The organism is Actinosynnema sp. NPDC004786 (assembly GCF_053601135.1).
The window spans coordinates 1-111695 of record NZ_JBSGBG010000004.1; the positions used below are offsets into that span (position 1 = coordinate 1).

Genomic DNA, 111695 nt, shown 5'->3' on the forward strand with positions numbered 1-111695 from the left:
GGTCGGAGCCGGCAGGCTTGGCGGGACGCTTTTCCCCGCCGGGCCTGCCGGCTACGGCCTGCCTGGGGTGCTCGTACGGGCCCCATGTCAAATCGGGCCGGACCCGCCCCCGGCACCCCGCCACAAACCCCACCCCGCCACAAACCCACCCCGCCCCCGGAACCCTCCGCACCCCACCAAACCCGCCCCCGGCACCCCCCTACCGCACCTCCTCCGCGTCAACCGCCCACTGCCGCTTCCGGTGCGCCATCACGAACCCGAACACCAACGCGCCACCCACCACCACCCCACCCACCGCCACCGCCGCGTTCCCGATCGCCCCGCCCACGAACGGCAGCACGAGCACCGCCAACCCGACCACCGCCGCCGTCCCCACGTCGGGCTCCACCCACCGCCACCGCTCCGCCCGGTCCAACCGCCGGTGCAGCTCGGCCGCGAACCCGCTCAACCCCGGGTGCGGGCTGAGCGTCAGGATCTCGTCGGCCAACGCCCGGCACTCCGCCGCCTGCCGCGCGCCCGTGACCACCAACGCGCCACCCGCCGCCACATCGCGCACCTCGGCGCTCCGCGCGGCCAACGCGATGGCCAGGTGCGTGCGCAGCACGTCGTCCGCGCGCGGCGACCCACCCCTCCCCAACTCGCCGCGCACGACCGCCACCGCCTCCGCCGCACCGGTCCCGCCCTCGCCCAACGCCCGCGTCAGCACACCCAGCGACCGGGCCAACCGCATCCGATCCGGTTCCGCGAATTCGGTCAGGTCGACGCGCGGGATGCGGGCGTCCAACCATTCCCGCACTTCACTCCACTCGTTCGGACCATTGACAGCCATCGCGGGTCCTCCGATTTACTCGCCGGAGCGTTGGTGTCCAGATCATCCCCGATGGCGAGGCGTCCGGTGGCCCCGGTGACTGCGAGAACCCCGATGGGTGCCCTCCCCCTCGCCCTGACCTACGCCGTCGCCTACCTGCTGGTCGCCGGCGCGGCGAGCTACCTGACCTTCGCCCCGCCGCCGACCCCACCGGCAGCCGCCGCCACACCGACCATCCCCTCAATCCCGACCACCACCGTCACCACCACCACTCAGACCCCAACCCCCACCCCAACCACCACCAATCCCTCAGACCTCCGACAAATCGAAGCACCGGGCGGCCTCACCACCACCATCCCGGCCACCTGGACCGTCGCCGAGGGCACCGTCACCACCACCCTGGTCGCCACCGACCCGACCTCTCCCCGCCGCGAGCTGCGACTGGGCGGCGCACCGGTCACCGACCCGGGCAAGACGCTCCTCGACCGCATCACCGAAGCCGCCACCGACCGCGAACGCGAACCCGGCCACCGCCGGGTGACGCTCACCGCCACCACGATCCGCGGCCACCCGGCCGTCACCTGGGAATTCGACGAGAACGCGTCCTCGGGCCCGAAACGCGTCGCCACCGCCTTCTGGGAAGCGAACGGCATCGAATACGTCCTGTACTCGGCCGGCCCACCGGAGGAGTGGGAACTCACCCGCTCGCGCCTCGCCCTGATGAGCGCTTCGGCGAAGCCCTAGCACGAGCGCCCGGACGTCACACCCGACGCGCCGTCGAGAACCGCGACCGCCACGCCAGGTCCGGGTGGTCCTCCACGTCGGTCAGCACCTTCCGCGCCCCCAGCAACGCGGGCACGATCGCCCCCTGCGTGTCGTCGTGCTCGATCGCCACGTGCCCGCCGGGCTTGAGCAACCGCGCCGCCACCCCCACCACGTGCCGGATCACGTCCAACCCGTCCTCACCACCGAACACGGCGTGCCGCGGGTCGTGCTCCGCCACCTCCGGCGGCACCTCGGTCCCGTCCGGCACGTACGGCGGGTTGCACAGCACCAGGTCCACCCGACCGTCGAGGTCGCTCAGCACGTCCACCGCCGTCACGTCACCGGCGTGCAGCGTGATCGGGGTGTCCCCCGCCGCCGCGCGGGCCTCCGCGTTGCGCCGCGCCCACGCCAACGCGCCGGGGTCGCGCTCCACCGCGTGCACGGAGGCGTGCGGCAACCGGTGCGCCGCCGCCAGCGCCAGCGCGCCCGAGCCCGTGCACAGGTCCACGACCACCGGCGCGTCCGCGCCGTCCACCGTGCACAGGCCCCATTCGAGCATCAGCTCGGTCTCCGGGCGCGGGATGAACACGCCCGGACCCACCTCCAGGTCCAGCCCGCCCAGGTGCGCCCACCCGGTGATGTGCTGCAACGGCACGCGCGTCATGCGCTGCCGCACGACCTTGTGCAGCGCGTCCACCACCGCCGGGTCGACCATCGGGATCAGCGGCAACCGCGACCGCTCGACGCCGAGCACGTGGGCGGCGAGCAGTTCCGCGTCGACTCGAGGGCTGTCGACACCCGCCGAGGCCAGCAGGCGTTCCGCTTCCATGATCGCCGGCCGCAGCGGGTGTCGAGTCATGCGCTCCAGGGTAGGGGCCTCAGAAGTTGATCATGTGTCCGGCCAGGCCGTGCACCGCTTCCTTGACCGCCTCGCCGAGCGTCGGGTGCGCGTGCACGTTGCGGGCCACCTCGTGCACCGTGAGGTCCCACTGCTGGGCCAGCGTCAGCTCCGGCAGCAGCTCCGTCACGTCCGGCCCGATCAGGTGACCGCCGAGCAGCTCGCCGTACTTGGCGTCGCTGATCAGCTTCACGAAACCGGCCGAGTCGCCGATGCCGTGGGCCTTGCCGTTCGCGGTGAACGGGAACTTCGCCACCCGGACGTCGAACCCGCGCTCGCGCGCCTGCGCCTCGGTCCACCCGAACGACGCGATCTGCGGCTGGCAGTACGTCGCCCGCGGGATCATCACGAAGTCCAGCTCCATGGTCTCCGCGCCCGCGATCGTCTCCGCCGCGATGATGCCCATGGACTCGGCGGCGTGGGCGAGCATCAGCTTCGCCGTCACGTCGCCGATCGCGAAGATGTTCTCCACGTTCGTGCGACCGCGCCCGTCGACCGCGATCGCGCCGCGCTCGGTGAGCCGGACCCCGGTCTTCTCCAGCCCGTAGCCCTCGACGCGCGGCTGGAAGCCGATGGCCTGGAGCACCTTGTCGGCCTCCAGCACCTCTTCCGCGCCGTCCTTCGACACCGTCACCCGCACCCGCGGGCCGGAGTCGTCGATGGACTCCACCCGGGTGGACGTGCGCACGTCGATCCCGAGCCGCTTGTACCGCTTGGCCAGCTCGGCCGACACCTCGGCGTCCTCCAGCGGCACCACCCGGTCGAGGAATTCGACGATGGTGACCTTCACGCCGTAGTTGTGCAGCACGTACGCGAACTCGACGCCGATCGCGCCCGCGCCGGCGATGACGATGCTCTCCGGCAGGTCCTGCGACAGGATCTGCTCCTCGTACGTCACCACCCGATCGGACAGCTTCGTCCCCGGCAGGAGGCGGGTCGTCGCGCCCGCCGCGATGATCGCGTGCGAGAACGTGACCGTCTCATCACCCACCTGGATGGTGTTCGCGTCGAGGAAGGTCCCCCGACCGTTGTACTCGGTGATGCCGTTCTTCTTCATGAGGAAGTGCACGCCCTTGACGCGCCCGTCCGCGACCTTCCGGCTGCGCTCGTAGGCGACGCCGTAGTCGAACTTCACCGAGCCGTCGACCTGGATGCCGTAGGTCTTCTGCTCGTGGGTGAACAGGTGCGCGAGCTCCGCGTTGCGCAGCAGCGCCTTGGACGGGATGCAGCCCACGTTCAGGCACACGCCGCCCCAGTAACGCTCCTCGATGACCGCCGTCTTCAGCCCGAGCTGGGCCGCCCGGATCGCGGCGACGTACCCGCCTGGCCCCGCACCGAGGACCACGACGTCAAAGTGTGCGCTCATGAACGACACATTAGGTGCCCAGTTGGTCGGACAAGAACTCAACGGTCCGACGCCACGCGTCCGCGCGGGCGGCGGCCGTGGCGGCCGGCGTGCCGCCCATCGCGAACCGCACGCCGGGCCCCGGCACCACCAGGTCCGTCACCGGTCGGTGCGGCGGCCCCGCGATCAGGTGTCCTGCCTCGGGGTACACCACGTGCTCGTGCCGGTGCCCGTGCCCGAGCCCGGTCAGCCGGCGCCAGGCGACCTCGCTGAGCGCCTCGGACGGCCACGACTCGTCCCGCCCGGATGAGAGCAGCAACACACCGCCCGCAATGCGCTCGACCGGGATCTCGACGTCCTCCGGGACGCCGTCGGAGAGGTCGAACGCCAGCCGCAGCGGCACCGGTTCGCCGTCGACCACGAGGCGGCGCAGCTCGTCCGGGGTCGAGTACGGCAGGTACGGCAGCGGCCTGCCCTGCCACGTCCACGACGCGGCCTCGTGCTCCAGCTTCCGCAGCAGCCGCGCGCCCGGTCCGATGCACTGCGTCACCACGCCGCTGCCGACCACGCTCACCACGGCCTTGACCTGCGGGAACGTCGCGCCGACCAGCAACGCCAGCTCACCGCCGCGCGAGCCGCCGACGACGCCGACCGCGCCGGCCCGCCCGCCCAGCCACTCCAGCGCGGCGCCGACGTACTCCAGCGGGATGTCGACCAGGTCGTCCGGGACGCCGGGCACGCCGAAGTAGGCCAGCGCGAGCGCCGCGAACCCGTGCCCGGCGAGCAGCGCGGCGTCGGCCTCGTGCAGCCCGCCCTCGGAACCGCCCAGCACCAGCACGCCGGGGTGCACCGCGTCGTCGTCGGGCTCGAACAGCACGCCGACCAGGCCGTTCTCGGCGACCTCGGTCCGCCGGACGCCGTCGGGCACGGCCGGTCGCTCCAGCTCCACCTTGCCGACGCCGACGACCTCGACCAGCGCGGGACCGGGCGGCTCGCCGGTCCGGGTCATCGACCAGAACAACCCCATCGGGTCGACGCCGGAGTAGTCGCCCTCGACGGGCGCGTGCCGGCCCAGGTCGACCACGCCGCGTTCGTCGGCCAGGAACACCGCGGACGAGGCCCGGTCGCCGGTCGACGCGCGGATCGTGACCCGCTCGTCGGGCGGCAGGTCGGTGACGCGGACCCGCACCTCGGCGTCGAGCGGGGCGCGCCGCGGGGTCACCAGGATTTCCGCCATCACGCACCCTCCGCTCGCCTCGGCCCGCCCGCCGGCGAGCGGTCACCCACCCCCCGGCTTACCCGCCGGCGAGCCGTTCCAGCCGCCGACGAGCCATCGCACGCCCGACCGCCCACGGGGCAGCCCGGTCGGCCCGCGGGCGCGCCTGCCCGGCCCGCCCACCGACAACCGGCCGCGGCTCACCCGCGGGCACCCCGGCACAGCCGCCGGCGAGCCGGTCTCCCCGCTCACCTGCCGGCGAGCCGGTCAGCCCGCCCGGCTCACCTGCCGGCGAGCCGGTCAGCCCGCCCGGCTTACCCGCCGGCGAGCCGTTCGGCTCGGTCGGCCGCGGCCAGGGCGTCCAGCACCGCGTCCAGGTCGCCGTCGAGCACCTGGTCCAGGTTATGGGCTTTGTACCCAACCCGGTGATCGGAGATGCGCGATTCCGGGAAGTTGTAGGTGCGGACCCGCTCGGAGCGGTCCACCGTGCGGATCTGCGAGCGCCGGGCGTCCGACGCCTCCTGCTGCTGCTTCTCCTCGGCCAGCGCGGTCAGCCGCGCCTGGAGCACCTGCATCGCGCGGGCCTTGTTCTGCAGCTGGCTGCGCTCGTTCTGGCAGGACACCACGATGCCGGTGGGCAGGTGGGTGATGCGCACCGCCGAGTCGGTCGTGTTGACGCTCTGCCCGCCCTTGCCGGACGAGCGGAAGACGTCCACGCGCAGGTCGTTCTCGTCGATCTCGATCTCGACGTCCTCGGTCTCCGGGAACACCAGGACGCCGGCCGCGGAGGTGTGGATGCGGCCCTGCGACTCGGTCACCGGCACCCGCTGCACGCGGTGCACGCCGCCCTCGTACTTCAGGCGCGACCACACGCCCTCGGGGCTGTCCGCGCGGCTCTTGATGGCCACCGTGACGTCCTTGTAGCCGCCCAGGTCGGAGTCGGTGCCGTCGAGCACTTCGGCTTTCCACCCGTGCCGTTCGGCGTACCGCAGGTACATGCGCAGCAGGTCGCCCGCGAACAGCGCGGACTCCTCGCCGCCCTCGCCGGACTTGATCTCCAGCACGACGTCCGCGCCGTCGTGCGGGTCGCGGGGCAGCAGCAGCTCGGTGAGCTTGGCCTCCAGCGCCGGGACGGCCTTGGCCAGCTCCTCGGCCTCCTCGGCGAACGCCGCATCCTCGGCGGCCAGCTCGCGGGCCGTCTCCAGGTCCGACTTCGCCTGCTCCAGCTCACGAGCGGTCTTCACGATCGGGGTCAGCTCGGCGTAGCGCTTGCCGAGCTTGCGCGCGCCCGCCTGGTCGGCGTGCACCGAGGGGTCGGCGAGCCTGGCTTCCAGCTCGGCGTGCTCGGCCAGCAGGGCGTCCAGCGTCACGGCGGTGCTCCGGTCTCAAGCGTCTCGGCGGCCGGCGGTCGGCCGCGGCGCGGTGGTGAGGGGTGGTCGACGGGGTGCGGAGACGACAACGGCGTCCACCCGCGATACGGGGTGGACGCCGTGGTGTCGGCTACTTGGCGCGCTTGCCGTAGCGGGCCTCGAAGCGCGCGACCCGACCACCGGTGTCGAGGATCTTCTGCTTGCCGGTGTAGAACGGGTGGCAGTTGGCGCAGATCTCGACGTGGATGGCGCCGGACGGCTTGGTGCTGCGGGTGGTGAAGGTGTTGCCACAGCCGCAGGTGACCTCGGTCGTCACGTACTCGGGGTGGATGCCGGTCTTCAACGTCTTGTCCCTTCCTAGGTGGCCGCCGGGTCCTCGTCGGATTCTTCGAGGTGAACCGGAGCCGGACTCGACCCGACAGTGTGCCAGATCGGCGGTCACCGACTGCAACGCGAGCCCGGCCCCCGTTGTTCCCGGTGGCGGGTGTCACAACCGCTCACCGATCGGGGTCGACCATTTGGCGCACGAGGTAACCGCTGAAATACAGAGAGCAGCGGACGGCGTTGCGCGGACGCCACACTGTGCCCCGTGTTCTGCACTGTCGGACGTCCACTCCCGTTATCCGCGTGGCTGGCCGTGCCGTTCCTGTTCAGCGCCGCCGTCCTGGGCCTCGTCGGGCTCGGCGGGCTGCTGATCGGGGTGCCCGGCGACCTCACCCTGTCGAGCCCCGTGTTCGGCGCGGGCGTCGCCGTCGGCGTCGCGGCGTCGACCGCCGTGCGGTGGACCGCCTCCTGGCAGCGGGTCTGGCTGCGCTGGCCCTACCTGGTCTCGGTGCTGGTCGCCGGGGTGCTGCTGGACGGCGTCCGGGTGCCCGTGCCCGCCGTCGTGGCCCTGGGCGTGCCCGTCACCGCGCTGCTGGTGGCCCGGTACTTCCTCGAACGCCGCCGCACGGCCGCGCTCGCCGAGGCGGGGCTGCTCTCCCCCACCCCGCCCTGCTGACCGGCCGCACCACCCGACCTGCCGGACCCACCGGCCGCCGGGCCGGCCGGACCGCACCGACCGCCAGGCCCGCCACAGCCCCGCCGGACCCCGCCAACCGGCCAACCACCGGACCCGCCGAACCCCGCCCGACCACCCCGCGGCCCCGGAACGCCCGAAGGCCCGCCCGGCGTGGCGCCGGACGGGCCTTCGGTGGTCGGGACCGGTCAGTCGTTGTCCGCGCCCGGGGTGGTCTTCGCCACCTGCATCAGGAACTCGATGTTCGTGCGGCTCTTGCGCAACCGGTCCAGCAGCAGGTCGATGGCCTGCTGGCTGTCCAGCGCGTGCAGCACCCGGCGCAGCTTGTGCATGACCGCCAGCTCGTCGGGCGAGAGCAGCAGGTCCTCCTTGCGGGTGCCGGACGAGTCCACGTCCACCGCCGGGAAGGTCCGCTTGTCCGCGATCTTGCGGTCGAGCTTCAGCTCCGCGTTGCCGGTGCCCTTGAACTCCTCGAAGATCACGCTGTCGCCCGCGGACCCGGTCTCGACCAGGGCCGTCGCGATGACGGTCAGCGAGCCGCCGCCCTCGATGTTGCGGGCCGCGCCGAGGAACCGCTTCGGCGGGTACAGGGCGGTCGAGTCGACACCACCGGACAGGATCCGGCCGCTCGCGGGGGCCGCGAGGTTGTAGGCACGGCCCAGGCGGGTGATCGAGTCCAGCAGCACGACCACGTCGTGACCCATCTCGACCAGGCGCTTCGCCCGCTCGATGGCCAGCTCCGAGATCGTGGTGTGGTCCGACGGCGGGCGGTCGAAGGTGGAGGCGATGACCTCGCCCTTCACCGACCGCTGCATGTCGGTGACCTCTTCCGGGCGCTCGTCCACCAGCACCACCATCAGGTGGCACTCGGGGTTGTTCTTGGTGATCGCGTTGGCGATCGCCTGGAGCACCGAGGTCTTGCCCGCCTTCGGCGGCGACACGACCAGGGCGCGCTGGCCCTTGCCGATCGGCATCACCAGGTCGATGACGCGCGTGGTGAGGATGTGCGGCTCGGTCTCCAACCGCAGGCGCTCGTTCGGGTACAGCGGCGTCAGCTTGGTGAAGTCCGGCCGGTTGCGGGACTCCTCCGGGTCGAGGCCGTTGATCTTGTCCACGCGCACCAGCGGGTTGAACTTCTGCCGCTGCTGCTCGCCGTCGCGCGGCTGCCGCACGGCGCCGATCAGGGCGTCGCCCCGGCGCAGCCCGTACTTGCGGACCAGCGACAACGACACGTAGACGTCGTTCGGCCCGGCCAGGTAGCCCGAGGTGCGGACGAACGCGTAGTTCTCCAGCACGTCGAGGATGCCGGCCACGGGCAGCAGGACGTCGTCCTCGCGCACCTCGGTGTCGGTGGCGGGACCGCCGTCGTCGCCCCGGCCGCCGCGCCGGCGGCGGTCGCGGAAGCGGCGACCGCGACGGCCGCCCTCCTCGTCGCCGTCGTCCTGGCCCTGCTGCCGGTTGCGGTTCTGGTCGCGGTCGCGGCCACCCCGGTCGCCGCGGTCGTCACGCCCGCCCCGGTCGCCGCGGTTGCCGCGGTCGCCCCGGTCCTGGCGCTGTTCGCGCTGCTCGGAGCGCTCCGACCGGTCGCCCCGGTCGGGCCGCTCGGCGCGCTCCTGGCGGCCGTCGCCCTGACGCCCGTCGCGGCCGTCGCCGCGATCGCCCGACCGCGTGTCGACCTGCGGCCGCTCGGCCTGCGGCTGGGCCTGCTGGCCGTCGGCCGCCGGCGACTCGGGGCTGCCCGCGGGGCGGTTGGCGGAACGGCGACGGCGGTTGCCCCGCCGGCCACCCTCCTCCTCCACGGGGCGGTCGGTCACGTCGAGCTGCTGCTGGGTCGGCTTCTCCACCGGCGCGGGGGCCTCGGCGGCCTGCTCCGCGACGGGGGCCTTCCCGACCACCGCCTTGGGGGCCTCGGCCTTCTTCTCGGCCTTGGGCGGCGTCGCGGCACTGCCCCGACCGGAGGTGCCGCCCTGCCGCTCCTTGATGGCGGCGATCAGGTCGCCCTTGCGGAGGCCGGCGGTGCCGGTGATGCCCAGCTGACCTGCGAGTTCACGGAGTTCGGCCAGCACCATTCCAGAGAGGCCCGCGCGCTTGCGCGGCGTGGCGCTGCCGTTCGAAGGGGTGGTCAGAGCGTTCTCCTCGGCTCCGGAACTGGCAGCGGGGTCGGGAGCAGCAGGAGCTTGGCTGCTCAGTACATCGGTGTTGGTCACACATGTCCTTCCTGACCGGAGCGCGCCTCCTACGCGCTCCAGCGGACCTGCCGTCCGACGGAATGCGGCGCGGCAGTTTCGTCCCGGTTCAGGCGGACCTGGCGACGGCGCGGAACGCGCACGAAAGCTGGAGTCCTCCGGTGCGGGACTTTCGGTCACACGGCGAGCGGGTGCCTTCCAGCGTCGGCCCCGTCCGTACGGCACAGAGCCAAGTCACTGGAGGAATGCGATCCGGAACGAACGTCCGGGCACCACACCGGCGCCCGTGCGCGCGGTGACTGATGGCCCCGAGGGTAGACGCCGGTCCGGCCGGGTGCAACAACCGGGGCACGGCGCGTCGCATCACTCAGCCGAGTGGCGCAACCCGCACTCCGGCCAGGTCGACCGGCACCCGCCGGGCCTCGAACCCCGCCAGGTCCACCCCGGGCGGCAGCACGCCGTCGGGTGGCAGGGCCAGGACCGTGGGTCCCGCGCCGGACACCGCGGCCGCCACCCCGGCCTCCCGCAACGCCCGCACCAGGCGCGTCGTCGCAGGCCAGGCGGGCTCCCGGTACGGCTCGTGCAGCCGGTCGTCCAACGCCTCCGGCAGCAGCGACGGGTCGGCGGCGAGGGCGTGCACGGCCAGCGCGGACCGGCCCGCGGCGAACGCGGCGTCCTCGTGCGGCACCTTCGACGGCAGCAGGCCGCGGGTGGTGTGCGTGGACGACTCCTCCGAGGGCACCAGCACGACCGGCGACACGCCGGGGTGCGGGTCCACGCGCACCGCGCGGTAGCGGTCACCGCGCGTCCACGCGATGACCACGCCGCCGAGCATGGCCGCCGCCGCGTTGTCGGCGTGGCCCTCGAACTCCGCGGCGAGTTGCAACGCGCTCGTGTCCGTCCCGCGACCGGCGAGGGCGAAACCGGCCGCCACGCCGGCCACGACCGCCGCCGCCGACGAGCCGAGGCCGCGCGCGTGCGGGATGCTGTTGCGGCACGTCAGCCGCAGGCCGGGCACGTAGAGGCCGACCAGCTCGCACGCCGCCCGGAACGCCCGCACGACCAGGTGGCGCTCGTCGGTGGGCACGTCCGCCGCGCCCTCGCCGGAGACCTCCACCGCCAGGCCGCCGCCGGTCACGGCGAACTCCAGCTCGTCGTGCACGCCCAGCGCCATGCCGAGCGCGTCGAACCCCGAGCCGAGGTTCGCCGTGGACCCGGGGACGGTGACGCGGACGGCGCGGACGGCCGGGGCCGTCACGCCAGCTCCAGGGCGGTCGCCACGGCGCCGGGGTCCACCGGGACCGGCTCCACCTCGGGCATGCCCAGCAGGGCCGTGTCGGGGTCCTTCAGGCCGTGCCCGGTGACCGTGCAGACGACCGTGGAGCCCCGCGGCAGCCGGCCGTCGGCGGCGGTGGCCAGCAGGCCCGCCACGCTGGTGGCGGACGCGGGCTCGACGAAGATGCCCTCGGTCGAGGCCAGCAGCCGGTACGCCTCCAGGATCTTCTCGTCCGTCACGGCCTCGAACAGCCCGCCGGACTCCTCCTTGGCGGCCACCGCGCCCGTCCAGGACGCCGGGCTGCCCACCCGGATGGCGGTCGCGATCGTCTCCGGGTTCGCCACCGGCTCGCCGAGCACCAGCGGCGCGGAGCCCGCGGCCTGGAACCCGAACATGCGGGGCGTGGCGTCGATCACGCCGTCGCGGTGGTAGTCGGAGTAGCCGCGCCAGTAGGCGGTGATGTTGCCCGCGTTGCCGACCGGCAGGCAGTGCACGTCCGGCGCGCGGCCGAGCACGTCGCAGATCTCCCACGCGGCGGTCTTCTGGCCGATCAGGCGCACCGGGTTGACCGAGTTGACCAGGGTGATCGGGTACTCGGTCGACGTCTTGGAGGCCAGCTCCAGGCAGTCGTCGAAGTTGCCGTCGATCTGCAGGATGCGCGCGCCGTGCGCGACGGCCTGGGCCAGCTTGCCCAGCGCGATCTTGCCGCGCGGCACGAGCACCGCGGCGGTCAGGCCCGCCTTGGCCGCGTAGGCGGCGGCGCTCGCGGAGGTGTTGCCGGTGGACGCGCAGATCACCGCCCGGATGCCGCTGGCCAGGGCGTGCGTCATGGCCACGGTCATGCCGCGGTCCTTGAACGAGCCGGTGGGGTTCGCGCCCTCGACCTTGACGTAGACCCGGCAGCCGGTCAGGTCCGACAGGTGCTCGGCGGCCACCAGCGGCGTGCCGCCCTCGTGGAGGGTGACGACCTCGGCGCCCTCGGGGAGTTCGATCCGGTCCGCGTACGCGTGGATGATGCCCGGCCACCCCGGTCGCGCGGTCGTCTGGTTGCCGGCTCCGCCGACGGTCGTCCGGTTGCCGGCTCCGCCAACGGTCGTCGGATTGTCGGCTCCGCCGACGGTCGCCTGGTGCGTCAACTCTCTTCGCCTTCCACCCGCATCACGCTGACCACTTCCCGAACCACGGGCAGCCCGCCGATTTTGTCCACGGTCGACCGCAGTGCCGCGTCGGTAGCGGCGTGGGTGACGATCACCAGGCTGGCGTCGTCGACCCGACCCTCCTGCCGCACCGCCGCGATGCTCACGTCGTGCTCCGCGAACACCGCAGCGACCTGCGACAACACGCCCGCCCGGTCGGCGACGTCGAGGCTGATGTGATAGCGCGTCGGGGTCTGCCCCATCGGCCGCACGGGCAGCGCCGCGTAGGCCGACTCGCGCGGACCGCGCCCGCGGTGCACCCGGTTGCGGGCCACCGCGACCAGGTCGCCGAGGACCGCGCTCGCGGTCGGCGCGCCGCCCGCGCCCTGGCCGTAGAACATCATCTCGCCGGCCGCGTCGGCCTCCACGAACACCGCGTTGAACGCGCCGTGCACGCTCGCCAGCGGGTGGGAGGCCGGGATCATCGCCGGGTGCACCCGCACCGAGATGCCCTCGCCGTCCTCGTGGGGCACCCGCTCGCAGATCGCGAGCAGCTTCACCGTGCGGCCCAGGGCCTTGGCGGCGGCGATGTCGGCGGCGCTGACCTGCGCGATGCCCTCGCGGTGCACGTCGGCGGCCGTGACCCGGCTGTGGAAGGCGAGCGAGGCGAGGATCGCGGCCTTGGACGCGGCGTCGAAGCCGTCCACGTCGGCCGTCGGGTCCGCCTCGGCGTACCCGAGCCGGGTCGCCTCCTCCAGGGTCTCGGCGTAGCTCGCGCCGGTCGAGTCCATGCCCGAGAGGATGAAGTTCGTGGTGCCGTTGACGATGCCCATCACCCGGGTGATGCGGTCGCCCGCCAGCGACTCGCGCAGCGGGCGCAGCAGCGGGATCGCGCCCGCCACCGCCGCCTCGAAGTACAGGTCGGCGCCGGAGGCGTCGGCGGCCTCGAACAGCTCGGCCGAGTGCTCGGCCAGCAGCGCCTTGTTCGCGGTCACCACGGACTTGCCCCTGCGCAGGGCGTCGAGCAGCAGCGTGCGCGCGGGCTCGATGCCGCCGATGACCTCGACGACCACGTCCACCTCGGGCCGCGACACGAGCGCCGCCGCGTCGGTGGTGAGCAGCTCCGCCGGCACCTCGCGGTGCTTGTTGGGCTTGCGCACCGCGATGCCCGCCAGCTCGACCGGCGCGCCCGCCCGCGCGGTGAGGTCGGCCGCCTGGTCGGTGAGCAGCCGGACCACCTCGGTGCCGACCGTGCCGCAGCCCAGCAGCGCGACCCTGATCGGTTCGACCTCGTGGCTTGCCACTTCTCATACCTCCAGGCGGAACAGGTCTTCCTCGGTCTCCCGGCGCAGCAGCAACCGGGACGTCCCGCCCTCGACCGCGGCGAGCGCGGGCCGGGGCAGCCGGTTGTAGCCGCTGGCCATGGAGTAGCAGTACGCGCCGGTCGCGGCCACGGCGATCAGGTCGCCGGGCGCGAGGTCGTCGGGCAGCCAGCAGTCGCGCACGACCACGTCGCCGGACTCGCAGTGCTTGCCGACGACGCGGCACAGCACCGGCCGGGAGTCCTCGCCGGCCGCCCGCGAGACCAGCTTGCAGTCGTAGACCGCGTCGTAGAGCGCGGTGCGGATGTTGTCGCTCATGCCGCCGTCCACGCTCACGTACCGGCGCACCACGCCCGCGTCGAGCTGGACGTCCTTGATGGTGCCCACCTCGTACAGCGTCACCGTGCCGGGTCCGACGATGGCGCGGCCCGGCTCGACCGCGATCTTCGGCACGGGCAGCTCGGCGTGCTCGCACTCCTTGGCCACGATGTTCTGCAGCTGCCTGGCCAGCTCGGCGGGCGGCGGCGGGTCGTCGTCGGGGGTGTAGGCGATGCCGAGGCCGCCGCCCAGGTCGACGGTCGTCACGTGGTCGAGCAGCGCGTCGCCGTGCTCGTCGCGCAGGTCGGCGAGCAGGCCGATGACCCGGCGCGCGGCGACCTCGAACCCGCTGGCGTCGAAGATCTGCGAGCCGATGTGGCTGTGCAGGCCGACCAGCCGCAGCCCTTCCGACTTGAGCACCCGGCGCGCCGCCTCGGCCGCGTCGCCGGAGGACAGCGAGAAGCCGAACTTCTGGTCCTCGTGCGCGGTGGCGATGAACTCGTGCGTGTGCGCCTCGACGCCCACCGTCACCCGGATCATCACCGGCTGCACCCGGCCGCGCTCGCGGGCGATCTGGTCCAGGCGGGCGATCTCGTAGAACGAGTCCAGCACGACCGCGCCCACCCCGGCCTCGACCGCGGCGGTCAGCTCGGCGACGGACTTGTTGTTGCCGTGCAGCGCGATCCGCTCCGCCGGGAACCGGGCGCGCAGCGCCACGGCCAGCTCGCCGCCGCTGGCCACGTCGATGCTCAGGCCCTCCTCGGCGACCCACCGGGCCACCGCGACGGACAGGAACGCCTTGGACGCGTAGTGGACCCGGGTCGGGTCGCCGAACGCCTCGGCGTGCTCGCGGCAGCGCGAGCGGAAGTCGGCCTCGTCCATCACGAACAGCGGGGTGCCGTGCTCCTGGGCGAGTTGGCGCACGTCCACGCCCGCCAGGCGCACCGCGCCGTCGGCGGCGCGCTCGGCGTTGCGCGGCCACACCTGCGGGTGCAGCGCGTCCAGCTCCGCCGCGGTGGAGGGGCGGTTGCCCGCCGTGTTGGCGGGGACGAGGACGTCGGCGTGCCGGGGACCGGCCGGGTGCGCGCGCATCACATGCGCTCCGGCGCGGTCACGCCCAGCAGCGCGAGGCCGTTGGCGAACACCTGGCGCGTGGCCGCGCACAGGCTCAGCCGGGCCCGGTGCAGCTCGGTCGTCTCCTCGTCGCCGCGGGGCAGCACCCGGCACGCCTCGTAGAACCGGTGGTAGGTGCCGGCCAGCTCCTCCAGGTACCGCGCCACGCGGTGCGGTTCGCGCAGCTCGCCGGCCGTGGCCACGACGCGGGGGAACTCGCCGAGGGTGCGGATCAGGTCGCCCTCGCGGTCGTGCACGAGCAGGTCTGCCGCGTCGCCCGGCGTGACGCCCAGGTCGGCGGCGTTGCGCAGCACGGACGACAGCCGGGCGTGCGCGTACTGCACGTAGAAGACGGGGTTGTCGTTGCTGCGCTTGCGCAGCAGGTCGAGGTCGATGTCCAGGGACGAGTCGACCGACGAGCGGGTCATGGCGTACCGGGCGGCGTCCACGCCGACCGCGTCCACCAGGTCCTGCATGGTGATCACGGTGCCCGCGCGCTTGCTCATCCGCACCGGCTTGCCGTCGCTGACCAGGTTCACCATCTGGCCGATCAGCACCTCGACCGACGCCGGGTCGTCGCCGAGCGCCGACGCGGCGGCCTTGAGCCTGCCGATGTAGCCGTGGTGGTCCGCGCCGAGCATGTAGATGCAGAGGTCGAAGCCGCGCGACCGTTTGTCGACCAGGTACGCGATGTCACCGGCGATGTACGCCGGGTCGCCGTCGCTCTTGATGACCACGCGGTCCTTGTCGTCGCCGAACTCGGTGGACCGCAGCCACCAGGCGCCGTTCTCGAAGTACAGCGCGCCGGAGTCCTTGAGCTGCTCGACGGCCTTGGTGACCGCGCCGGACCTGTGCAGCGAGTCCTCGTGGAAGAAGACGTCGAAGTCCGTGCCGAAGTCGTGCAGGTCCTTCTTGATCTCCTCGAACATGAGGCCGACGCCGATGCGGCGGAACACCTCGTGCGAGTCCTCCGCGCTCAGCGCGCCGGGCTCCTGCCGCAGCACCTCGGCGGCGATGTCGCTCACGTACCCGCCCGCGTAGCCGTCCTCCGGCGCGGGCTCGCCCTTCGCGGCGGCGATCAGGGACCGGACGAACCGGTCGATCTGCGCGCCCGCGTCGTTGAAGTAGTACTCCCGGGTGACCTCGCCGCCGTTCGCCGCGAGGATGCGGCCGAGCGCGTCGCCGACCGCGGCCCAGCGGGTGCCGCCCAGGTGGATGGGGCCGGTGGGGTTCGCCGAGACGAACTCCAGGTTGATGCGCGTGCCGGCGAGCTGCTCGCCGCGGCCGTACGCCTCGCCGGCCTTGAGCACGTCCCGCACGATCGCGCCCTGGGCGTCGGCGGCGAGCCGCAGGTTCAGGAAGCCCGGACCGGCCACCTCGACCGAGGAGATGGCGTCGGTGCCGGTCAGCGCCTCGGCCAGCCAGCCGGCCAGGTCGCGGGGCGGCACGCCGACCTTCTTGGCGGTCTGGAGGGCGAGGTTCGTGGCGTAGTCGCCGTGCTCGGGGTTGCGGGGGCGCTCGACCGTGACCGCTGTGGGCAGGGCGGCGGTATCGAGGCCGCGGGCGGACAGCACGTCCACGGCCGTCGCACGGACCAGTTCAGCGAGCGCAGCGGGAGTCACCCGACAAGTCTAGGGAAGCGTTCCCGCTGGTCTCGACCGGGATGCGCGTCCCGCGAAGTGGGATCGGCCACGGCGCGTGACCACCCGCTGTGACGGGCAGTTGACGGTGATCAGACACGGTGTCCCTACACTGGCCCGCGATATGGGGGTACGACGAGACTGAGGCGGACATGACCAGCGGCAAGAAGACGAAGGCCGCGCGCTCCAGCGTTGCGGCGGCGCGCTCCTCGGTGGTGGCCAAGAAGCCCAAGCCGTGGGGCACCATCATCGCGGTGGTGGCTGTGCTGGCGCTGGCCGGCACCGTGTTCGGGTACGCGTACAGCCAGATCGCCGACCAGAACGCGAAAGAGGAAGCGCTCGCCCAGTGGACTCCCTCCGAGGAGAACAAGGACCCCTCGGACAAGATCGAAGGCGTGGTCAAGGTCGAGTACTCGGCCGGCCGGCACGTCGACGCCACGCAGCGGGTCGCCTACGACCAGTCGCCGCCCTTCGGCGGTCCGCACGACAACGTGTGGGCCGACTGCACCGGCACGGTGTACGACAAGGCCGTGCGCAACGAGAACATGGTGCACCCGCTGGAGCACGGCGCGGTCTGGATCACGTACAACCCCGACCAGGTCACCGGTGACGCGCTGGAGAAGCTGAAGTCGCGCGCCGAGGGCAAGCCGTTCACGATGCTGTCGCCGTACCCCGGCCTCGACAAGCCGATCTCGCTGCAGTCGTGGGGCCACCAGCTCAAGCTGGAGAGCGCCGACGACGAGCGCATCGACCAGTTCATCCAGTCGCTGCGGCGCAACCAGTACACCTACCCCGAGGTCGGCGCGCCGTGCGACTCGACCGGCTTCGACGTGTCCAACCCGCCGCCGTTCGTGGCGGAGGCCCCGGGCGCGGACGCCATCCCGATGGACGGCGGCACCCCGGACGCGTCCGAGCCGACCGGCGACCCCTCCGCCGCGCCGCCCGCGAGCGGCGCCGACACGCCGGCCCCCACCACCACGGCCGGCAGCTGACCCCATGGTCGACACCGAGCAGCAGGACGCCACCCCCGGCACCGGTGGGGGTACCGCGACCAAGACCGTCGTCGTGGCGGTCGCGGTCGTGGCGGTCCTGCTGCTCGGCGCCGCCATCGGGCTGCTGATCAAGCTGCCCGGCTCCGACACCGCCGCGCCGCCGCCGCGCGACTCCGTCGACGTCGGGTTCACGCAGGACATGTCGGCCCACCACCTGCAAGGCGTGACGATGGCCAACATCGCGCGCGACAAGACCGCCGACCCGGCCGTCAAGCAGCTCGCGTTCGACATCTCCTCGACGCAGCTGGAGCAGGTCGGCCGGATGAAGGGCTGGCTGTTCCTCTGGGGCTACCCCGAGCAGTCGGCCGACGGCAGGCACATGTGGTGGATGACGCCCCGCTCCGGCACGAACGGCCACCCGGGCCACTCCGGGGCCGGGTCGGGCGACGGGGCCGCCGAGATGCCGGGCATGGCGACGCCGCAGGAGCTGAACAAGCTGCGGTCGCTCACCGGCATCGAGTTCGACGTGTACTTCCTCCAGCTGATGCTGCGCCACCACCAGGGCGGCGCGCCCATGGCGGAGTACGCCGCCGCGCACGCCGGCGAGTCGGTCGTGCGCACGCTCGCGGACAACATGCTCAAGTCCCAGACGAGCGAGAGCACGTACATGAAGGAGCTGCTGGCCGAACGCGGCGCGGCTCCCCTCCCGAGCTGAATCCCCTGACCGGGTGACACATTCCCGGTCTTGCGCTGTTCGGGTAGTTCAACGTTGAAGCGTTGTTTTCCGCGTGCGCCGGCATCTTCCCGGTCACTACCTTTCGACCTCGGCACGGCATCGCCGCGCCCCTGACCGCGGGTCAGGTTCGGGGGCCTTTTCTTCGTGGGCTCCACGTCGCGAGGAGAATGAATGATCAAGCGCATCGCGTCCGCGCTCGCCGCCGTCGTGGCGGCGGCCGGCCTGTTGTTCGTCGCGCAGCCGACCGCACTGGCCAGCAACGGCAGCAGCAACGGCTGCACCTACCTGTTCGTGGAATACACGTCGAGCGGCAGCACGCGTTACATCAACTACGCCACGGCGTCGAACACGTGCGGCACCTACTGGGGGTTCCACGAGATCGGCGGGGTCACCGGCCCGACGCAGAACCAGGGCAGCTTCACCCGTTACTACGGCAACGTGGCCGTGCAGGCGGGCGGCTACATCTGCGCGACGAGCTGGCGGCACATCGGCGGCTCCACGTTCGAGCGCGTGGGCGCGCCCTGCACCCTGATCGCCTGACGGGGTGACTTCCGCCTGCCGATGTCCCGCGTGCGGGACATCGGCAGGCGGCATTCACGCCGCGCATTCATCTCGGATTCCCGTCAATGGCGATCGCCCCCAGGGGAATGTGCGCGGACGAATCAGGCGATCAATGGCCCTGTTCACCGCGCTGGCGCTGCCGCCACCGGCGCCACCGGCACGAGCGCGGTCGCGGACGAGCGGGCGGGCAGCGGCGAGTCCGTGCACGGCCGGGCGGTGGGCCCGGACGGCGCACCCGTACCACGGCGAGAGCCGGAAGCGTGACCACGCCTGCGCCCAGGCGGTCGACTTCACCACCGGCAGCCCACCCCGGTTCGACGGCTACCTCGGCCACCTGCCGGCGCGCCCAGGCGAGTTGCACCCATGTGTGTTACACGGGGCAGGTGTTTGCGGGCGCGGCACCTGCCCCGTGCCACGGTCGAAAGGGGACCACGTCCCCCGTACTCCCCTCTCGACTCCCCTTCTCACTGCGAAAGGACACACACCCTCCAGGAGGAGGTACGGTCACGCTACGTCCTTACCGGCGAGTTCGCTCCTACGACTTTCGAGTGAATCAGCAGGTGAGAGTCGCTCGACTACTGGTCGCTGCGTCACGTGCCGCGACGGTCGAACACCAGCTCGCGCGCCGACCGCAACCCGATCTCGATCGCGCCGCCGAGCACCGCGGCGTCGCCCAGCTCCCCCGCCACGATCCGCGGCACGAGCGGCGTCATCCGCCGCAGCGCGGCCTCCAGGGGCTCCTGCAACAGGTCGGTGTTGCTGCCGATGCCGCCGCCGAGCACCACCAGCTCGGGGTCGACCACCGCCACCACCGACGCGACCACGAACGCCAGCCGCTCGGCCTCGTCGCGCACGGCCAGCAGCGCCCGCCCGTCACCGGCCTTCGCGGCGGCGAACACGTCGCGCGCCGACCGCGCGGGCAGGCCGCGCTGCTTCGCCAGCGCCACCACGGACTCCGCCGCCGCGGCCGCCTCGACCTGGCCGCGCTGCCGTCCGTCCTCCTCGGACTGGCCGGTGTAGGGCAGGTACCCGACCTCGCCCGCCGCGCCGTGCGCGCCGCGGAACAGCCGGCCGTCCACCACGATCCCCATGCCGATCCCGGTGCCGACGGTGACGCACACGAACACGTCCGCGCCCCGCGCCGCGCCCTGGGCCTGCTCCCCCACGGCGGCCAGGTTGGCGTCGTTCTCCACCACCAGGCCCGCGCCGAGGGCGGCCTCCAGGTCGTCCAGCAGGCCGGGCCGCTCCCAGCCGGGCAGGTTCGGCGCGTGGTGCAGGGTCCGGTCGCGCGGGTCGGGCACGCCGGGCGTGCCGACCACCTTGACCACCATGTCGTCCAGCGACAGCCCGGCGTCGGCCGCGGTCCGCTCCGCCAACTCCCGCACCGTGCGGACCAGCGCCGTCGCCGACCGGCACCGGTTGCGCTCGTCCACCCGCGCGATCACCGAGCCGGCCAGGTCCGCCACCGCCGCCCGGATCCGCTGCCCGCCGATGTCCACGCCCAGCACGTGCCCGGCGGCGGGGTTCGGCTCGTAGACCACGGCCGACCGCCCCGGGCCGGCCGACGTGCGGCCGATGGGCCGGACCAGGCCGTGCTGCTCCAGGTCGAGCAGCGCCTGGCCCACGGTCGGCTTGGACAACCCGGTGTCCCGGGCGATCTGCGGCCTGGTCGCCGGACCGCCGTCCCGCAGCCGGTCGAGCACCGCGCGCTGGTTCAGCACGCGCATCCCCGCGGGGGTGCCCACCGGGGGCGGGTTCCGGGCCGTCACAGCGAGTGAGTGTAGATCGCCCGGAGCAGCACCCGGACAGGTCTGCGGACAAGATTCCCGACCCCACTTGACAACGATGTCAGCTACCCCTTTGCTTCGCTAAAGATCGGGTTGTCCGGGTGAAAGGCGTGCGCAATGGGGCACATGCGGGTCAGGAGATCGCTGGCGGTGGTCTCGACCATCGCACTCGCGGTGGGGAGCGTGGGAGGCTGGTCGTCCGCGACCGCCGCACCGGGGGAGCCAGCCGTGAGCGAGACGCTCTTCGCCACCTCGTTCGAGGACGGGCAGCCCCAGCCGACGTGGGTGAACACCGTCGAGACGGGCCCGGACGGCACGCCGAGGACGTCCGGCGTCAACGGCTCGGACTCCACCGGCATCCCCGGCAACGTCACCGACCGCGTGGTCGACGTGGCCGCCAACTCGGAGAACTCCGGGTCCGGCGAGGTCAAGGAGAACCTGGTCGACGGCAACGTGGCGTCGAAGTGGCTCACCTTCACCCGCACCGGCTGGGTGCGGTTCACCTTCGCCGAGCCGGTCGCGGTCAAGCGCTACGCGCTGTCCTCGGCCAACGACGCGCCCGAGCGCGACCCGAAGGACTGGACCCTGCGCGGCTCCAACGACGGCAGCACGTGGACGCCGGTCGACGCCCGCGCCGGCGAGGTCTTCACCGAGCGGTTCCAGACCAAGACCTACGACACCGCGAACACCGGGGCGTTCAAGCACTACCAGCTCGACATCACCGCCAACGCGGGCGGCGTCGACCTCGTCCAGCTCGCCGAGGTGCAGTTCTCCGACGGCTCCACCACGCCGCCCGCGCAACACATGCGCACCACCGCGGGCAAGGGCGCCAACGGCGGCTACAACGCCAAGGCGGGCGCGGGCTTCACCGGCGTGCGGGCGTTGCGGTACCAGGGGACGCACGTCGCCGAGGGGCGCGGCTACTCGTACAACAAGGTCTTCGAGGTCGACATCCCGGTCACGCCGACCACCGAGCTGTCCTACCTGATCTTCCCGTCGTTCACCACGGACGACCTGAACTACCCTGCCACGTTCGTCTCGGTGGACCTCGCGTTCGCCGACGGCACCTACCTCAGCGACCTGGGCGCGCGCGACCAGCACGGGTTCGAGCTGTCACCGCGCGGCCAGGGCGCGGCGAAGTCGCTCTACACCAACCAGTGGAACCGCGTGGCGTCCGTCATCGGCTCGGTGGCCGCGGGCAAGACGGTCAAGCGGATCCTGCTGGCCTACGACAACCCCGGGGGTCCGGCCGGGTTCAACGGCTGGGTGGACGACATCGCGGTGAAGTCCGCGCCCGTCGTGGTCGAGCGCCCGCGCCCGTCGGACTGGGTGCTGACCACCCGGGGCACCAACTCCAGCGGTTCGTTCTCGCGCGGCAACAACTTCCCGGCCACCGCCGTGCCGCACGGCTTCAACTTCTGGTCGCCCATGACGAACGCGGGCTCGATCAGCTGGCTCTACGAGTACGCCAAGACCAACAACCGGGACAACCTGCCGACGGTGCAGGCGTTCACCGCGAGCCACGAGCCGAGCCCGTGGATGGGCGACCGGCAGACGTTCCAGGTGATGCCGTCCACCGGCACGCCGACCGCCGACCGGGCCGTGCGCGCGCTGCCGTTCAAGCACGAGAACGAGACCGCGCGGGCGCACTACTACGGCGTGCGGTTCGAGAACGGGATGCGCACCGAGATCGCCCCGACCGACCACGCGGCGGTGTTCCGCTTCACGTTCGTGGACGACACGTCCAACCTGGTGTTCGACAACGTCAACAACGGCGGCGGGCTCACGCTGGACCCGGCGACCGGTGTGGTGACGGGCTTCTCGGACGTCAAGAGCGGCCTGTCCACCGGCGCGACCAGGCTGTTCGTGTACGGCGTCGTGGACAAGCCGGTGACGGGGTCCGGCCGGCTGACCGGCGTGGGCCGGGACAACGTGGCCGGCTACTTCCGGTTCGACACGTCCGGCGACAAGACCGTGACGATGAAGATCGCGACGTCGTTGCTCGGCGTCGACCAGGCGCGGCGCAACCTGGAGCTGGAGGTGTCCCCTTCGGACACGTTCGAGTCGGTCCGCGACCGCGCGCAGCAGGCGTGGGACCGGGTGCTCGGCGTGGTCGAGGTGGAGGGGGCCACGGAGGACCAGCTCACCACGCTCTACTCGAACCTCTACCGGCTCTACCTGTACCCGAACTCCGGCTTCGAGAACACCGGCACCGCCGACGCGCCCCGGTACCAGTACGCCTCCCCCGTGCAGCCCGCCGGCGCGTCCACGCCGACGCGGACCGGGGCGAAGGTCGTGGACGGCAAGATCTACGTCAACAACGGGTTCTGGGACACCTACCGGACCACGTGGCCCGCGTACAGCCTGCTGACGCCGACGAAGGCGGCCGAACTGGCGGACGGGTTCGTGCAGCAGTACCGCGACGGCGGGTGGATCTCGCGCTGGTCGTCGCCCGGTTACGCGAACCTGATGACCGGCACCAGCTCGGACGTGGCGTTCGCGGACGCGTTCGTGAAGGGCGTCGACCTGCCCGACGCCATGGCCGCGTTCGACGCGGCGGTGAAGAACGCGACGGTCGCGCCGCCGAACGCGGGCGTCGGCCGCAAGGGCCTGGACACCTCGATCTTCACCGGCTACACGTCCACCGCCACCGGCGAGGGCATGTCGTGGGCGATCGAGGGCTACGTCAACGACTACGGCATCGCGAACATGGCCAAGGCGCTGCACGAGCGGACCGGCGACGCGCAGTACGAGGCGGCGTACGAGTACTTCGCCAACCGCGCGCGGAACTACGTCCACATGTTCGACCCGAACACGGGCTTCTTCCAGGGCCGCAACCCGGACGGCACGTGGCGCGCCTCGCCGGAGGAGTACGACCCGCGCGAGTGGGGCCACGACTACACCGAGACCGACGGCTGGAACATGGCGTTCTCCGTGCCGCACGACGGCCAGGGCCTGGCCAACCTGTACGGCGGCCGGGAGGGGCTCGCGAAGAAGCTGGACGAGTTCTTCGCCACGCCGGAGACGGCGAAGTTCCCCGGCTCGTACGGCGGCGTGATCCACGAGATGACCGAGGCGCGCGACGTGCGGATGGGTCAGCTCGGGCACTCCAACCAGGTGTCGCACCACATCGCGTACATGTACGACTACGCCGGTCAGCCGTGGAAGACGCAGGAGAAGGTCCGCGAGATCCTGTCCCGGCTGTACCTGGGCAGCGAGATCGGCCAGGGCTACCCCGGCGACGAGGACAACGGCGAGCAGTCGGCGTGGTGGCTGTTCAGCGCGATGGGCTTCTACCCGCTGCAGATGGGCAACGACTCGTACGCGATCGGGTCGCCGCTGTTCAAGAAGCTGACCGTGCACCTGGAGAACGGGCGCACGCTCGTGGTCAACGCGCCCGCGAACTCGGCGGGGAACGTCTACGTGCAGTCGTTGAAGGTCAACGGCAAGAAGTGGGACAAGGCGCACCTGCCGCACGCGGAGATCGCGGGCGGCGGCGTGCTGGACTTCGAGATGGGGTCCGCGCCGTCGCGCTGGGCCACCGGTCCGGACGCCGCGCCGCCGTCGTTGACCACCGGTTCCGCGCCTCCCGCGCCGCTGCGCGACGTGACGCTGCTCGGGACCGTGACCGGCGCTCCGGCGGCCGTCGTGGACAACACCTCGCAGACCTCCGGCGCGCTGTCGTGGCTGCAGGTGGACCTGCCGTCGAAGAAGGAGAGCGCCACGTTCTACACGCTCACCTCGGGCAAGGCCGCGGGCGACCCGTCGTCGTGGGTGCTCAAGGGCTCCTACGACGGGAAGACCTGGTTCACCGCGGACGAGCGCTCGGGCGAGGCGTTCCCGTGGCGGCAGCAGACGCGGGCGTTCAAGATCGCCCGGCCGGGGCACTACCAGCACTACCGGCTGGAGTTCCCCGGTTCGGTGACCGTGGCCGAGGTCGAGCTGCTGGCCGAGCCGTTCGTGACGTGCACGGCGTCGGTGACCGGCGAGCACGCCGGGCCGTTGCGCGTGCGGTCGGGCGTGACGTGCGTGGACGGCGCTTCGGTGACGGGCCCGGTGACGGTGTCGGAGGGCGCGTCGCTGTACGTGTTCGGCGGCGAGCTGGGCGGCCCGGTGACCGCCACCGGCGCGGCGGCCGTCGTGCTGGTGGAGACGTCGGTCGGCGGTCCGGTGAACGTGACCGGCACGTCCGGTGAGGTGTCACTGGAACGAGTGACGGTGGACGGGCCGGTGCGGCTGGTGGACAACAAGGGCGGCACGCTCGTCGCCGGCAACACCGTCGGCGGGCCGCTGTCGTGCACGGGCGCCGAGCCGGCGCCGGTGGACAACGGGGTCGCGAACCAGGTGCGCGGGCCCAAGACGGGTCAGTGCGCCAGGATGTAGGCGCTCACCAGGGGATTTCGCGGCACCGGCGCGCGGAATCCCCTGGTTCGACCTGGAGCGTGGCGTGCTCGATGTGGTAGCGCTGGGCCAGCAACGCCTGGGCCGCGCGCAGCACCTCGGCCGGGTCGGCGTCGTCCGCGGTGGTGAGGTGCGCGGAAGCGACCTCCATGCCCGAGGTGAGCGTCCACACGTGCAGGTCGTGCGCCTCGGCCACGCCCGGCAGCCGGCCCAGGTCGGACTTCATCTCCGCGACGTCGAGGCGGTCGGGCGCGTGCTGGAAGAGGATGCGCAGCGCGCTCGCCGCCAGCTTGTACGTGCGGGGTAGGACGAACAGGCCGATCGCGACACCCATGATCGGGTCGGCGTACCGCCAGCCGAACAGCAACGTGACCGCGCCGCTGATCAGCACACCGACCGACCCGATGAGGTCCGCCAGGACTTCGAGGTACGCGCCGCGGACGTTGATGCTCTCCTTCGCGCCCTCGCGGAGCATCAGGAACGAGACGACGTTGGCGAGCAGGCCGCCCGCCGAGACGAGGACGACCGGCAGACCGGGCACCTCGGGCGGGTTCCCGAAGCGGCCGACGGCCTCGAACACGACGTAACCGGCCACACCGAACAGCAGCACGGCGTTGGCCAACGCCGCCAACACCTCCGCCCGGTACAGGCCGAACGTGCGGCTGCCCCCCGTGGGCGCCCGGCGGGCCAGCATGATCGCCGCCAACGCCATCCCGACGCCCAGGACGTCGGTGAGCATGTGGGCCGCGTCGGAGATGAGGGCCAACGAGCCGGTGAGGACGCCGACAACCCCCTCCGCCGCCATGAAGACCGCGCCGATGGCGAAGGCGACCCACAGTCGGCCGAGGTGCTTGGCGCTCCCCGACGACACTCCGTGGCCGTGTCCGTGACCCATGAGTCGGAACATATAGTCATATGCGCATGAATGCAACTTCGGGCACCACCCCTGCCCGCACCGTCCCACCGAGCGGACCGCCGCCCACCGTGACGGGTACCACAACGCGAGCGCCCATCACCTGCGATGGTCGCTCGTCCGGCGGCACCGGGGTAGTGCACCACCGTGCCCACCTTCGGCCAAACCACCCCCCACACCCGCCGGACAACCGGAAAGCCGCAGCTCACCCCCTACCCGCCACCCTTGCGGGTAGGGGGTGAAATCGCCTCGCGGGCATGCGCTAAGCTTCCACCCGTAGCTGCGGCCCCCGTAGCTCAGGGGATAGAGCACCGCCCTCCGGAGGCGGGTGCGCAGGTTCGAATCCTGCCGGGGGCACATCGTTCCACCAGCACAAAAAGGCCCTTGACCAGCGCAAAGCCGGTCAAGGGCCTTCGTCGTCTGTCCGGCCGTGTCCGGCGAAGTCCGGCCGTCTACGGGTGTCCGGGCCAAATACGGGCCAAAGTTTGGGTTAGCCCGGTCGGTGTCCCAGAGCGGCCTCCACTCGCTGCCGGACCGCCACAGCCTCCCCGTCCAAGCACTTGGCGTAGATCTTCAGCAGCACCTCCACCGAGTGCCCCGCCCACTCCGCGACGGTCACCGCGGGTACTCCCCCGTTGAGCCACGTCGACACCGCCGCGTGCCGCAGGTCGTACGGCGTGCCCGCCAGCGGCGTGGCAGCAACCTCCGGCGTGAAGACCTCGGCCCGTGCACGCTGCCAGGCCCGGACGATGGTCAGCTTCGGCAGCTCCTGGCCGTTGCGCTCCCCGGTGAACAGCCGACCGTCCGCCGCCGTGCCGAACTGCCGGACATGGGAGTGCAGCAGCGCCGTCAACTCCGGCGGACACGGCACCGTGCGCGTCTCCCCCCGCGCCCGCTGCTTGAGCTGCCGCCGGTCGCGGTTCGCCCCGCTGTCGGTCCACTCCTTGCCCGCGTGCGGCTCGGCCGTGTCGATGGTCAGCTCCCCCCACCCCTCGGCCGGCAGGGACAGGTTGTGCTTGGCCAACGCAACGGCTTCCTCCGGCCGCAGGGCGGCGAAGTACAGGCACCCGAAGAACGCCACCAGGCGCGGCCCGCTGCGCTGCTGCGTGCCCACAGCGGCCAGCAGCGTCCGGGCTTGCACCGGGTTGGCCACCGACCGCCGGTCCACCGCGTGCACGGTCTTGGGTGCCGTCCACTTCAACGCGGGAATCGGGTTCCTGGTCAGCAACTTCCGCTCCACGGCGTACTCCATCGCGGTGGACAGGATCTTGCGGCGGCGGTTGACCACGCTGGGCGCGTAGGGCCGACCGTCCAGGCGGACCGTGAGCGCGTCGAGCACCGGCCGCAGGACTTCGGGCTTGGCCAGTGCCGCCACCGGCCGTGTGTGCCGTTCGACCCACCGCAGCGCCGCCGCGACCTCCGCCGGCTGGTTCGGGTCGTTGCGGCGGTTGGTGTTGAACGCCCACCGGCACAGCGCCGACCGGATCAGCTTGTCGTCCGGCTTACCCCGTTCGGTGGTGAAAAGGGCGGCTGAAACAGCCGTCAGCGCCTCAGCGTTCGTACGGCGGGTGGTGGCTGCCGCACGTGGCCACTTCATGTCCACGAACGCACACGCGAACTCGTACCAGGACATGTCCCGTTGTTCGCGCCGCATCGAGATCGGCAAGCCGGTGTCCACGTCGAACGCCTCACCGCGTCGAGCCGCGGTGACCAGCTCGGCCCGGAAGCTCTCGGCGAGCGCCTTCGCCCGGAACCCCTCGCGTCGCCGCTTCCCCGCCGCCATCCACCGGACGTAGTAAGTGGTCGTCCGCTTGCCCTTGTAGACCTCGTTCTGGAGAATCCGCACGTCATAGGTGGTGCTCATCAAGCCGCCACCTCCAAGGCGTCGTACCAGGCTTTGACGTCCGCGCGGTCGATGCGCAACTTCCCGTTGGGGAGCTTCCGGACGCGTGGTGCCCGCCTCTTGGCCTTCCAGTCGTAGAAAGTGGACCGGGAAATCCCCATCTCCTCGCAGAACTCATCGACGGTGAGCCAGGTGCGTGGTGCGCTCATCGCGGTAGCCTTTCGTGCGTGCTGGCGGGCCAGGGTGGGACAGTGCGCGGGACACCTGTCCCACCTCGAAACAGCAGGTCAGAGCAGGTGGCGGGACAGGTGGGACAGGTGGGACAGCTCCTGGTCGGTGGGCTGTCCCACCTCGGTCACAGCAGCGGCGCGAAGTAGCGGCTGGTGGCGTCCTTGGTGAGCTGCCCGGCGTCGTGCATCCGAGCGCAGGTCTTGCGGACGGTCCCGGCGTCCAGGCCGGTGCCGGTGGCGATCTGCGCGGGTGTGCTGCCGCTGGTCTCGCGCAGGTAGCGCAGGATGACGGCGCGGGTGTCGCCGATGGTGTGGTCGATGGCGGGGCCGTCGAGCATGGTCCACGAGCCGTTGTCGGGGTTGAAGCTCAGCGCGTGGTCGGCTTCCTCCACGTCGCGGCCGGTGATGTGCAGGACGCCATCGGCGTTGTTGCGCCCACGTTCGAGCACCAGCACCGCGTCGGCCGCGCCCGCGATGCCGTTGGTTCCTGACACGGTGGCCAGGAAGTCCTCGTGCGTGGCCTTGCGGACGTGGTGGACCAGCACGACGGACACCCCGAAGTGGTCGGCGATGCGCTTGGCGCGGCCAACCGCGAGATAGTCCGCGTCGTACTGCTGGACGTTGCCCGGTTCGGTGCCGCGCACCTTGGCGAACACGTCGATGACCACCAGGCGGGCGGCCGGGTTGCCGCGCAGCCATCCGGCGATGGCCGTATCGCCGCCCTGCGGCAACGGCGGGCAGTGGGTGGCCAGGGTGAGCAGGTGCGGTGCGGCCTGGTTGCCGAGCATCTTTCCCATGCGGGTCTTGAGCCGCCGTGCGGTGTCCTCCAATGCCAGGTACAGCACCGGGGCGGCGGGGCCGGTGTCGATACTGCCGAACGCGGGTCGACCGGACGCGATCGACAGCCCCAAGCCCAGCGACATCCAGGACTTGCCGACCTTGGGCGGTCCGGCCAGCAGCGTCACGCCTTCGCAGAGCACCCCGGGCACTGCCCACTTCGGGTCCGGGAAGTCGGCGGCCATGAGCTTGTCGGCGGTCCAGGCGTCGGCGAACGGGTCGGGGTCCGCCTGCGGCGTGGTGGTCATGGTGGTGGTCGCTTCCTCGCGGTCCGGCGCGGCAGGCGGGGTCATGCGGCGACTCGTCGTGGTCGTCGGGCACCGTCGCGCAGACCGCTGGTGATGGTCTGTTGGGCGGTGTTGTGGGTGTAGGCGTTGACGGCGACGTGCCCGGCGCAGGCGTGGGTGAGCACATCGCGTACCTCGTCCTCGGTGAGCGCTCCTCCGGCGACGAGCTGACCGAGGGCTTGGGCGGCGCAGTAGAGGGCGAAGTTGCGCTGCCCGCCCACCGCGCCTTCCACACGCGCCACCTCGGCAGCGATGGCGGCGCGCAGGTATCGACTACGCCGGTCTCCCGACGACGTCCGAAGCGCGACCGGTGCGACCGGGGCCGGTGGCAGCGGCGCGGGACGCAGCAGTTCGGCCAACCAGTCCGGCAGTACGGGCACGGCCGCGTTGTCGGTGATCTCGTAACGCCGACCGCCGATCGTGGAGCCGGGAGCGACGACGTAGCCGCCGTGCGCGCGGGTGTCGATCAAGCGGCCGAGCCTGCCCGTCGTGTTGCGGTACTCGACACCCGTGGGCGCTCCGAAGTACAGGTGTACCCCACCTGACGGCGTGGTGACCGTGCGGGTGTCGACCGGCAAGGGCTGGTCGTGCTCGTCCGCCAATAGGGCCAACACTTCCAAGCCGTGCCGGAAGCCGTCCGGATCGGGCTTGTCCGGCTTGGCCACGTCGAGGTCCACCACGACCAGTCCGGCGGGACCGGTGGCGAGGCCGATGTTGTAGGCGGGGCCGTGGGTCCAGCACCGGCGCACGCGGCCGGGGTCGGTGGTTGCGCGCTGTTCCCAGTTCCTGATGGCGGGCTGCTTCCCACCGGGCACCAGCGGGAACACGGGATAGCCGCACGCGGCCATGTATTGCGCGGCGGCCAGCAACTCGGGGGAAAAGTCAGTTGGCATGACACTGAGTCCCTTCGGTGGATGGTGGGTCGCGCCGGGGACGGTGGCTGGTCACGTCCCCGGCGCGACCGGACCCGCGGTGGCGCGGTCAGCGGCGATGCGGCCTGCCGGTGGTCAGGCGGGGTGGCCGAGGGATCGGGCGACGGCGCGGACGAGGAACTCGGCTGCGGGTGGGGTGACGCCGTTGCCGAGTTGCTTGACCCGTTCGCGCTTGTTGCCGGTGACGATGTAGTCGGGGGTGAACGCCATGGCGGCCTGGATCTCCGGGACGGTGAGCATGCGGAAGGTGCAGTCCTCCACCCGTGGTGGCATGTCCGACCAGCCGACGAGGGATTGGTGTCCGGTGGTGGTCAGCGTCCGCATTGGTTCGTGGACCGGGGTGGAGAGGTAGGCGTCGTGACCGCGGGCGGTGTTGTGGCGCACGAGCATGTGGTGGTTGCCGTTGGCCGTGACGGTGGCCAGCGGTTCGCGGACGTCGCGTGCCGTGCTGCCGCCGCCGCGCAGTTCGGCGATGAACGCCAGCCCGTAGCGGTCGAGGGTGGTCAGGGTGCCGATCGGCCGGTCGGCGGGGTGCGCGATGTCGGCGGTGGAGTAGTACGGCACGACCAGCGCGGACTCGTGCCGCGTGGTCTGCGTGCGCATCGGTGCCGACACCGGCGCGGCGGCGTTGCCGGGCCGCCCTTCGACCGGCACGATCAGGCCCTCGTTCTCCCGGGTCGTGCGGGCGCGGAACGGCATCGACACCGGTTGGGCGTCCTCGTTCCACGTCCCGCCCGAGGGCACGAGCTGAGGCAGGCCGTACCGGGTGAGGCCGGCCTGGATCCGCGCGAGGGTCTTGGCCGACAGCGGCTTGGCCCGGTCGGCGATGCGCTCCCCCGGCGTTGCCCAGTCGATCGCGGACGCGGCGGGCAGCGCGTACGGCTCGACCGGCCGGCCGCAGCCCGACGTGGTGCACACGTACACGTACTGCGCCCGGTAGCGGCCCCACCGCGCCGCCGGCCAGGACTTCGACCGGGGCTTGAACGCCTGCCGGGTCTCCACCTCGCGGCCGCAGGTGTCGCACCACCCGGGCGGGCGCACCGCCAGGTCGGGTGCGGGGTTGCCCTTGCGCCAGAACACCACGTACATCCGGTCGCGGCTCTGCGGCGCGCGGGGCGCGGCGATGGCGGGGGCGTGCATCGAGTTGAGGTAGACGATGTGGTGGTCGTAGCCGTAGGAGTCCATGGCCATCAGCCACGCCCGGAACGGTGGCCAGGCGGCGGCGTCGACCACGTTCTCCACGATCACCGCGTCGTAGCGGTGCGCCTCGGCGAACCGCGGCACGTCCCACATCGTCGCCCGCGACCGTTCGGCCACGTGGTCGGGCACGGTGTCGCCGAACAGGTCCGGCCCGGACGGGGCGCGCTTGCGGCCCTTGGCGACGCTGTGGTTGGTGCACTCCGGCGACGCCCACAGGATGTTCGACCGGCGGTAGCGACGCGGCTCCACCTGGGAGATGTCGGCGCAGTCGTGCGCGCAGAACGGGAAGTTGGCGGCGTGGGTCTCGATGGCGCGCGGCGAGTGGTTCGCCGCCATCACCAACTCGACACCGGGGACGGCGGTGGCACCGAGACCGGAACCACCGGCTCCGCAAAACAGGTCCGTGACGGTCAGCATCGTGACAACTCCAGAGATCGTGTCGCGTGGGGACGGCGTGGCGGGTCGCGCCGGGGACGGTTGACGAGTCACGTCCCGGGCGCGACCGGCTCTTGTGGCGGCTGGTCGTGGTCGCGTGGGTACTCGTCGGCGCAGGGCGGGCACAGCCAGTGCTGTTCGCCGTTTGGCCGGGTGTGGTCGCGCCAGTGCTGTTCGCGGGCGTGGGTGATGAGCGGGGCGCGCCGGGTGTGGCGCATCGGGTAGGTGTCGCCGATGTCGTCGTCCCAGTCGGTCAGCACCGTCGGTGGCCGGTCGGGGTCGCCGGGGGTCGTGCCGCAGGCGGGGGCGGCGCACACGAGTTGCCATTCGGTGTGTTCGCCGCGCCGGACCACGGCGTCGTCGGGGATCGGTGCCCAGCCGCCGGCGGCGGTGTACTCGGCCAGGCGCACGACCTCGGTCCAGTTCGTGGCGAGCCACGGTCCGTCGCCGGTCGTGGGGTGCGGGGTGTCGATGAGCCAGGGTGGTGGGAGGCGCTGCCAGCTGGGTCGTGCCCACCACAGGGGCAGTCCGTTCGTCCGGGCGAGGGCCAGGTCGTACAGGACTTCGACGGCGTGGTGCCTGAGCGTGGTGTCGGCGCGGACACGGTCGCCCGGTCGGGTCCAGTCCCCGCCGCGGGCCAGCAAGTGGGCCAGTTCGCGGGTGTAGACCAGCGACAGCGGGGACGGTCCGACCGTCAGGCCGCTGGGCAGGTGCACGAGTCGGTAGCCGCCGGTCCAACGGGGACTGGTCTGGTGGTGAGCGGGCACGATCACCAGGCCGGGGGCGGCCGGTTCAGCGGGAAGGGACACCCTGCCGCCGTGGTCGACGGTGACGGTCACGGTCCGCCAACCGGTTCCCGTCTCCGGGGTGGTCGTGGTGGTGGGGCGTGATGTGGGCACGTGCCTGCTCCTTGTGGACGGTGGGTCGCGCGGGGTGGCGGCTGGTCACGTCTTGTTCGCCCGGTGGGGTTGTCAGTGGTGGCGCTTGTCGTGGGTCCAGCCGGAGCGTTCGAAGCAGGTGGGGCACAGCGGCGCGTTGCGGTGCGCGCCGGTGATGCGGGCTCCGCAGAGGGCTTTGGGGTTGGTGGTGAGGCCGACGGTGTGGGCGAGGACGGCGAGGTCGCCGGCGATGTGCATGACGGGGTCGCTCATGACCGATCCTTGGTTACCGTGTGTGACGGTGCGTGGACGTGCGGGGGTGGCGCGCGTCGGTGGTGGTGCCGCACGCGTGCCGGCGTCAGGGGTGGTTCAGGGAAGGTTCGGGCAGGGGCGGATCGGGCCGGTTTCCGGGGTTTGCGCTGGTGGCAGGGCCGGTGTTGTGGATCTTCCCTGGGTGGTGTCGGTGCTGGTGGCGGCAGGGAAGCAGGGTCAGGGAAGGGATCAGGGGAAAATCCCTGTCCCGGTGGTGGTTCACTGGTGCTTCCCTGCCGCGCGTTGTGGTGTTCGGGATGGGTCAGGCGTCGTCGTCGGCGATGCCGTGACCCCGTTCGATGTCACGCAGGGTGATGGCTTGGGTGATGTCGTCGGCGCGGATGAGGCTGTCGCCGTCGCTCTTGCGGATGGGTATGTCGGCGTCGCGCAGCGCGGCGGCGAAGGTCTTGGAGGTCCAGTCGCCGTAGTGGGCGGGGTTGTGGTCGGCCAGGGCGCGCAGCACCAGGGCGGTGCGCATCCTCTTGTCGTCGCCCAGGGCGTGGGCGAGGTCGGCGAGGAAGTCCGGTGTGGACGTGTGGTCGTCGGTGTCGTGGCCGGTCGGGGCAGGGACGTGACCGGCGCGCAGTTCCATGGCGCGGGCGGTGATGTCGGTGAGGTCGTCGCGGTCGAGGTAGTAGGCGCGCAGGATCCCGGGTTTGGCCATGATGCCGCGCACCATCGCGGTGCCGACGTCGCCGGGGCCTTCGTCAGTGGCCGGTTCCAGGTCCACGGCGGAGATGCCGGCCTTGTAGCTGCCGGTGCCGAGCACGGCGTCGTTGGACTGCTGGTCGCCGATGGCGAAGCAGGCTTTGCAGGAGGTGACGGCGGTGACCTTGCGGGGCAGGGACTGGGTGGAGGCCTCCGGGGTGGCGAACAGGATGGTGACGGCGTACTTGCGGGCGGTGGAGATCAGCTTCATGACGACGTCGGCGGCCCGTTCGCCGTACTCCTCGTGCATGAACAGGATCTGGCACTCGTCCAGCACCACGATCCGCGGCCGCAACCTCGGGTCGCGTTCGGCCAGCTTGCGGCCGACCGCGCGTTCCCGGTGTTCGCGCAGGGCCTTGCCGCGCGTCTCCAGGTCGGCGTAGAGCGCTTCGAGGGTGTCCAGGCATGCCTTGACCGTCTGGTCGTCGCCGCCGGTGCGCAAGGTGCGCAGCCGCGGGCGCAGCGGGTCGTAGTCGGCGTTCTCGGCGAACACGAACACGTCCACCTCCACCAGCGGGTCCAGCACCGCGCCGGCGACCAGGGTGATGTAGAGGCTGGACTTGCCCGAGCCCATCACGCCGCCGGCGACGTAGTTGCGCTGGAAGTACTGGCCCACGACCTGTTCACCGCGGATGTTGACCCCGATCGGGACACCGGTGAAGTAGTCGGTGGGTCCGGTGGTCTCCAGCAGCGGCCACGGGTCGACCGGACCCGACAGCGCGCCGGGGTTGGCCACCCACAGGTCCAGGACACCGGCCTGCCCCTTGGGTTCGGACGGCCACACCTCGGCCGGGGTGCGCACCAGGTTGTGCGCCAGCACGGACTTGCGCTTGACGATCTCCTCCACCGGCACGCCCAGCGGCAGCACCAGCTGCATCCGCCAGCCCTTGCCGTCCACGACCGGCGGCTGCACCCACGTCGGGGTGACGCTGCTGCCCCAGCCCTGCTTGAACGCCTGCCGCAACGCGGGCAGCCCGGTCAGGTGCCGCAACGCGGTCAACACCGCCGACTCGTCGGGGATGATGCTGCGCCCGTCGGCGGGCTGCGCCTCGGCGCTGGCCGCCCACATCGGCAGCGTGCCCCGCGACCGGCCCGCCGGGATGGACCGCGCGGCCCAGGTGCCCGCACCGGCCAGCATCCACGCCCACCAGTACGGGCCGACCGGGGACAGCTCCGCCACCGTGGTCCAGAAGTCCACGACGTCGTTCCACCGGTCGGTCAGCGAGCCCGCGCCGATCACGGCCTGCGCCGCGGCGAACCCCAGCAGCAGCACGTGCCCCGACGCCAGCACCACCACGACACCGGCCGACCAGCGCAGCACCTCCACCCGCCGCTCACGGCCGCGCTGGGCCTGACCGGACCGGCGCCGCTCCAACACCTCCTCCAGCTCCCGCAACACCCGGAAGTCGTCGGCTGACTTCGCGTTCACGCGCAGGGTGGTGATGGCCTGTTCGAGGTCCAGGTGGTGGCGACGCGCACGGCGCTCGGCACGCCGGATCCGCGACCCCGCGACCGCGTAGCCGGCGGTGCGCACCACCGCCCGCGCGGCGTTGCGGGTCCGGTCGTGCGTGGCACCGGTGCGCACCACCCGCACCACCGCGCCGGCCGCGTCCCGCACCCGCTGCGCGGCAAGCCGACGGTCCAGCTCCGCCGACTCCGCATCGGTCAGCACCTCGCCGGGGATCGCGGTGTCGCGCACGACCTCCGCACCGGCGGCGGCGCGAGTGTCGGCGCGGGTGGTGTCGGCGCGGCGCAGCGGCACCACGTTGCCGTGGTTGCGGTCATCGTCGTCGTGTCGGTGGTCGTGGGCGGTGGTGCTCATCGGGTCACCTCGCTTCCGGTCGGGTCGGTCGGGCGGGGTCGGTCACGGCGTCACGCAGTTCGCGGGCGTACTCGCTGCCGCAGCGCAGGTGCGCGCGGATGGCGCTGGCCGACGCGGTCGGCGGCAGCTCACCGGCCGCGATCGCGGCCTGCAGTCGGGGCAGCAACTCGGCGGCCCGCGCGGACAGTCGTGCCTGAACGATCGGGGTGTCGGTGGCCTCGGCGGCGATCATCGGCACCGCCCCGGTCGCGGTGCCGCCGCGCACTGCCGGTGTCGGGCCACCGGGTGCCCCGTCGGGTGCGCCCCCGGTTGGGGCCGGCGGGGTGTCGGGGCGGGTGCCGGCGGTGTGGTCGAGGTTGGCGAAGCCGTCCCAGATGATCGGCATGACGGTCACCGCGCCGACCGCGACCAGGGGGCCGATCGCGTGGGCCAGCAGGGTCATCGGCGCGAACGTGTCGGCGACCACCGGCAGGTAGGGCCAGACGTTGAGCGTCAACGTCACGCCCAGCGCGCCGAACTCGACCCGGGTCAGGTGGGGGTGGTGCAGGGTGTGGCCGCGGGTGGTGAGGAACGCCTTCGCCCCGACGACCACCAGCAGCACGGCGGAGATGACCGGTTCCACCGCCCACGCGCCCCACCAGGCCACGCCGCGCTCGGTCATGCCGAGGGTGAGGGTGTGGTGCACGCCGGTGGTGGACCAGGCCAACGCGCCGACCAGCGCCATCAGGTCCACGACGGTGAGCACCAGGCGCACCCGCGCCGCCTGCCACGCCCGCGCCATCGGGTTCTGCCCGAGCGCGTGCAGACGCGCGGCCTCACGGCTGCGCTTGAGCGCGCGGCGCACCCGCTTGGTGTCCACCAGCAGCGGCGCGGCGTCACCCTGCAACGCCAGCAGGGCGTGCGCTTCGGCCACCTCGGCACGCAGACCGCGCACTCGCCGTGTGTCCGAACCGGCCGACCGCACGTCGCCCACCGTCACGTCGTCGCGGTGCTCGTGGGAGCCGATCGGGCCGGAGCGGTGCACGACCGCGGGGGCCGCGGCGGCGACGTAGCGTTCCACCTCGGCAACGGTCGCGGTGAACGGGTCGGACTCGTCGGGACCAGGGATCGGAAGGGCGGTCGTGCTCATCGGGTCACCTCCTGTCGACGCAGGTACAGCGGGGGACGGGACAACTGGGTACGGACGGGCCGGCGGGCGGCGCGGCGCAGCAGCACCGCCAACAGCAGCGCCGGGGCACCGACCGCGACCAGCACCACGGTCGGGTCGTCGGCCTGGGTGATCACCGCCCACTGCGCCAAGCCGATCAGCCCGGCGACCATGAGCAGCTTCCACAGCACGATCACCGCGACCAGGGCCAGCGCGGCGGCCAGGAGCAGCAGCGGGGTGGGCACGGCGGTCACCGGGCACCCCCGCACAGCAGCGGGACGGCGGTGACGGTGGGCTGGCCCAGGACCATGCAGCGCAGGTCCAGGTCGTGCGGCACGATCGGCGGACCGCCCAGCATTGCCGCGCCGACCGCGACCAGGAACACCCGGTTGCACGCGTCGCTGCCCTTCTTGAACCGCGGGGCCTGGTAGAGCAGGTAGGCGGCGGTCCACCACGCCGTCCAATCGCCCTCGGCGGCGGTGGCCAGCACGGTCATGGCCTCCGTGAACAGCACCGGCCGCACGTCGTCGGCGGCGGTGACCGCGTACAGCGGCTCACCGCCGGTCTCCACCTCGGCGGTGCCCCGCCGGGCCGTGACCCGCGCGCCCAACCGCGCCGCCACTTCGCGGGCGGCGTCACCGCGCACGAGCGCGTTGCCGCGCACGGTGCCGCCGGTGACCGGCAGCGCGACCGTGTTGTGCAGCCAGTCGGCGTGGGGTGCCTCGACGGCGAAGCGGCGCAGCGCGGCGTCACCGTAGGCGGCCACGACCCGGCTCGCCGGGGTGTCCTGCCCGCCGACGAACGTGCGGGTGGCGGCGTCCCAGCGCGAACCGCGCCGGAACCGCCCGACCACCCCCAACCGGTCGTAGTTCGGACCCGCCTCGTCCAGCGTGGCCGCGAACCGCTCGACCGCCGGACGGTTGCCCGGGTGGTAGCGGGGGTCGTCGGCGACGGCCGCCACCGACCGCCGCCACCGCACCACCGCGTCGTAGGCCGCGTTCAGCGCCGCCATCCGCCCGCCACGGGTCGGGCCGGCCAGGCCGGGGGCCACGTGGTCGTGCACCGTGCGGGCGGCGCGGGCCTGCTCGACGGCGAACGAGCGCACCCGCGCTTCGTCGGCGGTGCCGCGCAACGCCAGGTGCGGCGTCGGGAAGTTCTCCGGCGAGAAGCCGGTGGTGACCAGCGGTTCACTCATCGTCGGCCACCCCCGACAGCTGCCGCTCGGCCAGCCGGGCACGGTCGCGCAGGTAGGCCGGGGCGTCGTCCCAGGACCGGCCGGGGTGGGCGGCCTCGTAGCGGGCACGGGCCGCGGGCTCGACCCGCGACACCGCGGTGCGGGGAAAGGTCGTGCGTGACATGCTTGCGCTCTCCTGACCCGCACCCGAGGGTGCGGTGTTGGGGTGGACCGGACCGGCGGCGGTCTCTTTGCCGGAGTGGGCCGCCGGTCCGGGCGAGATCAGTAGTCGAAGCCGTCGTCGTAGTCGTCGTAGTCGTCGTGGTCGTCGTGGTCGGGTTCCTCGTCGTGGACCTCGACCAGTTCGGCACGGTGGCCGGGGTTGGCCTTGAGGTGGTGGCGCAGGTTGGCGCGCGCGTCGCCGATGTCGGGGACCGTGATGAACGAAGTCCGGCCGCAGTCGCACTGCCAGCCGTACCGGGTGATCCAGGCCATGTGCGTGTCCTCCCTCAGGGAACGGTGGCTACTTCTTCTTGAGGTGCGGGAAGACGTTGAGGGTCTTCGCGCCGCACTGGCAGACCCAGACCTGGAAGGGCTTGCCGATCTTCTTGTCGAAACCGCGCTCCCCGGTGTCGGTGAAGTCGGCGTGTTCGCCCCAGGCCGGGACGCAGCCGCTGTCGCTGTCGGTGTCGGTGTTCTTCATGACGTCGCCTTTCGTGAACGGATGAGGTCAGAGGTGGCGGGCGAGGTGCCAGAGCTGGCACATCTCCCCGCCGCAGGTCACGCCGTCGGACAGGCGTCCCCGGCGCAGCGGTTTGCCGCAGTGGCCGCCCTTGCGGCCGGTCGGCGCGGGGCATCGGGTCGCGGTCCGGGTGATCAGGCTGCGCAACACGGGTGTTCTCCTGACCCGCACCCGAAGGTGCGGTGGTAGTGGGGGTGGACCGGACCGGCGGCGGTCTCTTTGCCGGAGTGGGCCGCCGGTCCAGGCGGAATCAGTAGTCGCCGGTGAGCCGGACGGACGCGCCGCACGAGTGCGTGGTCGTGACCACGGCCTCACCGACCTCACCGAGCACCGTGGTCACGGTGGCCTTGCCTTCGACCGTGCGACCACACGGGCAACGGCCGGTGACGGTGACCTGACGGGTGTACGTGCCGCGGTTCCCGCGACTGGAACGCGCGAGCTTCGAACTGGCGAACCAGGCCATGACATGCCCTTTCTGAACAATCACTGTCGAGATCCGTCGTGTGCGAAGGTCAGGCGGCCTGCCGGCCGGACCGTCGTTGCGCGGTCCGTCGTGCACGCTCCCGGTTGGCCTTGTCCAACGCGGCCTGCCTGGCCAGCGTCATCGGTCGCACCGGCTTGGCCCGTTCGATCAGGTACAGGTCGGCGAAGTTGCGCCGCCCGGACGCCCGGTGCCTCACGTAGAGCACCGCCACCGGATCCGCGCCACCGGGTCGCAACCCCAACGACCGCAGCTGCCGACGTGTAGCCAACCTCGCCCGCGGCGCACGGCCCCACGTCAACAAGGGCAACCCGTCCACCGAGCCGCGCGTCAACACCGCACCGATGGCCCAGGGCACCGACTCCACCCACACCCACGGCAACCGCCGACGGGCCATGTCACCGCACCGACCCGACCAGCCGAACCACCTGGTGAGCGGCGACCTGCACCAGGCCGGTGGCCGGGTGCAACGTCACACCCAACAACTCCGCCGCCCGACCGACACCCTCACCCGTGAGGTGGTCCCACACCTCCACCCGCGCGGTACCCACCGACGTGGACACCTCGCCCACCGCGACCATCCGCACGTAGCCGCCGATCGGACGCAACTCGACGTGGCCCATGCCCAGCGCCAACGCCACCCGCGCCAACTGCAGCACGTCCTGCTCCCACGACGGGCGCGCACGCATCTGCAACGACACCACCGCACCCGTGTCCAACCGCGCGCCGCGACGGAAGTCCACCGCGAACACCTCGTCCAGCGCGTCGCCGTACTCGGCCAACACCGCCGCCGTCACCGCGGCCACCCTCGCCAAGTCGCCCATCACGCCACCGCCACCACGGCCAGCGCCGCCGCCAACAGCACCGCGCTGCACACCAGCGCATCCACCGCCACGCGAACCCGCCGGTACTTCATCTGCACCCGCACCGACAGCCGCACCACGTCCACCGCCTGCACCCTCACACTCACCTGCCGGTCCAACTCGACCAGCAGGTCCGACGGCTTCCCGGCGAACCCGGCCAGGAACCCGAACCCGGAGGAGTCCTCCCGGCTCAACCACGGACGGACCACGGTCAGCAGGATCACCACACTGACCAGCGCCGGAGCGGTCGCGATCCACAACAGCAACTCCGCGGCGAACGGCAGGCCGCGCGTGGTCAACGCCACCACACCCGCCAGGAACCCGCCGAACAGCGGCAACAACGTCCCCGCCTTGGCATCCGCCCGCCGCATCTGGTCGGCCACCTCAACGTGCGCCGACTCCACCCGCTTCACCACGTGCTCAGCGACCTGGGCCATCACGCCACCCGGCCCGAACCCGACGCGGCCTGCCTCACGGCACGCCGCGCGGCGTTACGCCGCGCCTTACGACCCTTGCCCTTGCTCCGGCCGAACACCGGAACCGGCATCGCGAGCGCGACCGGCGAAGCCGGCCCACCCGACCGCTCCGCGTCCGCCAACTCGGCCGCGGCCTGGTCCACACCCACACTGCCGTACTTCGGCGTGATCCCCGCCAACGCACGAGCCAGGATCCGCCGGTTACGACGCTCCCGCGCCGAACCGTCCAACAACCCCGACGTCGGCTCCCCCAACGCGATCTCCACCGACACCTGCGCGTCCAACAGCGCCAACGCCGACGGCGTCAAACCGTCCGGGTAGTTGCTCATCGTGTCCATCTTCAGACCTCCTCCTGGCTCCCCTGGCTAGTCAGGTGAGCACTGCCTGAAGCTTGGCGGACATGGCTAGTCATGTCAAGCGGATGGCCACAGAAAGTACGTCTTGGCTAGTCAGGCGGTATGCTGTTGCCATGAGCGAGGGCTTGGAGTACCTGGACGATCTTGATCCGGACGACCCACGTACTGAGTCGCAGCAGATCGCGAACAAGCTGCGCGCAGCAATCCTGACCAAGAAGCTCCAGCCCGGAGACAAGCTGCCCTCACAGCCCGCGCTGGCGAGCCGGTTCGGAGTCGCCCGGGAGACGATCAAGGCGGCACTACGACTTCTCGCGGCCGAACACCTGATCGTGAGCCGTCAAGGCAGTGGCACGTTCGTACGGGCACAGACAGAGCGTCCTGTCGGGCTGCGCCCGCACGTCGAAGCAGCGTTCGAGCGAACGCACGTCTCGATCGACTTCGCAGGCTTCGGAAGCGAGACTTTGCGCAACACTTTGTCGGAAGTCCTCGACAAGGTACGCGCCGGGCGACTTACGCCGGAAAGCGTCGTCATTCGCATCATGGTGTCCGACATGTCGGTGCCGATGGCGCTTCCATGCCGGGCAGACACTGCCGCCGATGACCCAGCGGTGCGGATGCGGCAGAAACGAATCAGTGAGAGGTCAATTGACGCGATCGTTGACGACGTACAGGAACTCACCGACCTTGGCTTGATTAAGTCCGGCAACGTTCAGGTCAGGGTCCACGGCATCCCGCCAGTTCTCAAGCTCTACATCCTCAACAATGAAGACGCGTTCTTCGGCTTCTACCCCGTCGTAGAGCATGACGTAACAATCAAGGGTGAACCAACCTCAATCTACGATCCGATGGGCAAGGATGCCACCCTGTTTCAGTACTCGGTCAGCGAGAGCGACGACACCTCAACCGCCGCCGAGTATGTACGTCAAGCCCGAACTTGGTTCGACTCGATCTGGAACACGATCGCCCGGGAGTACGCTCATGACTGAGCCGCACCGCACTGTACTCTATCACGCGAAGGCCGTCTTGTTCGATTTCGACGGACCAATATGCAGTGTCTTTGCAGGTTATCCAGCAGACCGAATCGCGTCCGATCTCATCGCACTTCTACGACAGCGCGGTACGGTATTCGATCCTGCCATTGACGACGAGACAGACCCTATGGATGTGCTTCGATGGGCAGGGGTACACAAACCCGAGAGCGTACCCGCTTTGGAAGATCACCTAGTAGAAGCTGAAGGCAAAGCAGTCGAGTCGGCAGAGCCAACACCGTTTGCTATCCAGGTTGTGCACAGTGTCGTTGACAGTGGCCGACCTGTAGCAGTGGTTAGCAATAACTCTGCACCGGCCGTCCAGAAATATCTCACCAGACACGACCTAGCCAGCATCATCTCGTTCGTGTCCGGCCGCGCCCATGCCAACCCCGGTTTGATGAAACCTCACCCATTCTCACTGCAACTCGCCGCCGACCGGCTTGGCGTGGACATCGCAGACACAGTTCTTATTGGTGACACTATAACCGACATTGAGGCAAGCCATATAGCCGGAGCCAAATCTATCGGATACGCCAACAAGCCCGGAAAGCGTGAGCGCTTGTCAAAAGCAGGAGCTGACGCCGTAATCGACAGCATGGCCGCTCTCCTCTGACCGGCTGAGGCCGCAGCGCCGCCTCCGAGGCGAGTGCTATCACACCTGTCCCGCCATGCTCTCTGACCAGCGGTTCCAGGGTGGGACACCTCGCACGACACCTGTCCCACCCCACAACGGCACCGCCCTCCCGAGGCGAGTGCTGTCCCACCTGTCTCACGTGTCCCGCCATAGCAGTTGACCAGCAGTTCTGAGGTGGGACAGCCCGCAGGGCACCTGTCCCACCCTGTCTCACCCACCGCGACACCCGCCCTCCCGAGGCGAGTACCTACCGGCCTACCTCAGCACTCGGCTCCAAGACGACTGCCGTCTTACCTGTACCACCTCTTCTGCCGTAGCGGCTGAACTGCGGTTCCAGGGTTAGACAGTCAGCGTGGCACACCGGTCGTACCTGTTCTCCCAGCTCGGCGCGTCCTGCTCAACTCCCGCTTACTGGCCTCCCGCCATCTTGATGTCGCGCACTGTCAACCACACGGTCGTTGAGGGGTTAGCACCCTTTCGACTATGATCTTCCGTCTTGGGACGCGTTGCTCTAGCACGTCTTTCCGCATTTCCTTGCTCGGAGTACGGAAAACCCACCGGAAGATCTTTGTCATAATCAGGTATATACTTTTTGAGCTTTCTCTGTATACTTCGTGTCGTGATCGACTGAGTCTGCGACTCAAAATGTAGGTAAATCCATAGCTCGAAGCAAGGGTTTGACACCGCAGTCTTGATATCGTTCTCTATTGCGAGCGCTAGAGCCGCATCCAGGTGAACATGCTCATCAACATCGACGACACACCAGACTTGATCGTAGCCTTCGTGGTCGCCCTTGCGAAGAGCTTCAGTCTTCAATTTTATTGCTTTCTTGACCACAGCTTGCGGATCTCGACCCACACCTTCAACTCTGCATGTTGCAATGTTGACGCCAGTGGCACGAAAGTACGCAGCGAGGCGAGTGAAATATTGACCTTCCGTTACTCTTCCCTCGCTCACTATCAATATCCGAGGCTTCTGTTCTCGAAACCGCCTTGGTCGGTCAAGTGGCCCGCCCCGCTCCCTCCTCCTAGTCGGCAACTTCGGCCGCCCTGTCAATCACGCGAGCGAGAACCCTTTTTATCTGCTCGATGTCGATAATGGGAAGAGCGCCGTAGCGGCCTTGGAGATAACCACGCTCAACGTTCTCTACTGGACGGATTTTGAAGTCTTCAAGAGAGTAGAGAGTTGTTGCCCCTGTCCGGTCTTTCTCCGTGAACCAAACCTCGTCACGAGAGAGCAAATCGTCATCAACAAGGCTTCCGAGAAAAGAAACATCGTGTGATGTGAATATCAACTGCGCGTCACGCTGGTTGTATTCTTCGTCTTTGAAGATTTGAATTAGGGTAGCACTAAGGCGCGGATGCAAGCTCGCATCGATCTCATCGACGATAAGCGCTTCGCCATTTCTCAATGCGAAAATGATACGCCCCGCAAACGACAACCAGGCACGTGTTCCCGCACTTTCTCGCGCAAGCGGGATGGGGATTCCCTGCTTCGAATCCTCAGATGCATGAAAAAGCTCAATCCGATCAGAGTCGACAAAGCGGCGTTCCCTTAGACTCCGCCGGAATTCCGCCTCGAACAAAGCGTCTTGAACTTCCCTGTTTCGACTTGCTACACGACGGATAGAAGCGGGTATTTCTTGATCCGCTGGCTCGTCCGAGACAACGCGAACATTCGTAAGACCGAGATCGGCTAGGCGCATCATATCGGCAATATCGCGCGCAAACGGCTCGTCATTCTTGAGTAGCGACTTCAGCCACGCTAGACGTCTGCTTTCATGACTCGTAGTGCTGTCGGCATACACAATAGAGGTTGTTAGGTACCTGTAGATCGGCCCCAGAAGAGGATGAGAAGAAGATGCGGCAACCGAGAGGAAAAGTGCATTGTCTCGGGTTAGCTTCGCAATCGTCGAGTTCTCACCGCGAAGCGACCTGCCGAACCGGAAGCCGTCAGAATCGGTAAACTCGATGTCCCGCTCGTAGAGCACACGACGTTTACCGAAAGGATAGCTGTAGAGCCACTCGCCGATTATTGCGTTGTCATCTAGTTCAAAGCCGTACGTAAAACGAATTTCTCGGAATACAAAATCGAGCTCAAAGAAGGAAGGCTCTTGGACACTTTTGGCACTCAGCAGGAACGGCTGTCGCGGAATCGGCTGCTCGGGATCCCAGCGTCGATATGAGTGACGGATGGCGTTAACAAAATATTCGATAGCATTGATGACACTCGACTTGCCTGAAGCGTTGGGGCCGTATATGGCTGCGACCTTCACCGCACGTGGCGTCGAGGTCTCATCCGTAGCAGGTTCCTCGCCGCGACGCGGCACCGCGACCAGGGACAGCTCCTGGGCGTCCTTGATCGAGCGATGGTTGGCGACGCGGAAGCGTAGCAGCATGGTGGCTCCCCGATGGTGACTGGCTCCATGCAATCACAAGCCACTCTCGGGCGAAAGTTGCTTGAAGCGGCTTTTTGGTTGCATGCCTCCTACGTTCAGCCTAACGGGTGGTCTGGACCTGAGGCCGTCATGACGGCGGACTTGGCCTGCGAGGACGTGGTTGCTGCGCGTCGCCCTGGTCTTCGCCTCCGGGTAGGCACGGCGGCGCGGCCCTGCCCGCTCGAAGCGCCGTTCGACCTCTCGGGACGCTGTAACAGGAGGTGGCGGACCCACATACGGCCATGCGCGCAGCGCTGAGACCAGCCGTAGTGCGCGGTCCGTGGGCTGCAAGTGCCCTTCGGGAGGCTGTAACAGGGGGCGTAGGGGCGTCGCCATGCGACGACCAGGGCTCGCTGACCTGACGGCAGCCGACTGCCCGACTCCGTGGCGACCGCTCGGCCCGATCTCCGCACAGAGTCATACGCGTGACTCCAGGACGGCCGCAGAGCGGCTATCCGGGCAGAGCGGTGGTTTCCCACATGCCTGATAGTCCAAGATGAGGACTGCGGCCTCATCCGGTCGCGTGATCAGCCGAAGCTGTTACAGCTGCTTGTATCGCGGCGCTAGACAGTCGGTGCGCTGCCCTCGTGTGCCAAATATGGGCCAGACTCGCCTTCAGAGGTAGGATCGTTCAACCGTTTATGCTGGTAGATGGCTTGTCAGTCCGGCTGAGCGCACCGCCCTCCGGAGGCGGGTGCGCAGGTTCGAATCCTGCCGGGGGCACCACCATGAAAGGCCCTTGACCAGCGGATATGCCGGTCAAGGGCCTTCGTCGTCTGTCCCGGTTGGGGCCAGCCGTCTACGGGTGTCTCGGTCAAATACGGGCCAAGGTTTCAGCCCTTCGGTCGATCCCGAGCGTCACCTCGACCCGCTGGTGAATCTCTCGTCCGCCACCGGTACGCGTAGCGCTGGGACCGTTGTAGAGCGCCGCACGAGCCGTGTCCAGTGGTTTGGGACACCCCTCGGGGCACACCGCCCTCCCGCTGTTGCCGCCGCTTCGCCTGGTGATCGGGCCGTTGGTTTGTCCGCTTCACCCCGAGTGACCGGACTCACCGGATCGGTTCACCCGATCGCAGTCCGCATGAGGTGGAATGCCTCGTGAACGGGTGGTTACGCCCGCGTGACGGCGACAGGCGATGAGGAGTGCGCGCGTGCCGATCCTGGACGAGAAGCTGAGCGACATCTACGACGAGGTGCTGCGGCGCAACCCCGGTGAGGACGAGTTCCACCAGGCGGTGCGCGAGGTCCTCGACTGCCTCGGTCCCGTGGTCGCCAAGCACCCCGAGTACACCGACGCGGCCGTGATCAGGCGGTTGTGCGAGCCGGAGCGGCAGATCATCTTCCGGGTTCCGTGGGTGGACGACGCCGGGACGGTGAGGATCAACCGCGGGTTCCGGGTGGAGTTCAACTCGGCCCTCGGGCCGTACAAGGGCGGCCTGCGGTTCCACCCGACCGTGTACCTGGGGATCGTCAAGTTCCTCGGCTTCGAGCAGATCTTCAAGAACTCGCTGACCGGCATGCCCATCGGCGGGGGCAAGGGCGGGTCCGACTTCGACCCCAAGGGGCGCTCCGACGGCGAGGTCATGCGGTTCTGCCAGGCGTTCATGACCGAGCTGTACCGGCACATCGGCGAGCACACCGACGTGCCCGCCGGGGACATCGGCGTCGGCGGCCGGGAGATCGGCTACCTGTTCGGGCAGTACAAGCGCATCACCAACCGGTACGAGTCCGGTGTGCTCACCGGCAAGGGGCTGACCTGGGGCGGTTCGCAGGTGAGGACCGAGGCGACCGGTTACGGCACCGTGTTCTTCGCCGAGGAGATGCTCAAGACGCGCGGCGACTCGTTCGACGGCAAGAAGGTGGTCGTCTCCGGGTCCGGGAACGTCGCCATCTACGCGGCGGAGAAGGTCCGGCAGCTCGGCGGCACGGTGATCGCCTGCTCCGACTCGAACGGGTACGTCGTGGACGAGCGGGGCATCGACCTCGACCTGCTCAAGGACGTCAAGCTGCGCAGCCGGGCCCGCATCTCCGACTACGCGCAGGCCCGACCCGAGGCCCGGTACGTCGAGGGCGGATCGGTGTGGGACGTCCCCTGCGACGTCGCGCTCCCCTGCGCCACGCAGAACGAGCTGAACGGCCGGGACGCCGCCACGCTGGTCCGCAACGGCTGCGCGGTCGTGGCCGAGGGGGCCAACATGCCGTGCACCCCGGACGCCGTCCGGCTGTTCGCCGAGGCCGACCTCCTGTTCGCCCCGGGCAAGGCGGCCAACGCGGGCGGGGTGGCCACCAGCGCCCTGGAGATGCAGCAGAACGCGTCCCGGGACTCGTGGAGCTTCGACCACACCGAGCGGCGGCTGGCGGACATCATGCACGGCATCCACCACCGCTGCCTGGAGACGGCGGACCTGTACGGCAAGCCCGGCAACTACCTGGCCGGCGCGAACATCGCCGGTTTCATCCAGGTCGCCGACGCGATGCTCGCCCTGGGCGTGATCTGACCCGGGACCCGTGGACCGGCCGAGGCGGGCGTCGAGCGCAACGGTCCCTCGCGGCGGTGGTCACTCACGGCGGCTGGGCCGCGGTGGCAGCCGCGGGGACGCGGCGCGGGGGTAGAGCGGCGGTCAGGCGCGGGGCCGGGTTGCGGCGGTTCCTCGCGGTGGCCGGCGTGAGGGCCGGGCGCGAGGGATCCCTTGCGGCACAGCGGTCAGCGGACGCGGCGGCCGCGGAGGATCACGGCGGTCGGGTGGGCCAGTTGGTCCAGGTCGGTCCTCGGGTCTTCGGCGTAGACGACGGCGTCGGCGGGTGCGCCCGGTTCCAGGCCCGGCAGGCCGAGGTAGGCGCGGGCGTCCCAGGAGGCGGCGGCGAGGGCGGCGTCCGGGCGCAGGCCCGCGCCGGCCAGCGCCCGGACCTCGTCCAGGATCCGGCCGTGCGGCACGGAGTCCGTGCCGGCCAGCACGCGGACGCCCGCCTCGGCCGCGGCGGCGACGAGGGCGGCGTGGGACTCGGCGCCGCGGAGGAACCACCGCTTGCCCGGGCTGTCGGGGCGGCGGCGCACTTCCGGCGCCGTCCGTTCCAGGACGGACAACGTCGGGGTCAGCGCCGTGCCCCGCTCCGCCATCCGCGCGAGCAGGTCGGGGTCGAGCAGCATCCCGTGCTCCAGCGAGTCGGCCCCGGCCAGCACCGCCGCCTCGCCGCCCGCCGCCTGCTGCGTGTGCACGGCGACCCGACCGCCCACCGCGTGCACCGCCTCCACCACGGCGGTCAGCACGGCGAGCGGCACGGGGTCGCCGGTCGGGCCCCAGTCGCCGATGACCTTCGCCCACCCCGTGCGCCCCGCCTGCGCGGCCGCGATCGCGGGCAGCCGGTCGTGGTCCGCGCGACGGCCCCAGCCGTCGAAGAACTGGCCGTGCTGCGCCAGCCACGGCCCGGCGTGCCAGGCCCGCGGCGTCCCGGGGTCCACGCCGAACCACGGCGGCGGCTCGTCGGCCAAGCCCGGCGCGCGGATCACGGCCACCCCGGCGTCCACGTGCTGCCGGAGGTGCTCGCGCAGCAGTCCGTGGTCGAGCGGGTCGCCCGGCGCCTCGGCTCCGGGGTGGGTGTGCGCGTCGACCAGCCCCGGCAGCAGCCAGCCCTCGGCCACCGGCTCGACGTCCGGGACGGGGTCGGTGGTCCACCGGTCGCCGTCCGCGTAGAGGTCCACCGGCTCGCCGTGCGGCAACGCGCGGCCGCGGATCCGGATCACCATCAGGACTCCCCCGTTCCCCGCGGCACATCCAACTGCACGCGGCGCTACGGTGGAAGGTGACACCAGTGTCAGGTTCACGCGAGGTGGGGACATGCGGATCGGCGAGCTGGCCGAGCGCACCGGGGTGAGCGCGCGGTCGCTGCGGTACTACGAGCAGCAGGGGCTGCTGACCTCCGAGCGCACCGCCGGCGGCCACCGGGAGTACCCCGAACGGGCGGTCGACCGGGTCATCCGCATCCAGGAGCTGTTCGCCGCGGGCCTGAGCAGCAGGAAGATCGCGGCGATGCTGCCGTGCATGCGGGACGCGGACGGCGGTCCGTCCGAGATCGCCACGCCGCGGCTGGTCCACGACCTCACCGCCGAACGGGCCCGCATCGACCGCCTGATCGACGACCTGGTCCGGTCGCGGGACGTGCTGGACGAGGTGATCGACGCCGCGTCAGGCCGGGGCTGACGCGGCCACGGCCCGCTCGATCTTCCGGTCGGTGACGGCGGCCAGGCCGGACAGCGCCAGGAGCGACACCACCGCCATCACCACGAAGACCGCCCGCACGCCGAACGCCTGCGCGACCGCGCCGCCGATCGCCGCGCCCAGCGGCATGGTGCCCCACGCGACCAGGCGGTACGCGCTGTTCACCCGGCCGAGCAGGCGGTCCGGCGTGACGAGCTGCCGCAACGACACCGCGACCACGTTGAGCACGGCGATGCCCGCGCCCGCCACCGCGAACGCCGCCGCGACCACGTACGGGTTCGCCGTGACCGCCGGGGCCGCGACGAGCAACGTGCCGGCCACGAACCCGACCGCCAGGGACCGCCCGCGGCCGAGCCGGGCGATCACGCGTTCCGCGACGAGGGAGCCGACCAGGCTGCCGACGGCCGGGGTGGTGAGGAGCAGCCCGAAGACCTGCCCGGTCAGCCCCATCGCCGAGCCCGGACCCACCGCGTGCAGGACGAGCACCGAGCCCGACGCGGTGCCCGCGATGTTGAACACGCCCACCACGGCGGCGAGGGCGCGCAACAACCGGTGCCGCAGCAGGAAGCGCAACCCCTCGGCGATGTCCGCGCGCAGCGTGGTGCGGTGCTCGCGGTGGACCTTGAACGTGCCGCGGACCGACCACAACGCCACGAGGGCGACCACCCAGAGCGCGGCGGGCGCGGTGAAGGCGGCCACCGCCCCCGCGGCGACGAGGAGCCCGGCCAGGGGCGGCCCGACGAACTCGTTCGCGGTCAGCTCCACGGCGAACAGGCGGGAGTTGGCCCGGGGCAGCCGGTCCCGGTCGACCAGGTGCGGCAGCAGGGACTGGGCCGAGGTGTCGTAGAGCGTCTCGGCGACGCCGGCGGCGAACGCGACGGCGTACAGCAGCCAGATGTTCGCCCAGCCCAGCGCCGCCGCCCCGGCGAGGAGCGCCAGCAGGGCGGCCCGGCACGCGTTGGCCCACAGCATGGTGCGGCGGCGGTCGAGGCGGTCGGTGAGCGCGCCGGCCGGGAGCGCGAACACCAGCCAGGGCAGCGTCAGCGCGAACACCAGGCCCGCGACCAGGGTTGGTTCGCGCGTGGTCTGGACGGCGACCAGCGGGAGCCCGACCTTGAACGCGCCGTCGGCCAGGTTCGACAGGCCCGACGACGTCCACAGGCGGCGGAAGGGGGTGCCCAGGTGTGCCACCGGTGGAGGATGACACATCGGTGGAGTTTTCTCCATCGGTGTGGACGTCCACCGGTGGGATAAGTTGGGCGGCATGGCTGAGCGGCGACGGCGTCCGGCGACGGTGGCGGAGACGAAGGCGCTGGCCCACCCGTTGCGGCTGCGGATCCTGCGGCTGTGCGCGCAGCAGGAGCTGACCAACAAGCAGTTGGCCGAGCGGCTGGGTCGCGACCCCGGCACCGTGCTGTACCACGTGCGGCAGTTGGCGGCGGCGGGGTTCCTGGAGCCGGGCGAGGTGCGCACCGGGGCGAGCGGCGCGCTGGAGAAGCCGTACCGGTCGACCGGGGTCTCGTGGTGGCTGGACGGCCCGCTGGTGGACGGCGGCGGGACCACCGCGCCGCTGGAGGCGTTCCAGGAGGAGCTGGCGGAGGCCGGGCCGGAGTCCGTGCGCACCTACGCGCGGTTCGCGCTGCACCTGTCGCCGGAGGACGTGGTCGAACTCGACCGCCGCATCGGCGCGGTGCTGGACGAGTACGTGGCCACGGACGACCAGCGCCGGCACCTGCCGCTGCACGGCGGGCTGGTCGTCGTGCACCGGCTGAAGGAGTGAGCCCGGAAACGCCGTCGGAGCGCGGCGTTCGGCACGCGCTCCCCGCCCGGGGAGCGCGTGCCTCGGGTCAGTCGTCCACCCGCCGCCGGTAGAGGGCGATCGCCACGACGAACGACACGACCAGCAGCCCGACCGACCACGCGAGCGCGAGCCACCCCCGGTCGCCGATCGCGGTGCCGGTGAGCAGGCCGCGCACGGTCTCGATGATGGGCGTGATCGGCTGGTGCTCGCTGATGCCGCGCAGGAACGCGGGCATGGTGTGGGTCGGCACGAACGCGCTGCTCAGGTAGGGCAGGAACAGCATGAAGAAGCTCAACGCGCTCGCCGACTCGACCGACTTCGACACCGCGCCGAGCCCCGCCGCGAGCCAGGACAGCGCCAGCACGTAGAGCAGGAGCAGCCCGGTCGCGGCGAGCCACTCGACCGGTGACGCGGACGGCCGGAAGCCCATGGCCACGGCGGCGGCGACCACGATCGCGGTCGACAGGGCGTTGCGGACCACGCTGGCCGTGACGTGCCCGGTGAGCACGGCGGAAGCGTGGATCGGCAGGGAGCGCAGGCGGTCGATCATGCCGCCGTTGACGTCGTCGGCCACGGACATCGCGGTGGACGCGGCGCCGTAGCCGGTGCACAGCAGGATGATGCCGGGCACCACGTAGTTGATGTACTCGGTGCCGGTGGTGATCGCGCCGCCGAACACGTACACGAACAGGGCCATCATCATCAGCGGCAGGACGATGGACATGATCAGCGTGTCGACGTTGCGCCGGCCGAGCCGGACGCTGCGGCCGATCATGGTCATCGAGTCGGCGATCGCGTGGCTCATGCCGCCACTCCTTCACGGGCGGTCAGGGCGAGGAAGACGTCGTCGAGGGTCGGGCGGTGCGAGGAGACCCGGTCCGGCGGCACGGCGGCGGCCCGCAGGTCGTCCAGCACGTGGTGCAGGTGCGCGGCGGTGCCGTCGGACGGGACGCTGAGCACGAGCCGGTCGCGGTCGGGGAAGCCGCCGAGCCGGGCGGCCGCGGCGTCCAGCGCCGCGACGGAGCCGAAGCCGAGGTCGAGCCGGTCGCCGCCGACGCGCGCCTTGAGGTCGTCCGCGGTGCCCTCGGCGGCGACCTTGCCGCCGGCCAGCACCATGATCCGGTCCGCCAGGCGGTCGGCCTCCTCCAGGTACTGGGTGGTGAGGAAGATCGTGGTGCCGGAGCGCACGAGGTCGCGGATGGCGTCCCACATGGTCGTGCGGCTGGCCGGGTCCAGGCCGGTGGTCGGCTCGTCCAGGAAGATGACCTTCGGCGTGCCGACCAGGCTCATCGCGAGGTCCAGCCGCCGCCGCATGCCGCCCGAGTAGGTCCTGACCCGGCGGTCGGCGGCGTCGACCAGGTCGAACCGCTCCAGCAGCGCGTCGGCCCGGCCGGCCGCCCCGGACCGGCCCAGGTGCAGGAGCCGGCCGACCATGACGAGGTTCTCGCGGCCCGTCTGCTCCCCGTCCACGGCCGCGTACTGGCCGGTCAGGCTGATCGCGCCGCGCACCCGGGCCGGTTCGCGGACCACGTCGAACCCGGCCACCCGCACCGTGCCGGCGTCCGGGCGCGTCAGCGTGGACAGGATCCGGACGGTGGTGGTCTTGCCGGCGCCGTTGGGACCGAGCAACGCGAAGACCGACCCCTCGGCGACCTCCAGGTCCATCCCGTCCAGCACCGGCGTCGGCCCGTAGCGCTTGCGCAGCCCGGTCACCTCGACGATCATCACGTCCCCCTTATGCGTATCAGGTACGCGATAAAGCGTAGCTCATACGCAGTTAATCGCGGAAGCCCTAGACTGGACCCGGCGACGAGAGGGTGGGGATGACCGAGGAGAACGGCGTGCCGCCGGAGGTGGCGCTGCTCTGGGGGATGCGGGAGGCGCCCCGCAGGGGGCGCAAGCCCGCGCTGTCGGTCACCGAGATCACCCGGGCCGCGATCGAGGTCGCCGACGCCGAGGGCCTCGGCGCGGTGTCGATGGCCCGGGTCGCGCAGCAGCTCGGCAACTCGACCATGGCGCTGTACCGGTACGTCAGGAGCAAGGACGACCTGCTCAAGCTGATGACCGACGCGGCGCTGGACGACCCGCCCGACATGCCGGCCGACGGCGACTGGCGGGCCAGGCTGACGCTGTGGTCGTTCAGCGTGCTCGCCGCGCTGCGCAAGCACCCCTGGTACGCGCGGATCCCCCTGTCGGGGCCGCCGGTCGGGCCGCGCAACCTCGCCTGGTTCGACGCCGCGCTGGCCGCGCTGGACGACACGCCGCTGAACGAGGACGAGAAGGTGGCCGTGGTGATGGGGCTGCTGACGTTCGTGCACGGCGAGATGCGGATGACCGCCGAGCTGGCCGAGGGCTTCCGGGAGAACCCGGAGGCGTTCGGCGCGTCGTACGCGCGGGCGTTGCGGCTGGTGGTGGACCCCCGGCGGATGCCCGCGCTCAGCCGGGTCGTGGAGGCGGGCGTGTTCGACCAGGAAACCCTCTACGACGAGAGCGACCTGGACGCGGACTTCCGCTTCGGCCTCGCCCTGTACCTCGACGGCGTGGGCTCGTACCTGGCCCGCCGGGAGTGCCCGGGGTCGTAGTGCCGCGGGGCCGGTCGGGGCCCCGCGGCACCGCGGGATCACCGCCGGGACGCCTCGGCCCGCGACCCGCTGCCGCACGGGTGCGTCGGCCGACCTCACGGCGGGGGCGACGGTGATCAGGTCCTGCCGCGCCGGTCCGGACCCCGGTCGTCGTTGACCGGAACCGGACTGGGAGCGCTCCCAGAACTGTAACGGTAAGGAAACCGCGTGTGAAGACCCGATTTCACCCCGTTCCGCGACAGCGACTCCGGGGTCAGGCGTCCGGCCGGTGGAGGTCGCCCGGCGGCACCGGCTCGCCGAAGAGCGGACCGGTGCCGGCGACCGCGCCCGCGGCGTGCCACCACCGCACCTGCTCCTCCGTCCGCACCCCGTCGACCAGCACCTGCACGCCCGCCTGCCGGGCCTGCGCCACCAGGTCGGCCAGGTAGTCCGCGCCGCCCCGCGCCTGCCGCCCGACCAACCGGCGCGCCACGCGCACCGACCGGACCGGCAGCTCCGAGGCCATCGCCAGGTCGTCCGGACCGAGCGCGAAGTCGTCCAGCGCCGTGCCGACGCCCAGCTCGGCCAGCACGGTCAGGTTCTCCACCGCGTCGAACTCCGCCAGCGCGGGCACCGGCACGCCGACCGTCAGCTGCGACGCGGGCAGCCCGGTGTCGTCCAACACCCGGCGCACCCGCCGGACCAGGTCGCCGTCGCACGACTGGTGCCTGGTCAGCCCGACGTGCAGCGGCACGTCCCACCCGGAGCCCTGGCCCCACCACGACACCTGGCCGCACGCGGTCGCGAGCTGCCACTCGCCCAGCGGCAGGATGAGGCCCGTCCGCTCGGCCATCGCCGTGCACCGCTCGTGGTCGACCGGGTCCTCGCCGCGGTCCCAGTGCAGCTTCGCCGTCACACCCGCCAGGGCGCCGTCGGCCAGGCCCACCACCCGCTGGTAGCGCACCTCCAGCTCGCCCTGCTCCCACGCGCCGGGCATGGCGACGGCGAGCGCGTCCACCCACCGCTCCTTCGCGTCCTGCCCGGGGTGGAACAGCTCCCACTGCCCGCGACCGGCCGCCTTCGCCCGCCGCAACGCCTGCTCCGCGGCCCGCATCACCTCGGCCGGCTCCCAGTCCGGCGGCGGCCGGCGCACCACGCCGACGCTCACCGACACGGCCACGCCGCGCCCCTCCAGGTACACCGGCTCCGACAGCTCGCGGTCGATCTCGGCCACCGTCGCCGCCACGTCCGGCGTGGTGGCGGTGTTCTCGACCAGGATGGCGAACTCGTCGTCGCCGAGCCGGGCGATCATCGCCTTCTCCCGCGCCATCACGGCCTTCAGCCGCTGCGCGACGTGCACGAGCAGCCGTTCGCCGGTCGGCCGGCCGAGGCTGTTGCCGACCATGCCGAACGCGTCGAGGTCGAGGTGGAACAGGGACACGCCGCGCACCGGGTCGGCGCGTCGCAACGCGCCCTCCAGGTGGCTGGTGAAGAACTGCCGGTTCGGCAGCCCGGTCGACACGTCGTGCAGCGCCTGCCGGTGCAGCTCGGACTGGAGCAGCATCAGCTCGGTGCCGTCCTCGATCACGGCGACGAAGTGCACCGGCTGGTCGTCCGCGCCGCGCAGCAGCGAGACCGTCAACGAGATCCGCGCGACGTCGCCGTCCTTGCGCAGCAGGCGCTGCGGTTGCCTGACCCGTTCGTGCCTGCCGTCCAGCAGCGCCCGCAGCGCCTCGTCCAGCACGCGGACCGAGTCCGGGTGCACCAGCTCCGGCAGGGCGAACCCGGCCAGCTCCTCCGTCGTGTACCCGAGGATGTCGCCGATCGCCGCGTTGGCCCGCACGATCCGCCCGTCCAGGTCGACCACCAGGATCCCGCTGGCGGACGACGTGGCGACCTCCTCGAACCGCGCCTCGCTCTCCCGGAGGTTCCACTGGGCGTCGCGGACCGCCTTGAGCAGCGAGAGCTGCACGTCCTCCTGCTGCTCGAACACCGCGCGCCGGCTCGCCGCCAGGAACCCGGCCGACAACGCGCCGAGCACGGTCACGATCGGCTGCGCGTACCGCTCGACGGGCCGGAACTCGGGCAACCCGAGCAGCCCCTTGCCGAGCACGTCGAGGGTGAGCCGCAAGCCGTCCTCGGTGACGTACCCGAGCGCGACGAGCTCCTCGCCGATCTGCTCCGCCGGCCTGGTCGGCGGCTCGTGCGCCGCTTCGGCGTGCACCGCGTCGCACAGCTCGGCGAGCCGTGCGCGCGTCTCGCGGTCGAGGTCGGCACGGCTCAGCGCGACGACGACGGCCGCGCTCAGCAGGTACGACCACTTCCGTGCCAGCAGTTCGCGTGCGCGTTCGGGTGGCGGCGTGGCCGCTTGTCTCTGACTTGGGATCGACATCCCCGTTGCCTTGCTGTGATATTGCGGATTCGCGGCAGTTTACCCACCCCCCACTGGCCAACACTCGACCGGACGTGTGAATCGCGAACACGCACCGTCACAATCCGCGGGAACAATTCCGCACTTTCCCCCGACAGCGCGCGGACCAGCGCATTCGTGCCCGGCGCCGGGCCGGGGTCGTCGGACCGCGAACACCCGGTCCTACCTCGGCAATCGCGCCGACCCTTCGTGGGGGCGAAGGCGTTGGCCCCGCCCAGGTGACCTCCGCACGGTGCGGTAGTCGGCGTCCGACCCGGTTCCGGGGAGTGGGGTGACCGGTGCGCGCGGCGGATCCCGGTCGGGTCGTCTTCGCGTCGGTCAACTCCGGATCTCGGTCAGGTAAAGTCGCTTTTCCCGCACCGCGCCGGGATCGCGCGGGACGGGCGGGATCCTCGGGATCCCTCACGTTTTCCGCAGAACGGCGGCGTTCGCCTTACGCGGGGATCGGGAGGAGTCGGCAGGAGCGGGCGGCGGGCAACGCGACCGGCCGCGGCAAGCGGCCGAGTGGGATTGCCCGCGCACGCGCAGCGGAGGTCTCCGGCCGGTCAGCTGTCGCCGAGGGATTCCAGCAACCGCTTCAAGGTGTCCGCCAACGCCTCCCGCTCCCGCGCCGACAAAGCGCCGAGCACCCGGTCCTCCGTGGCGAGGTGGTCGGGCAGCACCCGGTCGATCAGCTCGAACCCGGCCTCGGTGAGCGACACGACGACCCCGCGCCCGTCGTGCTCGTTCGGGGTCCGGGCGACGAGACCCCGCGCTTCGAGGCGGTCGAGCCGTTGCGTCACCGCGCCCGAGGTGACCATCGAGGCGCGCATCAGCTCGGTCGGTGTGAGCCGGTGCGGCGGCGCGCTGCGGCGCAGGGTGGCCAGGACGTCGAACGACGCCCGGTCCAGGCCGTGCGCGGCGAACGTCCTGCCCAGCTCGCCGTCCACCAGGCGGGCGAGGCGGCTGAGCCGGCCGATCACCGCCATCGGCGAGACGTCGAGGTCGGGGCGGCGCGCGTGCCACTGGCCGAGCACCAGGTCGACGTGATCTGCCATCGAACTAGCTTAGCGGTGAGCTAACTCACCCGACGGATACCTTAGCGATGAGATACTTTGTCTTAGTGCTAAGCAAATGGGTGACCGCGTTGGCCCCCGCCGTGTGGGGCACGACCTACTACGCCACCACCGAGTACCTGCCCCCGGACCGGCCGCTGCTGGCCGGCCTGCTGCGGGCGTTGCCGGCCGGGTTGCTGCTGGTCGCGGTCACGCGACGGGCACCGAGCGGGGACTGGTGGTGGCGTTCGCTCGTCCTGGGCACGCTCAACATCGGCGTGTTCCTGCCGCTGCTGTTCCTGGCCGCGTACCGGCTGCCGGGCGGTGTGGCGGCGACCGTCGGCGCGGTGCAGCCGCTGGTGGTCCTCGGGCTCGCGGCCCTGCTGCTCGGGCAGCGGATGACGACGAGGGCGGCGCTGGCCGGGATCGCGGGCGTCGTCGGCGTCGCCTTGCTGGTCTTGCGGGCCGATGCCCGGCTGGACGCGGTGGGGGTGGCCGCCGCGCTGGGCGGCGCGGTGGTGATGGCGGCCGGGGTCGTGCTGAGCAAGCGCTGGACCGCCCCCGCCCCGCTGCTGGCCGTCACCGGGTGGCAGCTCGTGGCGGGCGGACTGGTGCTGCTGCCGGTGACGCTGCTGGTCGAGGGCCTGCCACCGACGATCACCGCGGCGAACGTCGGCGGCTTCGCCTACCTCGGCCTCATCGGCGGCGCGCTCACCTACGCCCTGTGGTTCCGCGGGATCCGGGTGCTGCCGGCCACGCAGGTCACGTTCCTCGGCCTGCTCAGCCCGGTGGTGGCGACGCTCGTCGGGTGGCTCGCGCTGGACCAGGAGCTGACCGCGTGGCAGGTGCTCGGCGCGGCGGTCGTGCTCGGCGCGCTCGTGGTGGCACAGCGGACGACGACCGTGCGAGAGAAGGGGGAGAGCCGTGCGGATCACGGTGTTCGGAGCGTTCGGTAGCGTCGGCCGCCGGGTGGTGGCGGAGGCCCGGCGACGCGGTCACGACGTGACGCCCGTCAGCCGCCGACCCGGTTCGGGCGGCGAGGTGGGTGACGCCCGGGTCGTCGCGGACGTGGTGCGGCTCAGCGCCGGCCGCGACCTGGTCGTCAGCGCGACCCGACCGGTGGACGGCCGGGAGGACGAGCTGGTCGAGGCGACGCGGGCGCTGCTGGCCGGCGTGGCGCGGACCGGCGTGCGGCTGCTGGCCGTGGGCGGCGCGGCCACGCTCGTGACGCCCGCCGGGCACACGGTCGAGGAGGCGCCCGACTTCCCGGAGGCGTTGAAGCCGATCGCGCGGGCGTGCGCCGAGCAGTTGGCGGTGTGCCTGGCCGACCGCGCGGCCGACTGGACCTACCTCAGCCCGCCCGCGGCGCTGGAGCCGGGCGAGCGGACCGGGGTGTTCCGGGTCGGCGGTGACGAGCAGGTCGGGTCCGCCATCTCGCTGGAGGACCTGGCGGTGGCGTTGCTGGACGAGGCGGAGACGCCCCGGCACCGCCGCCGGCGCTTCACCGTGGGGTACTGAGACAGGGGGTGCGGACGCGTCCGCACCCCCTGCTCACGTCACGTCAGTTCGGCGCACGTCTTCGCGTCGGGGTCCGAAGCGGCCTTCGGCACCCACCGCACGTTCGCGAACGACGCCTGGAACGCGCCCTCCGTGTAGACCAGGAACGGCGTGTTGACGTTCTCCAGGTCCAGCCCGCCCTGCGCGAAGCAGGAGATCGGGATCTTCACCGTCGACTTCGCGCCCGCCGGCAGCCCGCCGAACAGGCCGGTCGCGTCGACCTCGGCGAAGCACGGGTACTGGCAGTGCGTGCTCACCACGGTCCGCGCGGCCGGGGCCTGGTGCACGATCACGTCGAACACCAGCGCCGCGTCGGCGTTGAGGTACCCGCGCAGGTCCGTGCCGCCCGCCGGGTTCTGCAGGTAGACCTGGCCGGGCCCGGTGCCGGTCCACGTCGTCTTCATCGCGTCGCCCTGCACGTTCACGTCCGCGGGCACGACGGTGATCGAGCCGTGCGCCGCCTCGCCGTCCGGGCCCAGCTCCGTGCCGCCCCAGTTGTCCGGCGACCCGATGTAGCTGCGGTACGGCGCGACGTCGGTCCGGACGTGCAGCTCCAGGTCCTCGGTCGCGGTGCCGCCACCGCCGTTGCCGGAGCAGCCGAACTCGGGCGAGGTCTCGTCCAGCACGCCGACGTTCCCGGTCTGCCGGCTCTTCAGGCCGTACCCGGCCTTGAACAGCGGGTCGCCGCCCGCGTCCAACGGCGTCTGGCAGGCGCTGCGCGGCCACGAGAACGACAGCTTGCCGGTGTAGCCGGGGTACGCGTGCCGGCCGCGGACCAGCAGGTCGGCCACGCCGCCGCCCTCGGTGCCGGGCAGCCACGCCGCCACGAACGCGTCCGAGCGGTTCAACTCCTTGTTCACGTGCAGCGGGCGGCCCGACACGTACACCGTGACGACCGGCGTGCCCTTGCCGCTGACCTTGTCCAGCACGGCCAGGTCGTTCGGGTACAGCTTCGCCGCCTCCAGCGAGCGCTTGCCGAGGTCGCCGACGCCCTCCGCGTACGGCGTCTCGCCGATCACCGCGACGACCGCGTCGAACCCGGTCGGGTCGACGTCGCCGTTCTCGCTGAACACCACGTTCCGCTCGCCGAGGACCTCCTTGAGCCCGCCGAGGATCGTGGTGCCGTGGGGGAAGTCGGCGTTGGTGTTGCCGGTACCCTGCCAGGTGAGCGTCCAGCCGCCGGTCTGGTTCTGCAGGCTGTCCGCGCTCTTGCCGACGACCAGCACCTTCGACCGCGGGCTGAGCGGCAGCACCCGGTTGTCGTTCTTGAGCAGCACCTGGGACTTGCGCACGGCCTCGCGGGCTAGCTCGCGGGCCTCCAGCGCGGCGGCCGACCCGGCGTGGTGGCGCCGCGAGGGCTTCTCGCCGTCCAGCACGCCCGCGCGGAGCTTGACGCGCAGGATGCGGGTCACCGCGTCGTCGATGCGGGACATCGGGATCCGGCCGTCCTCGACCTGGGCGATCGTGTTGGCGATGAACGCCTTCCAGTCGTTGGGCACCATCACCACGTCGATGCCCGCGTTGATCGCCTGGGGGCAGCTCGCGTTGGTGCAGCCGGGGACCTGGCCGATGCCGTTCCAGTCCGACACCACCAGGCCGTCGAAGCCCATCTTCCCCTTGAGGATGTCGTTCACCGCGAGCCTGCTGCCGTGCAGCTTGCCCTCGTCGATGCCCAACTCCTCGTTGGTCCAGCTGTTGAACGACACCATCACGGTCTGGGCGCCGGCCGCGAGCGCGCCGTAGTAGCCCTGGCTGTGCACGTTGATCATCTCGGCCTCGGACGACGGGTTGACGCCCTGGTCCTTGCCGCCGATCGTGCCGCCGTCGCCGATGAAGTGCTTGGCCGTGGCCAGCACGCCCACCCGGCGCTTGCCCTTGCCCTGCAGGCCGATGGTGGCCTCGTAGCCGTAGGCGCGGGTGATGCGGGGGTCCTCCGAGAAGCCCTCGTACGTGCGGCCCCACCGGTCGTCCAGCGGCACGGCCAACGTGGGGGCGAACGCCCAGTCCTGGCCGGTGGCGCGGATCTGCTCGGCGGTCGCCTCGCCGATGTCCCGGACCAGGCACGGGTCGTGCGCGGCGCCCAGGCCGATGTTGTGCGGGAAGATCGTCGCGCCGTAGACGTTGTTGTTGCCGTGCACGGCGTCGATGCCCCAGATCACGGGCACCCGCGTGCGACTGGCCCTGGACGCTTCCCAATAGGCGTCGGCGAGGGCCAGCCACGCCTCGGGCGCGGCGTGCTTGTCCCGGCCGGGCCACGACCCGCCGCCGTTGAGCACCGAGCCGATGCCGTACTCGCGCACCTCGTCGGGGGTGATGGCGGCGATCTCGGGCTGGGTCATCTGGCCGACCTTCTCGGCCAGCGTCATGCCGTCGAGGATCCCGCGGATCCGCCGCTCGTCGGCCGGGGTGGAGTCGACCCGGCTGTCGACCCTCGGCCACTGGGACAGCTCGGGGAGGCGGTCCTCGATCCGGGCGCAGCCGTGCTCGGTGCGCGGCTCGCCGACGACCGGTTGGCGCGGGCCCGGCCCCGGTGCGGCGGTGGCGCCGCCGGTGACGAGACCGGCGGCGAGCACCGCGGCCACCGCGGCGCTCAGGTGTCTGCGGGACATCGGAGGTTCCGTTCGTCAGCGGGGCGACGGCACTGTCGCGCCGATCTTCGTTACCCCGCGGATCGCGGTCAAGACCTCTGTGGGAGCGCTTCCTCGCAGGTAGGAGTTCCGGTCCGCGGCCCGGTTCCCGGTACCGGCGACGTGAATTGTTTTCACACTACGGAGCGTGTCGAGACACTTACTTGACTCTGGAGTAGGTAGTGCGCCAGACTCGGCCGCGGTAAGCACGGTCCACTCAGGACTCTCTCCGCCAAGTCCTTGCCACCCTGGGAAGAGCACAACCATGTCCCTGAGGCATCCCCTGTCCCGCCGCGCGCTCGTCATCGCCGCGACGGCAGCCCTCACCCTGTCCGGCACGGTCGCGCGGGCGGCCGAGAACCCCTACGAACGCGGCCCGGCGCCGACCACGGCGAGCATCGAGGCCGTCCGCGGCCCGTTCGCCACCGCCGAGACCGCGGTGTCGTCACTGAGCGTGCGCGGCTTCGGCGGCGGCACCATCTACTACCCGACCAGCACCGCCGAGGGCACGTTCGGCGCGGTCGCGGTCGCACCCGGCTACACGGCCTCGCAGTCCAGCCTGTCCTGGCTCGGACCGCGCCTGGCCTCGCAGGGCTTCGTGGTCTTCATCATCGACACGAACTCCCGCTACGACCAGCCGTCGTCCCGCGGCGACCAGCTCCTCGCCGCGCTGGACTACCTGACCACCAGCAGCTCCGTGCGCTCCCGCGTCGACGCCTCGCGGCTCGGCGTGATGGGCCACTCGATGGGCGGCGGCGGCGCGCTGGAGGCGACGAAGGATCGGCCCACCCTGCAGGCGTCGATCCCGCTCACCGCCTGGAACCTGACCAAGACCTGGTCCTCGGTGCGGACGCCCACCCTGGTCATCGGGGCGGAGGACGACTCGGTCGCGCCGGTGGCGTCGCACTCCGAGCCGTTCTACACCTCCCTGCCGTCCACGCTGGACAAGGCGTACCTGGAGCTGAACGGCGCGAGCCACTTCGCGCCCAACACCTCGAACACGACCATCGCCAAGTACAGCATCGCCTGGCTCAAGCGGTTCATCGACGACGACACCCGCTACGAGCAGTTCCTGTGCCCCGCGCCGGGCCGCAGCACGCTGATCGAGGAATACCGCGACACCTGCCCGCACTCCTGACCCCGACGGCGGGAAAGCGCTTGCCAGACCTGTTGCCGATACGTTACCTTCTGGGGTCTGGGAACGTTCCCAGAAGGTTCGTCCCGCAACGCAGGCGGCGGCGTTGACGGGATCGAGGGCCGCCGCCGGCGTGGTCGGGTGTGACACCAGAGCGCTCTGGTCCGCACCCCGGAGGTCTCAATGCCGAGGCCAACCCTGCCGGCGGCGGTCCTTGTTCGTGGGACCCCGGAGGTTCGTGGGACCCCGGAGGGCACGAGCAGGACATGACGACCGATGACCCCGACGACCGCACCCTGTGGTCACAGGCCGCGGCGGGGAGCGGACCGGCCTTCGGCGCGCTGTTCGACCGGCACGCCAAGGCGGTCTACAACCACTGCTTCCGGCTGACCGCGTCGTGGGCCGCGGCCGAGGACCACCTCCGGAACACGTTCCTGCTGGCCTGGCGCAAGCGGGACCGGCTGCGGCTGGAGCACGACTCGGCCCTGCCGTGGCTGCCGGCCGTGGCCACGAACGTGGTGCGCGGCGACCGCCGGACGGCAACGAGTGGAACCCGACGAAGTGCTGGGTGCGGCCCGACGGGGTGGTCGTCGCGGGCGCGCGCGACCTCGACCCGGCGACGTGCGCGCCGGCCGTCGCCTGGCGGTAGCCGTGACCGGGGTGGGTCAGGTCGCCGACACGCCCCGGTACGGCAGGGTCTGGCTGTAGACGATGTTCGTGGTCGTGCTGCCGAACCCGGTCAAATCGTTGACCACCTGTTCCAGGTGCGGCATGGAGGTCGCGGCGACCTTGAGCGTGTAGCAGTCGTCGCCCGTGGTGCGCAGGCACTCGAGGATCTCGGGGCGTTCGGCGATGAGCGCGTGCAGCGGCTCGTGCCGGTTGCCGGGGTACTTCAGGCGGACGACTGCCAGCACCGCGTAGCCGACCTTGGCCAGGTCCACCTCGGCCCGGTAGCCGGTGATCACGCCGGCGGACTCCAGCCTGCGGACGCGTTCGGTGGTGGCCGAGGCGCTGAGGTTGACCCGGCGGCCCAGCTCGCTCAGCGCGATCCGGCCGTCGCGTTGCAGCTCGCCGAGGATGGCCCAGTCGGCCGGATCGAGGTTCCCGGTCATCCGGGCACTTTACCGGGGAATCCACGGCGAAGGCCGGTGCGGACCGTGGATCGTCTCTTCAGGCGGCGGTGGCCGACGCCTAGCCTTGGTGCGGTGCAGATCGGTGTGAACGTCCCGAACTTCGGGCCGGGCACCTCGCCGGACGTGCTGCGGGACTGGGCGCAGACGGTCGAGGGCCTGGGCTTCGACCTGTTGATGGTGTCCGACCACGTGGTGGTGACGCCGGACGTGGCGCAGCAGTACCCGGCCCCGTTCTACGAGCCGTTCACCGCGTTGGCGTGGCTGGCCGGGGTGACGTCGCGGATCCGGCTCGGCACGACCGTGGTGGTGCTGCCGTACCGGCACCCGTTGCTGGTGGCGCGGATGGCGGCGAACCTGGCGGAGGTGTCCGGCGGCCGGTTCGTGCTCGGGGTCGGCGTCGGGTGGGCGCGGCAGGAGTACGAGGCGCTGGGCGTCCGCTTCGCCGACCGCGGCCGGCTGGCCGACGAGGCGTTGCGGGTGGTGCGGGCGGCGTGGCGGGACGAGTCGGACTACCGGGCCGGGTCGATCCCGATCTGGGTCGGCGGGCACTCGGACGCGGCGTTGCGGCGGGCCGTGCGGCTCGGGGACGCGTGGCACGGGCTGCGCCTCACGCCGGCGGCGTTCCGCGAGGGGGCGGGGCGGTTGGCGGCCCTGGCGGCGGAGGAAGGCCGGCCGGCGCCCGCGTTGGCGCCGCGGATCCTGCTGCGGATCACGTCGTCGGAGGTGACCGGGCCGGAGCGGCGGTTGGGCGAGGGGACGGTCGGGCAGGTCGTGGGCGACCTGGCGGACCTGCGTTCGGCGGGGGTGCGGGCGGTGGTGCTGGACCCGTTCGTCGGCGATCCCCAGGAGACGTTGCACCCGGAGGTGGCGTGGCAGGCGCTGGCCACCGTGCGGAAGGAGTTCGGATGAGCTTGCACAGGGCGATCGAGCTGGCGGCGGAGGCGCGTGCGTCGGGCAACCCGCCGTTCGGGTCGTTGTTGGTCGGGCCGGACGGCGCGGTGTTGCGGGAGGAGCGCAACACCAGCGTGACGGACGACGACATCACCGCGCACCCGGAGCTGAAGCTGGCGCGGTGGGCGGCGCGGTCGCTCACGCCGGAGGTCGCGGCGGGGACCACGATGTTCACCAGCTGCCAGCCGTGCGGGATGTGCGTGGGCGCGATCGAGCGGTCCGGCCTGGGTCGCGTGGTGTTCGCGTTGTCGACCGAGCAGCTGAACGCGCTGAAGCCGGGCGGCGGCTTCCCACCCGTGCCGCAGGAGGGACCGGCGTTGCGCGAGGAGGCGACCGTGCCGGTGGAGGGGTACTACCGGTGAGCGTTGCGGGGTGGAGGCAAGTCGGCGTCAGCGGTCCACGCCGACGAACCCGGCCAACGCGCGGAGGTCGCCCTTGACCGACTTGCGCTCCCGCCTGAGCATCCCGGTGATCATCGTGTGGACGCGCCCGGTGAACAGCAGCTGTTCCGGAGCCGCGGACCTGGCGAGGTTGAGCAGGTCCAGGGCATCGCGATCCTGACGACGCAGGTAGTGGGCCCACGCGACGGTGATCAGGTGCGAGGTCCGACGTTCGGCCAGTTCCGCCGGGAGGTCGTCGGCGGGGACGCCGTCGGCTTCCGAGATCGCCCGGATCGGGTCGCCGAGTTCGAGCGACAGCCACACCCGGTGGATGGCCACGTTTGTCGGTCCGAACGCCAGCCAGAAGTCGTTGCGATCCCCGGTCCGGTCGGCCGCCCTACCGGCTTCCTCGAGGAAATCCCGCGCCGCGCGGTGGTCTCCGAGCGATGCCGCGCCGACCGCGCCCTTGAGCATGAGCGATCCGTACATGCCGAAGGATTCCGGCGTTCCGAGGTGTGGGCGGAGCGCGTCGGCGGCCGCGACGGGGGCATCGGTGGACTCCTGGAGCCGGCCGGCGTGCCGCAGGACCACGGCAAGCCGCCACGCCCCGCCCGCGATCAGCAGCGGATCACGCGACTCCTGTGCCGCGTGCAGGGAACGTTCGGCGGCCACCCACGGCAGGTGCGGCTCACCCAGCCGGTCGAGCATCCCGGAGGTGACCCGGTAGACCAGGGCTTGCAGGCGAAGGGCCTCCCGCTTGTCCTGTTCGCTTCCGGCGGCGTCGACGAGGTGCCAGGAGTCGGCGATCATGTCGGGCACCAGGGGGGCCATGTCCGACCACCGTTCCGTCTGCGAGCACAGGAACGCCTTCTCGATGCGGACGCGCAGGTGTTCCGGCGACACGGGCGCTCGATCGGGGACGCCGATCAAACCCGCGATGCCGTTGTACCGCAACATGGCCGCTTCGATCTCGGGGATGAAGGCGGGTGCCGTGCCGAGTCGGTCCGCACGGTTCGACCGGCCGCGGAAGGGGCCTGGGAGCAGCGCGGAAGGCGGGATCCTGAGCGCTCCCGCGATGGCCACGATGGTGGAGAGCCGGTCGACGTCCACCTTGTTGTTCTCGATCTTCCGCAGCCACTCGGTCGTCCGGCCTCCGACCAGACCGCACAGGACTTCCTGGGTCATGCCCGCCGCGTTGCGGTAGTAGGCGACGCGGTCACCGATGGTTGCCCGCCTGTCCGGACGCATATCCCCAGCGTAACGACCCTGCGGTCGAGGGCTTCCTCGCCTGACCCAGGACGCATGAGGCCCGCTCGTCCTGACCGGCGGGCGGGCTCGGCCACCGAAAAGCCCGGTTCCACGGGCATTTCCGGTGACGCGAGTGGTGAACTCAGGGGTCCTGAACGCAGGACTCACGAGACTTGGACGTACGACTCACGCGGTTCGAGGGGGTTCACAGACTGTGGTTGGTTCGCTACGTTGGGGCCTGGGAGCGCTCCCAGCCCGTAGTCGGAAAATCCTCAACGTGGAGGACAACTCATGACCTTCAGACGCGGTCTCCGTTCGGCACTCGGCGTCTTCACCTCGGTCTTGGCGGTCCTCGCCGCCGGCCTGGTCGCCCTGGTCGGCACCTCGGGCGTGGCGAGCGCGCACGGCTCGGTCACCGATCCGCCGTCGCGCAACTACGGCTGCTGGCAGCGCTGGGGCAGCGACCACCTGAACCCGAACATGGGTCAGACCGACCCGATGTGCGCGCAGGCGTGGAAGACCGACCCCAACGCCATGTGGAACTGGAACGGCCTGTACCGCAACGGGGTCGGCGGCAACCACCAGGGCGCGCTGCCGAACGGCCAGCTCTGCAGCGGCGGCCTGGCCGAGAGCGGCCGGTACCGGGCGCTCGACACGGTCGGCGCGTGGAACACCACCACCAAGCCGCGCCAGTTCACGCTCACCATCACCGACCAGGCGAAGCACGGTGCGGACTACCTGCGGATCTACATCACCCGGCAGGGCGTCGACACCACCACCACCCCGCTGCGCTGGAGCGACCTGGAGCTGGTCACCTCGACCGGCCGCTACGGCACCACCGGCCTCTACCAGGCCCAGGTGAACGCGGGCAGCCGCACCGGCCGCCACACGATCTTCACGATCTGGCAGGCGAGCCACATGGACCAGGCGTACTACCTCTGCAGTGACGTGGTCTTCCAGTAAAACCGCAGGGGCACGCGGGTGCGGCCGGTGCGCCGCGCCCGCGTGCCCGGCGTCAGAGGTTCGTGGTGGCCCAGAACGCCTCGCCGTCACCGGACACCACCGCGGCGCTCGCGCCGTGCGGCAGGAACACCGACTCGCCGCCGCGCAACGCGACTTCCGCGCCGTCCCGGGCCACCACGACGTTCCCCTTGACGCACAACAGGAGTTGCGGCCCTCCCCCGGCCAGCACGGCCCCCGGCCGCACCGCGTGCAGCCGGAACTCCGGGTCCGGCGTCGGGTACGTCCTCAGTGGACCGTCCACCACGCCGTCGAGCACGGCGGGCGGCCCGGACCGGCGGTCGACCAGCGACAGCACCCCCGCCACGTCCACCGGTTTGGTGGTCAGGCCCGCGCGCAGGACGTTGTCGGAGTTCACCATCAGCTCGACGCCGGTGCCCCGCAGGTGCGCGTGCAGGACCCCCGCGCCGACGTAGACCGCCTGCCCCGGCCGCAACGTCACCGCGTTGAGCAGCAACGCCGCCACCACGCCCGCGTCCCCGGGGTACACCTCGGCCAGCTTTGCGACGTGCGCGAGCGCGGGCACGCGGGCCGCGGCACGGGCCACCCGGCCGACCAGGTCGGCGTCGGCGCAGTGCAACGCCCAACGCAGCGCGCCCCACGTGTCGCCGGCCACCAGCTCCGCGCGCAGGGGCGCCAGTTCCGGCACGTCCAGCCCGTCCAGCAGCGCCGCGGTCTCGGCCGGCGGGCGGAAGCCGGACAGCGTCTCGAACCCGGTCAGCGCGACCAGGATTTCCGGCTTGGCCCGGTCGTCGCGGTAGCCGTGCTCGGCGAACCCGACCGCGGCCTGCTCCCGGTCCGGGTGCACCTGCAACGACAGCGGCGCGGCCACGGCCAGCACCTTGAGCAGGAACGGCAGCCGCGGGCCGAACGCGGCCAGGCTGTCCGGCCCGAGCAGCCCGGCGGGGTTGGCGGCGAGGTACGCGTCCAGCGGCACGTCGCAGCCGGCCAGCCGGGACGGGTCGTCGGGGTGCGCCCCGACCCACAGCTCGGCCTGCGGCCGGGGACTCGGTGACGGCTCGCCGCGCAGCTCGGCGAGCGCGGTCCGCGAACCCCAGTGGTACTCGCGGACGGTGGTGTCCAGCTTGCGCACCGCGCCCCCTCAGATCCCCACGGGCACGGACGGCGCCCGCCGGTCGGCGAGCAGCGCCGCCGCGCCGATCAGGCCGGAGTCCACGCCCAGCGTCGCCGGGCACACCTCGACCCGGCGCATGAAGTCGAGCCCCGCGTAGTCCGCGAGCGGCTCGGTGACGGCGGGTTCGAGCAGGTCCCACGCCTGCGCCACGCCACCGCCGATGACCACGCGGTCGATCTCGCACAACGCGGACGCGACCGTGATGACCCGGGCGACCGCCGCGCCGGACCGCCGGAACGCCGCCCGCGCGGTCGGGTCGCCGGCCCGTGCCGAGGCGGCGAGCGCGACGCCGTCGGCCGTGCCGCCGAGTGGCTGCCAGCCCTGCTCCAACGCCCACCGCACCATCGACGGGCCGCTGGCGATGGCCTCGGAGCAGCCGTCGGCCCCACACCCGCACCGCGGCCCGGCCGGGTCGACCACGAAGTGCCCGACGTGACCCGCGTTGCCGGTGGCGCCGAAGTGCGGCTTGCCGGCGAAGACGAACCCGCCGCCGATGCCGGTCGACACGACCATGCCGAGCAGGCACTCGCTGCCCCGGCCGTTGCCGTGGTGGTACTCGGCCAGCGCCATGCACAGCGCGTCGCCGCCGAGCCGGACCGGCAGGCCGGGCAGCAGGTCGCCGACCCGCGCGGTGATCGGGAAGTCGCGCCAGCCGGGGATGTTGACCGGGCTGATGGTGCCGGTGCGCAGGTCCATCGGGGCCGCCGACGCGATGCCCGCGCCCAGCACGGCCCGGCCGGCGGCGAGGTCGAGCAGTTCCCCGAGCACGCCGGCCAGCCCGCGCCAGACGGTCTCCGCGTCACCCGCCGGCGTCGGCGTGGTGCGGCGGGCCAGGACGGCGCCGTCGGGTTCGACCAGCGCCGCGGCGAGCTTGGTCCCGCCGATGTCCACGGCGACCGCGACCGGCTCGAGTGCTTGCCCCATGGACTTAGTTAAGCGGTTAAGCAAAGTTTCGTCAAGAGCCGTTGACACCTGTGCTGAAGCGGTTCACACCACGTAACGCAGACGTCACAGGTGCCGTTCGATCTCGGCCAGCTCGTCGGCCTCGAACGCCAGGTTCGCGGTCGCGGCGACGTTGTCCTCCAACTGCCGCACGCTCGACGCGCCGATCAGCGCGGACGTCACGTTGCGCAGCACCCACGCGATCGCCAGCTGCGCCAACGTCTGCCCGCGCCGCTTGGCGACCTCGTTCAACGCCCGCACCTTCGCCAGCGTCGCCTCGTCCAGGTTGGCCGACGACAGGAACGGCGACGCGCTCGCCGCCCGCGACCCCTCCGGCACCCCGTCGAGGTAGCGATCGGTCAGCACGCCCTGCGCCAGCGGCGAGAACGCAATGCAGCCCGCGCCCACCTCGGCCAGCACGTCGAGCAGCCCGTCCTCGACCCACCGGTTGAACATCGAGTACGACGGCTGGTGGATCAGCAGCGGCGTGCCCAGTTCCCGCAGCACGCGGGCCGCTTCCCGGGTCTGCTCGGCCGAGTAGTTGGAGATGCCGACGTACAGCGCCCTGCCCGACCGCACCGCGTGGTCCAGCGCGGCCATCGTCTCCTCGACGGGCGTGTCCGGGTCGGGCCGGTGGTGGTAGAAGATGTCGACGTGGTCCAGGCCGAGCCGGGCCAGCGACCGGTCCAGCGAGCCGAGCAGGTGCTTGCGGGAGCCCCACTCGCCGTACGGGCCGTCCCACATGTGGTAGCCCGCCTTGGTGGACACCAGGATCTCGTCCCGGTGCGCCCGGAAGTCCCGCGCGAACAGCCTGCCGAAGTTCTCCTCGGCGCCGCCGGGCGGCGGGCCGTAGTTGTTGGCCAGGTCGAAGTGCGTCACGCCGAGGTCGAAGGCGCGCCGCAGGATCGCCCCCTGACCGTCCAGGCTCCGGTCGTGGCCGAAGTTGTGCCACAGCCCCAGCGACACGGCGGGCAGCTTCAGCCCGCTGCGCCCGGAGCGGCGGTAGGGCATGGCGTCGTACCGCGACTCGGCGGCGAGGTGGGTCATGGTGGTCCTTTACCGGGGTGCGTTACCGCGTGCTCTCCCGCGCGATGAGCGTGGGCTTGGGCGACCAGCGCTCGGCGACCTCCACGCCCTCGATCAGCTCCAGCACGGACTCGGCGACGGTGACGCCGAACTGGTGCACGTCGACGCTCATCGTGGTCAGCGCGGGTGACGCGAGCCGGCACAGCGACGAGTCGTCCCACGCGACCAGGCTGAGCCGGTCGGGCACGGCGACGCCGAGTTCCTTGGCGACGCTCAGGCCCGCGACGGCCATGACGTCGTTGTCGTACAGGATCGCGGTGGGCGGCTCGGGGGCGTTGAGCAGCGCGGTGGTGAGCTTCGCGCCGGACTCCTCCGAGTAGTCGCCCTCCACCACGACGGGCTCGATGCCCGCCTCCGCGCACCCCTCGACCAGCGCGGCGGTGCGCGCCCTGGTGTGCAGCAGCGTGTTCGGACCGCTGACCCGCGCGATCCGCCGGTGCCCCAGCTCCAGCAGGTACGCCAGGGCCTCGCGCACCGGGCCCGCGTCGTCGGTGCGGACCGCGGGCACGGCCAGCTCGTCCGGCTCCCCCACGTACAGCGCGGGCAGCCCCATCTCGCGCAGCATCGCCGGCCGGTGGTCGTCCACGGTGCGGTTGACGACGACCACCGCGTCGACCACCCCGCCCGCCGCCCACCTGCGGTAGGCGGCGATCTCGGCGTCCTCGGTGCCCACGATGTGCAGCAGCACGGACCGGTCGCCCTCGGCCAGCCGCTCCTCGATGCCCGCGATGAACTCCATGAAGAACGGCTCCGCGCCCAGCAGCCGCGCGGGGCGGGCCAGGACCAGGCCGACGGAACCGGTCGGGGAGCCGCCGGTCATGTCCGCACCGCGCTCAGGCTGTTGGCCGATCGCAGCACCAGGGGACCGGTCAGCGCGGACGGGTCCGCCAGCTCGGTCGCGGTCCGGACCAGGAACGAGTGCGTCCCGCCGGCGGTAAGGGTGACCAGCGCGTCGTCCACGACGGCGTCCTCGGCGACCCGGTCGGCCAGCACGGCGACGTCGCGGGCGAAGGAGGACGCGGTGACGTCCACCCGGTAGCCCTCGGCCACCCGCCGCACCTCGGCGGCCAGCGGCGCGGGGTCGTAGGTCAGTTCCAGGTCCTCCCGGAACAGGTGCGCGGTGCGCGCGTCGGCCGTGCCCACCACCAGCACCTCCCCCCTCGGGTCGCCCGGCGTCGTCAACTCCGCCGCCAGGTCGAGCCGCGCCACCGACCGCGCCGGCACGTCGAGCGGGAGTTTAGCCGCCGCGAGCACCTCGCCCGCGAACGTCTGGCGCTCCAGCGCGACGTCGCCGGTCCAGGCGTCGTCGGTGTCGTTGACCGCGATGAGCACGTCCACGCCGTCCCGCGGCTGGACGGTGAGCAGGCGGGGCGCGAAGGCGTGCCGCAGCGCGTAGTACAGCGGCTTCGGCCGCTCGTCGCCGTCGATCGCGGCCCACGACGTGACCGGCCAGCAGTCGTTGAGCTGCCACACCAGCGCGCCCGCCGTGCGGGGCCAGTGGGAGCGGAAGTGCTCGATCCCGAACGCGACCGCGCGGGCCTGGTTGAGCTGGGTCGCCCAGTGCCAGTCCTCGAACGCCCCGGGCGCGGGCAGGTGCGGCGCGAGGCCGCGGTCGAGCTTGCCGTTGCCGTCCTCGGCCTTCTGGTGCAGCAGGAACGCGGGCGAGGTCGGGGTCATCGGCTCGTCGTGGACCCACCGGGTGAGCGTCGCCCACGTCGGCGGGCCCTGGAAGCCGAACTCGGAGCAGAACCGGGGCGCGTGGTCGCGGTAGTGGGTGTAGTCGACCCGGTTCCAGACCTCCCACTCGTGCCGCGTGCCGTGGGTGTCCTCGTTCGGGTGCGGCTCACCCGGGCTGTACGGGCTGCCGGGCGAGTAGTGCCTGGTCGGGTCCAGCTCGGCGACGATCTTCGGCAGCAGGTCGGTGTAGTAGCCCAGGCCCCAGGTGCGGCCCTGCAACTGCTCGCGCCAGCCCCAGTCCTCGAAGCCCCAGAGGTTCTCGTTGTTGCCGTTCCACAGCGCGAGGGACGGGTGCGAGGTCAGCCGGGCGACGTTCTCCCGGGCCTCGGCCTCGACCTCCTCCCACAGCGGCGACTCCTCGGCGTAGGCGGCGCAGGCGAACAGGAAGTCCTGCCAGACGAGCACGCCGCGCTCGTCGCAGACGTCGTAGAAGTCGTCGGTCTCGTAGATGCCGCCACCCCAGATGCGCAGCATGTTCATGTTCGCCGCGACGGCCTGGTCGACCCGGCGCGCCAGGCGGTCGCGGGTGATCCGGGTGAGGAAGTGGTCGTCCGGGATCCAGTTCGCGCCCTTGGCGAACACCGGCCTGCCGTTGACCACGAAGGTGAACGGGGCGCCGATGTCGTCGGGCGTGGTGTCGACGGTGATCGTGCGGAACCCGATGCGGCGCTCGGCGCGGTCCACCTCCGCGTCATCGGCGAGGAGAACCACGTCGAGGTCGTAGAGGGGGTGGTCGCCGTAGCCCACGGGCCACCACAGGTCGACGTCCGGCACCTCGACGGTCACCACGGCGGAGTCGCCCTCGACGCGGACGCGCCGCTCCACGCCGGCCACGGTGGCGACCGCCGTGAGGGCCGCGTCGCGGGCGCGGTCGACCTCGACGTGCACCTCGACCCGGCCCGTGCCGTCCCCGTCCACCGTGACCAGGGGGCGGACCTGCGCCAGCCGGGCGTCGGTCCAGCGCTCCAGCCGCACCGGCTTCCAGATGCCCGCGGTCTGGAGGTCCGGACCCCAGTCCCAGCCGAACGAGCAGGCCATCTTGCGCACCGCGTTCATCGGGTGCGGGTAGGCGCGGTCGCGCCGGCCCAGCGCGGCCTCCTGCTCCTCGGCGTAGGCGAGGGCGGAGCGGAACGTGACGACGAGGTCGTTCGCGCCGTCCCGCAGGTGCTCGCGGACGTCGAAGCGGTAGGAGCGGAACATGTTGGCGGTGCTGCCGAGAACGTGGCCGTTGAGCGCCACCGTCGCCACGGTGTCCAGCCCGTCGAACGCCAGTTCCACCTTCTCGCCCGGCCGCGCGGCCTCGGCGTCGAAGGTGAGCGCGTAACGCCAGTCCGTGCGGTGCATCCACGCCAGCTCGGTCTCGTTGGTGTCGAGGTAGGGCTCGGGGATCAGGCCCGCCGCGAGGAGGTCGAGGTGCGTGCTGCCGGGCACGACCGCGGGCACTTCGCGGTCGGCGACGGCCGCGGGGATCGGCCCGCCCACCGCGCTCAGCCGCCACCCGTCGTGCAAGGTCGTGCGCGTCATCGTTCCTCTTTCCCGGGCGGTGGCGGTGGGTTTCTGCCGTGTGACGTTCAAGGTATGGCGATTCTTACGCCAGCAACTAAAGTAAGTCAACGAGGTTCACCGCCAGAGAGGAAGACCACAAAGTGGCAGACCTGACGCACCTGCGGGCAGCGGGTGTGAGCCTGGTGCTCGACTTCTCCGGGGGCACGCTCCCCCGCGTCCGCCACTGGGGCGCCGACCTCGGCGAGCTGTCCCCGGCGGAACTGGACGCGGTGCTGCTCGCGCAGAGCCCGCACCCCATCGGGTTCTCGGTCGACGGCCCGGTGGACGTGGCCGTGCTGCCCGAGCAGTCGGCGGGGTGGCTCGGCACGCCCGGGATCATCGGGAACCGCGGCGGGCGGGACTTCTCGACCGCGTTCCGGGTGGTGTCCGCGGACGGTCCGGCGATCCGGGCCGTGGACGAGGTCGCCGGGCTGGCGTTGGACCTGGTCGTGGAGCTGACGCCGGCCGGGCTGGTGCGGCAGCGGGCCGTGCTCACCAACACCGGCCCGTCCGACTTCACCGTGGACGCGGTGAACCTGACCCTGCCGGTGCCCGCGCAGGCGGTCGAGATCCTGGACTTCACCGGTCGGTGGACGCGCGAGCGCAGCCCGCAGCGCACCCGGTGGACGCACGGGCTGCGGGTGCGCGAGAACCGGACCGGCCGCACCGGCTACGACTCCGCCTACCTGTTCGCCGCCGGCACCGCCGGGTTCGGCAACCGGTCGGGCGAGATCTGGGCCGTGCACACGGCCTGGTCCGGCAACCACCGGACGTTCGCCGAGCGGACCTACCACTCGGTGTCGCTGCTCGGGTCCGGCGAGCTGCTGCTGTCCGGCGAGGTCGTGCTGGGTCCGGGCGGGTCGTACGCGTCGCCGTGGCAGTACGCGTCGTACGGGCACGGGTTGGACGAGGTGTCCGCGCGGTTCCACCGGCACCTGCGGTCCCGGCCGTCGCACCCGAGGTCCCCCCGGCCGGTCGTGGTGAACACGTGGGAGGCGGTGTACTTCGACCACGACCTCGACCGGCTGAAGGCACTGGCCGACGCCGCCGCCGCGGTCGGCGCGGAGCGGTTCGTGCTGGACGACGGCTGGTTCGGGTCGCGGCGCGACGACCGGCGCGGGCTGGGCGACTGGTACGTGTCCGACGAGGTGTGGCCGGACGGGCTCGGGCCGTTGACCGACCACGTGACCGGGCTCGGGATGCAGTTCGGGATCTGGGTCGAGCCGGAGATGGTCAACCCCGACTCGGACCTGGCGCGGGCGCACCCGGACTGGATCATGGCGGCCGGCGACCGGCTGCCCGGGACGGCCCGGTTCCAGCAGGTGCTCGACCTGGCCAGGCCCGAGGCGTTCGCGTACGTCCTGGAGCGGTTGGACGCGCTGCTGTCCGAGTACCCCGTGTCGTACCTGAAGTGGGACCACAACCGGGACCTGGTCGACGCCGGGCACCGGCCGACCGGGCGGGCCGGGGTGCACGGGCAGACGCTGGCCGTGTACCGGCTGATGGACGAGCTGCGGCGGCGGCACCCCGGCGTGGAGATCGAGTCGTGCTCGTCCGGGGGCGGGCGGGTGGACCTGGAGGTGCTGGAGCGCACGGACCGGGTGTGGGTGTCGGACTGCATCGACGCGTTGGAGCGGCAGGCGATGCAGCGGTGGACGAACGCGCTGATCCCGTTGGAGCTGATGGGGACGCACGTGGGGGCGGAGGCGTCGCACACGACCCACCGGCGGCACCCCCTCGACTTCCGGGCGGGGACGGCGCTGTTCGGGCACTTCGGGATCGAGTGGGACCTGACGGCGGCGTCGCCGGAGGACCTGGAGCGGCTGTCGTCGTGGGTGGCCCTGTACAAGTCCCTGCGGCCGTTGCTGCACACCGGGGTGGCCGTGCACGGCGACCACCCGGACCCGGCGATCGAGGTGCACGGGGTGGTGGCGGAGGACGGTTCGGACGCCGTGTTCGCGATCGTCTCCCTGGCCACGTCGGCCTCGTACCCGCCGGGCGCGGTCCGCCTGCCGGGGCTGGCTCCCGACCGGCGCTACCACGTGCGCCCCTTGCCGCCGGGGGATTACCCGGACGGGAACGCGCACAACTGGGGCATCCGGCTGCCGTGGTGGACCCCGGAGGGGGTCACGCTGCCGGGCCGGGTGCTGACGTCGGCGGGCGTGCAGGCTCCCGTGCTGCACCCGGAGCGGTTGGTGCTGGTGCGGGCTACGGCGGTGTAGCGGGATCGGCTCGGGGCTGTCACCGGCACGGGTTTCGGTGCCACCTCACCCGGACAGGCGAAGCTTGCAACCGGTGACAACCCGAACCGCATGTCTCACGTTAGCCGGATAAAACGGCCGGCCCGGCGGCGGTTGCGGTGGGCCGGTGGCAGCGGTGGGCGGTGGTTGGCGACGTGGTTGGCGGTTGGCGGTGTGGTTTGCGGTGTGGTTGGCGGTGTGCGGTGCGGCTGGCGATGGGCGGCGGGCTTGCTTTGCGGTGAGGAAACGGTTGGCGGGGCTGCGGATTCGGGGTGGCGTGGGGTCGCCGTGGCGTGGGTCGGGGCGGCGTGGGTCGGGTGGCGTGGCGGCGTGTGGCAGCGGCACGGCGTGGCACTCGCGCGGGTGCCGCGCAAAAGTGCGGCGGCCGATCCGTCGGCGCGGCCTAGCATTCCCGCGACCGCGACGGCCGGGATGCCGTCGGCCTCCCGCTCAGCCGCTCCGGAGCGTGCATGTCAGATCAGACCAACAACCTGGTCAACGGTGAAGTCCGCGGCCCGGTCGTCCAGGTCGGCACCAACACCGGTGTCGTGAACGTGCACCACGGCCCGGGGCAGCCGCCCCCTGGCGGGTCGGGTGGCTCGGTGGCGGTGCCCGCGCAGGGGCCGTGGTACTTCGTCATGGGGTGGCGCATGGGCGATCGGCTGTCCCTGGTGCCGCTGCCCGACCGCGAGCGGGCGGCGTGGGAGGAGTTGGTCGAGGCGATGCTCGCGGTCGGCTTCGGTGAGGCGGAGTTCGCGGCGGTGCCGGAGGCGGCTCGGCGGTTGGTCGAGGAGGTGTCACGGGACGGTGCCGACCGGGGCGTGGCGTTGAACGCGTACACCGACGCGGTGGACGCGTTGCAGCGGCGGATCGAGCGGCGGGCCGGGCAGGACGAGTTGGTGTGGTTCACGATCGGTCGGTTGGTGACGGAGATCCGCACCTTCCGCACCCTGGACGAGCTGGGGATCGCGGAGCCGGCGGCGCGGCCCGCCGAGCGGATCGGGGAGGCCATGGCGACGTTGAGCGGACTGGTGGCGCGGGTTTCGTTGCCGGGGGCGGTCGTGGTGGTGTTGGAGCGGTTCCTCGCGGCGGTGGTGGACGGGGTTGGGTTGGAGGCGTTGTACGACCGGGCGGAAGCGGTCAGGCGCGTGTGTGCGGCCGGAGTCGGGTGACGGGGAGTTGGGTGAGAGGCGGTCGGTGAGGGGCGGTGCGGGCCGGAGGAGTGTCAGCCGGAGGGGGTGGCCCGCGGAGTGTGGGGGCGGAGGGGTGTGGGGGCGGTGGTGGAGGTCTAGCGGTGGTGATGCGGGATTGGTTACGGTCGTCGCACGAAGCGTCAGCTTGCCGACCGGGAAGAGACCGTGAACCCTCGAATCATCCTGATCGGCGCGGCTGTCGCGCTGTTCGCGGCCACCGCCTGTGGCGGGCCGGCTGACGGGCAGTCCGACCCGACGGCCGGGGCTTCCGCGCCGGAGAGCGCGCAACAGACGACCGCGCCGCAGGTCGGGCCGTCCAGGGGTGGTCCGCTCGACGGCCTCGACCCGTGCACGCTGCTGACCAAGGCCGAGGCCGAGGAGATCACCGGAGCGCAGACCGCCGAACCGGTGGTGGAGCAGCTCGGGTCGGCGCGGGTGTGCAACTTCTCGCCCCGAACGGCACGGCTCGGGGTCGGTGTGCGGACCACCGCCGGGTTGGCGCAGGTGCAGTCGAACGGCAACGTGGTGCAGGAGGTCATGGTCGGTCGGCACCAGGCCAAGCAGGCGATCGGGGCGACCGGCAGTTGCGGGGTCTTCATCGGCGTCACGGAGTCGTCGCGGGTCGATGTCGTGCTCAACTCCGGCAGTCCCGACGAGGATCCGTGCCCGGCGGCGATGAAGGTCGCCGAGTTGGTCGAGCCCCGGTTGCCGTAGTCACGGCGAACAGCGCGAGCGCGGCACCGCAAGCCCGAACAGCACAGATCCGGACGGCACCAGCGCGCCAACACGGACGCGGCAGCACGGGCGCGGTAACACCGTCGCGGGCAGCACGGGCGCGGCAACACAGACACGGGCAGCACGGCAGCGGACCCGATGAGGCGTCGCCCGGCAGCATCGCTCGACCGTGCGACCACCCCGTCATTCGCCGCCGAATATGACGCGCCGCAACGGTTTCGAGCGGCCGGAGAGCACACGGCCGGGTGGATGTCGTCACGACCGGGTTGGCTTTTGCTTGCGGTGCCGACGATCGCCGTGACCCTGCCCTACGTTCGAGTCGCTGGACTGGCGAACAAGTGCGGTGGAGGTTGACGTTGTCCGACAACGAACACGAGCACCACGGGGAGCCGCTCGGCGGCGCGGACCGGCGAGGGTTCCTGAAGGGCACCGCGGCGGCGGCGCTGGGGGTCGGCGCGGCGGCGGTGGCGGGGTCGCCGAGCGCGGCGGCGGAGGAGGTCCGGACGTTCAACGGGCTGCCGCCGATCGGCGCGGAGATCCCGTGCAGCTGCCTCGCGGTCAACACGCCGCTGCGGATCAGGACGAGCGTCGTGAGCGTGGACTTCCGGGGCGGTATCAAGGTCCGGGTGGAGTACAACCCGGACGACCCGGACAACTCGGTGCGACTGCGGGTGGTCGGGCACCGGGTCAGCGGCGAGCTGCCCGGCGGGGAGGACGACACCGCGGCCGGGACGATCACCATCGAGCAGAACGACATCGACGTCACGCCCGAGAGCCTGCTGCGGCTGACCCAGCGGTACCCACCGCGTTACGAGCAGGTGATGGTGCTGCGGTTCACCATGACGATCGACCAGCCGGACGAGTTGCTGCGCCGCGCCGGCGTCACGTCGCCGAAGGCGTACGAGGCCCTCGTGCTGGAGACGAAGAACCCGGCGGTGCTGGTGGGGAACCTGACGCAGTTCCCGCCGCGGGGCGACCTCTACCGGTTGCGGGAGCCGGTGGAGCTGGTGCTGCCGGACGACCCGGACGTCGTGGTGGCGACCATCCAGGAGTTCCCGGTGAAGGTCGGCGGGCTGTGATCGGCGGGGGCCCGCGCCGCTGGGCGCGGGCCCCGCGTCACCCGGCCAGGGCCCGTTCCATCAGGGCGCTCAGCAGGTAGGGCCGGGCGAGCCGCTGGAAGTCGGCGTCGGGGTCGAACTCGCGCACGGTGCCCTCCAGCACGAGCAGGGCCAGGATCGGGAACACGAACCGCGGGTCGGCGAGGTAGCCGTGCCTGCGCTGGGCGTCGAACAGCCGGGCGGCGAACGGGGCCAGGCGGAACGCGCCCGCCTCGCGGCCCGCGTGCCGCGCCACCAGGTCGGCGAGGTCGGCGCGGAACGCCGCCGGGTCGGCTCCGGCCGCCGGGACGGCGGTGGACAGGACGATCTCCGCGCACGCGTCGCCGTCGCCCTGGCTCATGCAGTAGAAGAAGGCGGCGAACTTCTCGCGCGCCGCTTCGTCCAGTCGCACCGCGAATCCCGCGTCGAGGATGACGACCGTGCCGTCGGGGCGGAAGTAGAGGTTGCCGGGGTGCAGGTCGCAGTGCACCACGCCGTCGAGGAACAGCATCCGGTAGGCCGCGCGCAGGGCCGTCGCGACCGCGCGTCGGCGTTCCTCGACGCCCAGGTCGTCCGGGCGGAGCCGGTCGAGCCCGTCGAGGTGCTCCATCACGATCATGTCGCGGGTGGACAGCAGGCGGTCGACCTTGGGCACGACGACGCCCGGCACGTCGCGCAGCGCGGAGCGGAAGCCGTCGAGCAGGTCGGCTTCCCGGGCGAAGTCGAGTTGGGCGAGGACGCGGGCGGACACCTGGCGCACGACCTCGACCACGGGGACCCGGCGCAGCGCGGGCAGTCGCGCCGCGGCGCGGGCGACGCGGTCGAGCAGGGCGAGGTCGGCGGCCAGGGCGGGGCCGATGCCGGGTTTGCGCACCTTGACGGCGAGGTGGCCGCGGCCGGGGGCGGTGACCCGGTAGACGCAGGCGATGCTGCCGGCGCGCACGAGGACCGGTCGGGGGTCGCCGAAGCGGGCGCGGAGGCGGCGGACCGCGGCGCGGGACTCCACCGGGCGGGCGCGGTCGTGCAGCGGTTCGAGGGCGCGGCACCAGCGGGGTGGCAGCACGTCGGTGCGGGTGCCGAGCAGTTGCGCGACCTTGACGTACGCGGGTCCGAGGGCCACGACGGCGTCGGCGAGCCACCGGTCGGGCTCGAACCGCTCGCCCCGCGTCCACGACGCCACGGCCGACAGGCCCGCGAGCGCGGACCGGCCGCCGAGGACGGCCAGTGCCCGCACCGCCCGGCCGACCACCACACCAGTGCCGTGCGCGCGTGCCGTCATCGGTCCGGTTCACTCCTCGGGGTCGGCGCCCGGCCTGGGTCGCGGCCGTCACCTCCTCGATAACGACGTCGGTGCGGGAGGACAAGTCGCTTCACGCTTCCGGGGTCGGGCGCCACCGGTGCGAGTGAACGGCGGCTACCCGAGGCGCACGACGACCGCGGCCGGCGCCGTTCCGGTGTGGCGGGCGCGCAGCACGCCGCGCCCGGCGTCCCAGTCGAAGGTCCACGACGGCGCGCCGGCCGGGAAGATCGCGGACGGCTCGACGGGGTGGTCGCGCAGGTGCGGCACGGGCAGGTCCACGTCGGGTGGCGCGTCGGGGAGCCGCCAGAGGGTGAGGTAGCCGGCGGTCGGCGCGCGCAGGCCCTGGGCGACCCACGGGCCGGTGCGGTTCGCCAGTCCCAGCGGCCAGAACGGCACGGCCGCCGCGATCTCCGGTCGGAGTCCCTTGTGGACGGCCACGGCCTCGGCGACCAGCGCCCGCTGCCCGGGGTCCATGAGGTCGACCCGCCCCGCCAGGTACAGCCGGCCCAGCACGCCCGTGGCGAGCGTGAACGCCGCCTCGTCGGCCGTCATGCCCGGCTGCGCGTACGCCCAGTTGCCCGCCTGCTCGGGCAGCAGGGACGCGGGCGCGCCGGCCGCGATCGGCGGGTACAGCAGGGGGTTCTGCTGGTCGGAGGTGGACTGGAGGTGCAGCCGGGACATCATGGCGTAGTCCATGCGCATGGCGCCGGACGCGCAGTTCTCCAGCAGCAGGCCGGGGTGGCGGGCCAGCACGCCGTCCAGCCACGCGAGGTGTGCCCGGTTGTGGCCGAGCAGCCCGTCGCCGGGCGCGACGCCGCCCACGTCGGTGCCCGCGCCGGGCATGATGTTGTAGTCGAGCTTGAAGTAGCCGATGCCGAACTCCTCGACCAGCCGGTCGACCACGTCGTCCAGGTGGCGGACGGCGGCGGGGTGGCGCAGGTCGAGGTGGAAGCGGCCGTGCTCGCCGACCCGCGCGCCCTGGCGCCGGAAGAACGCCTCGTCGGGCAGTGCCCGGGCCAGGGCCGAGCGCACGCCGACGACCTCGGGCTCCAGCCAGATGCCGGGCACCATGCCGGCGGCGCGGATGTGGTCGGCGACCTCGCCGAACCCGCCGGGGAACCGGGTGCACGACGGCCGCCACTCGCCGACGCTGTCCCACCACTTGCCGTCCTCGTCGTACCAGCCCGCGTCGACGCAGAAGTAGTCCGCGCCCACGGCGGCGGCCGCGTCGATCAGCGGCAGGAGCTTCTCCGTGGTGGGGTCGCCCATGAGGGTGTTCATGTAGTCGTTGAACACCACGGGCAGCTCGGGTGCGCGGCGGTTGCGCAGGGTGGCGCGCCGCTGTCGGGTGAGCGCGCCGAACGCCTCGTCCACGCCGCCCGCGGCGATCGCGACGGACACCGGCACGGTGGTGAACCCGTGGCCGGCCGAGACGGTGCGGGACCACTGGTGCTCGGTGTCGGTGGGGCCGAGGACGGCGAGGTACGCGCCCGCGACGGTTTCGCCGACCTCCCAGTGCCAGGCGCCGTTGTGCTCGACCTGCCAGGCCATCGCCCAGGTGTCGTCGCGTGCCACGGGGACGCCGGTGGGCAGGTGTTCGCCGGTGGACCAGGAGCTGCGGGACGTGAGCGCGAACCGGCTGCGGGACGCGTGGTGGTGGACGGTCGGGTCCATGGCGACGAGGCCGGCTTCGCGCAGCGGGGTGCGGCGCCAGCGCGATTCGGCGACCCAGTCGGAGTCGGCGTGGACGACGTCGACCTCGTCCACGGTGCGGTCGGCGTCGACCAGGAACGCCCCGGTGGCCAGCGAGGTCACCGCCTGGAGGCGCACTTCGCCGTCGCCCTCGACGGCCACCTCGGTCCAGGTGCGCACCGCGGGGACGCCGGCGACCCCCTGGAACACCGACGTCACCACCAGGCCGGTGACCGGGTCGTGCTGCTGGACGCGCAGCTCGTCGGCGGAGGCGACGTGGGTGCGGTAGCGCAGGCGGGCTCCGATGGTGGTGTCGGCGTAGCGGTGGCTGCCGGGGAAGCGGCCGTGGCCGAGGGCCTGGACCTCGACCAGCGGCACGCCGATGCCGTCCGCCGGCCCGTCCGGGCGCAGGGACAGCAGGCTGACCGGTCGGTCGTCGCCGTCGGTCAGGACGAGTCGGATCGCGCCCGTGGACCACGTCAGGGTCATGTGGTGACTTCCTCCCATGCGCCGGTGTTGTGGTCGTAGGCGGCGGCCGCGCCGGCGCGCTCGACGTCGGCCGGGTCGATGTCGACGGCCCGGCCGCGCGCCTCGGGGTTCGGGGCGGCGGAGGCCAGGATCTTCGTGTAGGGGTGCTGCGGGTTGAGGATCACGTCGTCGGCCGGTCCGCGTTCGACCACGCGCCCTTTGTAGAGCACGAGGATGTCGTCGGAGAAGTGGCGTGCGGTGGCCAGGTCGTGGGTGATGTAGAGGACGGCGAGGTCCTCCTCGCGTTGCAGGCGGGCCATGAGGTTGAGCACGCCGAGCCGGATGGACACGTCCAGCATGGACACCGGCTCGTCGGCGACCACGACCTTCGCGCCCGGGGCGAGCGCCCGCGCGATGGCGACGCGTTGCCGCTGGCCGCCGGACAGCTCGTGCGGGCGTCGTCCGGCGAGGTCGCGGCCGGGCAGGGACACGCGGTCGAGCAGCCGCACCACCTCTTCCCAGCCGTGCGGCTTGCCGTGCAGCTTGAGAGGCCGGGCGAGGTGGTGCTCGATCGTGTGGAACGGGTTCAGCGAGGCGAACGGGTCCTGGAACACCATCTGCACGTGGTCGCGGTACTCGCGGTCGGGGACGTGCCGCCCGTCCGGGCCGGTGACGGTGATCCCGCCGCCGGTGGGCTTCTCCAGCCGGGCGATCATGCGGGCGATGGTGGACTTGCCCGAGCCGGACTCGCCGACCAGCGCGACGGTGCGGCCGGGGGTGAGGGTGAACGACACGTGGTCGACGGCGCGCAGCCGGACGCGGCGCAGGCCGACCCGGACGTGGAAGTCCTTGACCAGTTCGCGGGCTTCCAGCGTGGTCATCGGGGACCTCCGGACGGGGTGGGCTCGCCGGAGCCGCGGGCGGGGGTGGCCTGCTCGCCGGAGCGGACGAACGAGCCGCGGTCGCCGGTCAGGCTGGGGAACGAGTCGAGCAGGCGGCGGGTGTAGGGGTGTTCGGGGTTCTCGAACATGTCCTGCGCGGCGCGGTACTCGACCACTTCGCCGTCCTTCATCACGGCGATGCGGTCGGCGAGTTCGAGCAGCAGCGGCAGGTCGTGGGTGATGAACAGGACGGCGAAGCCGATCTCGTCGCGCAGGCGGAGGATCTCGCGGAGGATGCCGCGCTGCACGACCACGTCGAGCGCGGTCGTCGGCTCGTCCATGATCATGACCTGGGGGTCGAGGAGCAGCGCCATGGCGATCATCACGCGTTGCCGCATGCCGCCGGACAGCTCGTGCGGGAAGGAGCCGAGCCGCCGCACGTCCACGCCGACGAGCCGGAGCACCTCCTCGCACCTGGCCTTGCGCTGGGCCTTGGTCATCTCCGGGCGGTGGGTGGTGAGCACGTCGTCGAGCTGCGCCCGGACGGTGATGACGGGGTTGAGCGCGTTCATCGCGCCCTGGAACACCATGGACAGCTTCGACCAGCGGAACGCGCGCAGTTCGCCGGGGGTGAGCGCGAGCACGTCGATGTCGCCGCCCTCGCGGTCGTGGAACGTGACCGAGCCGGTGGTCACCTCGGCGGGTGGCCGGTGCAGGCGGTTGACGGCGTAGGCGAGGGTGGTCTTGCCGCAGCCGGACTCGCCGGCCAGGCCGAGGATCTCGCCGCGCCGCAGGGTGAGGGAGACGTCCTTGACCGCGTGCACCGGGTTCTCGACCCGGTAGACGACGGACAGGTCCTTCACGGTCAGCACCACGTCGTCGTCCGGGCGGGCCACGGGTTCGGGGGTGCGGGCGGCCTCGGCCCTGCCGCGGCGGGGGATGTCGCGCAGCTTGGGGTTGATGATCTCGTCGATGCTGAAGTTGACCAGGGACAGGCCGCAGCCGAACAGGGCGATGATCAGGCCGGGCGGCACGAACCACCACCACGCCTCGCGTTGCAGCGCGAACCCGTTCTGCGCGTAGTAGAGCATCGTGCCGAGGGTGGAGGAGTTGGACGCGCCCAGGCCGAGGAACGACAGGCCCGCCTCGCTGAGGATCGCGTAGATCACCGAGAACACGAACTGCGAGGCCAGCAGCGGCAGCAGGTTCGGCAGGATCTCGACGGTGATGACGCGCCACGGCTTCTCGCCGGAGACCTTGGCGGCGGCGACGTAGTCGCGGTTGCGCAGCGACAGGGTCTGGGCGCGCAGCACGCGCGCCGACGCGGCCCAGCCGGTGATCGCCAGCACCACCGCGATGGTCCACGAGCCGCGCTGGTCGGCGGGCACGAACGCGGAGATGACGATGACCAGCGGCAGGCCGGGGATCACCAGCATGACGTTGGAGAACAGGGAGAACGCCTCGTCGACGTACCCGCCGACGTAGCTGCCGACGATGCCGAACACCGCCGACAGGGCGGTCGCCATCACGCCGACCATGAGGCCGATGTAGAGGGAGCCCCTGGTGGCGTGCGCGAGTTGGGCGACGATGTCCTGGCCGGTCAGGGTGGTGCCCAGCCAGAACTCGCCGCCGGGCGGGGCGAGGCCGATGTCGCGGATCGCGTTCGGGTCGCCGACCACGAGCGGGCCGACCAGGCCGAGCAGCGCGATGAGCCCGATCAGGACGAGGCCGACGCCGAGCTTGGGCGACCAGCGCGGCAGCATGGATCGCCAGCCCGCCCGGCCGCGCGGCGCGGCGACGGTCGCGGCACTGAGGTTGGTCACGGTGTCCGTTCTCCTTCTCAGCCGCTGACGCGGGTGCGCGGGTCGATGACGGCGTACAGCAGGTCGACCACGAGGTTCGCGCCGAGCACGGCGACCGTGATCACGAGGAAGATGCCCTGCATGAGGGCGTAGTCGTTGTTCTGCACGGCCTGCAGGAGCTTGGACCCGATGCCGGGGTAGGAGAACACCTGCTCGGTGATGATGGAGCCCGCCACCACGAAGCCGAGGGAGATCGCGAAGCCCGCGACCGAGGGCAGCACGGCGTTGCGCGCCGCGTACTTGATCATGATGCGGGAGTCGCGCAGGCCCTTGGCCTTGGCGGTCAGCACGTAGTCCTCGGCCGTGGCGGAGACCATCATGTTGCGCATGCCGAGCAGCCAGCCGCCGACCGAGGAGATCACGATGGTCAGCGCGGGCAGCGTGCCGTAGTAGAGGGCGGAGCCGATGAAGTCGGCGTTCCAGCCGGGCGTGAGGATCACGTCGTAGCCGCCCTGGAGCGGGAACCAGCCCCACGCCGAGGACAGCAGCGCGACCAGGATCAACGCGAGCCAGAAGTACGGCACCGCGGCCAGGACGGTGGTGGCGGGCACCAGGCTGTCCAGCCAGGTGCCGCGCCGCCATCCGACGAACGTGCCCAGGACGATGCCGAAGGCGAACGACAGGAACGTCGCGATGCCGACGAGCATCAGGGTCCAGGGCAGGGCCTCCGAGATGATCCGGGACACCGGCGCGGGGAACGCGCTCACCGAGATGCCCAGGTCGCCGCGGACCATGTTGCCCAGGTAGGACAGGTACTGCCGGAGGAGCGACTCGCCGCTGTTCGTGCCGAGCAGCAGCTCGTACGCCCTGCGGGCCGACGGGTCCACGGTTCCGCCGCGTTGCGCGAGCTTCGCCATGAGGATGTCCACCGGGTTGCCCGGCATGAGCCTCGGGATGAAGAAGTTCAGCGTCAGCGCCGCCCAGAGGGCGACCAGGTAGAACGCGAACTTTCGGGCGTAGTACCTCATCGGTCCGCCTATCGCCTCACTCAGTCGTTCACTGGCCGGCCGGCTTGAGCTTCAGGTAGATCTCGGAGTGCTCGGGGCGCGCCCAGACGGCCGGGAACGAGTAGAGGTCGTCCTTGGTGGGCCAGCCGGTGAACTTCTTCGCGTTGAACTCGCTGGTGGTGCCGCCGGTCAGGACCGGGATGTAGGGGATCGACTTCTCGATCTCGGTCTGGATGGTGTCGAAGTGCGGCTGGCGGGCGGCGTCGTCCTCCGGGTCGATGCCCTTCAGCGCGGCGAGCGCGGCGTCCACGGCGGGGTTGGAGAACCGGGCGAAGTTCGGGTTGGCCACCTCGCCGACCTTGGCCGTGGTCGCGGTGCTGAAGAAGTAGGACGCGTTGTAGAACGGGTCGGGCGCCGGGCCCTGGTGCAGCGAGTCGATCAGCAGCTCGAACTGGCCGCGGCCGCGCGCGTCGGACCACTCGTTCCACGACACCTGCTGGGCGGTGATCTTGATGCCGACCTGCTGGAGCTGCTGCGTCATCGTGTCGACGGCGGTGATGTAGTCGGTCCAGCCGGCCACCACCTTGAGCGTCATGGCCAGCGGCTTGCCGTCCTTCTGGTAGATGCCGTCGCCGCCCTTGGTGTAGCCGGCGCCCTCCAGCAGCTGCGTCGCCTTGGCGGTGTCGGGCTGCATCGGCGCGGTCTTCTCGGTCAGCTTCGCCGAGATCTGCTCCTTGTCGCGTTCCAGCAGCGCCGCGCCGGGCGAGATCTCGCCGGCGGTGTTCTCGAACGCGAGCGAGTTGATCTGGGTGCGGTTGACGGCGTAGTAGATCGCCTTGCGCACGGCCACGTCGGTCTGCGGGCCCTGGCAGCCCAGGTCGGCGTTGGAGCAGGTGAACAGGGCGACCTGGTTCATCGGGATGGTGATCGCCTTGTAGCCGGGGTAGTTCTTCTCGACGTTGGCGATGTCCGGGACGGGGCCGGTCTGCCAGTCGATCTGGCCCTGCTTGAGCGCGGCCTCACCGGACTGGTTGCCCGACAGGGCGAGGTAGCGGACCTTCTTCAGGGCGGGCTCGCCGGAGTGGTAGTCGGGGTTGGCCTTGAGCGTGAACGCCTGGGCCTTGAAGTCCTCCAGCATGAACGGGCCGGTGCCGACGGGCTCCTTGACGACGTCGGTCGCCGGGGTCGCGATGTCCTTCCACTTGTGCTCGGGGACCATCCACACCCGGCCGAGGATCTGCGGGCCCTCCATGAACGACGGCTCGGTGAACTTGATCGACACGTGCGTGTCGTCCACGGCGGTCGCGACGCCCTTGTAGCCCGTGCCGTTCATGGCCGGGTTCTTGGTGATCATGTCGAGGGTGAAGACGACGTCCTTGGCGGTGAACTTCTGCCCGTCGGTCCACTTGGCGTCGTCGCGCAGCTCGACGTCGAGCTGGGTGCCGTCGGCGTTCCACGTGAAGGACTTGCCCAGGCGGGGCCGCGGCTCGACGTCGCGGATGTTGTTGAAGAAGAACAGCGGCTCGAAGATCGTGCCGGGGCCTTCCAGCATGGTCGGCGAGAACGGGTTGAAGTTCAGCTGCCAGTCGCCGGACTGCCCGGTGTAGACGACCAGGGTGTCCTTGTTCGCGTCACTGCTCGCGTCGGACCCGCCGCACGCGGTCGCGAGCATGGCCACCGCGGCGAGTCCGGCCGCCGCCATGCGTCCCCGTGAGAAGCGCCTTGCCTTCAGGAACATCGTCGATTCCTCTCGTGGCCCGAGACCGGCCGCGGTCCCGCGTTGAGGCAGATTGTTAAGTCATCGAAGAAACGAAGTCAACACCTCGGCGTCATCTACCGGTCAAGTTGCTACCCTTCGACCGACGAACGAACTAAGACGGACGCGGGGGACCTCGTGAGCGGACCGGCGCGGGCGACGCACCACGCGAGCAGCAAGTCCGCGGTGCTCGACGTGATCCGCGCGGCGGGCACCATCAGCCGCGTCGGCCTGATCAACGCCACCGGCTTCACCGGCGCCACCATCTCGACCGTCGTCCGCAAGCTCATCGACGAGGGCCTAGTCGTGGAGACCGGCCGCGCCGAGTCCACCGGCGGCAAGCGGCGGGTGCTGCTGCAGCTCAACCACTCCTCCCGCTACGCCGTGGGCGTGCACCTCGACCACGCGGGCATCACGTACGTGCTGACCAATCTCGGCGGGTCGGTGGTGGCCCGCATCTCGAGGGCGGGCGCGGGCGCGGCCGAGCCGCGGACCGTGGTGACGCGGATGGCGACCGAGGTGAAGGGCCTGATCGACGGCGTCGGCGTGGACCACAACCGGGTGCTCGGCCTGGGCCTGGTCTCCCCCGGGCCGCTCAGCTCGGACACCGGCATGGGCCTCACCCCGCCGTCCATGCGCAAGTGGGAGGACTTCCCGCTGGCCCGCGAGCTGGAACAGGCCACGGGCCTGCCGGTGGTGCTGGACAACGACGCCACCGCGGCGGCGCTGGGCGAGCACTGGTCGGGCGGCATCGGCGGCACCGCCGTCTCGGCCGCGCTCTACATGGGCACGGGCATCGGCGCGGGCCTGGTGATCAACGGCGTCACCTACCGCGGCAGCAGCGGCAACGCGGGCGAGATCGGCCACGTCTGCGTGGACGCGAACGGGCCGGAGTGCTGGTGCGGGGCGCGCGGCTGCGTGGAGGTGCTGGCGGGCCCGGCGGCCGTGGTCGCGGCGGCCCGCGCGGACGCGGCGCTGGCCCGGTCGGCCGGGCTCACCGGGCGGGCGAAGTCCGTGTCGTCGGACTTCGCGGCGGTGAGCCGGGCGGCCCGCCGGGGCGAGCCGTCGGCGCTCGCGATCCTGGAGCGGTCCGCGCGGTACATCGCGGTGGCGGCCCGGACCCTGGCCAACATCATGGACCTGGAGGTCCTGGTGCTGACGGGCCCCAGCTTCGCCATCGCGGGCTCGGTCTACCTGCCCGTGGTCCGCGACGAGCTGGACCGCGCGTTCTTCTCCCGCGCGGCGCACGGGATCGACGTGCGGCTGTCCCGGTCGGCCGCCACCGCGTCCGCGATCGGCGGGGCGGCCCTCGTGCTGCAATCGGAGCTGGTGCCGCTGCACGAGGGCCTCAGGCTGCCGGAGAACCTGGCCGACTCGGAGCCGGCCGCCCTGCCGGAGCCGATCGGCGAGCCGACGACCCGCGGGGCGTGACGCCCGCTCAGCGGCCCAGCGCCCGGTAGCGCCGCGCGGCCAGCGGCAGGAACACCGCCGTGAGCACGGCCGGCCACAGCAGCGCAAGCGCCACCGCGTGCCCGCTCGCCCAGTCGCCGTCGTGCCAGCCGGGGTTGCCGAACAGCTCCCGGACCGCCGTGGCGGTGGCCGACAGCGGGTTGCCGGCGGCGACCGCGCCGAGCCAGTCCGGCATCGTGGCGGGCGAGACGAACGCGCTGGACAGGAACCCGGCCGGCCACACCAGCACCTGCACCGCGACGGCCGACTCCGGGGCGCCCAGCAGCAGCCCCAGGTAGACGCCGACCCAGGCGAACGCGAACCTCAGCCACACCACCAGGCCGATCGCCGCCACCGCCGCCGGGACGCCGCCCGGCGCCGTCCACCCGACGAGCAGCCCGGTCACGACCATGACCGCGATGCCGACCGCGGCGTTGAGCAGGTCCGCCGTGACGCGGCCCGCCAGCACCGCCGCCGTGGTCACGGGCATGGCGCGGACGCGTTCGGTGACGCCCTTGGCGTTGTCCGCGGTGACGGCCACGACCAGGGACTCGAACCCGAACAGCGCCGACATCACCAGCATGCCGGGGACGAGGAAGTCCAGGTACCGCCCGTCCGGCACGGCCATCGCGCCGCCGAAGAGGTAGCCGAACATCAGCACCATCAGGACGGGGAACAGCAGCCCGAGCGCGATCGACCCGGGGCGGCGGCGCCAGTGCCGCAGGATGCGCCCGGTGAGGGTGGCGGCGTCCCGGAGGGTGTGGGCGGTCACGACGTCCGCGCCGCGGGTCGGTGGCCGGTGAGGTGGAGGAAGACCTCGTCCAGGGTGGGTTTGCGGACGACCGTCTCGACCCGGTCCGGGCCCACCCGCGCCTTCAGCTCGTCCGGCGTGCCCTCGGCGACGACGCGACCGCCGTCGAGGATCGCGATCCGGTCCGCCAGCCGGTCGGCCTCCTCCAGGTGCTGCGTCGTGAGCAGGACCGTCGTGCCGGCGTCGACCAGGGACCCGATCGAGGCCCAGACGTCGAGGCGGGCCCGCGGGTCCAGCCCGGTGGTCGGCTCGTCGAGGAACAGCACCGGCGGCGCGAGGACGAGGCTCGTGGCGAGGTCGAGCCTGCGGCGCGTGCCGCCGGAGTAGCCCGCGACCGACCGGTCGGCCACCTCGGCGAGGTCGAACCGCTCGACCAGCTCGTCCGCGCGCCGCCGGGCCGCGGCGGTGGTCAGGTGGGAGAGCCTGCCGAACAGGACGAGGTTCTGCCGCCCGGTGAGGACCTCGTCCACCGAGGCGTCCTGGCCGACCAGGCCGATCCGGTGGCGCACCGACCGCGGGTCGGCGAGCGCGTCGCAGCCGGCCACCCGGACCCGGCCGGAGTCCGGGCGCAGCAGCGTCGTCAGCACCCGCACCGCCGTGGTCTTGCCCGCGCCGTTCGGCCCGAGCAGCGCGCACACCGTGCCCGCCGCCACGGTCAGGTCGAACCCGTCGAGGGCCGCCTTCCCGCGGTAGGTCTTGCGCACGTCGGCGGCCTCGATCGCCACCGCTTCTCCGTATGCCATACGAAGAAGCGTACCAGAGAACTTCGTACGATGTACCGAGTAACCGGCCTATGATGGGCGCATGGGCGAGACCGAGAGCGGTGGCAGCGCGGACCCGGCACGCACGATCGCCACGCTGTGGGGCACCCGGCGGCCGCCGCGCCGCGGGCCCCGGCACACGCTGACCACCGCGCAGGTGGTCGCCGCCGCGATCGCGATCGCCGACCGCGACCAGACGCTCACCACCCTGTCCATGCGCCGGGTCGCCGAGGCGCTCGGCGTGGGCACGATGTCGCTCTACACCTACGTCGCGTCCCGGGACGACCTGGTGGAGGCCATGCTCGACCACGTCTACGGCGAGGCCGTCGAGCAGCTCGGCGAGCCCGGCGACGAGGGGTGGGAGGAGGGCCTGCGGCGGGTCGCGCGGGTGAACTGGGACCTGTGCGTGCGCCACCCGTGGGTGCTCCAGGTGTTCACCGGGCGTCCGCCGCTGGGGCCGCACACGATCGCCAAGTACGAGCGCGAGCTGAGCGTGCTGGAGGGCATCGGGCTCACCGACGTCGAGATGGACTCGGTGATCACGCTCGTGCAGACGCACGTCGAGGGCGTCGCCCGCCGCCGGATCGAGGCCGACCTGGCGGTGCGCCGCACCGGGATGACCGACGACCAGTGGTGGCGCGCGGTCGCGCCCGTGCTGGCCGAGGTGTTCGACCCGACCCGGTTCCCGATCGCGGCCCGGGTCGGCCAGGCGGCCGGGCAGGCGCACCAGTCCGCGCACAACCCGGAGCACGCCTACGCGTTCGGGCTCGACCGGCTGCTCCAGGGCGTGGCGGCGCTGGTCGAGGAGCGGTCCGGGCGGTCCTGAGCGTTCGGTTCAGGGGTCCTGAGCGTTCGACACGCAGGTCCTCAGCGTTCGACACGCGGGTCAGCGGCGGGCGGCCCAGAGCAGGCCGCGTTCGACCATGGTGCGCACGGGCGGCAGGTCCAGGTCCGCCGGGTGGTGGCCCACCGTGCAGGCGAACACCCGGCCCGCGCCCCAGCGGCGCGTCCACACGGCCGGCACGGTCAGCGGGGCGTGCCACGGCTCGGCGGCGGCGAACGTCGTGGTCGCGTGCACGTCGTTGAGGCCGTCGGTCAGCACCCAGTACTGCTCGGTCCGCAGCGAGAACCCCGACAGGCCCTCCACCACGGGGTGCGTGGAGGTGATCTCCACCCGGTGCTCCACGAAGTCGCCGGGGTGCGCCACGAACTGCCCGCCGACCAACCGCAGGTAGCCGCGCGAGTGGCGGAACGCGTCGACCAGCCCGCCGTGCCACCCGGCCAGACCCGTCCCGCCCAGCACCGCCGCCTCCAGGCACGCGAACCGGTCGTCGGTCAGCACGCCGTCGCTCCAGCACTGCACGACCAGGTCGTACCGGCCCAGGTCCTCGTCGTAGGCGTCGAGCGAGTCCGACACGTCCACCTCGAACCCGGAGGACCGCAGGAACGGCAGGAACCGGTCGGTGGCCTCGACCGGCGAGTGCCCGGCCCAGCCACCGCGAACCACGAGTGCCTTCACGGCACGCCACCCTAGGCGGTGGCCCGCGCGACCAGCCCGACCAACTGGTTCACCAAGCCCTCGGTGAGCCCGTCGCGGACCCGCTCCCCGGCGGGCGGACCGCCCAGCTCCCGCACGGCCTGGGCGACCGCGGCCGTCGGGTGGGCGTGCGGCCACAGGCCGGCCGTCATCACCAGCACCGCGCCGGCGAAGTGCCGTGCCGCCGCGTCGTCCAGCACCGGCAACCGGGACCGCACGATCCCCGCCAGCCGGGCCGTGCGCTCGTGCGCGTTCCGCTTGACCACGCGGGCGAAGTCGACGGAGATGTTGCGCTCCAGCACCCCGGCCATCCCGCTGACCAGCTCGCACAGCAGCGGGCGGCCCAGCAGCGCGGTGGCGACCGCCGTGGCCACCCCGACCGCGTCGTCGGCCGGCGCGACCGCCTCCTCCACCTCGTCCAGCCAGGCCGCCCACTCCCGGTCCAGCACCTCCAGGAAGATCGCCTCCCGGCTGTCGAAGTAGCGCAGCACGTTCGACTTGGCGAGCCCGACCCGGTCGCTCAGCTCGCGCAGGCTGATGTCGGCGACGGGCCGCTCCCGCAGCATCGCGCACGCCGTCTCGAGGATCGTGCGCCGCCGCTGCGCCACCTGCTCGGGCCGCCGGGCGCGCTGGAACTCCACCGCCGCAGGCTAACAGCCCACCGGTCTGTTGCCGCCCGGTCGAGGACCGATCCGGGGACGCGGCGCTTGACCGGCCGCCCCCGGGGTAGCCGGCGGGTGTGCAGACGTTCCTGCCGTACGCGACGTTCGGCCGCAGCGCCGCCGCGCTCGACTCGCGGCGGTTGGGCAAGCAGCGCGTGGAGGTGTTGCAGGTGCTGCGGGCCCTGGTCTGGCCCGAGTACGGGTGGAAGCGGCACCCCGTGGTGCTGATGTGGCGCGGCTTCACCCCCGCCCTGGTCGCGTACGGCGTGGCGGTGTGCGACGAGTGGCGGCGGCGCGGCCACCGCGACGGGGTGCGGGCCGTGCTGCTGGACTTCACCGGCGGCGCGGAGCCGACCTGGTCGTGGTGCCTGGCCGAGGGCCTGCTGCCGCCGTGGCTCGGCGACGAGGACCTGCACCGCAGCCACCGGTCGGCGCTGCTGCGCAAGGACCCGGAGCACTACCGGCCCCTGTTCCCCGACGTCCCGGACGACCTCGACTACGTGTGGCCGGGGCCGGTGTTCCCGCTGGACCTCCCCGACACCCCCGGCCTGGTCGCCTGCCGGCTCGACCGCCCTCCCCTGCCCGACGAGCACCCCCCGCCCGCGCCGCCGCTCGACCACCGGCCCGGCCCGTCGGTCGCGCGCCCGCCCACCGAGGCCGACCTGGCCGCGATGCGGGCCGAGGCGACCGACCCGCGACGCGTCCGGTTCTTCCGCCGCGGCCAGCGCCTGCCCCCTCCGACCGGCAGGTTCACCCTCCGGGTCGGGTTCCCCGGAAGAAGTTCGGCGGACGTGTCGATCCGGGAGGGGTCCCGTTCGACGCCAGGGTGAGACCACCGAGAAGGGGAGCCCGAGATGACCACCACGACCGACACCCGCCGCGCCGCCGCCCACCCCGCCACCTCCTCCGCCTCCCGGCGCAACGACCTGGTGCTCGCCGCCTTCCGCGTCGTCGTGTCGTTCCTGTTCGGCTGCCACGGCCTGCAGGGCCTCGGGTTCCTCGGCGGCATCGACGGCCAGGGCGCCGCCGTGCCGTTCGGCTCCTGGCCGGGCTGGTACGGCAGCGTGATCGAACTGGTCGGCGCGGTCCTGGTGCTCGTGGGCCTGGCCGCCCGCCCGGCCGCGTTCGTGCTGTCGGGCGTGATGGCCTACGCCTACTTCACCGTCCACCAGCCGGAGGCCCTGCTGCCGCTGCACAACATGGGTGAGCCGGCCGCGGTCTACAGCTGGGCGTTCCTGCTGCTCGCCGCGCTCGGCCCGGGGGCCTTCACGCTCCGGCGCGCCCTGCGCCGCTGACCGGACCGTCGACGCCGAAGGGCGCACCCCGTCACCCGGGGGTGCGCCCTTTCACGTGTTCAGGCCGCACCCCCGTGGGCACCCTGCGGGCATGGCCGAGACCCCCATCGAACACCCCGGGCTGACCGACGACGTCCGCCCCACCCCCGACCACGGCGAAGCGACCTACCGCGGCACGGGCCGGCTGACCGACAAGAAGGCCGTGATCACCGGCGGCGACTCCGGCATCGGCCGCGCCGTCGCGCTGGCGTTCGCCCGCGAGGGCGCCGACGTGCTCATCACGTACCTGCCGGCCGAGGAGAAGGACGCCCGCGACACCGCGCGACTGGTGGAGGACGCCGGCCGCAAGGCCGTCACCCTCGCCGTCGACCTGGTCGAGGAGTCGCAGTGCACCTCCGTCGTGTCGCGCGCGGTCGAGGAGTTCGGCCGCATCGACGTGCTGGTGAGCAACGCCGCCTACCAGATGTCGCAGGACGGCGGCCTGCTCGACATCACCACCGAGCAGTTCGACCGCGTCATGAAGACCAACGTCTACGCGATGTTCTGGCTGTGCAAGGCGGCCGTGCCGCACATGCCGGAGGGCTCCTCCATCATCACCACGTCGTCCATCCAGGGCTTCCAGCCCTCCTTCCAGCTCCTCGACTACGCCACCACCAAGGCGGCGATCGTCAACTTCACCAAGGGCCTCGCGCAGAACCTGGTCGACCGGAAGATCCGGGTGAACTCGGTCGCGCCCGGTCCGGTGTGGACGCCGCTCATCCCGGCGACCATGCCGGCGGAGAAGGTGGAGAGCTTCGGCGAGCAGTCCCCCATGGGCCGCGCCGGGCAGCCCGCCGAGCTGGCCCCGCTGTACGTCTTCCTCGCCTCCGCCGAGTCGAGCTACATCACCGGCGAGGTCATCGGCGTGACCGGCGGCTCGCCGATCACGTGAACGCGCTGGTCACGGGCTCGCGAAAAAATCTTGAAAAAGTTCCGGGCCCGTGTCGATCCGGGGCGGCCCCCGTTCGTCGCGTCAGTACGGGCCAGGATGGACCGGCCGACGAACCGACAGGGAGAACCACAATGCGTTTCATGGTGATCGTGAAGGCGACCGAGGAGACCGAGGCCGGGGCCCAGCCGAGCGCGGAGATGCTCAATGAGATGGCCGCGTTCAACGAGGAGCTGGTCAAGGCGGGCGTGCTGCTGGCGGGCGAGGGCCTGCACCCGAGCAGCAAGGGCGCGCGGGTCTACTTCTCCGGTGACAAGCGCACCGTGGTCGACGGTCCCTTCGCGGAGACCAAGGAGCTGATCGCCGGGTTCTGGCTGCTGGAGGTCAAGTCCCTGGAAGAGGCCGTGGAGTGGGTCAAGCGGGTGCCGAACCCCACCGGCGAGGAGTCCCAGATCGAGATCCGCCAGGTCTTCACCGAGGACGACTTCGTCAACGCCTCCGAGGAGCTGAAGGACCGGGAGCGCGAGCTGCGCGCCCAGCAGGACGCCCTCGCGCAGGGCTGACCCGGGCGGCGCGCCGCACCCGCTTGCCGACGCGCGTCGGTAGCTGATCTGATCCCCGGTCGTGATGGCTACCGATGCGCGTCGCGCGGTCGAAGCGGTGTGGCGGATCGAGTCCGCCCGTCTCATCGCCGGGCTGGCGCGGATGGTGCGCGACGTCGGCCTCGCCGAGGAACTGGCGCAGGACGCCCTGGTCAGCGCCTTGGAGCAGTGGCCGGAGCAGGGCGTGCCGCGCAACCCCGGCGCGTGGCTGATGACCACCGCGAAGAACCGGGCCGTCGACCAGATCCGCCGGAGGCAGAACTACCAGCGCAAGCTGGAGCTGATCGGGCGCGACACCGAGCACGACCACGCGCCCGACGCCTCGACCGGGGTCGGCGAGATCGACGACGACCTGCTGCGCCTGGTGTTCACCGCGTGCCACCCGGTGCTGTCCACCGAGGCGCAGGTGGCGCTGACCCTGCGCCTGCTCGGCGGCCTGACCACCGACGAGATCGCCCGCGCGTTCCTGGTGCCCGAGGCCACCGTGGCGCAGCGGATCGTGCGGGCGAAGAAGGCGCTGGCCAAGGCGGGCGTCGCGTTCGAGGTGCCGGCCGAGGACGAGCGACCCGCCCGGCTGGCGTCCGTGCTCGGCGTGATCTACCTGGTCTTCAACGAGGGCTACTCGGCCACCGCGGGCGACGACTGGATGCGGCCCGCGCTGTGCGAGGACGCGTTGCGGCTGGGCCGGGTGCTGGCCGGCCTGATGCCGCGCGAACCCGAAGTGCACGGGCTGGTCGCGCTGATGGAGATCCAGGCGTCCCGGTCGAAGGCCCGCGTCGGCCCGGACGGCGAACCCGTGCTGCTGCTGGCGCAGAACCGGGCGCGCTGGGACCAGATGCTGATCCGGCGCGGCCTGACCGCGTTGGCCAAGGCGGAGTCGCTGGGCGGCGCGGGCGGTCCGTACGCGTTGCAGGCCGCGATCGCCGCGTGCCACGCGCGGGCACGCCGGCCGGAGGACACCGACTGGACCCGCATCGCGGGGCTCTACGAGGCGTTGTCGCTGGTCGCGCCGTCACCGGTGGTGGAGCTGAACCACGCGGTGGCGATCGGGATGGCGTTCGGCCCGGAGGTCGGGCTGGAACTGGTGGACGAGCTGCTGGACGAGCCCGCGCTGAAGGGCTACCACCTGCTGCCCAGCGTGCGCGGCGACCTGCTGGCCAAGCTCGGCCGCACGGCCGAGGCGCGCGAGGAGTTCGAGCGGGCGGCCGGGCTCACCCGCAACGAGCGGGAGCGCAAGCTGCTCCTCGACCGCGCCGCCGCCTGCTGACCGGAGGCGGCGGCCGGCCCGCGCGCCGGAAAACCGTTCGGCGCGCCCGGGGAGGCTCGGTACCGTCCGGCGGAGGACGAGATCGACCCGGAGGTGCCCGGTGGTGCGCAGGAGCCCGCAGGAGAAGAAGCGGCTGAGCTATGCCAAGGACCGCCGCAACACCTACGGGGAGAACGACAAGGGCTCCCGCCGCGGCATCCCGCTCAACCGGCGGCTCGACCTGCGGGCCGACCGGCGGCGGGCCGAGCAGGCGCTGCGCGGGGCCCTCGGCCCGGCGGACGAGGCGGCGGCGGACCGGGCCGAGCAGGCCGCGCGCGACCGGCGGCCGGCGCGGTTCCGGAAGACGCCCGACACGCCGCTGGGCGAGGTCGTGGCGCGCCGGCTGCGGCGACGGGTGCGGCTGGGCATGGACGTAGGCGGCGGCACCGCGGCACGCCTGGCCCGACTGGGCCGCCACCACCGCGGCCACGAGGCGTGAGCGCCGCGGTCCACGAGACACCGCCGGACGGGGAAGACGCGGCCGGTTCCGGCCCGCGGCCACCGACGCGCCGGCCCGAGCCGGCACCGCGCACGCAGGACGTGAGGACCGCCGTGGCGCAGGCGCCGGCCGACCTCGACCTCGGCGGCGGTTGGGACACCACCGCGCGGCTGGTGGGCGGGCGGTGGGTCGTGCGCAGGCCGCGCCGCCCCGGGGTGGTCGCGCAGCTGCGCCGGGAGACCCGGTTGATGCCGTGGCTCGCACCGCGCCTGCCGCTGCCCGTCCCGGTCCCCGAAGTCGTGCCCGGGGAACCGTTCGCGGTGCGGCACCCCCTCGTGCCCGGCGAACCGCTCACCCACCCCGCCCACGGGCGTGAACTCGGGCTGTTCCTCCGCGCCCTGCACGACTGCCCGACCGACGAACCGCTCCGCCTCGGCGTCCCGCGCGGCCGGCCGGCCGACGACCTGGCCCGGTTCGCCGCCGACGTCGTGCCGCTCCTCCCGGCGAACCTGCACGAGCCCGCGCACGCGCTGCTCGCGGCCGGGCGGCGGCTGACCGGCGACGTGCTGGTCCACGGCGACCTCGGCCCCGAGCACGTGCTGGCCGCCGACGGCCGGCTGACCGGTGTCATCGACTTCGGCGACGCCCACCTGGGCGACCCGGCGATCGACCTCGCGTGGGCGCTGCACGGCACCCCACCGGCCTTCGCCGACGCCCTGGCCGCGGCCTACGGCGTGACCGACGACCAGCGCGAACGGGCACTCGTGGCGCACCGGCTCGGCCCCTGGCACGAGGTCGCCTTCGGCCTGGACCACGACGACCCGGCGATCGTCCGGGAAGGGCTGGACGGCGTCGTGGCACGGCTGCGGCCCGCGACCGGTCCCTGACGGCGTGGTGGTGGACCGCCGCCGCTGATCGGGACCGACCTGGCCCGCGCGGTCGTGCCGGCCCTCATCCCGCTCATGGCGTTCACCGGCACGCTCACCGTGCCGCTGCCGAGTCGGAGGCCCCCGACCACTAGCAGTAGGTCGCCTCGGGCAGGTTCCCCGCGAGGTACGCGCCGGGCGGCACGCCCATCGTGGCCCGGAACTCGCGGCTCAGGTGCGCCTGGTCGTAGTAGCCCAGCTCGACCGCCAGCCGCGCCCACCCGCCGCGGCCGCCCCGCGCCACCACCCGGCGCACCCGCTCCACGCGCGCGAACCGCTTGGGCGACAACCCGACCGCCCTGGTGAACAGCGTCCGCAGGTGCCGCTCGCTCACGCCCAACGCCAGCGCCGTCTCGGCCACGCCCCGCACCCGCAGCATCCGCGCCGCCGCGTGCACCAGGTCCGACCGCCCCGGATCCGCCTGCGCCACCCGGCTCAGCAGCGCCGACCGCAACGCGGCCACGTCACCGACCGGCCGGCCCCACAGCTCGCTCAACGGCACCGCCCGGTCGACCAGCTCGTCCACCGGCACGTCCAGCACCGCCTGCGCCCGCCCCGGCGTCAACCGCACGACCACCCGCCGCGCCCGCCGCCCGGCGGTGTAGCGGGCCCGGTCGCGCGGCCCCACCACGTACGCGCCCTCGGACGCCGTGCACAGCACCAGCGTCGTGGCCGTGTCCGGCGCGTGCACGTACGTGCGCCCCTCGAACGACTGGCTGCCGATCCCCTCGACCCACGGCCGCAAGCGCTGCTCCACGTCCGACGACAACCGCCGGAACGTCCAAGACCTTCCCCTCCCCCGGCCCGCAGACTCGGCCCCATGCTGCTGATCACGGGTGCCACCGGCACCACCGGCCGGGAAGTCGTCCGGCTCCTCACCGACCGCGGGGTCCCGTTCCGGGCCCTCTCCCGCACGCCGACCGGCGACCAGGTGCGCGGCGACCACACCGACCCGGCGTCCCTCGACCGGGCCATGGCCGGCGTGACCGCCGTGTTCCTGCTCGGCCCCGGCACCGCCGACCTGCCCGCCTACGACCTGGCGCTGCTCGACGCGGCCCGGCGGGCGGGCGTGCCGAAGGTGGTGAAGCTGTCCGCGATCCCCGTCGGCCCGGTCGCGGGATGGCACCGCCCCGGCGAGGACGCGGCCCGCGCGTTCCCGGCGTGGACGCTGCTGCGGGCGAGCCTGTTCGCGTCCAACTCGTTGCAGTGGGCCCCGCTCATCGCCGCCGGCGAGCCCGTGCCGAACCCGACCGGCACGACGAGGCTCGGCGTGGTGGACCCGCGCGACCTGGCCGAGGTGGCGGTCGAAGCGCTGCGGCACGACCACCACGGCCGCGCCTACGCCCTCACCGGCCCGGAGCTGATCTCCGTGCCGGAGCAGGTCGCCGTCCTGGCCGAGGTGCTCGACCGGCCCCTGACCACGGTGGACGTGCCGCTGGAGGACCTGCCCGGGGAGTACGCCGAAGGGCTGCGGGCCGTCCGCACCGGCGCGGGCTCGCTGCTGTCCGACGACGTGGCCGAGGTGCTGGGACGCCCCGCGCGCACGTACGCCACCTGGGCCCGGGAGAACTTCCCCCGCCCCTGACCGCTCAGCCGGACGCGCCGAGGTGCCGGACCGCCTCCCGGGCGATGTCCGTGCGCGACCGCACGCCGAGCTTGGCGAGCACGTGCGACACGTGCGTGGCCACCGTGCGGCCGGACAGGAACAGGCGCTCCCCGATCTGCCGGTTCGACAGCCCCGACACCACCAGCTCGGTGACCTTCAGCTCGGTCGGCGTCAGGCTCTCCCAGCCGTGCGTGGCCCGCCGGTGCTTGGCGTGCGGGCCACGCCGGATGCCGTGCTCCCGCATCCGGGCCAGCAGCCGGGTCGCGTCCCAGTCCGCGCCCAGCCCGGCGTGCACCTCCACGGCGTGGCTGAGCGCCGCCCGCGCCGACGACCGGTCGCCCGCCGCCGCGAACAGCTCCGCCGCCGCCGACAACGCCTTGGCCCGGAACAGGGGCCGCCCGGCCACCCGGTACTCCTCGGCGGCGTGCAGCAACCCGACCGGGTCGGCCGACACCAGCGCCCGGCAGTAGGCCGCGGACCCCCGCCGGTGCGGCACGTCCAGCTCCGCCACCAACGCCTCGGCGTGCGCGACCGCGGCCGAGGCGTCCTCGCCCAGCTCCGCGGCCAGCCGCACGAAGTCCGGCAGCAGGTCCTCCACCGACCGCCACCCGGTCAACGCCGACCACGCCTCCCGCACCCGCCCCGCCTGCTCCAGCTCCAGGCTCACGGCCAGCGCCAGCGGCCCCACCACGTGCCCCTCCGGCAGCGGGGCGGTCCCGTCGCCGACGACCGGGCGCAGGTGCGCCCGCGCCCCCGCCGCGTCGCCCCGGTGCAGGTGGATCAACGCGGCCACGCCGTGGTCGCACCGCGAGACCATCGGGTGCTTCAGGTCGTCGGCCAGCAGGTCGACGTCGACCAGCGCCTCGTCCCACCGGCCGGCGTCCAGCAGGAGCTGGCCCAGCGCGCTCTGCGCCTGCGCCAGCCGCACGAGGTTGCCGACCTGGTCGGCGGCGTGCCGGACCACCTGCGCGGACGCGATGGCCTCCGGGCCGCGGTCCAGCTCGCCCAGGGTCACGGCCTGGTTGATCTGGAGCAGCAGCCGCAGGTCCGACGTGGCGGGCTCGCCCATGGCCACCGCCAGCGCCCGGTCGAACAGCGGCAGCGCCTCGGCCATCCGGCCGCGCGCCATCGCCACGATCGTGCGCACGTGCAGGGCCCAGCTCGTGGCCCACGGGTCGGCGTCCACCAGCGCCGCCCGCGCGAGCCGTTCGGCGGCGTCCAGCTCGCCGACGTCCCAGTGCGCGCGGGCCGCCACCACGAGCAGCCGGGCCCGGTCCGACGCGGTGAGCCCCGGCGCCGCGAGCGCCCGCTCCACCTCGACCAGCGTCTCCGCCGAACGCCCCGTGATGCTGCGGCACTGCGCCAACGTCCAGTGCAGGTCCACGAGCGTGCCGTGCTCCAGCCCGGCCAGCGCGACGGCCTCCGCGCCGTGGTGGTCGCCCAGCCGGAACCGGGCCTCGGCCAGGTGCGCCAGCAGCACACCCCGGCGCGGGCCCGCGTTCGGCGCGACCACGACCCGCCCGAACAGGTCCACCGCCGCCTCGGGCGCGTGCGCGACGAGCACCGCGCCGTGCGCGACCAGCCAGTCCGCCACCCAGTCCGGCATCCGGTCGTCGGCGGCGAGGAGCTGCCGGGTCACCCGGTCCACGCCCGCGCCCGTGTCGGCCAGCGCGCGGGCCGCCTCGGCGTGCCACGCGCCGCGCGCCGCCTCCGGCACCTCGTCGTACAGGGCGGTGCGCACCAGCGGGTGCCGGAACGACAGGCCGGCCGTGCCGTCGACCAGCACCCCCGCCACGGTCGCCTCCTGCAACGCGGGCAGCAGCTCCACCACCCGCATGCCCAGCACGGCGGCCAGGTCGGCGACCGGGAAGTCCACCCCGAGCAGCGCGGCGGCGACGAGCACCCGGCGCACGTCCGCGCCCAGGAACCCGATCCGGTCCGCGATGGCCGCCGACAGCGACGGCGGCACCCCGGCGTCGACCAGCCGGGCCGTGCCGGTGGCGTCCACCTCGATCGCCGCGCCGCGCAACAACGCCTCGACCAGCTCGACCAGGTACAGCGGGTTGCCGCCGGCGTCCTCGGCCAGCCGCGCCAGCGCCTCGTCCGGCGTGCCGCCCGCCAGCCTGCCGGTCAGCTCCACCACGGCGGGCGGCGCGAGGCGCGGCAGCGGCAGGCGCGGCACGTCCTTGCGCAGCACGGCCAGGTCGTCCCGGCGCGGCAACGGCCGCAGCACGCCGATCAGCAGCAGCGGCAACTGCGGCACCAACCCCGCCAGCCGCCGCCACACCGCGACGCTCGCCTCGTCCGCCCACTGCACGTCGTCCAGGACCAGGACCACCGGGCCGATCGCGCACAGGTCGTCCACGCGCGCCAGCAGGCGTTCGGCGGTGACCGCGGCGCTCTCCGCGCGGGCCACGGCCAGCGCGTCCAGCAGCGGCAGCAGCGGCAGCGAGCGGCCCAGCTCGTCGCCCGCGCCCCGGCACACCCGGAAGCCGCGGGCCGCCGCCGCGTCGCACGCCGCGCGGACCAGCGCCGTCTTGCCGATGCCGGGCTCGCCCTCGACGAGCAGCGCGCTGCCCCGCCCCCGGGACAGGTCGTCCACCAGCGCCAGGAGGCGGCCCAGCTCTCGCTCGCGGCCTGCGAGACGCAGTGTGACGGCGCGCACACCGCGAGAATACGGCGCTAACGTCAAGTTAACAAGATGTAACATTGCCGCCGAATTAACCTGATCGTCGCACAGTTATCGGATTGTTCACGCCGATTCCGCTCCACACCGGTCCGCGTGCTGACACGGTAATCGCCGAAATTCCCCGACCCTGTCGACTGGAGAACGCATGCGAATCGGACGAGTGCTCATCGCCGCCCTGGTCGTGACCGCCTTTACGACCTTCGCGCAGGTGGCCACCAGCCCGTTCGGCGGAATGCCCTACAACTGACCGGCGATATTCCACGCCCGACCGGCCATTATTCCACGCGGGTCGGGCAGGTGACGACGAACAGGGGTCGCCCGGACAACGGAGTCCGGCGAACCCGGTCGCGGTCGGATCCACATTCGCTCTTCTTCGGCCCCAACCGGGCCGCTACGCTGCGGAAGCGTGGCACCGGCACCGACGCGAGGGGCCGCGCGCGTGGCGCGCTGCGGCGCGGTCGGGCTGTCCACCGGGCTCCTGGCCGTGATCGCGCACGCGAGCGGCGGCGGCCACCTGCCCTCCTTCCCGCACGTGCTGGTGTTCGCGCTGGCCATCGCGTGGACGTGCGTGCCGCTCACCGACCGGCAACTGGGGCTGACCGAGCTGTTCGGGCTCGTCGGCGTGGTCCAGGTCGCCGCGCACGTGTTCCTCGCCGTGCTGTCGCGGGAACCGCGCGACGTGCTGCCGTCGCCGTCGATGCTGCTCGCCCACCTCGGGGCGACGGTGATCGTCGTCGTGGCCCTGGCCGGGTTCGAGCAGGCCGTGTTCCGGCTGGCCGCCGCGCTGGCGGCCGTGCTGCCCCGGCGGCTGAGCCCGCCGCCCGCGTTCGCGCCCCTGCGCATCCCCATCGCCGCGCACCCGCGCCAGCCGCTGTCGGAGGTCCTGCGCCGACGCGCGCTGCCGCGGCGCGGCCCGCCGCGCTCCTAGGTACCCGAGTCCCCCACCACCGTCCCGTTCCGGGACCGGTGGCACCTCCTCGTACCCGGGAGTTCCCGCCATGTCCGAGACCTGGCGCGGCCTCGTGCTGCGCTTCCACTTCTACGCGGGCGTGCTCGTCGGCCCGTTCGTCCTGATCGCCGCCCTGACCGGCGTGCTCTACGCCGCGACGCCCCAACTGGAGTCGTGGCTGTACTCGAACCAGCTCCGCGTGCCCGAGTCGACGTCCTCGGTGCCGTTGTCGGAGCAGGTGAAGGCCGCCGTGGCGGCCCGGCCGGGCGACACGCTCGCCGCCATCCGGCCCGCCCCCGGGCCGGGCGACACGACGCGCGTGCTGTTCACCAGCGACGGCGACGCCCGGCCCACCGTGTTCGTCAACCCGGCCGACGGCACCGTGGTCGGCGAGCTGATGACCTACGGCACCAGCGGCGTGCTGCCGCTGCGCACCACCATCGACCAGATCCACCGCAACCTGATGCTCGGCGAACCCGGCCGGCTCTACAGCGAGCTGGCCGCGTCCTGGCTGTGGGTGGTCGCGCTCGGCGGCGTGTTCCTGTGGTTCAGCCGCCGCCGCGCGCAGCGGACCAAGCCCACCACCCGGCGGCACGCCACGATCGGCCTGTCGGTGCTCGTGGGCGCGCTGTTCCTGTCCGCGACGGGGTTGACCTGGTCGGCCTACGCCGGCGAGAACGTCGCCGCCGTGCGCCAGGCGTTGAACTGGACCACGCCGGCGCTGGAGGGCGGCGGCGACCACGCCGGGCACGACATGTCCGACCCGATCCCGGTGTCGCCCGGCGAGGTGGACTCCGTGCTGGCCACCGCGCGCCAGGCGGGCATCGACTCGGGCCTGATCGAGATCGTCGCGCCGCCGATGGCCGGGATGCCGTGGAACGTCAGCGAGATCGACCGCTCCTGGCCCACCCAGGTCGACGCGGTCGCCGTCTCCGGCGGCGAGGTGCTGGACGAGGTCCGGTTCGCCGACTACCCGGTGGCGGCCAAGCTCGCCCGGTGGGGCATCGACGCGCACATGGGCGTGCTGTTCGGGTGGCCGAACCAGCTCGTGCTGCTGGCGCTCGGGCTCGGCCTGGTGGCGCTGGTCGTGCTGGGCTACCGGATCTGGTGGCTGCGCCGCCCGACCCGGGGCTTCGGCCGGCCGGTCCCGCGCGGGCAGTGGCGCAAGCCGCCGCGGGCCCAGCTCGTGGCCGTGCTCGTGGTGGCGGCGGCGGTGGGCTGGTTCGTGCCGCTGTTCGGGCTGAGCCTGCTGGCGTTCCTGGTGGTCGACCTCGTGCTGGCGGCGCGGGCGCGGCGGCGGAAGGACACCGAGCCGTCCCCCTCCGAGTCCTCGCCGGTGGCCGGCTAGCGACGGCCCGCGGCCGGGTCGGGCACCTCTTCACGCCCGGCCCGGCCGCTCGCGTTTCGCGGCCCGGAACGCGCTCCGTCGCAACCCGCCGGCGCGGCCGGACGGATTTCGCGGCTTGGAACGCGCTCGACCGGAACCGGACGGCGCGGTCGCTTCACCAGCGTGAACATCGTTGACGTTGGTGGTCCAGACCACACAAACTCCGTGGCATGCGTGGGAAATCGGTTCTCTCCGCCGCCCTGGTGGCGGTCGGCCTGGTGGTCGCGTCGCCGTCGCCCTCGACGGCGGCGCCGGCCGTGTTCGCCCACCCCGGTGTGCTGGTGGGCAAGTCGCAGCTCGACTTCGTGCGGGCCAAGGTGAACGCGGGCGAGCAGCCGTGGCGCGGCGCGTTCGACCAGATGCTGGCGCACCCGTTCGCCTCGCTGTCGCGCGTGCCGAAGCCGCGGGCCGTGGTGGAGTGCGGGTCCTACTCCAACCCCAACTACGGGTGCACGGACGAGCGCGAGGACGCGTTGGCGGCGTACACCTTGTCGTTGGCGTGGTACGTGACGCGGGACAACCGCTACGCGGCCAAGGCGATCGAGATCATGGACGCGTGGTCGGCCACGATCCGCGACCACACCAACACCAACGCGCCGCTGCAGACGGCGTGGGCCGGCTCGTCGTGGCCGCGGGCCGCGGAGATCATCAGGCACGTGCACGGGAACTGGCCGAACGCGGGGCGGTTCGCGACCATGCTGCGGGACGTCTACCTGCCGGAGGTCGTCGGCGGGCGGGCGGCGACGAACGGCAACTGGGAACTGTCCATGATGGAGGCGACGCTCGGGATCTCCGTGTTCCTGGAGGACCGGGCGGTGTACGACCGGGCGGTGGCGACGTTCCGGACCCGGATGCCCGCCTACGTCTACCTGACCACGGACGGCGCGCTGCCGCGCACGCCGCCGGGCAGCGGCATCGACACGCGGGACGAGATCGTCTCGTACTGGCACGGGCAGACCACGTTCGTGAACGGCCTGTCGCAGGAGACGTGCCGCGACTTCACCCACACCGGTTACGGCCTGGCCGCCGCCGCGCACATCGCCGAGACCGCCCGGCTCCAGGGCCAGGACCTGTGGGGCGAGGTGCGCGAGCGGCTGCGCCACGCCTACGGCCTGCACTCGAAGTACCAGCTCGGCGTCGAGCCGATGCCGTCGTGGCTGTGCGGCGGCACCCGCAAGCAGGCCCTCGGCCCGACCACCGAGGTGGCGTTCAACGCCCTGAACACCCGGCTGGGCATCGCCATGACCAACACCCAGGCCCTGACCGAACGCCAACGCCCGGCCGGCACCGACCGCCTGTTCATCGCCTGGGAAACCCTGACCCACGCCCTGAACCCCGCCTGACCGAACCGCGCGTGTCCTACCTCCGGAACGCGCGTGTCCTACCTCCGGAACAGCCGAGTTGAGCGTTCGGAACAGCGGTGGGCGTTCCGAGCGTTCAACTCGGGTGTTCTGAGCGTTGGACACGCGCGTTCCGAACGTAGGACACGCGCGGGTTCAGGTGGTCAGGGCGGTGGTTTCGGGGTAGGTCGGGAGGTCGGTGGGGAGCGGGGCGCCGGAACGGACGGCGTCGGCGGTGCGGACGGTTTCGGCCAGGGCCGCGCGGAACAGGAGGGAGCCGGTGCTCACCCGGCGCACGCCCAGGTCGCGCAGGGTGGCGGTGGGCAGCACGGGGAGCACGTTCAGGGGCACGTCGAGGGCCGCCACCAGGGCGGCGATACCGCGCTCGTCCGCCAAGCCCGGCACGAAGATGCCGTCAGCCCCCGCGTCCACGTATGCCAAGGCACGGGTCACCGTCGACTCACGGTCCACGGACAGCCAGTGCGTGTCCACCCGCGCGTTGACGAACAGGCCCGGCGCGGCCTCCTTGAACGCACGGACCACCGCGGCGTGCGAACCGGGATCGGCCAACCCCTCGCCACGCCCGTCCTCCACGTTCACCCCCGCCACGCCCAGCTCCCACAGCTCCGCTGCCAACGACCGGACGTCACCGCCGAACCCGGCCTCCACGTCCACCGTCACCGGCACGGGCAGCCGCACCAGCCGCCGCGCCAACGCCACGGTCTCCGCCCGCGCCACCCCCGCCGCGTCCGGCAGGCCGTGCGCCACCGCCACGCCCAGGCTCGTCGTCCCCACCGCCGCGAACCCGGCCCGCACCAGCGCCGCCGCGGACGCGAAGTCCCACGCGTTCGGCAGCACCAGGAAGTCGTCGTGCAACCGGTGGAACACCCGCGACCCCTCCGCCAACGCCATCGCGTGCTCCCGCCCCGGGCACGCGTGCCGCCCCGCCCCGAACCACGCCCCGGCCAGGTCCACCTCGACCACCGACCCGTCCGGCGCGACCCGCCGCGTCACGGGCACCGGCGGCTCCACCCCCGCGATCAACGCCCGCGTCGCCGCGCTCGCCTGCACCAGCACCCCGATCAGGTTGGCCGTCCCCTCGTCCCACGCCCCACCGCACGCCGCGACCAGCCGGGCCACCGCCTCGTCCGCCTCCCGCGTCACCGCGACGTGCGGCTGGTAGCACCCCGCCACCACCGCCACGTCACCGGCGACCGACCGCGGCAGCCCCAACGCCTCCGCCAGCACCGCCACCGGCTCCCCCGGCCGCCGCAGCGCGTCAAGATCCACAGTGGACAGCACCCGCGCCACCACCGCCCGCCGCCGCACGTGGTCCGCGCCCTCGCTGAACCGCGCCACCCCGGCCCTCAGCCACGCCACCCCGGACTCCGCCGCCGGCACCGGCGTCACCACGTAACCGTCGTCCTCCAGCACGCTCATGCGGCCACCGTAGGCGCCGGACACTTCGGCGCACGCCGAAACGTCGGCGGCGCACAATGGCGGACGTGGCAGCAGACCGACTCGCATCCCTGGCCGCGCTGCTGGCCGACCGCAGCCGCGCCCGGTTCCTGCTCGCGCTGCTGGACGGCCGGGCGTGGACGTCCGGCGAGCTGGCCGACGCCGCCGACGTGGCGCCGTCCACGGCGAGCGAGCACCTGACCCGCCTGGTCCAGGGCGGCCTCCTGGTCGAACGCCGCCAGGGCCGCCACCGCTACGTGCAGCTCGCCGGCCCGCGCCAGGCCAGGCTGCTCGAAGACCTCCTCGCCTACCTCGGCCCCGCCGACCCGCCGCGCCGCACGCTCCGCGCGTCCGCCGCCGACCAGGCCCTGCGCCGCGGCCGGACCTGCTACGACCACCTGGCCGGCCGCCTGGGCGTGGCGATCACCGACGCCATGACGGCCCGCGGCCTGCTCACCGACGACCTGTCCGTCACCGACGACGGCCTCGCGTGGCTGACCGACGAGCTGGCGTTCGGCCCGCCGACCACCCGCCGCCCGCTGGCCAGGGCGTGCCTGGACTGGACCGAGCGCCGCTCCCACCTCGCGGGCGCGGCGGGCGCGCACGTCTGCGCCCACCTGCACGAACGCGGCTGGGTGCGCCGGATCGGCACGGGCCGCGCGGTGCGGCTCACCCCGACCGGTGAGACCGCGCTGCGCGACCTGCTCGGCATCCCGACGGGCAGCGCCCTCAGCGGGTGAGCCACCCCGGCAGCCACGACGGGTCGCCCGCCGGCAGCACGTCGATCACCACGCACGTGATGTTGTCCGGCCCGCCGCGCGCGTTGGCCGCCTCGATCAACGCCCGCACGGTCTCGTCACCGTCCGCGGACGCGGTCAGCAGCCCGGCGATCTCCGCCGGGGCGACCACGTCCGACAGCCCGTCCGAGCAGATCAGGTACCGGTCGCCCGCCTCGACGTCCTGGAAGAACAGGTCGGCGTCGTGCGCGCTGCCCGCCTGCAACGCGCGCATGAGCATCGACCGGCCGGGGTGCTCGGCGGCCTGCTCGGCGGCCATCCGGCCGTCGTCGACCAGCGCCTGCACCATGGTGTGGTCCCGGGTGACCTGGGACAGCTCGCCCTCGCGGACGAGGTAGCAGCGCGAGTCGCCGATGTGCCCGACCGCGAACCGCTCGCCGTCCCACAGCAGCGCGGTGAGCGTGGTGCCCATGCCGCGCATGTCGAAGTTCTCCTCGGCCAGGTCGGTCAGCCGGACGGCGATCTCCCGCGTCGCACCGGCCAGCTCGCCGAGGGGGTCGTCGGCTTCCACGTCGAGGTCGGCCAACACCGCCACCGCGATCGAACTCGCCACTTCGCCGAACGCGTGCCCGCCCATGCCGTCGGCGACGGCGAACAGTCGTTCGCTGAAGTACACGGAGTCCTCGTTCGCTTCACGGCGCAGGCCGGGGTCGGTGCCGACGGCGTACCGGAGCGCATACATGCCGCACAGTGAATCACTCGCACGGGTGCCCGTGAGCAGGGCATGTCCAATCCGGTCAGCGGGGACGGCCGTAGAACTCGCTCAGGAGGAGCATCGCCGCGCCGGCCGCGACCACGTCGTCACCCAGCGGAGTGATCGACACGTCCACCGGCAGCCACTCGTCCTTGGGCAGCCGGGCCCGCACGCCGTCCAGGTAGGCGGCCGGTTCGGCGAGCACCGCGCGGCCGGCCAGCACCACGTGGTCGATGTCCAGCAGTTGCACGAGGTCGGCCACGGCCACGCCCACGATGGACGTCGCCTCCACCAGGTCGCCGCGCGCGGCGGCGAGGTTGTGCAGGGCCTCGATGCAGCCGGTGCGCCCGCACACGCACTGCGGGCCGTCGAGCTGGAGGGTCGTGTGCCCGTACTCCCCCGCGTTGGTGCGCGAGCCCCGGTGCACGCGGCCGTCGAGCAGCATGCCGATGCCCAGGCCGGTGCCGACCAGCACGAGCACCGCGTCCCGCAGCTCCTCGCCGCGCCGCCACGCCTCGGCGACGACCGCCGTGTTGGTGTCCTTGTCGATCACGACCGGGAGGCCGAGCCGCTGTTCGGCCAGGGAGCGCAGCGGCACGTCGTGCCACTCGGACAGGCCGGTCGGGTAGTGCACCACCCCGGTGCGGTGGTCGAGGGGCCCGACGAACCCGATGCCGACGCCGAGGAGCCGTTCGCTGCGCAGGCCGTCGACCAGGCGGTTCAGCTCCTCCACGAACGTCGGCGGGTCGAAGTCGCGCGGCAGCGGCGCGACCGCGCGGTCCAGGACGGTCCCCGCGAGGTCGGTGAGCACGACCCGCAGCTCGTCCCGCTCGACCTGCGCGCCGAGCGCGAGCCGGCTGTCGGCGACGAGCTTGAGCAGGGTGCGCGGCTTGCCGACGCCCACGTTCCGGGTGCCCGACTCGACCAGCAGGCCGTCGTCGATGAGCCTGCTCACCACTTTGGACACCGCCTGCGGCGTGAGCCCGCTGCGGTCGGCCAGCTCGACCCTGGTCACCGCGCCGGACCTGGCCAGCCCGAGCACCACCGCGTCGTTGTACCCCCGCAGGAAGCGCAAGTTGGCCACGGGTCCATCATCGCACCTGGCTTTTTACTACACGCCGTTGCTTTAATCGATGCCATGTCACTGCGCACCGGACTGCTCGGCTACGGCATCGCCGGCCGGGTGTTCCACGCACCCCTGATAGCCGCGACGCCCGGCCTGGAGCTGAGCGCCGTCGTCACCGCGAACCCCGCCCGACGGGCGCAGGCCGAGGCCGCCCACCCGGGCGTGGCGCTGCCGCGCACGGTCGAGGAGCTGTTCGAGCTGGACCTCGACCTGGTCGTGGTCGCCACGCCCAACCGCACGCACGTGCCGTTGGCGCTGGCGGCGATCGAGGCCGGGATGGCGGTCGTGGTGGACAAGCCGTTCGCGCCGACCTCGGCCGACGCGCGTCGGGTGCTGCAGGCGGCGAGGTACCGGGGCGTTCCCGTGACGGTGTTCCAGAACCGGCGGTGGGACGGCGACTTCCGCACGCTGCGGTCGCTGGTGGACGAGGGTGCGCTGGGCACGGTGACCCGGTTCGAGTCGCGGTTCGAGCGGTGGGTGCCGGAGGTCTGGGACAACTGGCGCGAGTTCGGCGCGCCCGACGAGGCCGGCGGGCTGCTGTACGACCTGGGCGCGCACCTCGTCGACCAGGCGTTGGAGCTGTTCGGTCCCGTGTCGGCGGTGTACGCCGAGCTGGACCTGCGGCGGCCCGGGGTCGAGGTGGACGACGACGTCTTCGTGGCGCTCACCCATGCGAATGGCGTGCGTTCACACCTTTGGGCCAGTTCCGCCGCGCCGCACCACGGACCACGGTTCCGCGTGCTGGGCTCGACCGGCGCGTACGTGTCGCACGGCCTGGACGGCCAGGAGGACGCCCTCGCCGCCGGCAAGCCATTTGAAGATTTGTCGACATCCGCCCGGGTGGGGTTGCTGGACGACGCCGAGGAGGTCGTGGGCCTGCCCGGCGCGTACTCGGAGTTCTACCGGCTGCTGGTCGCCGCCCTGACCGAGGGCGGCCCGCTGCCGGTCGACCCGGAGTCCGCGGTGCGGGCGCTGGAAGTGATCGAGGCGGCGTTCACCTCCGCCCGGACTGGACAGGTGGTGTCGCCGTGAGCCTGCTGGAGACCTTGGCCGAGCAGGAGTCCCGGCTGGTGTTCACGTCGTTCGACAACGAGGTGGCACTGGCGCTGGGCACGTTCCTGCTGGCCGCCGCCCGTGAGCGCGCGCTGCCGGTGACGATCTCGGTGCGCCGGGGGCGGCAACGCCTGTTCCACGCGGCGCTGCCGGGCACGTCGGCGGACAACGACGAGTGGATCGACCGCAAGAGCCGCGTGGTCGACCGGTACGGGCAGAGTTCGTTCCGGGTCGGCGAGACCTTCCGGGCGGCTGGCAAGGACTTCGACCGGGACTCCCGCCTGGACCCCGACCGGTACGCCGCGCACGGCGGCGTGTTCCCGGTGAACGTGGTCGGTGTCGGCATGGTGGGCACCGTCGGGGTGTCGGGCCTGCCGCAGGCGGAGGACCACGCGTTCGTCGTGGAACAGGTCGAGAAGTTCCTCACGACGGCGACGGCGACGGCGACGTAGACCACGGGTGCGCCGGCCGCCGCCCGACCGGCACGCCCCTTCCCACCCGACGCCCCGTCCTGCCCCCGGACGGACCGTCGGAAAGGCGGTG

The 111695-nt window shown here is 72.3% G+C and carries 103 protein-coding genes, 2 tRNA genes and 1 pseudogene; 42 read left to right on the forward strand and 64 right to left on the reverse strand.

The window, feature by feature from the left end; all coding sequences use genetic code 11:
• Positions 1–199 precede the first annotated feature (199 nt).
• Entirely contained in the window at positions 200–796 is a 597-nt protein-coding gene (locus ACWEFJ_RS04705) for a hypothetical protein (protein ID WP_449712928.1), read from the reverse strand.
• A gap of 126 nt (positions 797–922) precedes the next feature.
• Between ACWEFJ_RS04705 and ACWEFJ_RS04710 the strand changes: the two genes are divergently transcribed.
• A complete protein-coding gene (locus tag ACWEFJ_RS04710; protein ID WP_449712929.1) occupies positions 923–1552 on the forward strand; it encodes a hypothetical protein in 630 nt (209 codons plus the stop codon).
• Positions 1553–1568: 16 nt separating this feature from the next.
• On the opposite strand, the gene prmC is transcribed toward ACWEFJ_RS04710, so the two are convergent.
• The 5 genes from prmC to rpmE all read right to left on the reverse strand — a co-directional run bounded on the left by prmC (position 1569) and on the right by rpmE (position 6745).
• Positions 1569–2432, reverse strand: a complete 864-nt coding sequence (prmC, locus tag ACWEFJ_RS04715; protein WP_449712930.1) for a peptide chain release factor N(5)-glutamine methyltransferase — start codon at positions 2430–2432, stop codon at positions 1569–1571.
• Positions 2433–2451: 19 nt separating this feature from the next.
• On the reverse strand, positions 2452–3837 hold the full coding sequence (gene lpdA, locus ACWEFJ_RS04720) for a dihydrolipoyl dehydrogenase (protein WP_378085946.1): 1386 nt from the start codon (positions 3835–3837) through the stop codon (positions 2452–2454).
• Between the two features lie 10 nt (positions 3838–3847).
• Positions 3848–5053 carry an acyl-CoA thioester hydrolase/BAAT C-terminal domain-containing protein gene (locus tag ACWEFJ_RS04725; RefSeq protein WP_449712931.1) on the reverse strand — a complete coding sequence of 402 codons (1206 nt, stop codon included), beginning with the start codon at positions 5051–5053 and terminating at the stop codon, positions 3848–3850.
• A gap of 293 nt (positions 5054–5346) precedes the next feature.
• Positions 5347–6402 (reverse strand): peptide chain release factor 1, encoded by a 1056-nt coding sequence (gene prfA / locus ACWEFJ_RS04730; protein WP_449712932.1) that lies wholly within the window; start codon positions 6400–6402, stop codon positions 5347–5349.
• A 130-nt stretch (positions 6403–6532) separates the two neighbouring features.
• Positions 6533–6745, reverse strand: a complete 213-nt coding sequence (gene rpmE, locus ACWEFJ_RS04735) for a 50S ribosomal protein L31 (RefSeq protein ID WP_378085939.1) — start codon at positions 6743–6745, stop codon at positions 6533–6535.
• A 246-nt stretch (positions 6746–6991) separates the two neighbouring features.
• Between rpmE and ACWEFJ_RS04740 the strand changes: the two genes are divergently transcribed.
• Complete coding sequence (locus tag ACWEFJ_RS04740; RefSeq protein WP_378085937.1) at positions 6992–7402, forward strand: hypothetical protein; 411 nt, start codon at positions 6992–6994, stop codon at positions 7400–7402.
• A gap of 206 nt (positions 7403–7608) precedes the next feature.
• Here ACWEFJ_RS04740 and rho read toward each other — a convergent pair whose 3' ends face one another.
• The 6 genes from rho to argS all read right to left on the reverse strand — a co-directional run bounded on the left by rho (position 7609) and on the right by argS (position 16393).
• The gene (gene rho / locus ACWEFJ_RS04745) at positions 7609–9627 is read right to left on the reverse strand and encodes a transcription termination factor Rho (protein ID WP_378085935.1); all 2019 of its coding nucleotides are present in this window, start codon (positions 9625–9627) and stop codon (positions 7609–7611) included.
• A gap of 346 nt (positions 9628–9973) precedes the next feature.
• Positions 9974–10864 carry a homoserine kinase gene (thrB, locus tag ACWEFJ_RS04750; protein WP_449712933.1) on the reverse strand — a complete coding sequence of 297 codons (891 nt, stop codon included), beginning with the start codon at positions 10862–10864 and terminating at the stop codon, positions 9974–9976.
• Complete coding sequence (gene thrC / locus ACWEFJ_RS04755) at positions 10861–11898, reverse strand: threonine synthase (protein ID WP_378085958.1); 1038 nt, start codon at positions 11896–11898, stop codon at positions 10861–10863. The genes thrB and thrC overlap by 4 nt, the downstream gene beginning before the upstream one ends.
• A 116-nt stretch (positions 11899–12014) precedes the next feature.
• Positions 12015–13322: a homoserine dehydrogenase gene (locus tag ACWEFJ_RS04760; protein ID WP_449712934.1), complete on the reverse strand. Its 1308-nt coding sequence runs from the start codon at positions 13320–13322 to the stop codon at positions 12015–12017.
• Positions 13323–13325: 3 nt separating this feature from the next.
• Positions 13326–14750 carry a diaminopimelate decarboxylase gene (lysA, locus tag ACWEFJ_RS04765; RefSeq protein ID WP_378085929.1) on the reverse strand — a complete coding sequence of 475 codons (1425 nt, stop codon included), beginning with the start codon at positions 14748–14750 and terminating at the stop codon, positions 13326–13328.
• Positions 14750–16393, reverse strand: coding sequence for an arginine--tRNA ligase (argS, locus tag ACWEFJ_RS04770; protein ID WP_449712935.1), 1644 nt, complete (start codon positions 16391–16393; stop codon positions 14750–14752). Before argS ends, lysA begins: the two co-directional genes overlap by 1 nt.
• Before the next feature lie 170 nt (positions 16394–16563).
• Here argS and ACWEFJ_RS04775 point away from each other — a divergent pair, with 170 nt between their 5' ends.
• The 3 genes from ACWEFJ_RS04775 (at position 16564) to ACWEFJ_RS04785 (ending at position 18679) form a co-directional block, all read left to right on the forward strand.
• Positions 16564–17403 (forward strand): DUF3105 domain-containing protein, encoded by an 840-nt coding sequence (locus tag ACWEFJ_RS04775; protein ID WP_378085925.1) that lies wholly within the window; start codon positions 16564–16566, stop codon positions 17401–17403.
• Positions 17404–17407: 4 nt separating this feature from the next.
• Positions 17408–18118 carry a DUF305 domain-containing protein gene (locus tag ACWEFJ_RS04780; protein ID WP_378085923.1) on the forward strand — a complete coding sequence of 237 codons (711 nt, stop codon included), beginning with the start codon at positions 17408–17410 and terminating at the stop codon, positions 18116–18118.
• Between the two features lie 192 nt (positions 18119–18310).
• Entirely contained in the window at positions 18311–18679 is a 369-nt protein-coding gene (locus ACWEFJ_RS04785) for a hypothetical protein (protein WP_378085921.1), read from the forward strand.
• Positions 18680–19290: 611 nt separating this feature from the next.
• Here the strand turns inward: ACWEFJ_RS04785 and ACWEFJ_RS04790 are convergent.
• Entirely contained in the window at positions 19291–20427 is a 1137-nt protein-coding gene (locus ACWEFJ_RS04790; protein ID WP_449713046.1) for an ROK family transcriptional regulator, read from the reverse strand.
• A 177-nt stretch (positions 20428–20604) separates the two neighbouring features.
• Here ACWEFJ_RS04790 and ACWEFJ_RS04795 point away from each other — a divergent pair, with 177 nt between their 5' ends.
• The gene (locus tag ACWEFJ_RS04795) at positions 20605–24870 is read left to right on the forward strand and encodes a GH92 family glycosyl hydrolase (RefSeq protein WP_449712936.1); all 4266 of its coding nucleotides are present in this window, start codon (positions 20605–20607) and stop codon (positions 24868–24870) included.
• A gap of 4 nt (positions 24871–24874) precedes the next feature.
• Here the strand turns inward: ACWEFJ_RS04795 and ACWEFJ_RS04800 are convergent, their stop codons facing one another.
• Positions 24875–25783 (reverse strand): cation diffusion facilitator family transporter, encoded by a 909-nt coding sequence (locus tag ACWEFJ_RS04800; protein ID WP_378085915.1) that lies wholly within the window; start codon positions 25781–25783, stop codon positions 24875–24877.
• Between the two features lie 303 nt (positions 25784–26086).
• Between ACWEFJ_RS04800 and ACWEFJ_RS04805 the strand changes: the two genes are divergently transcribed.
• A tRNA-Arg gene (locus tag ACWEFJ_RS04805) sits at positions 26087–26158 on the forward strand.
• Between the two features lie 133 nt (positions 26159–26291).
• On the opposite strand, the gene ACWEFJ_RS04810 is transcribed toward ACWEFJ_RS04805, so the two are convergent.
• The 19 genes from ACWEFJ_RS04810 to ACWEFJ_RS04900 all read right to left on the reverse strand — a co-directional run bounded on the left by ACWEFJ_RS04810 (position 26292) and on the right by ACWEFJ_RS04900 (position 40506).
• Positions 26292–27665 carry a tyrosine-type recombinase/integrase gene (locus tag ACWEFJ_RS04810; RefSeq protein WP_449712937.1) on the reverse strand — a complete coding sequence of 458 codons (1374 nt, stop codon included), beginning with the start codon at positions 27663–27665 and terminating at the stop codon, positions 26292–26294.
• Positions 27665–27853, reverse strand: a complete 189-nt coding sequence (locus tag ACWEFJ_RS04815; protein WP_306747249.1) for a helix-turn-helix transcriptional regulator — start codon at positions 27851–27853, stop codon at positions 27665–27667. Before ACWEFJ_RS04815 ends, ACWEFJ_RS04810 begins: the two co-directional genes overlap by 1 nt.
• A gap of 146 nt (positions 27854–27999) precedes the next feature.
• Entirely contained in the window at positions 28000–29004 is a 1005-nt protein-coding gene (locus tag ACWEFJ_RS04820) for an AAA family ATPase (protein ID WP_449712938.1), read from the reverse strand.
• A complete protein-coding gene (locus ACWEFJ_RS04825; protein WP_449712939.1) occupies positions 29001–29891 on the reverse strand; it encodes a bifunctional DNA primase/polymerase in 891 nt (296 codons plus the stop codon). The genes ACWEFJ_RS04820 and ACWEFJ_RS04825 overlap by 4 nt, the downstream gene beginning before the upstream one ends.
• 114 nt (positions 29892–30005) lie before the next feature.
• Positions 30006–31547, reverse strand: a complete 1542-nt coding sequence (locus tag ACWEFJ_RS04830) for a DNA cytosine methyltransferase (protein ID WP_449712940.1) — start codon at positions 31545–31547, stop codon at positions 30006–30008.
• 68 nt (positions 31548–31615) lie between these two features.
• Positions 31616–32464, reverse strand: a complete 849-nt coding sequence (locus ACWEFJ_RS04835; RefSeq protein WP_449712941.1) for a hypothetical protein — start codon at positions 32462–32464, stop codon at positions 31616–31618.
• A 72-nt stretch (positions 32465–32536) separates the two neighbouring features.
• On the reverse strand, positions 32537–32716 hold the full coding sequence (locus tag ACWEFJ_RS04840; protein WP_449712942.1) for a hypothetical protein: 180 nt from the start codon (positions 32714–32716) through the stop codon (positions 32537–32539).
• A gap of 301 nt (positions 32717–33017) precedes the next feature.
• Entirely contained in the window at positions 33018–35285 is a 2268-nt protein-coding gene (locus ACWEFJ_RS04845; RefSeq protein ID WP_378082870.1) for a hypothetical protein, read from the reverse strand.
• A gap of 4 nt (positions 35286–35289) precedes the next feature.
• Complete coding sequence (locus tag ACWEFJ_RS04850) at positions 35290–36414, reverse strand: hypothetical protein (protein ID WP_449712943.1); 1125 nt, start codon at positions 36412–36414, stop codon at positions 35290–35292.
• The gene (locus ACWEFJ_RS04855) at positions 36411–36686 is read right to left on the reverse strand and encodes a hypothetical protein (RefSeq protein ID WP_449712944.1); all 276 of its coding nucleotides are present in this window, start codon (positions 36684–36686) and stop codon (positions 36411–36413) included. Before ACWEFJ_RS04855 ends, ACWEFJ_RS04850 begins: the two co-directional genes overlap by 4 nt.
• The gene (locus ACWEFJ_RS04860; protein ID WP_449712945.1) at positions 36683–37627 is read right to left on the reverse strand and encodes a hypothetical protein; all 945 of its coding nucleotides are present in this window, start codon (positions 37625–37627) and stop codon (positions 36683–36685) included. Before ACWEFJ_RS04860 ends, ACWEFJ_RS04855 begins: the two co-directional genes overlap by 4 nt.
• The gene (locus tag ACWEFJ_RS04865; RefSeq protein WP_378082877.1) at positions 37620–37790 is read right to left on the reverse strand and encodes a hypothetical protein; all 171 of its coding nucleotides are present in this window, start codon (positions 37788–37790) and stop codon (positions 37620–37622) included. Before ACWEFJ_RS04865 ends, ACWEFJ_RS04860 begins: the two co-directional genes overlap by 8 nt.
• A 98-nt stretch (positions 37791–37888) precedes the next feature.
• Positions 37889–38101, reverse strand: coding sequence for a hypothetical protein (locus ACWEFJ_RS04870; RefSeq protein ID WP_378082879.1), 213 nt, complete (start codon positions 38099–38101; stop codon positions 37889–37891).
• Between the two features lie 28 nt (positions 38102–38129).
• Positions 38130–38309, reverse strand: coding sequence for a hypothetical protein (locus ACWEFJ_RS04875; RefSeq protein ID WP_378082881.1), 180 nt, complete (start codon positions 38307–38309; stop codon positions 38130–38132).
• Positions 38310–38336: 27 nt separating this feature from the next.
• Positions 38337–38498, reverse strand: a complete 162-nt coding sequence (locus ACWEFJ_RS04880; protein WP_449712946.1) for a hypothetical protein — start codon at positions 38496–38498, stop codon at positions 38337–38339.
• A 362-nt stretch (positions 38499–38860) separates the two neighbouring features.
• A complete protein-coding gene (locus ACWEFJ_RS04885) occupies positions 38861–39187 on the reverse strand; it encodes an RRQRL motif-containing zinc-binding protein (RefSeq protein WP_449712947.1) in 327 nt (108 codons plus the stop codon).
• Between the two features lie 40 nt (positions 39188–39227).
• A complete protein-coding gene (locus ACWEFJ_RS04890; protein ID WP_449712948.1) occupies positions 39228–39653 on the reverse strand; it encodes a hypothetical protein in 426 nt (141 codons plus the stop codon).
• Positions 39653–40129, reverse strand: a complete 477-nt coding sequence (locus tag ACWEFJ_RS04895) for a Pycsar system effector family protein (RefSeq protein WP_449712949.1) — start codon at positions 40127–40129, stop codon at positions 39653–39655. Before ACWEFJ_RS04895 ends, ACWEFJ_RS04890 begins: the two co-directional genes overlap by 1 nt.
• On the reverse strand, positions 40129–40506 hold the full coding sequence (locus tag ACWEFJ_RS04900; protein WP_449712950.1) for a hypothetical protein: 378 nt from the start codon (positions 40504–40506) through the stop codon (positions 40129–40131). The genes ACWEFJ_RS04895 and ACWEFJ_RS04900 overlap by 1 nt, the downstream gene beginning before the upstream one ends.
• 131 nt (positions 40507–40637) lie before the next feature.
• On the opposite strand from ACWEFJ_RS04900, the gene ACWEFJ_RS04905 reads away from it, so the two are divergent.
• A complete protein-coding gene (locus tag ACWEFJ_RS04905; protein ID WP_449712951.1) occupies positions 40638–41510 on the forward strand; it encodes a GntR family transcriptional regulator in 873 nt (290 codons plus the stop codon).
• The gene (locus tag ACWEFJ_RS04910; RefSeq protein ID WP_449712952.1) at positions 41503–42168 is read left to right on the forward strand and encodes an HAD family hydrolase; all 666 of its coding nucleotides are present in this window, start codon (positions 41503–41505) and stop codon (positions 42166–42168) included. Before ACWEFJ_RS04905 ends, ACWEFJ_RS04910 begins: the two co-directional genes overlap by 8 nt.
• A gap of 429 nt (positions 42169–42597) precedes the next feature.
• Here the strand turns inward: ACWEFJ_RS04910 and ACWEFJ_RS04915 are convergent, their stop codons facing one another.
• Both ACWEFJ_RS04915 and ACWEFJ_RS04920 read right to left on the reverse strand, forming a co-directional pair.
• Complete coding sequence (locus ACWEFJ_RS04915; protein WP_449712953.1) at positions 42598–43146, reverse strand: RloB family protein; 549 nt, start codon at positions 43144–43146, stop codon at positions 42598–42600.
• Between the two features lie 70 nt (positions 43147–43216).
• A complete protein-coding gene (locus tag ACWEFJ_RS04920) occupies positions 43217–44587 on the reverse strand; it encodes an AAA family ATPase (protein ID WP_449712954.1) in 1371 nt (456 codons plus the stop codon).
• 692 nt (positions 44588–45279) lie between these two features.
• Between ACWEFJ_RS04920 and ACWEFJ_RS04925 the strand changes: the two genes are divergently transcribed.
• Both ACWEFJ_RS04925 and gdhA read left to right on the forward strand, forming a co-directional pair.
• Positions 45280–45352: transfer RNA gene (locus ACWEFJ_RS04925), tRNA-Arg, on the forward strand.
• A gap of 431 nt (positions 45353–45783) precedes the next feature.
• Complete coding sequence (gene gdhA / locus ACWEFJ_RS04930) at positions 45784–47124, forward strand: NADP-specific glutamate dehydrogenase (protein ID WP_449713047.1); 1341 nt, start codon at positions 45784–45786, stop codon at positions 47122–47124.
• Between the two features lie 206 nt (positions 47125–47330).
• Here the strand turns inward: gdhA and ACWEFJ_RS04935 are convergent, their stop codons facing one another.
• Positions 47331–48371, reverse strand: coding sequence for an amidohydrolase family protein (locus tag ACWEFJ_RS04935; RefSeq protein ID WP_449712955.1), 1041 nt, complete (start codon positions 48369–48371; stop codon positions 47331–47333).
• Positions 48372–48462: 91 nt separating this feature from the next.
• Between ACWEFJ_RS04935 and ACWEFJ_RS04940 the strand changes: the two genes are divergently transcribed.
• Complete coding sequence (locus ACWEFJ_RS04940) at positions 48463–48825, forward strand: MerR family transcriptional regulator (RefSeq protein ID WP_378085909.1); 363 nt, start codon at positions 48463–48465, stop codon at positions 48823–48825.
• On the opposite strand, the gene ACWEFJ_RS04945 is transcribed toward ACWEFJ_RS04940, so the two are convergent.
• Positions 48811–50034: an MFS transporter gene (locus ACWEFJ_RS04945; protein ID WP_449712956.1), complete on the reverse strand. Its 1224-nt coding sequence runs from the start codon at positions 50032–50034 to the stop codon at positions 48811–48813. The two genes, ACWEFJ_RS04940 and ACWEFJ_RS04945, sit on opposite strands and share 15 nt — an antisense overlap.
• A gap of 73 nt (positions 50035–50107) precedes the next feature.
• Between ACWEFJ_RS04945 and ACWEFJ_RS04950 the strand changes: the two genes are divergently transcribed.
• A complete protein-coding gene (locus ACWEFJ_RS04950) occupies positions 50108–50623 on the forward strand; it encodes an ArsR/SmtB family transcription factor (protein WP_378085905.1) in 516 nt (171 codons plus the stop codon).
• A 67-nt stretch (positions 50624–50690) separates the two neighbouring features.
• Here the strand turns inward: ACWEFJ_RS04950 and ACWEFJ_RS04955 are convergent, their stop codons facing one another.
• Positions 50691–51449 carry an ABC transporter permease gene (locus tag ACWEFJ_RS04955; RefSeq protein ID WP_378085903.1) on the reverse strand — a complete coding sequence of 253 codons (759 nt, stop codon included), beginning with the start codon at positions 51447–51449 and terminating at the stop codon, positions 50691–50693.
• Positions 51446–52369 (reverse strand): ATP-binding cassette domain-containing protein, encoded by a 924-nt coding sequence (locus ACWEFJ_RS04960; protein ID WP_449712957.1) that lies wholly within the window; start codon positions 52367–52369, stop codon positions 51446–51448. The genes ACWEFJ_RS04955 and ACWEFJ_RS04960 overlap by 4 nt, the downstream gene beginning before the upstream one ends.
• Before the next feature lie 98 nt (positions 52370–52467).
• On the opposite strand from ACWEFJ_RS04960, the gene ACWEFJ_RS04965 reads away from it, so the two are divergent.
• On the forward strand, positions 52468–53226 hold the full coding sequence (locus ACWEFJ_RS04965) for a TetR/AcrR family transcriptional regulator (RefSeq protein ID WP_378085899.1): 759 nt from the start codon (positions 52468–52470) through the stop codon (positions 53224–53226).
• Positions 53227–53479: 253 nt separating this feature from the next.
• Here the strand turns inward: ACWEFJ_RS04965 and ACWEFJ_RS04970 are convergent, their stop codons facing one another.
• On the reverse strand, positions 53480–55597 hold the full coding sequence (locus ACWEFJ_RS04970) for a putative bifunctional diguanylate cyclase/phosphodiesterase (protein WP_449712958.1): 2118 nt from the start codon (positions 55595–55597) through the stop codon (positions 53480–53482).
• 584 nt (positions 55598–56181) lie between these two features.
• Positions 56182–56673, reverse strand: a complete 492-nt coding sequence (locus ACWEFJ_RS04975; RefSeq protein ID WP_449712959.1) for a MarR family winged helix-turn-helix transcriptional regulator — start codon at positions 56671–56673, stop codon at positions 56182–56184.
• Between the two features lie 47 nt (positions 56674–56720).
• On the opposite strand from ACWEFJ_RS04975, the gene ACWEFJ_RS04980 reads away from it, so the two are divergent.
• Positions 56721–57626 carry an EamA family transporter gene (locus ACWEFJ_RS04980; RefSeq protein WP_449712960.1) on the forward strand — a complete coding sequence of 302 codons (906 nt, stop codon included), beginning with the start codon at positions 56721–56723 and terminating at the stop codon, positions 57624–57626.
• Positions 57627–57672: 46 nt separating this feature from the next.
• Positions 57673–58188, forward strand: coding sequence for an NAD(P)-dependent oxidoreductase (locus ACWEFJ_RS04985; RefSeq protein ID WP_449712961.1), 516 nt, complete (start codon positions 57673–57675; stop codon positions 58186–58188).
• A 38-nt stretch (positions 58189–58226) separates the two neighbouring features.
• On the opposite strand, the gene ACWEFJ_RS04990 is transcribed toward ACWEFJ_RS04985, so the two are convergent.
• Positions 58227–60836, reverse strand: coding sequence for a glycoside hydrolase family 3 protein (locus ACWEFJ_RS04990; protein WP_449712962.1), 2610 nt, complete (start codon positions 60834–60836; stop codon positions 58227–58229).
• 283 nt (positions 60837–61119) lie between these two features.
• On the opposite strand from ACWEFJ_RS04990, the gene bdeA reads away from it, so the two are divergent.
• From bdeA to ACWEFJ_RS05005, 3 genes and pseudogenes are all read left to right on the forward strand, one after another.
• Positions 61120–61992 (forward strand): bis(hydroxyethyl) terephthalate hydrolase, encoded by an 873-nt coding sequence (gene bdeA / locus ACWEFJ_RS04995; protein ID WP_449712963.1) that lies wholly within the window; start codon positions 61120–61122, stop codon positions 61990–61992.
• Between the two features lie 263 nt (positions 61993–62255).
• Positions 62256–62465 (forward strand): annotated as a pseudogene (locus ACWEFJ_RS05000) (RNA polymerase sigma factor); the annotation flags it as partial.
• A 14-nt stretch (positions 62466–62479) separates the two neighbouring features.
• The gene (locus ACWEFJ_RS05005; protein ID WP_449713053.1) at positions 62480–62638 is read left to right on the forward strand and encodes a hypothetical protein; all 159 of its coding nucleotides are present in this window, start codon (positions 62480–62482) and stop codon (positions 62636–62638) included.
• A gap of 16 nt (positions 62639–62654) precedes the next feature.
• Here ACWEFJ_RS05005 and ACWEFJ_RS05010 read toward each other — a convergent pair whose 3' ends face one another.
• Entirely contained in the window at positions 62655–63101 is a 447-nt protein-coding gene (locus tag ACWEFJ_RS05010) for an Lrp/AsnC family transcriptional regulator (RefSeq protein WP_449713048.1), read from the reverse strand.
• A 93-nt stretch (positions 63102–63194) separates the two neighbouring features.
• Between ACWEFJ_RS05010 and ACWEFJ_RS05015 the strand changes: the two genes are divergently transcribed.
• Positions 63195–64031 (forward strand): LLM class flavin-dependent oxidoreductase, encoded by an 837-nt coding sequence (locus ACWEFJ_RS05015; protein ID WP_449713049.1) that lies wholly within the window; start codon positions 63195–63197, stop codon positions 64029–64031.
• Positions 64028–64435 carry a nucleoside deaminase gene (locus ACWEFJ_RS05020; protein WP_378085878.1) on the forward strand — a complete coding sequence of 136 codons (408 nt, stop codon included), beginning with the start codon at positions 64028–64030 and terminating at the stop codon, positions 64433–64435. Before ACWEFJ_RS05015 ends, ACWEFJ_RS05020 begins: the two co-directional genes overlap by 4 nt.
• Before the next feature lie 27 nt (positions 64436–64462).
• Here the strand turns inward: ACWEFJ_RS05020 and ACWEFJ_RS05025 are convergent, their stop codons facing one another.
• Positions 64463–65701 carry a helix-turn-helix domain-containing protein gene (locus tag ACWEFJ_RS05025; protein WP_449712964.1) on the reverse strand — a complete coding sequence of 413 codons (1239 nt, stop codon included), beginning with the start codon at positions 65699–65701 and terminating at the stop codon, positions 64463–64465.
• Positions 65702–65992: 291 nt separating this feature from the next.
• Between ACWEFJ_RS05025 and ACWEFJ_RS05030 the strand changes: the two genes are divergently transcribed.
• Positions 65993–66664 carry a lytic polysaccharide monooxygenase auxiliary activity family 9 protein gene (locus ACWEFJ_RS05030; RefSeq protein ID WP_378085876.1) on the forward strand — a complete coding sequence of 224 codons (672 nt, stop codon included), beginning with the start codon at positions 65993–65995 and terminating at the stop codon, positions 66662–66664.
• Between the two features lie 52 nt (positions 66665–66716).
• Here ACWEFJ_RS05030 and manA read toward each other — a convergent pair whose 3' ends face one another.
• The 5 genes from manA to ACWEFJ_RS05055 form a co-directional block, all read right to left on the reverse strand.
• Positions 66717–67814, reverse strand: coding sequence for a mannose-6-phosphate isomerase, class I (gene manA / locus ACWEFJ_RS05035; protein WP_449712965.1), 1098 nt, complete (start codon positions 67812–67814; stop codon positions 66717–66719).
• 9 nt (positions 67815–67823) lie between these two features.
• Positions 67824–68780 (reverse strand): ROK family protein, encoded by a 957-nt coding sequence (locus ACWEFJ_RS05040; RefSeq protein WP_378085872.1) that lies wholly within the window; start codon positions 68778–68780, stop codon positions 67824–67826.
• An 84-nt stretch (positions 68781–68864) separates the two neighbouring features.
• On the reverse strand, positions 68865–69845 hold the full coding sequence (gene mgrA / locus ACWEFJ_RS05045) for an L-glyceraldehyde 3-phosphate reductase (RefSeq protein ID WP_378085870.1): 981 nt from the start codon (positions 69843–69845) through the stop codon (positions 68865–68867).
• Positions 69846–69867: 22 nt separating this feature from the next.
• Entirely contained in the window at positions 69868–70704 is an 837-nt protein-coding gene (locus ACWEFJ_RS05050) for a LacI family DNA-binding transcriptional regulator (protein ID WP_378085868.1), read from the reverse strand.
• Positions 70701–73145, reverse strand: a complete 2445-nt coding sequence (locus ACWEFJ_RS05055; protein ID WP_449712966.1) for a glycoside hydrolase family 2 protein — start codon at positions 73143–73145, stop codon at positions 70701–70703. Before ACWEFJ_RS05055 ends, ACWEFJ_RS05050 begins: the two co-directional genes overlap by 4 nt.
• A 122-nt stretch (positions 73146–73267) precedes the next feature.
• On the opposite strand from ACWEFJ_RS05055, the gene ACWEFJ_RS05060 reads away from it, so the two are divergent.
• The 4 genes from ACWEFJ_RS05060 to ACWEFJ_RS05075 all read left to right on the forward strand — a co-directional run bounded on the left by ACWEFJ_RS05060 (position 73268) and on the right by ACWEFJ_RS05075 (position 78413).
• Positions 73268–75388: an alpha-galactosidase gene (locus tag ACWEFJ_RS05060; protein ID WP_449712967.1), complete on the forward strand. Its 2121-nt coding sequence runs from the start codon at positions 73268–73270 to the stop codon at positions 75386–75388.
• A gap of 488 nt (positions 75389–75876) precedes the next feature.
• On the forward strand, positions 75877–76578 hold the full coding sequence (locus ACWEFJ_RS05065; RefSeq protein WP_449712968.1) for a hypothetical protein: 702 nt from the start codon (positions 75877–75879) through the stop codon (positions 76576–76578).
• Positions 76579–76764: 186 nt separating this feature from the next.
• Positions 76765–77313 carry a DUF3558 domain-containing protein gene (locus ACWEFJ_RS05070; protein WP_449712969.1) on the forward strand — a complete coding sequence of 183 codons (549 nt, stop codon included), beginning with the start codon at positions 76765–76767 and terminating at the stop codon, positions 77311–77313.
• Positions 77314–77690: 377 nt separating this feature from the next.
• Complete coding sequence (locus tag ACWEFJ_RS05075; protein WP_449712970.1) at positions 77691–78413, forward strand: twin-arginine translocation signal domain-containing protein; 723 nt, start codon at positions 77691–77693, stop codon at positions 78411–78413.
• Positions 78414–78450: 37 nt separating this feature from the next.
• On the opposite strand, the gene ACWEFJ_RS05080 is transcribed toward ACWEFJ_RS05075, so the two are convergent.
• The 6 genes from ACWEFJ_RS05080 to ACWEFJ_RS05105 all read right to left on the reverse strand — a co-directional run bounded on the left by ACWEFJ_RS05080 (position 78451) and on the right by ACWEFJ_RS05105 (position 87283).
• Positions 78451–79710, reverse strand: coding sequence for an ABC1 kinase family protein (locus tag ACWEFJ_RS05080; RefSeq protein ID WP_449712971.1), 1260 nt, complete (start codon positions 79708–79710; stop codon positions 78451–78453).
• 135 nt (positions 79711–79845) lie between these two features.
• The gene (locus ACWEFJ_RS05085; protein ID WP_449712972.1) at positions 79846–81912 is read right to left on the reverse strand and encodes a glycoside hydrolase family 36 protein; all 2067 of its coding nucleotides are present in this window, start codon (positions 81910–81912) and stop codon (positions 79846–79848) included.
• Positions 81909–82772 (reverse strand): ABC transporter ATP-binding protein, encoded by an 864-nt coding sequence (locus ACWEFJ_RS05090; RefSeq protein WP_378085850.1) that lies wholly within the window; start codon positions 82770–82772, stop codon positions 81909–81911. The genes ACWEFJ_RS05085 and ACWEFJ_RS05090 overlap by 4 nt, the downstream gene beginning before the upstream one ends.
• Positions 82769–84595, reverse strand: a complete 1827-nt coding sequence (locus tag ACWEFJ_RS05095) for a dipeptide/oligopeptide/nickel ABC transporter permease/ATP-binding protein (protein ID WP_449712973.1) — start codon at positions 84593–84595, stop codon at positions 82769–82771. The genes ACWEFJ_RS05090 and ACWEFJ_RS05095 overlap by 4 nt, the downstream gene beginning before the upstream one ends.
• Positions 84596–84612: 17 nt before the next feature.
• Positions 84613–85602 (reverse strand): ABC transporter permease, encoded by a 990-nt coding sequence (locus ACWEFJ_RS05100; protein WP_378085846.1) that lies wholly within the window; start codon positions 85600–85602, stop codon positions 84613–84615.
• A 28-nt stretch (positions 85603–85630) separates the two neighbouring features.
• The gene (locus tag ACWEFJ_RS05105) at positions 85631–87283 is read right to left on the reverse strand and encodes an ABC transporter substrate-binding protein (protein ID WP_449712974.1); all 1653 of its coding nucleotides are present in this window, start codon (positions 87281–87283) and stop codon (positions 85631–85633) included.
• A gap of 192 nt (positions 87284–87475) precedes the next feature.
• Between ACWEFJ_RS05105 and ACWEFJ_RS05110 the strand changes: the two genes are divergently transcribed.
• Positions 87476–88768: an ROK family transcriptional regulator gene (locus tag ACWEFJ_RS05110; protein ID WP_378085842.1), complete on the forward strand. Its 1293-nt coding sequence runs from the start codon at positions 87476–87478 to the stop codon at positions 88766–88768.
• A gap of 7 nt (positions 88769–88775) precedes the next feature.
• On the opposite strand, the gene ACWEFJ_RS05115 is transcribed toward ACWEFJ_RS05110, so the two are convergent.
• Together ACWEFJ_RS05115 and ACWEFJ_RS05120 are read right to left on the reverse strand one after the other, a co-directional pair.
• Entirely contained in the window at positions 88776–89558 is a 783-nt protein-coding gene (locus tag ACWEFJ_RS05115; protein ID WP_449712975.1) for an ABC transporter permease, read from the reverse strand.
• On the reverse strand, positions 89555–90340 hold the full coding sequence (locus ACWEFJ_RS05120; protein ID WP_449712976.1) for an ABC transporter ATP-binding protein: 786 nt from the start codon (positions 90338–90340) through the stop codon (positions 89555–89557). The genes ACWEFJ_RS05115 and ACWEFJ_RS05120 overlap by 4 nt, the downstream gene beginning before the upstream one ends.
• Before the next feature lie 61 nt (positions 90341–90401).
• Here ACWEFJ_RS05120 and ACWEFJ_RS05125 point away from each other — a divergent pair, with 61 nt between their 5' ends.
• Positions 90402–91184, forward strand: a complete 783-nt coding sequence (locus ACWEFJ_RS05125; protein WP_378085836.1) for a TetR/AcrR family transcriptional regulator C-terminal domain-containing protein — start codon at positions 90402–90404, stop codon at positions 91182–91184.
• A 60-nt stretch (positions 91185–91244) separates the two neighbouring features.
• Here ACWEFJ_RS05125 and ACWEFJ_RS05130 read toward each other — a convergent pair whose 3' ends face one another.
• Together ACWEFJ_RS05130 and ACWEFJ_RS05135 are read right to left on the reverse strand one after the other, a co-directional pair.
• Complete coding sequence (locus ACWEFJ_RS05130) at positions 91245–91877, reverse strand: ThuA domain-containing protein (protein ID WP_449712977.1); 633 nt, start codon at positions 91875–91877, stop codon at positions 91245–91247.
• An 11-nt stretch (positions 91878–91888) separates the two neighbouring features.
• On the reverse strand, positions 91889–92536 hold the full coding sequence (locus ACWEFJ_RS05135) for a TetR family transcriptional regulator (RefSeq protein WP_449712978.1): 648 nt from the start codon (positions 92534–92536) through the stop codon (positions 91889–91891).
• Positions 92537–92634: 98 nt separating this feature from the next.
• Here ACWEFJ_RS05135 and ACWEFJ_RS05140 point away from each other — a divergent pair, with 98 nt between their 5' ends.
• The 7 genes from ACWEFJ_RS05140 (at position 92635) to ACWEFJ_RS05170 (ending at position 98014) form a co-directional block, all read left to right on the forward strand.
• A complete protein-coding gene (locus ACWEFJ_RS05140) occupies positions 92635–93387 on the forward strand; it encodes an MSMEG_6728 family protein (RefSeq protein WP_449712979.1) in 753 nt (250 codons plus the stop codon).
• Between the two features lie 24 nt (positions 93388–93411).
• Positions 93412–93852: a DoxX family protein gene (locus tag ACWEFJ_RS05145; protein ID WP_378085828.1), complete on the forward strand. Its 441-nt coding sequence runs from the start codon at positions 93412–93414 to the stop codon at positions 93850–93852.
• A gap of 91 nt (positions 93853–93943) precedes the next feature.
• Positions 93944–94783: an SDR family oxidoreductase gene (locus ACWEFJ_RS05150; protein WP_378085826.1), complete on the forward strand. Its 840-nt coding sequence runs from the start codon at positions 93944–93946 to the stop codon at positions 94781–94783.
• A gap of 131 nt (positions 94784–94914) precedes the next feature.
• Complete coding sequence (locus tag ACWEFJ_RS05155; protein WP_378085824.1) at positions 94915–95343, forward strand: YciI family protein; 429 nt, start codon at positions 94915–94917, stop codon at positions 95341–95343.
• A gap of 64 nt (positions 95344–95407) precedes the next feature.
• On the forward strand, positions 95408–96649 hold the full coding sequence (locus tag ACWEFJ_RS05160) for an RNA polymerase sigma factor (protein ID WP_449712980.1): 1242 nt from the start codon (positions 95408–95410) through the stop codon (positions 96647–96649).
• Positions 96650–96749: 100 nt separating this feature from the next.
• A complete protein-coding gene (locus ACWEFJ_RS05165) occupies positions 96750–97127 on the forward strand; it encodes a hypothetical protein (RefSeq protein WP_449712981.1) in 378 nt (125 codons plus the stop codon).
• Positions 97128–97240: 113 nt separating this feature from the next.
• Positions 97241–98014 (forward strand): phosphotransferase, encoded by a 774-nt coding sequence (locus ACWEFJ_RS05170; RefSeq protein WP_449712982.1) that lies wholly within the window; start codon positions 97241–97243, stop codon positions 98012–98014.
• Between the two features lie 130 nt (positions 98015–98144).
• On the opposite strand, the gene ACWEFJ_RS05175 is transcribed toward ACWEFJ_RS05170, so the two are convergent.
• A complete protein-coding gene (locus ACWEFJ_RS05175; RefSeq protein ID WP_449712983.1) occupies positions 98145–98822 on the reverse strand; it encodes a helix-turn-helix domain-containing protein in 678 nt (225 codons plus the stop codon).
• A 51-nt stretch (positions 98823–98873) separates the two neighbouring features.
• Here ACWEFJ_RS05175 and ACWEFJ_RS05180 point away from each other — a divergent pair, with 51 nt between their 5' ends.
• Entirely contained in the window at positions 98874–99638 is a 765-nt protein-coding gene (locus ACWEFJ_RS05180) for an NAD(P)H-binding protein (protein WP_449712984.1), read from the forward strand.
• A gap of 4 nt (positions 99639–99642) precedes the next feature.
• Here ACWEFJ_RS05180 and ACWEFJ_RS05185 read toward each other — a convergent pair whose 3' ends face one another.
• Positions 99643–102324, reverse strand: coding sequence for an ATP-binding protein (locus tag ACWEFJ_RS05185; protein ID WP_449712985.1), 2682 nt, complete (start codon positions 102322–102324; stop codon positions 99643–99645).
• Positions 102325–102754: 430 nt separating this feature from the next.
• Between ACWEFJ_RS05185 and ACWEFJ_RS05190 the strand changes: the two genes are divergently transcribed.
• From ACWEFJ_RS05190 to ACWEFJ_RS05200, 3 genes are all read left to right on the forward strand, one after another.
• A complete protein-coding gene (locus ACWEFJ_RS05190; protein WP_378083578.1) occupies positions 102755–103276 on the forward strand; it encodes a hypothetical protein in 522 nt (173 codons plus the stop codon).
• A gap of 70 nt (positions 103277–103346) precedes the next feature.
• Entirely contained in the window at positions 103347–104645 is a 1299-nt protein-coding gene (locus ACWEFJ_RS05195; RefSeq protein ID WP_449712986.1) for a PepSY-associated TM helix domain-containing protein, read from the forward strand.
• Positions 104646–104854: 209 nt separating this feature from the next.
• Entirely contained in the window at positions 104855–106027 is a 1173-nt protein-coding gene (locus ACWEFJ_RS05200) for an alginate lyase family protein (protein WP_449712987.1), read from the forward strand.
• A 153-nt stretch (positions 106028–106180) separates the two neighbouring features.
• Here the strand turns inward: ACWEFJ_RS05200 and ACWEFJ_RS05205 are convergent, their stop codons facing one another.
• Positions 106181–107464 carry an isocitrate lyase/PEP mutase family protein gene (locus ACWEFJ_RS05205; protein ID WP_449712988.1) on the reverse strand — a complete coding sequence of 428 codons (1284 nt, stop codon included), beginning with the start codon at positions 107462–107464 and terminating at the stop codon, positions 106181–106183.
• A gap of 56 nt (positions 107465–107520) precedes the next feature.
• Here ACWEFJ_RS05205 and ACWEFJ_RS05210 point away from each other — a divergent pair, with 56 nt between their 5' ends.
• On the forward strand, positions 107521–108222 hold the full coding sequence (locus ACWEFJ_RS05210; protein WP_449712989.1) for an ArsR/SmtB family transcription factor: 702 nt from the start codon (positions 107521–107523) through the stop codon (positions 108220–108222).
• On the opposite strand, the gene ACWEFJ_RS05215 is transcribed toward ACWEFJ_RS05210, so the two are convergent.
• Positions 108212–108961: a PP2C family protein-serine/threonine phosphatase gene (locus tag ACWEFJ_RS05215; RefSeq protein ID WP_378083570.1), complete on the reverse strand. Its 750-nt coding sequence runs from the start codon at positions 108959–108961 to the stop codon at positions 108212–108214. The two genes, ACWEFJ_RS05210 and ACWEFJ_RS05215, sit on opposite strands and share 11 nt — an antisense overlap.
• A gap of 55 nt (positions 108962–109016) precedes the next feature.
• A complete protein-coding gene (locus ACWEFJ_RS05220) occupies positions 109017–110057 on the reverse strand; it encodes an ROK family protein (protein WP_449712990.1) in 1041 nt (346 codons plus the stop codon).
• A 54-nt stretch (positions 110058–110111) separates the two neighbouring features.
• Between ACWEFJ_RS05220 and ACWEFJ_RS05225 the strand changes: the two genes are divergently transcribed.
• Positions 110112–111131, forward strand: a complete 1020-nt coding sequence (locus tag ACWEFJ_RS05225) for a Gfo/Idh/MocA family protein (protein ID WP_378083567.1) — start codon at positions 110112–110114, stop codon at positions 111129–111131.
• On the forward strand, positions 111128–111604 hold the full coding sequence (locus tag ACWEFJ_RS05230; protein ID WP_449712991.1) for a heme-degrading domain-containing protein: 477 nt from the start codon (positions 111128–111130) through the stop codon (positions 111602–111604). The genes ACWEFJ_RS05225 and ACWEFJ_RS05230 overlap by 4 nt, the downstream gene beginning before the upstream one ends.
• The last annotated feature ends 91 nt before the right edge of the window (positions 111605–111695 follow it).

What these genes read in the sequence shown, in the direction of transcription:
- ACWEFJ_RS05145 (WP_378085828.1), top strand. Translation starts at nt 93,412, where the DNA reads ATGACCACCACGACCGACACCCGCCGCGCCGCCGCCCACCCCGCCACC.
- ACWEFJ_RS05180 (WP_449712984.1), top strand. Translation starts at nt 98,874, where the DNA reads ATGCTGCTGATCACGGGTGCCACCGGCACCACCGGCCGGGAAGTCGTC.
- ACWEFJ_RS05090 (WP_378085850.1), bottom strand. Translation starts at nt 82,772, where the DNA reads ATGACCACGCTGGAAGCCCGCGAACTGGTCAAGGACTTCCACGTCCGG.
- ACWEFJ_RS05125 (WP_378085836.1), top strand. Translation starts at nt 90,402, where the DNA reads ATGGGCGAGACCGAGAGCGGTGGCAGCGCGGACCCGGCACGCACGATC.
- ACWEFJ_RS04865 (WP_378082877.1), bottom strand. Translation starts at nt 37,790, where the DNA reads ATGTCACGCACGACCTTTCCCCGCACCGCGGTGTCGCGGGTCGAGCCC.
- ACWEFJ_RS04970 (WP_449712958.1), bottom strand. Translation starts at nt 55,597, where the DNA reads ATGTCGATCCCAAGTCAGAGACAAGCGGCCACGCCGCCACCCGAACGC.
- ACWEFJ_RS04810 (WP_449712937.1), bottom strand. Translation starts at nt 27,665, where the DNA reads ATGAGCACCACCTATGACGTGCGGATTCTCCAGAACGAGGTCTACAAG.
- mgrA (WP_378085870.1), bottom strand. Translation starts at nt 69,845, where the DNA reads ATGACCCACCTCGCCGCCGAGTCGCGGTACGACGCCATGCCCTACCGC.
- ACWEFJ_RS04870 (WP_378082879.1), bottom strand. Translation starts at nt 38,101, where the DNA reads ATGGCCTGGATCACCCGGTACGGCTGGCAGTGCGACTGCGGCCGGACT.
- ACWEFJ_RS05205 (WP_449712988.1), bottom strand. Translation starts at nt 107,464, where the DNA reads ATGAGCGTGCTGGAGGACGACGGTTACGTGGTGACGCCGGTGCCGGCG.
- ACWEFJ_RS04920 (WP_449712954.1), bottom strand. Translation starts at nt 44,587, where the DNA reads ATGCTGCTACGCTTCCGCGTCGCCAACCATCGCTCGATCAAGGACGCC.
- ACWEFJ_RS04955 (WP_378085903.1), bottom strand. Translation starts at nt 51,449, where the DNA reads ATGAGCCACGCGATCGCCGACTCGATGACCATGATCGGCCGCAGCGTC.
- ACWEFJ_RS05225 (WP_378083567.1), top strand. Translation starts at nt 110,112, where the DNA reads ATGTCACTGCGCACCGGACTGCTCGGCTACGGCATCGCCGGCCGGGTG.
- ACWEFJ_RS05025 (WP_449712964.1), bottom strand. Translation starts at nt 65,701, where the DNA reads ATGCGTCCGGACAGGCGGGCAACCATCGGTGACCGCGTCGCCTACTAC.
- ACWEFJ_RS04950 (WP_378085905.1), top strand. Translation starts at nt 50,108, where the DNA reads ATGGCTGAGCGGCGACGGCGTCCGGCGACGGTGGCGGAGACGAAGGCG.
- ACWEFJ_RS05155 (WP_378085824.1), top strand. Translation starts at nt 94,915, where the DNA reads ATGCGTTTCATGGTGATCGTGAAGGCGACCGAGGAGACCGAGGCCGGG.
- ACWEFJ_RS05020 (WP_378085878.1), top strand. Translation starts at nt 64,028, where the DNA reads ATGAGCTTGCACAGGGCGATCGAGCTGGCGGCGGAGGCGCGTGCGTCG.
- ACWEFJ_RS05030 (WP_378085876.1), top strand. Translation starts at nt 65,993, where the DNA reads ATGACCTTCAGACGCGGTCTCCGTTCGGCACTCGGCGTCTTCACCTCG.
- ACWEFJ_RS05080 (WP_449712971.1), bottom strand. Translation starts at nt 79,710, where the DNA reads ATGACGGCACGCGCGCACGGCACTGGTGTGGTGGTCGGCCGGGCGGTG.
- ACWEFJ_RS04975 (WP_449712959.1), bottom strand. Translation starts at nt 56,673, where the DNA reads ATGGCAGATCACGTCGACCTGGTGCTCGGCCAGTGGCACGCGCGCCGC.
- ACWEFJ_RS04980 (WP_449712960.1), top strand. Translation starts at nt 56,721, where the DNA reads ATGAGATACTTTGTCTTAGTGCTAAGCAAATGGGTGACCGCGTTGGCC.
- ACWEFJ_RS04905 (WP_449712951.1), top strand. Translation starts at nt 40,638, where the DNA reads ATGAGCGAGGGCTTGGAGTACCTGGACGATCTTGATCCGGACGACCCA.
- ACWEFJ_RS05010 (WP_449713048.1), bottom strand. Translation starts at nt 63,101, where the DNA reads ATGACCGGGAACCTCGATCCGGCCGACTGGGCCATCCTCGGCGAGCTG.
- ACWEFJ_RS04935 (WP_449712955.1), bottom strand. Translation starts at nt 48,371, where the DNA reads ATGGTGATCCGGATCCGCGGCCGCGCGTTGCCGCACGGCGAGCCGGTG.
- ACWEFJ_RS04960 (WP_449712957.1), bottom strand. Translation starts at nt 52,369, where the DNA reads ATGATCGTCGAGGTGACCGGGCTGCGCAAGCGCTACGGGCCGACGCCG.
- ACWEFJ_RS04830 (WP_449712940.1), bottom strand. Translation starts at nt 31,547, where the DNA reads ATGCTGACCGTCACGGACCTGTTTTGCGGAGCCGGTGGTTCCGGTCTC.
- ACWEFJ_RS05120 (WP_449712976.1), bottom strand. Translation starts at nt 90,340, where the DNA reads ATGGCATACGGAGAAGCGGTGGCGATCGAGGCCGCCGACGTGCGCAAG.
- ACWEFJ_RS04900 (WP_449712950.1), bottom strand. Translation starts at nt 40,506, where the DNA reads ATGGACACGATGAGCAACTACCCGGACGGTTTGACGCCGTCGGCGTTG.
- ACWEFJ_RS04710 (WP_449712929.1), top strand. Translation starts at nt 923, where the DNA reads ATGGGTGCCCTCCCCCTCGCCCTGACCTACGCCGTCGCCTACCTGCTG.
- ACWEFJ_RS05160 (WP_449712980.1), top strand. Translation starts at nt 95,408, where the DNA reads ATGGCTACCGATGCGCGTCGCGCGGTCGAAGCGGTGTGGCGGATCGAG.
- ACWEFJ_RS04800 (WP_378085915.1), bottom strand. Translation starts at nt 25,783, where the DNA reads ATGGGTCACGGACACGGCCACGGAGTGTCGTCGGGGAGCGCCAAGCAC.
- ACWEFJ_RS05150 (WP_378085826.1), top strand. Translation starts at nt 93,944, where the DNA reads ATGGCCGAGACCCCCATCGAACACCCCGGGCTGACCGACGACGTCCGC.
- ACWEFJ_RS04825 (WP_449712939.1), bottom strand. Translation starts at nt 29,891, where the DNA reads ATGCCAACTGACTTTTCCCCCGAGTTGCTGGCCGCCGCGCAATACATG.
- lysA (WP_378085929.1), bottom strand. Translation starts at nt 14,750, where the DNA reads ATGCGCGCGCACCCGGCCGGTCCCCGGCACGCCGACGTCCTCGTCCCC.
- ACWEFJ_RS04795 (WP_449712936.1), top strand. Translation starts at nt 20,605, where the DNA reads ATGGGGCACATGCGGGTCAGGAGATCGCTGGCGGTGGTCTCGACCATC.
- ACWEFJ_RS05195 (WP_449712986.1), top strand. Translation starts at nt 103,347, where the DNA reads ATGTCCGAGACCTGGCGCGGCCTCGTGCTGCGCTTCCACTTCTACGCG.
- ACWEFJ_RS05050 (WP_378085868.1), bottom strand. Translation starts at nt 70,704, where the DNA reads ATGACCGGCGGCTCCCCGACCGGTTCCGTCGGCCTGGTCCTGGCCCGC.
- ACWEFJ_RS04790 (WP_449713046.1), bottom strand. Translation starts at nt 20,427, where the DNA reads ATGCGCGTGCTGAACCAGCGCGCGGTGCTCGACCGGCTGCGGGACGGC.
- ACWEFJ_RS05200 (WP_449712987.1), top strand. Translation starts at nt 104,855, where the DNA reads ATGCGTGGGAAATCGGTTCTCTCCGCCGCCCTGGTGGCGGTCGGCCTG.
- ACWEFJ_RS04890 (WP_449712948.1), bottom strand. Translation starts at nt 39,653, where the DNA reads ATGGGCGACTTGGCGAGGGTGGCCGCGGTGACGGCGGCGGTGTTGGCC.
- ACWEFJ_RS04845 (WP_378082870.1), bottom strand. Translation starts at nt 35,285, where the DNA reads ATGAGCACCACCGCCCACGACCACCGACACGACGACGATGACCGCAAC.
- ACWEFJ_RS05215 (WP_378083570.1), bottom strand. Translation starts at nt 108,961, where the DNA reads ATGTATGCGCTCCGGTACGCCGTCGGCACCGACCCCGGCCTGCGCCGT.
- ACWEFJ_RS04815 (WP_306747249.1), bottom strand. Translation starts at nt 27,853, where the DNA reads ATGAGCGCACCACGCACCTGGCTCACCGTCGATGAGTTCTGCGAGGAG.
- ACWEFJ_RS04910 (WP_449712952.1), top strand. Translation starts at nt 41,503, where the DNA reads ATGACTGAGCCGCACCGCACTGTACTCTATCACGCGAAGGCCGTCTTG.
- ACWEFJ_RS05100 (WP_378085846.1), bottom strand. Translation starts at nt 85,602, where the DNA reads ATGAGGTACTACGCCCGAAAGTTCGCGTTCTACCTGGTCGCCCTCTGG.
- ACWEFJ_RS04785 (WP_378085921.1), top strand. Translation starts at nt 18,311, where the DNA reads ATGATCAAGCGCATCGCGTCCGCGCTCGCCGCCGTCGTGGCGGCGGCC.
- ACWEFJ_RS04820 (WP_449712938.1), bottom strand. Translation starts at nt 29,004, where the DNA reads ATGACCCCGCCTGCCGCGCCGGACCGCGAGGAAGCGACCACCACCATG.
- ACWEFJ_RS04725 (WP_449712931.1), bottom strand. Translation starts at nt 5,053, where the DNA reads ATGGCGGAAATCCTGGTGACCCCGCGGCGCGCCCCGCTCGACGCCGAG.
- ACWEFJ_RS04895 (WP_449712949.1), bottom strand. Translation starts at nt 40,129, where the DNA reads ATGGCCCAGGTCGCTGAGCACGTGGTGAAGCGGGTGGAGTCGGCGCAC.
- ACWEFJ_RS04990 (WP_449712962.1), bottom strand. Translation starts at nt 60,836, where the DNA reads ATGTCCCGCAGACACCTGAGCGCCGCGGTGGCCGCGGTGCTCGCCGCC.
- ACWEFJ_RS04940 (WP_378085909.1), top strand. Translation starts at nt 48,463, where the DNA reads ATGCGGATCGGCGAGCTGGCCGAGCGCACCGGGGTGAGCGCGCGGTCG.
- ACWEFJ_RS04840 (WP_449712942.1), bottom strand. Translation starts at nt 32,716, where the DNA reads ATGAGCGACCCCGTCATGCACATCGCCGGCGACCTCGCCGTCCTCGCC.
- ACWEFJ_RS05085 (WP_449712972.1), bottom strand. Translation starts at nt 81,912, where the DNA reads ATGACCCTGACGTGGTCCACGGGCGCGATCCGACTCGTCCTGACCGAC.
- ACWEFJ_RS04965 (WP_378085899.1), top strand. Translation starts at nt 52,468, where the DNA reads ATGACCGAGGAGAACGGCGTGCCGCCGGAGGTGGCGCTGCTCTGGGGG.
- lpdA (WP_378085946.1), bottom strand. Translation starts at nt 3,837, where the DNA reads ATGAGCGCACACTTTGACGTCGTGGTCCTCGGTGCGGGGCCAGGCGGG.
- ACWEFJ_RS04780 (WP_378085923.1), top strand. Translation starts at nt 17,408, where the DNA reads ATGGTCGACACCGAGCAGCAGGACGCCACCCCCGGCACCGGTGGGGGT.
- ACWEFJ_RS04875 (WP_378082881.1), bottom strand. Translation starts at nt 38,309, where the DNA reads ATGAAGAACACCGACACCGACAGCGACAGCGGCTGCGTCCCGGCCTGG.
- ACWEFJ_RS05105 (WP_449712974.1), bottom strand. Translation starts at nt 87,283, where the DNA reads ATGGCGGCGGCCGGACTCGCCGCGGTGGCCATGCTCGCGACCGCGTGC.
- prmC (WP_449712930.1), bottom strand. Translation starts at nt 2,432, where the DNA reads ATGACTCGACACCCGCTGCGGCCGGCGATCATGGAAGCGGAACGCCTG.
- ACWEFJ_RS04860 (WP_449712945.1), bottom strand. Translation starts at nt 37,627, where the DNA reads ATGAGTGAACCGCTGGTCACCACCGGCTTCTCGCCGGAGAACTTCCCG.
- bdeA (WP_449712963.1), top strand. Translation starts at nt 61,120, where the DNA reads ATGTCCCTGAGGCATCCCCTGTCCCGCCGCGCGCTCGTCATCGCCGCG.
- ACWEFJ_RS04775 (WP_378085925.1), top strand. Translation starts at nt 16,564, where the DNA reads ATGACCAGCGGCAAGAAGACGAAGGCCGCGCGCTCCAGCGTTGCGGCG.
- ACWEFJ_RS05055 (WP_449712966.1), bottom strand. Translation starts at nt 73,145, where the DNA reads ATGACGCGCACGACCTTGCACGACGGGTGGCGGCTGAGCGCGGTGGGC.
- ACWEFJ_RS05040 (WP_378085872.1), bottom strand. Translation starts at nt 68,780, where the DNA reads ATGGGGCAAGCACTCGAGCCGGTCGCGGTCGCCGTGGACATCGGCGGG.
- ACWEFJ_RS05065 (WP_449712968.1), top strand. Translation starts at nt 75,877, where the DNA reads ATGTCAGATCAGACCAACAACCTGGTCAACGGTGAAGTCCGCGGCCCG.
- ACWEFJ_RS04850 (WP_449712943.1), bottom strand. Translation starts at nt 36,414, where the DNA reads ATGAGCACGACCGCCCTTCCGATCCCTGGTCCCGACGAGTCCGACCCG.
- ACWEFJ_RS05210 (WP_449712989.1), top strand. Translation starts at nt 107,521, where the DNA reads ATGGCGGACGTGGCAGCAGACCGACTCGCATCCCTGGCCGCGCTGCTG.